Annotated in this window: 88 protein-coding genes, 4 tRNA genes and 3 pseudogenes; 72 read left to right on the top strand and 23 right to left on the bottom strand. The window is 34.6% G+C overall.

Annotated features, from left to right (window positions below; genetic code table 11):
- Positions 1–380 precede the first annotated feature (380 nt).
- Positions 381–1,142 carry a sporulation initiation inhibitor protein Soj gene (soj, locus tag COO03_RS00470; protein ID WP_097894522.1) on the top strand — a complete coding sequence of 254 codons (762 nt, stop codon included), beginning with the start codon at positions 381–383 and terminating at the stop codon, positions 1,140–1,142.
- The gene (locus tag COO03_RS00465) at positions 1,135–1,986 is read left to right on the top strand and encodes a ParB/RepB/Spo0J family partition protein (RefSeq protein ID WP_170958148.1); all 852 of its coding nucleotides are present in this window, start codon (positions 1,135–1,137) and stop codon (positions 1,984–1,986) included. Before soj ends, COO03_RS00465 begins: the two co-directional genes overlap by 8 nt.
- A gap of 20 nt (positions 1,987–2,006) precedes the next feature.
- On the opposite strand, the gene yyaC is transcribed toward COO03_RS00465, so the two are convergent.
- Entirely contained in the window at positions 2,007–2,603 is a 597-nt protein-coding gene (yyaC, locus tag COO03_RS00460) for a spore protease YyaC (protein WP_097894520.1), read from the bottom strand.
- A 300-nt stretch (positions 2,604–2,903) separates the two neighbouring features.
- Here yyaC and COO03_RS00455 point away from each other — a divergent pair, with 300 nt between their 5' ends.
- The 23 genes from COO03_RS00455 (at position 2,904) to rlmH (ending at position 21,301) form a co-directional block, all read left to right on the top strand.
- Positions 2,904–3,761, top strand: coding sequence for a mechanosensitive ion channel family protein (locus COO03_RS00455; protein WP_097894519.1), 858 nt, complete (start codon positions 2,904–2,906; stop codon positions 3,759–3,761).
- 20 nt (positions 3,762–3,781) lie between these two features.
- On the top strand, positions 3,782–3,979 hold the full coding sequence (locus tag COO03_RS00450; RefSeq protein ID WP_097894518.1) for a DUF951 domain-containing protein: 198 nt from the start codon (positions 3,782–3,784) through the stop codon (positions 3,977–3,979).
- Between the two features lie 115 nt (positions 3,980–4,094).
- Positions 4,095–5,195, top strand: coding sequence for a redox-regulated ATPase YchF (gene ychF / locus COO03_RS00445; RefSeq protein WP_097894517.1), 1,101 nt, complete (start codon positions 4,095–4,097; stop codon positions 5,193–5,195).
- 192 nt (positions 5,196–5,387) lie between these two features.
- Positions 5,388–5,678 carry a 30S ribosomal protein S6 gene (gene rpsF / locus COO03_RS00440; RefSeq protein WP_097894516.1) on the top strand — a complete coding sequence of 97 codons (291 nt, stop codon included), beginning with the start codon at positions 5,388–5,390 and terminating at the stop codon, positions 5,676–5,678.
- A gap of 27 nt (positions 5,679–5,705) precedes the next feature.
- Positions 5,706–6,218 carry a single-stranded DNA-binding protein gene (gene ssb / locus COO03_RS00435; protein ID WP_097894515.1) on the top strand — a complete coding sequence of 171 codons (513 nt, stop codon included), beginning with the start codon at positions 5,706–5,708 and terminating at the stop codon, positions 6,216–6,218.
- 45 nt (positions 6,219–6,263) lie between these two features.
- A complete protein-coding gene (gene rpsR / locus COO03_RS00430; RefSeq protein WP_000918874.1) occupies positions 6,264–6,497 on the top strand; it encodes a 30S ribosomal protein S18 in 234 nt (77 codons plus the stop codon).
- An 80-nt stretch (positions 6,498–6,577) separates the two neighbouring features.
- Positions 6,578–7,516, top strand: a complete 939-nt coding sequence (locus COO03_RS00425; protein WP_097894514.1) for a YybS family protein — start codon at positions 6,578–6,580, stop codon at positions 7,514–7,516.
- 154 nt (positions 7,517–7,670) lie between these two features.
- Positions 7,671–9,644 (top strand): DHH family phosphoesterase, encoded by a 1,974-nt coding sequence (locus COO03_RS00420; protein ID WP_097894513.1) that lies wholly within the window; start codon positions 7,671–7,673, stop codon positions 9,642–9,644.
- Positions 9,641–10,087 carry a 50S ribosomal protein L9 gene (rplI, locus tag COO03_RS00415; RefSeq protein WP_097894512.1) on the top strand — a complete coding sequence of 149 codons (447 nt, stop codon included), beginning with the start codon at positions 9,641–9,643 and terminating at the stop codon, positions 10,085–10,087. Before COO03_RS00420 ends, rplI begins: the two co-directional genes overlap by 4 nt.
- A gap of 27 nt (positions 10,088–10,114) precedes the next feature.
- Positions 10,115–11,476, top strand: coding sequence for a replicative DNA helicase (gene dnaB / locus COO03_RS00410; protein ID WP_097894511.1), 1,362 nt, complete (start codon positions 10,115–10,117; stop codon positions 11,474–11,476).
- Between the two features lie 214 nt (positions 11,477–11,690).
- Positions 11,691–12,980: an adenylosuccinate synthase gene (locus COO03_RS00405; RefSeq protein WP_097894510.1), complete on the top strand. Its 1,290-nt coding sequence runs from the start codon at positions 11,691–11,693 to the stop codon at positions 12,978–12,980.
- Between the two features lie 153 nt (positions 12,981–13,133).
- A tRNA-Lys gene (locus COO03_RS00400) sits at positions 13,134–13,209 on the top strand.
- A 13-nt stretch (positions 13,210–13,222) separates the two neighbouring features.
- Positions 13,223–13,294: transfer RNA gene (locus tag COO03_RS00395), tRNA-Glu, on the top strand.
- Positions 13,295–13,312: 18 nt separating this feature from the next.
- Positions 13,313–13,388 (top strand) — tRNA-Asp (locus COO03_RS00390).
- A 42-nt stretch (positions 13,389–13,430) separates the two neighbouring features.
- Positions 13,431–13,503 (top strand) — tRNA-Phe (locus COO03_RS00385).
- Between the two features lie 283 nt (positions 13,504–13,786).
- Positions 13,787–14,494 (top strand): cell wall metabolism DNA-binding response regulator WalR, encoded by a 708-nt coding sequence (walR, locus tag COO03_RS00380; RefSeq protein ID WP_097894509.1) that lies wholly within the window; start codon positions 13,787–13,789, stop codon positions 14,492–14,494.
- Positions 14,495–14,497: 3 nt separating this feature from the next.
- On the top strand, positions 14,498–16,330 hold the full coding sequence (walK, locus tag COO03_RS00375; protein WP_097894508.1) for a cell wall metabolism sensor histidine kinase WalK: 1,833 nt from the start codon (positions 14,498–14,500) through the stop codon (positions 16,328–16,330).
- Positions 16,327–17,664, top strand: coding sequence for a YycH family regulatory protein (locus tag COO03_RS00370; protein ID WP_097894507.1), 1,338 nt, complete (start codon positions 16,327–16,329; stop codon positions 17,662–17,664). Before walK ends, COO03_RS00370 begins: the two co-directional genes overlap by 4 nt.
- A 10-nt stretch (positions 17,665–17,674) precedes the next feature.
- Positions 17,675–18,496 carry a two-component system regulatory protein YycI gene (locus COO03_RS00365; RefSeq protein ID WP_097894506.1) on the top strand — a complete coding sequence of 274 codons (822 nt, stop codon included), beginning with the start codon at positions 17,675–17,677 and terminating at the stop codon, positions 18,494–18,496.
- A complete protein-coding gene (locus COO03_RS00360) occupies positions 18,480–19,274 on the top strand; it encodes an MBL fold metallo-hydrolase (RefSeq protein WP_097894505.1) in 795 nt (264 codons plus the stop codon). The genes COO03_RS00365 and COO03_RS00360 overlap by 17 nt, the downstream gene beginning before the upstream one ends.
- Positions 19,275–19,337: 63 nt before the next feature.
- A complete protein-coding gene (locus tag COO03_RS00355; RefSeq protein ID WP_097894504.1) occupies positions 19,338–20,522 on the top strand; it encodes a S1C family serine protease in 1,185 nt (394 codons plus the stop codon).
- Positions 20,523–20,576: 54 nt separating this feature from the next.
- A complete protein-coding gene (locus COO03_RS00350) occupies positions 20,577–20,762 on the top strand; it encodes a CxxH/CxxC protein (protein ID WP_097894503.1) in 186 nt (61 codons plus the stop codon).
- 59 nt (positions 20,763–20,821) lie between these two features.
- Entirely contained in the window at positions 20,822–21,301 is a 480-nt protein-coding gene (gene rlmH, locus COO03_RS00345; RefSeq protein WP_097894502.1) for a 23S rRNA (pseudouridine(1915)-N(3))-methyltransferase RlmH, read from the top strand.
- Here rlmH and COO03_RS00340 read toward each other — a convergent pair.
- Complete coding sequence (locus COO03_RS00340; protein WP_097894501.1) at positions 21,273–22,829, bottom strand: recombinase family protein; 1,557 nt, start codon at positions 22,827–22,829, stop codon at positions 21,273–21,275. The genes rlmH and COO03_RS00340 overlap by 29 nt on opposite strands.
- Before the next feature lie 391 nt (positions 22,830–23,220).
- Here COO03_RS00340 and COO03_RS00335 point away from each other — a divergent pair, with 391 nt between their 5' ends.
- Positions 23,221–23,562 (top strand): hypothetical protein, encoded by a 342-nt coding sequence (locus COO03_RS00335; protein WP_061687890.1) that lies wholly within the window; start codon positions 23,221–23,223, stop codon positions 23,560–23,562.
- Between the two features lie 1,091 nt (positions 23,563–24,653).
- Here the strand turns inward: COO03_RS00335 and COO03_RS00330 are convergent.
- On the bottom strand, positions 24,654–25,229 hold the full coding sequence (locus tag COO03_RS00330) for a recombinase family protein (protein ID WP_097894500.1): 576 nt from the start codon (positions 25,227–25,229) through the stop codon (positions 24,654–24,656).
- A 312-nt stretch (positions 25,230–25,541) separates the two neighbouring features.
- On the opposite strand from COO03_RS00330, the gene COO03_RS00325 reads away from it, so the two are divergent.
- The 10 genes from COO03_RS00325 (at position 25,542) to COO03_RS00280 (ending at position 36,025) form a co-directional block, all read left to right on the top strand.
- A complete protein-coding gene (locus COO03_RS00325; RefSeq protein WP_097894499.1) occupies positions 25,542–25,994 on the top strand; it encodes a hypothetical protein in 453 nt (150 codons plus the stop codon).
- Between the two features lie 566 nt (positions 25,995–26,560).
- Positions 26,561–27,229, top strand: coding sequence for a hypothetical protein (locus COO03_RS00320; RefSeq protein ID WP_097894498.1), 669 nt, complete (start codon positions 26,561–26,563; stop codon positions 27,227–27,229).
- 57 nt (positions 27,230–27,286) lie between these two features.
- Complete coding sequence (locus COO03_RS00315; protein ID WP_097894497.1) at positions 27,287–28,147, top strand: phage/plasmid replication domain-containing protein; 861 nt, start codon at positions 27,287–27,289, stop codon at positions 28,145–28,147.
- A 502-nt stretch (positions 28,148–28,649) separates the two neighbouring features.
- The gene (locus COO03_RS00310; RefSeq protein ID WP_097894496.1) at positions 28,650–29,378 is read left to right on the top strand and encodes a DUF5986 family protein; all 729 of its coding nucleotides are present in this window, start codon (positions 28,650–28,652) and stop codon (positions 29,376–29,378) included.
- Positions 29,379–29,416: 38 nt separating this feature from the next.
- A complete protein-coding gene (locus COO03_RS00305) occupies positions 29,417–30,586 on the top strand; it encodes a helix-turn-helix domain-containing protein (RefSeq protein WP_097894495.1) in 1,170 nt (389 codons plus the stop codon).
- 370 nt (positions 30,587–30,956) lie between these two features.
- Positions 30,957–31,853 carry a pentapeptide repeat-containing protein gene (locus COO03_RS00300; protein ID WP_097894494.1) on the top strand — a complete coding sequence of 299 codons (897 nt, stop codon included), beginning with the start codon at positions 30,957–30,959 and terminating at the stop codon, positions 31,851–31,853.
- Positions 31,850–32,560, top strand: a complete 711-nt coding sequence (locus COO03_RS00295) for a nucleotidyltransferase domain-containing protein (protein ID WP_097894493.1) — start codon at positions 31,850–31,852, stop codon at positions 32,558–32,560. The genes COO03_RS00300 and COO03_RS00295 overlap by 4 nt, the downstream gene beginning before the upstream one ends.
- Complete coding sequence (locus COO03_RS00290; protein ID WP_097894492.1) at positions 32,553–32,960, top strand: hypothetical protein; 408 nt, start codon at positions 32,553–32,555, stop codon at positions 32,958–32,960. The genes COO03_RS00295 and COO03_RS00290 overlap by 8 nt, the downstream gene beginning before the upstream one ends.
- A 475-nt stretch (positions 32,961–33,435) precedes the next feature.
- The gene (locus COO03_RS00285) at positions 33,436–34,092 is read left to right on the top strand and encodes a hypothetical protein (protein WP_097894491.1); all 657 of its coding nucleotides are present in this window, start codon (positions 33,436–33,438) and stop codon (positions 34,090–34,092) included.
- 1,054 nt (positions 34,093–35,146) lie between these two features.
- Positions 35,147–36,025: a radical SAM/SPASM domain-containing protein gene (locus COO03_RS00280; protein ID WP_097894490.1), complete on the top strand. Its 879-nt coding sequence runs from the start codon at positions 35,147–35,149 to the stop codon at positions 36,023–36,025.
- Positions 36,026–36,083: 58 nt separating this feature from the next.
- On the opposite strand, the gene pepF is transcribed toward COO03_RS00280, so the two are convergent.
- Complete coding sequence (gene pepF / locus COO03_RS00275) at positions 36,084–37,898, bottom strand: oligoendopeptidase F (protein WP_097894489.1); 1,815 nt, start codon at positions 37,896–37,898, stop codon at positions 36,084–36,086.
- Between the two features lie 187 nt (positions 37,899–38,085).
- A complete protein-coding gene (gene guaC, locus COO03_RS00270; RefSeq protein WP_097894488.1) occupies positions 38,086–39,069 on the bottom strand; it encodes a GMP reductase in 984 nt (327 codons plus the stop codon).
- Positions 39,070–39,575: 506 nt separating this feature from the next.
- Here guaC and COO03_RS00265 point away from each other — a divergent pair.
- The 11 genes from COO03_RS00265 (at position 39,576) to COO03_RS00220 (ending at position 51,391) form a co-directional block, all read left to right on the top strand.
- Positions 39,576–41,009 (top strand): amino acid permease, encoded by a 1,434-nt coding sequence (locus COO03_RS00265; protein ID WP_097894487.1) that lies wholly within the window; start codon positions 39,576–39,578, stop codon positions 41,007–41,009.
- Between the two features lie 247 nt (positions 41,010–41,256).
- Positions 41,257–42,579, top strand: coding sequence for a 4-aminobutyrate--2-oxoglutarate transaminase (gene gabT / locus COO03_RS00260; protein WP_097894486.1), 1,323 nt, complete (start codon positions 41,257–41,259; stop codon positions 42,577–42,579).
- 36 nt (positions 42,580–42,615) lie between these two features.
- Positions 42,616–44,058: an aldehyde dehydrogenase family protein gene (locus COO03_RS00255; RefSeq protein ID WP_097894485.1), complete on the top strand. Its 1,443-nt coding sequence runs from the start codon at positions 42,616–42,618 to the stop codon at positions 44,056–44,058.
- Positions 44,059–44,092: 34 nt separating this feature from the next.
- Positions 44,093–44,452, top strand: a complete 360-nt coding sequence (locus COO03_RS00250; protein ID WP_097894484.1) for a DUF3870 domain-containing protein — start codon at positions 44,093–44,095, stop codon at positions 44,450–44,452.
- A gap of 126 nt (positions 44,453–44,578) precedes the next feature.
- Complete coding sequence (locus COO03_RS26760) at positions 44,579–44,755, top strand: hypothetical protein (RefSeq protein ID WP_154724614.1); 177 nt, start codon at positions 44,579–44,581, stop codon at positions 44,753–44,755.
- Positions 44,756–45,044: 289 nt separating this feature from the next.
- Positions 45,045–45,983 (top strand): glutarate dioxygenase GlaH, encoded by a 939-nt coding sequence (gene glaH / locus COO03_RS00245; protein ID WP_097894483.1) that lies wholly within the window; start codon positions 45,045–45,047, stop codon positions 45,981–45,983.
- Between the two features lie 92 nt (positions 45,984–46,075).
- Positions 46,076–47,308 carry an L-2-hydroxyglutarate oxidase gene (lhgO, locus tag COO03_RS00240; protein ID WP_097894482.1) on the top strand — a complete coding sequence of 411 codons (1,233 nt, stop codon included), beginning with the start codon at positions 46,076–46,078 and terminating at the stop codon, positions 47,306–47,308.
- A 601-nt stretch (positions 47,309–47,909) separates the two neighbouring features.
- A complete protein-coding gene (locus COO03_RS00235) occupies positions 47,910–49,355 on the top strand; it encodes a DEAD/DEAH box helicase (RefSeq protein ID WP_097894481.1) in 1,446 nt (481 codons plus the stop codon).
- A gap of 261 nt (positions 49,356–49,616) precedes the next feature.
- Complete coding sequence (locus COO03_RS00230; RefSeq protein ID WP_097894480.1) at positions 49,617–50,168, top strand: sigma-70 family RNA polymerase sigma factor; 552 nt, start codon at positions 49,617–49,619, stop codon at positions 50,166–50,168.
- Positions 50,158–50,760, top strand: a complete 603-nt coding sequence (locus tag COO03_RS00225; RefSeq protein ID WP_097894479.1) for a hypothetical protein — start codon at positions 50,158–50,160, stop codon at positions 50,758–50,760. The genes COO03_RS00230 and COO03_RS00225 overlap by 11 nt, the downstream gene beginning before the upstream one ends.
- 133 nt (positions 50,761–50,893) lie before the next feature.
- Positions 50,894–51,391, top strand: coding sequence for an SMI1/KNR4 family protein (locus COO03_RS00220; protein WP_097894478.1), 498 nt, complete (start codon positions 50,894–50,896; stop codon positions 51,389–51,391).
- 79 nt (positions 51,392–51,470) lie between these two features.
- Here the strand turns inward: COO03_RS00220 and COO03_RS00215 are convergent, their stop codons facing one another.
- Entirely contained in the window at positions 51,471–52,031 is a 561-nt protein-coding gene (locus COO03_RS00215) for a DUF1836 domain-containing protein (protein ID WP_097894477.1), read from the bottom strand.
- 154 nt (positions 52,032–52,185) lie between these two features.
- Between COO03_RS00215 and trhA the strand changes: the two genes are divergently transcribed.
- The 3 genes from trhA (at position 52,186) to COO03_RS00200 (ending at position 55,076) form a co-directional block, all read left to right on the top strand.
- Positions 52,186–52,833 carry a PAQR family membrane homeostasis protein TrhA gene (trhA, locus tag COO03_RS00210; protein ID WP_097894476.1) on the top strand — a complete coding sequence of 216 codons (648 nt, stop codon included), beginning with the start codon at positions 52,186–52,188 and terminating at the stop codon, positions 52,831–52,833.
- A gap of 188 nt (positions 52,834–53,021) precedes the next feature.
- On the top strand, positions 53,022–54,038 hold the full coding sequence (gene galE / locus COO03_RS00205) for a UDP-glucose 4-epimerase GalE (protein WP_097894475.1): 1,017 nt from the start codon (positions 53,022–53,024) through the stop codon (positions 54,036–54,038).
- A 447-nt stretch (positions 54,039–54,485) separates the two neighbouring features.
- Complete coding sequence (locus COO03_RS00200) at positions 54,486–55,076, top strand: AmiS/UreI family transporter (protein ID WP_097894525.1); 591 nt, start codon at positions 54,486–54,488, stop codon at positions 55,074–55,076.
- Between the two features lie 181 nt (positions 55,077–55,257).
- Here COO03_RS00200 and sodA read toward each other — a convergent pair whose 3' ends face one another.
- On the bottom strand, positions 55,258–55,884 hold the full coding sequence (sodA, locus tag COO03_RS00195; RefSeq protein ID WP_097894474.1) for a superoxide dismutase [Mn]: 627 nt from the start codon (positions 55,882–55,884) through the stop codon (positions 55,258–55,260).
- Between the two features lie 232 nt (positions 55,885–56,116).
- On the opposite strand from sodA, the gene COO03_RS00190 reads away from it, so the two are divergent.
- Positions 56,117–57,187, top strand: a complete 1,071-nt coding sequence (locus COO03_RS00190) for a nitric oxide synthase oxygenase (RefSeq protein WP_097894473.1) — start codon at positions 56,117–56,119, stop codon at positions 57,185–57,187.
- A 48-nt stretch (positions 57,188–57,235) separates the two neighbouring features.
- Here the strand turns inward: COO03_RS00190 and COO03_RS00185 are convergent, their stop codons facing one another.
- Positions 57,236–58,534, bottom strand: a complete 1,299-nt coding sequence (locus COO03_RS00185; RefSeq protein WP_141523166.1) for an MFS transporter — start codon at positions 58,532–58,534, stop codon at positions 57,236–57,238.
- Between the two features lie 534 nt (positions 58,535–59,068).
- Here COO03_RS00185 and COO03_RS00180 point away from each other — a divergent pair.
- From COO03_RS00180 to msrB, 5 genes and pseudogenes are all read left to right on the top strand, one after another.
- Positions 59,069–60,844, top strand: coding sequence for a sensor histidine kinase (locus COO03_RS00180; RefSeq protein WP_097894471.1), 1,776 nt, complete (start codon positions 59,069–59,071; stop codon positions 60,842–60,844).
- Positions 60,819–61,559: a LytR/AlgR family response regulator transcription factor gene (locus tag COO03_RS00175; protein WP_097894470.1), complete on the top strand. Its 741-nt coding sequence runs from the start codon at positions 60,819–60,821 to the stop codon at positions 61,557–61,559. Before COO03_RS00180 ends, COO03_RS00175 begins: the two co-directional genes overlap by 26 nt.
- Positions 61,560–61,646 (top strand): annotated as a pseudogene (locus tag COO03_RS26240) (antiholin LrgB); the annotation flags it as partial.
- Between the two features lie 316 nt (positions 61,647–61,962).
- Positions 61,963–62,997: an AI-2E family transporter gene (locus COO03_RS00170; protein ID WP_097894469.1), complete on the top strand. Its 1,035-nt coding sequence runs from the start codon at positions 61,963–61,965 to the stop codon at positions 62,995–62,997.
- Positions 62,998–63,096: 99 nt separating this feature from the next.
- Positions 63,097–64,062, top strand: a complete 966-nt coding sequence (gene msrB / locus COO03_RS00165) for a peptide-methionine (R)-S-oxide reductase MsrB (protein ID WP_097894468.1) — start codon at positions 63,097–63,099, stop codon at positions 64,060–64,062.
- Between the two features lie 25 nt (positions 64,063–64,087).
- Here msrB and COO03_RS00160 read toward each other — a convergent pair whose 3' ends face one another.
- Entirely contained in the window at positions 64,088–67,216 is a 3,129-nt protein-coding gene (locus COO03_RS00160; RefSeq protein WP_097894467.1) for an efflux RND transporter permease subunit, read from the bottom strand.
- A gap of 148 nt (positions 67,217–67,364) precedes the next feature.
- On the opposite strand from COO03_RS00160, the gene COO03_RS00155 reads away from it, so the two are divergent.
- Positions 67,365–68,240 carry a TetR/AcrR family transcriptional regulator gene (locus COO03_RS00155; protein WP_097894466.1) on the top strand — a complete coding sequence of 292 codons (876 nt, stop codon included), beginning with the start codon at positions 67,365–67,367 and terminating at the stop codon, positions 68,238–68,240.
- A gap of 57 nt (positions 68,241–68,297) precedes the next feature.
- Here the strand turns inward: COO03_RS00155 and COO03_RS00150 are convergent, their stop codons facing one another.
- Positions 68,298–69,890, bottom strand: coding sequence for an ABC-F family ATP-binding cassette domain-containing protein (locus COO03_RS00150; RefSeq protein WP_097894465.1), 1,593 nt, complete (start codon positions 69,888–69,890; stop codon positions 68,298–68,300).
- A gap of 129 nt (positions 69,891–70,019) precedes the next feature.
- On the opposite strand from COO03_RS00150, the gene COO03_RS00145 reads away from it, so the two are divergent.
- Positions 70,020–70,592: a TetR/AcrR family transcriptional regulator gene (locus COO03_RS00145; RefSeq protein ID WP_097894464.1), complete on the top strand. Its 573-nt coding sequence runs from the start codon at positions 70,020–70,022 to the stop codon at positions 70,590–70,592.
- Between the two features lie 56 nt (positions 70,593–70,648).
- Entirely contained in the window at positions 70,649–71,587 is a 939-nt protein-coding gene (locus COO03_RS00140) for an SDR family NAD(P)-dependent oxidoreductase (RefSeq protein WP_097894463.1), read from the top strand.
- Between the two features lie 74 nt (positions 71,588–71,661).
- On the opposite strand, the gene COO03_RS00135 is transcribed toward COO03_RS00140, so the two are convergent.
- The 4 genes from COO03_RS00135 to COO03_RS00120 form a co-directional block, all read right to left on the bottom strand.
- Complete coding sequence (locus COO03_RS00135) at positions 71,662–72,600, bottom strand: glycosyltransferase family 2 protein (RefSeq protein WP_097894462.1); 939 nt, start codon at positions 72,598–72,600, stop codon at positions 71,662–71,664.
- 117 nt (positions 72,601–72,717) lie between these two features.
- Positions 72,718–75,399, bottom strand: coding sequence for a YfhO family protein (locus COO03_RS00130; RefSeq protein WP_097894461.1), 2,682 nt, complete (start codon positions 75,397–75,399; stop codon positions 72,718–72,720).
- Between the two features lie 356 nt (positions 75,400–75,755).
- The gene (locus COO03_RS00125) at positions 75,756–77,177 is read right to left on the bottom strand and encodes an oligosaccharide flippase family protein (RefSeq protein ID WP_097894460.1); all 1,422 of its coding nucleotides are present in this window, start codon (positions 77,175–77,177) and stop codon (positions 75,756–75,758) included.
- 93 nt (positions 77,178–77,270) lie between these two features.
- Complete coding sequence (locus tag COO03_RS00120) at positions 77,271–78,251, bottom strand: glycosyltransferase family 2 protein (RefSeq protein ID WP_097894459.1); 981 nt, start codon at positions 78,249–78,251, stop codon at positions 77,271–77,273.
- Positions 78,252–78,512: 261 nt separating this feature from the next.
- On the opposite strand from COO03_RS00120, the gene COO03_RS00115 reads away from it, so the two are divergent.
- Positions 78,513–79,805: a glycosyltransferase family 39 protein gene (locus COO03_RS00115; RefSeq protein ID WP_097894458.1), complete on the top strand. Its 1,293-nt coding sequence runs from the start codon at positions 78,513–78,515 to the stop codon at positions 79,803–79,805.
- Between the two features lie 81 nt (positions 79,806–79,886).
- Here COO03_RS00115 and COO03_RS00110 read toward each other — a convergent pair whose 3' ends face one another.
- The 3 genes from COO03_RS00110 to COO03_RS00100 form a co-directional block, all read right to left on the bottom strand.
- Positions 79,887–80,231, bottom strand: coding sequence for a DUF2304 domain-containing protein (locus tag COO03_RS00110; RefSeq protein WP_097894457.1), 345 nt, complete (start codon positions 80,229–80,231; stop codon positions 79,887–79,889).
- Positions 80,232–80,237: 6 nt separating this feature from the next.
- Positions 80,238–80,966: a glycosyltransferase family 2 protein gene (locus COO03_RS00105; RefSeq protein WP_097894456.1), complete on the bottom strand. Its 729-nt coding sequence runs from the start codon at positions 80,964–80,966 to the stop codon at positions 80,238–80,240.
- Positions 80,967–81,189: 223 nt separating this feature from the next.
- Positions 81,190–81,702, bottom strand: a complete 513-nt coding sequence (locus tag COO03_RS00100) for an acyl-CoA thioesterase (RefSeq protein ID WP_097894455.1) — start codon at positions 81,700–81,702, stop codon at positions 81,190–81,192.
- Between the two features lie 469 nt (positions 81,703–82,171).
- Here COO03_RS00100 and COO03_RS00090 point away from each other — a divergent pair, with 469 nt between their 5' ends.
- Positions 82,172–83,485 carry a glycosyltransferase family 39 protein gene (locus COO03_RS00090; RefSeq protein WP_097894453.1) on the top strand — a complete coding sequence of 438 codons (1,314 nt, stop codon included), beginning with the start codon at positions 82,172–82,174 and terminating at the stop codon, positions 83,483–83,485.
- Positions 83,486–83,612: 127 nt separating this feature from the next.
- Here the strand turns inward: COO03_RS00090 and COO03_RS28235 are convergent, their stop codons facing one another.
- From COO03_RS28235 to COO03_RS00080, 3 genes and pseudogenes are all read right to left on the bottom strand, one after another.
- A complete protein-coding gene (locus COO03_RS28235; RefSeq protein WP_440201427.1) occupies positions 83,613–84,314 on the bottom strand; it encodes a methyl-accepting chemotaxis protein in 702 nt (233 codons plus the stop codon).
- Positions 84,315–84,368: 54 nt separating this feature from the next.
- A pseudogene (locus COO03_RS28230) lies at positions 84,369–84,830 on the bottom strand (protoglobin family protein); the annotation flags it as partial.
- Between the two features lie 224 nt (positions 84,831–85,054).
- Positions 85,055–85,687, bottom strand: coding sequence for a trimeric intracellular cation channel family protein (locus tag COO03_RS00080; RefSeq protein WP_097894451.1), 633 nt, complete (start codon positions 85,685–85,687; stop codon positions 85,055–85,057).
- 658 nt (positions 85,688–86,345) lie between these two features.
- On the opposite strand from COO03_RS00080, the gene COO03_RS00075 reads away from it, so the two are divergent.
- The 7 genes from COO03_RS00075 to COO03_RS00040 all read left to right on the top strand — a co-directional run bounded on the left by COO03_RS00075 (position 86,346) and on the right by COO03_RS00040 (position 94,409).
- Positions 86,346–87,794: an O-antigen ligase family protein gene (locus COO03_RS00075; protein ID WP_097894450.1), complete on the top strand. Its 1,449-nt coding sequence runs from the start codon at positions 86,346–86,348 to the stop codon at positions 87,792–87,794.
- Between the two features lie 98 nt (positions 87,795–87,892).
- Positions 87,893–89,002: a glycosyltransferase family 4 protein gene (locus COO03_RS00070; RefSeq protein ID WP_097894449.1), complete on the top strand. Its 1,110-nt coding sequence runs from the start codon at positions 87,893–87,895 to the stop codon at positions 89,000–89,002.
- A gap of 20 nt (positions 89,003–89,022) precedes the next feature.
- Positions 89,023–89,763, top strand: coding sequence for a WecB/TagA/CpsF family glycosyltransferase (locus tag COO03_RS00065; RefSeq protein WP_097894448.1), 741 nt, complete (start codon positions 89,023–89,025; stop codon positions 89,761–89,763).
- Between the two features lie 183 nt (positions 89,764–89,946).
- On the top strand, positions 89,947–91,146 hold the full coding sequence (locus COO03_RS00055; RefSeq protein ID WP_097894447.1) for an MFS transporter: 1,200 nt from the start codon (positions 89,947–89,949) through the stop codon (positions 91,144–91,146).
- A gap of 152 nt (positions 91,147–91,298) precedes the next feature.
- Positions 91,299–92,015 carry a LytR/AlgR family response regulator transcription factor gene (locus COO03_RS00050; RefSeq protein WP_097894446.1) on the top strand — a complete coding sequence of 239 codons (717 nt, stop codon included), beginning with the start codon at positions 91,299–91,301 and terminating at the stop codon, positions 92,013–92,015.
- Positions 92,016–92,137: 122 nt separating this feature from the next.
- Complete coding sequence (gene cstA / locus COO03_RS00045; RefSeq protein ID WP_097894445.1) at positions 92,138–94,213, top strand: carbon starvation protein CstA; 2,076 nt, start codon at positions 92,138–92,140, stop codon at positions 94,211–94,213.
- Positions 94,206–94,409, top strand: a complete 204-nt coding sequence (locus COO03_RS00040) for a YbdD/YjiX family protein (protein ID WP_097894444.1) — start codon at positions 94,206–94,208, stop codon at positions 94,407–94,409. The genes cstA and COO03_RS00040 overlap by 8 nt, the downstream gene beginning before the upstream one ends.
- A 251-nt stretch (positions 94,410–94,660) precedes the next feature.
- Here the strand turns inward: COO03_RS00040 and pdxK are convergent, their stop codons facing one another.
- Positions 94,661–95,485 (bottom strand): pyridoxine/pyridoxal/pyridoxamine kinase, encoded by an 825-nt coding sequence (gene pdxK, locus COO03_RS00035; RefSeq protein WP_097894443.1) that lies wholly within the window; start codon positions 95,483–95,485, stop codon positions 94,661–94,663.
- 158 nt (positions 95,486–95,643) lie between these two features.
- Here pdxK and COO03_RS00030 point away from each other — a divergent pair, with 158 nt between their 5' ends.
- From COO03_RS00030 to COO03_RS00020, 3 genes are all read left to right on the top strand, one after another.
- Positions 95,644–97,221 carry a GAF domain-containing sensor histidine kinase gene (locus COO03_RS00030; protein WP_097894442.1) on the top strand — a complete coding sequence of 526 codons (1,578 nt, stop codon included), beginning with the start codon at positions 95,644–95,646 and terminating at the stop codon, positions 97,219–97,221.
- 20 nt (positions 97,222–97,241) lie between these two features.
- Positions 97,242–97,889 (top strand): response regulator, encoded by a 648-nt coding sequence (locus COO03_RS00025; RefSeq protein ID WP_097894441.1) that lies wholly within the window; start codon positions 97,242–97,244, stop codon positions 97,887–97,889.
- A gap of 192 nt (positions 97,890–98,081) precedes the next feature.
- Positions 98,082–98,708 (top strand): FMN-dependent NADH-azoreductase, encoded by a 627-nt coding sequence (locus COO03_RS00020; protein WP_097894440.1) that lies wholly within the window; start codon positions 98,082–98,084, stop codon positions 98,706–98,708.
- Between the two features lie 92 nt (positions 98,709–98,800).
- Here COO03_RS00020 and COO03_RS00015 read toward each other — a convergent pair.
- A pseudogene (locus COO03_RS00015) lies at positions 98,801–98,920 on the bottom strand (transcriptional regulator YeiL); the annotation flags it as partial.
- A gap of 123 nt (positions 98,921–99,043) precedes the next feature.
- On the opposite strand from COO03_RS00015, the gene COO03_RS00010 reads away from it, so the two are divergent.
- Positions 99,044–99,748: a YjjG family noncanonical pyrimidine nucleotidase gene (locus COO03_RS00010; protein WP_097894523.1), complete on the top strand. Its 705-nt coding sequence runs from the start codon at positions 99,044–99,046 to the stop codon at positions 99,746–99,748.
- Between the two features lie 181 nt (positions 99,749–99,929).
- On the opposite strand, the gene COO03_RS00005 is transcribed toward COO03_RS00010, so the two are convergent.
- Complete coding sequence (locus COO03_RS00005) at positions 99,930–101,174, bottom strand: chloride channel protein (RefSeq protein ID WP_097894439.1); 1,245 nt, start codon at positions 101,172–101,174, stop codon at positions 99,930–99,932.
- Positions 101,175–101,405 lie beyond the last annotated feature (231 nt).

The raw sequence follows: 101,405 nt of genomic DNA, 5'->3' as shown, positions 1-101,405 counted from the left end.
AGATATATACATCAATTAAAAAACCGACATAAAACCCCTCTTTTTAGGTGGGAGAGAGCATCTGGCCATGCATAGAAGCGGTCAGGGCCTTTTTCTGCCACATGCGAAGTAAAAACAGAAAGAGCAAACGAGTGTAGGTTACTTTTTATTCTGCACAGCAGGGATTTAGATGTCGAAAAATTAAAATGGATTTATATATTAAAAGGGGCCTCATTCTTTGGAAGAGGTCCCTTTTACTATATTTTCTTGTGGAATGAAGAAGGAGTTTGGAAATAAATTTTGAAGTTTAATAAGGACGTAAAAGAAAAAGTTTTATTTCATGTTACAATAAACATAATTATTTTTAGAATAAGATAGAAAGGTTGAAAGTAGGTGACATCATGGGAAAAATCATTGCTATTGCTAATCAAAAAGGCGGTGTTGGAAAAACAACAACATCCGTTAATTTAGGAGCTGGATTGGCACAGGTAGGGAAAAAAGTCCTTCTTGTAGACATTGATGCTCAAGGAAATGCAACGACTGGTGTGGGAATTGAAAAATCTGAATTAAATCAATGTATTTATAATGTTCTCGTAGAAGATACAGATGTTCAAGACGTTATACAGAAAACCGCAACTGAAAACTTAGATGTTCTACCCGCTACCATTCAATTGGCAGGAGCTGAAATTGAATTGGTGCCAACCATTTCCCGGGAAGTACGTTTGCAGAGGGCATTACAGCCGATTCGTAACGAATATGATTATATTATTATCGACTGCCCCCCATCTTTAGGGTTATTAACAATTAATGCATTAACCGCAGCAGATTCTGTCATTATCCCTGTTCAGTGTGAATACTATGCATTGGAAGGATTAAGCCAACTATTAAATACAGTTCGGCTTGTGCAAAAGCATTTAAATAAAAATTTAGCAATTCAAGGTGTATTGTTAACGATGTTAGATGCGCGCACGAATCTAGGGATCCAAGTTATAGATGAAGTGAAAAAATATTTCAGGGATAAAGTGTATCGCTCAATTATCCCGCGTAACGTTCGTTTAAGTGAGGCACCAAGTCATGGTAAACCAATTATGCAGTATGATGCTAAATCAAGAGGGGCAGAAGTATATATAGATTTAGCAGAGGAAGTGATTGCAGGTGGCTAAAGGCCTAGGAAGAGGAATTAATGCATTTTTTCCTGATTTAGATGTGAAAGAAGAAGAAACAATTCAAGAGATTACAGTAACTGAATTAAGACCCAATCCGTATCAACCACGTAAACACTTTAATAGAGAAGCGATTCAAGAGTTGGCGGCATCTATTAAAGAACATGGTATTTTACAACCTTTAATTGCGAGAAAGAGTATTAAAGGATACGAAATTGTTGCTGGTGAAAGAAGATATCGAGCTGCTAAGGAAGCCGGTCTTGAAAAAATTCCGGCTGTTGTTCGACAATTAAGTGAGCAGCAAATGATGGAATTTGCTTTACTTGAAAATTTGCAACGTGAAGACTTAAATCCAATGGAAGAAGCAATGGCGTACCAAATGCTAATGAATGAGTTGAACGTAACACAAGAACAATTAGCAAAGCGTCTCGGAAAAAGTAGGCCATATATTGCGAATTATACTCGATTACTAAGCCTCCCTCCATTTGTTCAAGATATGATTGCAAGTGGAAAGTTATCTATGGCACATGGTCGGACATTACTTACGGTAAAAGATGAAGAACAATTAAAATCTTTACTGAAGCGCATTGAAAAAGAGAGTTTGAATGTTAGACAACTAGAGCAAATTGTTCAAGAAATTAACCAGCGCGTTTCACGTGAAACAAAGAAGGTGAAAATGGAAAGAAATATATTTTTTGTAGAACGTGAAACGCTATTAAGGGAAAAATTTGGCACAGGTGTAAAGATTAAAGAAACAAAAAAAGAAAAAGGTAAAATTGAAATAGAGTTCTTTAATAAAGATGATTTAAATCGTATTTTAGAGTTACTAGCAGGAAACAATTAAAAAGCAAACCATCTTTTTATTTATAGATGGTTTGCTCTTTTTAATGCTGATAATTTTTGATCTGTTTCTTTTATACTTTGAGAGATCACATCAGCCATTTTCATAACTAGGCTCAATCTTGTATTCTGAAGGACAAAAAATTCCATAAAGCCATTCAAATTTACAATGCCATGTATGTGTAATTCTCCAACTGCTGGCAATTTCTTATTCATTGCTGCTCCAGGTTTGCTAGGTCCTTTTCCAATCGTTATGGAGCCGATATTTTGAGATTTTCCAAGGCAAGCGTCTATTGCGATAATAAAAGAGTTCGGAATAGAAGTTTGTATATTCTGAATTTTATCTTCGAGATTTAGTGCGTGTACTGGTTCATCGAGCGTGCCGAATACTTGGAAGTTTTGGATCTCCATCTGTTCTAATTTAGTCCCGACTAACGGTCCAAGTGCATCACCAGTTGAACGGTCTGTTCCAATGCAAATGAGAATGAGCGGGATATTTAGTTTAATGGGTATATGTGAGAGTAAGAAATTGCTGATTGTCTCGGAGGCCTCTACGTCGTGGTGCATAACATTTTGCGATTCTTTTTCAAAAAAAGGCAAGCGAAAACTCCCAATGTTCATGAAGCACCCATCCTTTTAATAAATTTTTACAACATGTTATAAAGTGTTTTTATGTAAGGCTTTTATTTCATAATGAGTGAAAGAAAAATGTAATATGAAAAATTATAAGTTCATGGTTTTTGCAAACTGTTTATGAGGGAGGAAATAATAGTACTAGTATATATATATTCATGTCATTTTATACCTGAATGAAGAAGAACAAATGTAAAGAAAGTCATAAAATTTTTTCAGAAATAGAGAAAACTTCTGATACAATAAAGAGTGAATAAAAAGAAATTTTAGTTGGAGAGGTACAAGCATATGGATTTATTAATACAATGGTTTGATTCGATAAATTGGGCCAATGTAGGAATGAGAACGATAAAAATAATAGTTATTTTGGTACTTGGTGTGATAGTGGTTCGTCTTGCTAGAGCAATTGTAAGAAAAGCATTCCACATGGGGAGTCGCTCGCCTATTCAAATTTCAGAGCGTCGTACAGTTACAGTAGCGAAATTGCTTGAAAATATTGTGGCGTACGTTGTTATGTTTATTATGTTAATCGCGATTTTAGGTGTATTTGACATTAATGCATCGGGATTACTAGCTGGGGCTGGGGTAATCGGTTTAGCAGTCGGTTTTGGTGCTCAAAGTTTAGTAAAAGACGTCATTACAGGTTTATTTATTTTGTTAGAAGATCAATTTTCAGTTGGTGATTATGTAAGAATTGGCCAATTTGAAGGAGCAGTTTTAGAAATTGGACTACGTACAACGAAGATAAAAAGCTGGACAGGTGAGATTCATATTTTACCAAATGGTAGTATTACGCAAGTAACAAACTTTTCTATTAGCAATAGTGTGGCATTCGTTGATGTATCGATTTCTTATGAGAGTGATATCAATCGAGCAGAGCAAGTAATTGAAAAATTATTACAAGAATTACCTGAAAAATATGAAGAAATGGTAACAACACCGCAATTATTAGGGGTTCAAACACTTGCTGCATCTGAAGTGGTGCTGCGTGTTATTTCTGAAGTAGAACCGATGAAGCAGGCGGTTATTGCTAGAGCTCTTCGTAAAGAGATTAAAGCTCGTCTTGATTTACATGGTATTGAAATTCCATACCCGCGTATGGTTTTATATAATCGTGAAGAGTTGATTAGTGAAAAAGCAAATTAGTAGTGAGAGGGGTTTGGAGAGTGGAGCAAAAGCAGTATAACTTGTACGATGTTGTGGAAATGAAAAAAGCCCATCCTTGTGGTGAAAATCGTTGGAAGATTATTCGTATGGGAATGGATATCCGCATTAAGTGCGAGGGATGTGGCCATTCGGTAATGATTCCTCGAAGAGAGTTTGATCGTAAGGTGAAAAAAGTACTTGTAAAGCACGAAGAATAGAGAAAAAGTAACAGTTGCCTCATGCAGCTGTTACTTTTTTGAGCTTTTAGGTAACTTGTCATTTTATTCGTTACTATCTATAATGATGGAAGATTGAGACATAGGAGTGAAAAATATGGGATTAACGGCTGGGATTGTTGGCTTACCTAACGTAGGGAAATCAACATTATTTAATGCAATTACACAAGCGGGAGCAGAATCTGCAAACTATCCATTCTGTACAATTGATCCGAACGTAGGGATTGTAGAAGTACCAGATGATCGCTTAAATAAATTAACAGAACTAGTAGAACCGAAAAAAACTGTTCCAACTGTATTTGAATTTACTGATATCGCAGGGATTGTAAAAGGTGCAAGTAAAGGTGAAGGATTAGGAAATAAATTTTTATCTCACATTCGCCAAGTAGATGCAATTTGCCAAGTTGTGCGTTGTTTTGAAGATGAAAATATTACACACGTTTCAGGAAAAGTAGATCCAATTGATGATATTGAAACAATCAATTTAGAACTAATTTTAGCGGATTTAGAATCGGTTGATAAACGTATCGAACGTGTAGCGAAGTTAGCAAGACAAAAAGATAAAGAAGCAGTATATGAACACGAGATTTTAGCTCGTTTAAAAGAAGCGTTTGAAGCTGGAAAACCAGCTCGTACTGTTGAATTTACAGAAGAACAAATGAAAATTGTTAAAGGTCTTCATTTACTTACAACGAAAGAAATGCTCTATGTAGCGAACGTAAGTGAAGATGATATTATGGATCCATCTGAAAATAAATATGTGCAAATGGTAAAAGAATTTGCAGCAAATGAAAATTCACAAGTAATTGTAGTTTGTGCAAAAATTGAGTCAGAAATTGCTGAGCTAGATGAAGAGGAGAAAAAAGTATTCCTTGAAGAGCTAGGTATTGAAGAATCAGGTTTAGATCAGTTGATTCGTGCTGCATACGATTTACTAGGCTTAGCTACTTATTTCACAGCTGGTGTACAAGAAGTACGTGCATGGACGTTTAAAAAAGGCATGAAGGCGCCACAATGTGCTGGCGTTATCCATACAGACTTTGAACGTGGGTTTATTCGTGCTGAAACAGTTTCATATGATGATTTAATGGAGAACGGCTCTATGACAGCCGCTAAAGAAGCTGGAAAAGTACGTTTAGAAGGAAAAGAGTATATCGTAAAAGATGGAGATGTTATGCACTTCCGCTTTAACGTGTAATTTTATATTTCCTAGGAAAAATAGGGATATAAGCTTGGCAAACATATCATATGTTTGCCAAGTTTTTTATGTATTGGTAAGTTGATTCATTCAACTTACTATGATATAATCTAAACTCGTGAGTAATTACTATATAATTAATTGCTCCTTGCCCATTATGGGCCGTTTAGACCAAAAGGAGGTGAAAGTGTAATGAAAAAGTACGAAATCATGTACATCATCCGTCCAAACATGGAGGAAGAAGCTCAAAAAGCTTTAGTTGAGCGCTTCGCAGGCGTTTTAACTAACAATGGTGCAGAAATCATTAACACGAAAGAGTGGGGTAAGCGTCGTTTAGCTTACGAAATCAACGACTTACGTGACGGTTTCTACATGATCTTAAACGTAAATTCTAACGCAGAAGCTGTTACAGAATTCGATCGTTTAGCTAAGATCAACGAAGATATCCTTCGTCACATCGTTGTTAAAGAAGAAGAAAAATAATTAAGATATATAGGGAGAGTGGTTCGATTGATGAATCGTGTTATCCTCGTTGGTCGTTTAACTAAGGACCCTGACTTACGTTACACGCCCAATGGTGTTGCGGTAGCTACTTTCACGTTAGCTGTGAATCGCGCATTTGCGAATCAACAAGGTGAGCGTGAAGCTGACTTTATTAATTGTGTAATATGGCGTAAACAAGCAGAAAACGTGGCGAATTATTTGAAAAAAGGTAGCTTAGCGGGCGTAGATGGACGTCTTCAAACTCGTAATTACGAGGGACAAGATGGTAAACGTGTATATGTAACAGAAGTTCTTGCGGAGAGCGTACAATTTTTAGAGCCGCGTAATGGCGGTGGGGAGCAACGTGGTTCGTTCAATCAGCAACCATCAGGAGCTGGTTTCGGTAACCAAAGCTCTAACCCATTTGGTCAATCTAGTAACCCGGGTAACTCAGGTAACTCTGGATTTACAAAGAATGACGATCCATTTTCGAATGTTGGTCAACCGATTGACATTTCGGACGACGATTTACCATTCTAATGGTATGAATCGGTTATTTTTAACAAAGAATGGAGGGAAATAAACATGGCAGGACGCAAAGGTGGACGTGCGAAACGTCGTAAAGTGTGTTTCTTCACATCTAACGGCATCACTCGCATTGACTATAAAGATGTTGATTTATTAAAACGTTTCGTTTCTGAGCGTGGTAAAATTTTACCTCGTCGTGTAACAGGAACAAGCGCAAAATACCAACGCAAACTTACAGTTGCAATTAAACGTGCTCGTCAAATGGCACTTTTACCATATGTTGGTGAATAATAGCGTATGAAATGCACAGTAGAGTCCGACTCTACTGTGCATTTTGCTATGCTTTTCTTTTTGGAAAGAGAGGTTAAAAGATGAAACGTACAAGGCTTATTACAGAGGGAGCAGTATTATTAGCTGTATATGCGGTTTTACTTCTTGTATCCCTATATATTCCTATTTTAAGTATGGTTGTAACATTTGCGTTGCCATTACCATTTTTATTATTTATGGTAAGACACCCGTTTTCTAGTGCGTGTATGTTTTTTGTGTCTGCACTGTTTGTTACCATTATTGTGAGTTCGCCACTTAGTCTTGTAAAAACATGTATGTGCGGCATAATAGGTATTGCTTTAGGATATATGTATAAAAAGCAAAAAAGACCAGTGGAAATACTATTAGTAGGGACACTTGCATACTTGATTAGTTTTTTATTGATTTATATTGGAAGTGTCAAGTTTTTTAACATAGATTTAATGAAGCAAATGCAAGATATGTTTAAAGAAGGAATTGAACAAAGTGAGAAAATAATGACTGCTGCTGGTGCATCAATCACTGAGGAACAAAAAGATTTATTAGGGCAAATTAGTGACCTGCTTCGTATTCTCCTTCCAAGTTTACTTGTAATTGTTTCGGTAATGTATTCTTGGATTACGGTATTAATGGCGGGAAATGTTTTAAGAAGATTGAAGCATTCTGTAGTGCCGTGGCCTAAATTTCGAGATATGCAATTACCAAAGAATATCGTTTGGTATTACGTTATATTTATTGTACTTTCCACATTTATGAAAGTTGAATCAGATTCATATTTACACATAGTGTTTTCTAACTTATATTTCATCTTTTCAATGCTCCTTGTATTTCAAGGTTTTGTGTTTATAGCCTTTTTGGCGCATGCAAAAGGTTATACAAAAGCACTCCCTATTATTAGCTTTATTGTATGTATGTTTATTCCTATGTTGTTCCCTCTTGTGACAATCTTAGGTATAATTGACTTAGGTTTTTCATTGCGTTCTAAAATACAATCAAAATAAGTAATAGCGAGGGGACGTTATAGCAGCTTATTTCATACTATGTGGACCTGTAGTGAACGTTTAACGTGAAGGCGTTTAATCTGTTCAACTAACCAACAGCTACAAGTGGATTGTCTGCTAGCTGTGTTAGTTTTACTTTATAGGAGTTGGATCCATGCCTGAATTTTATAAGAGACAGCGTTTTTTATACCCTGTTTATGTATTGGCATTTTTTATGTTTGTGCTTATTACCATTCTTGGTTACTTTCACTGGCTAGTGGGGATGGCCACTTTTTGTATTTTTTGCATTGTACTGTTCTTTGTAATTCGTTTTGAACTTGCCTTTCAGAGGAATTTCGAAAAGTATACAACAGATATGATTACAAGGGTAAAGAAAGTAAGTAATGAAGCATTTAATCAAATGCCAATTGGTATTTTGTTATACAATAAGGATTATGGAATTGATTGGGCAAATCCTTATTTGTCTTCTTGTTTAGGACAGCATTCTTTAGCAGGATGGCATCTGTATGATGTATCAGAAACATTACTTCTTTTTATAAAAGGAGAAACTTCTGATGATATCGTATCTTTAAATAATCGCAAGTTCCGTGTGTTCGTAAGAAAAGAAGAAAAGTTAATTTATTTCTTTGATGTAACAGAGCAAACGGAAATCGAAAAGATGTATGAGGATCAGCGTACGGTTCTAGCGGTCATTTACTTGGATAACTACGATGAGGTTACACAAGGGTTAGATGATCAATTGCGTACGAATATAACAAGCCTTGTTACGTCACGTTTAAACGAATGGGCCATTAAATATGGTGCATATTTAAAACGTGCATCTTCAGAGAGATTCTTTGTTGTGTTAAATGAAAGCATTTTGGCACAAATGGAGAAAGGGAAATTCGATATTTTAGATCAAGTGCGCGAAGAAACGTCAAAACGAAATATTCCACTCACATTGAGTATTGGTGTTGGATCTGGTGATTTATCTTTATCAGAACTTGGAGCTATGGCTCAATCAGGTTTAGATCTCGCATTAGGAAGAGGTGGGGACCAAGTAGCTATTAAACAGGCGACTGGTAAGGTAAAGTTTTATGGCGGTAAGACGAATCCTGTTGAAAAACGTACACGCGTACGGGCACGAGTTATCTCTCATGCATTAAAAGATTTGGTATTGGAAAGTAGCAATGTTATTATAATGGGGCATAAAGCTCCAGATATGGATGCGATTGGTGCTGCAATTGGTATTTTAAAGGTAGCGCAATTAAATGAACGTGAAGGATATATTGTATTAGACGAGAACGATTCTGATAAGGGGATTAAACGCCTAATGGATAAGGTGAAGCAAAGTGAAGATCTATGGTCTCGCTTTATTACACCGCAGCAGGCTATGGAATTTGCAACAGATGATTCATTACTTGTTGTTGTTGATACACATAAGCCCTCAATGGTAATGGAGGAAAAACTGCTGCATAAGATTGAAAATGTAATTGTGATTGACCATCATCGGCGTGGTGAAGAATTCATTGAAGATCCACTTCTTGTCTATATGGAGCCATATGCTTCTTCGACAGCAGAGCTTGTAACGGAGCTTCTTGAATATCAACCAAAGCGTTTAAAAATGACGATGCTGGAAGCGACAGCACTACTTGCGGGAATTATAGTAGATACAAAAAGTTTTACATTCCGGACAGGTGCTCGTACATTTGATGCAGCTTCTTATCTACGTTCGCACGGAGCAGATACAGTTCTTGTGCAAGAATTGTTAAAAGAAGATATGCAGCAGTATTTAAGAATTGCAAAAACAATTCAAAATGCTTACATTTATAAAAATGGAATTGCGATTGCCAAAGTAGATGGTGATGAATATTACAATCAAGTGTTAATTGCGCAATCAGCTGATACGTTGTTGACGATGACAGGGGTAATTGCATCTTTTGTCATTGCAAAACGTGGGGAAAGCTTCATTGGAATTAGCGGACGTTCTTTAGGTGAAGTGAATGTGCAGCTAATTATGGAAAATCTAGGTGGCGGCGGACATTTAACAAATGCAGCTACACAGATGAAAAATATTACGGTAGATGAAGCTGAAGATAAACTTCAATTTGTTATTGATGACTATTTACAGGGAGGCACACAATCATGAAGGTAATTTTTCTAAAAGACGTAAAAGGTAAAGGGAAAAAAGGAGAAGTAAAAAACGTACCAGATGGTTATGCAAATAATTTCTTGTTAAAGCAAGGGTTAGCTGCAGAAGCAACTAATAGCAGCATGAAAACATTAGAGGCACAAAAACGTAAAGAAGAAAAAGATGCAGCAGCAGAACTTGAAAATGCAAAAAAATTAAAAGAAACTTTAGAGAAATTAACTGTAGAATTAAAAGCGAAATCTGGTGAAGGCGGTCGTTTATTTGGCTCTATCACAAGTAAACAAATTGTAGATGTAATGCAAAAAGCACATAATATTAAGCTTGATAAACGTAAATTTGAAATGGACGATGCAATTCGCGCATTAGGATATACAAACGTAACTGTAAAGTTGCATCCGCAAGTAACAGCAATAGTAAAAGTTCATGTTCGTGAACAATAAAAATAAGTTAGGCAAGGAGGATTGCGTATGAGTGACATACTTGCTGATCGTACCCCTCCGCATAATATAGAGGCTGAGCAGGCAGTGTTAGGGGCTATCTTTCTCGATCAAGATGCGTTAACAGCAGCTTCAGAATTGCTGCTACCGGAATCTTTTTATCGAACAGCGCATCAAAAGGTTTTTGGAGTTATGCTTGGATTATCTGATAAAGGAGAACCGATTGATTTAATTACCGTAACAGCAGCACTTGCTGATCAAGGGTTATTAGAAGAAATTGGTGGTGTTTCTTATTTAGCTGAATTAGCCGAAGCTGTTCCAACAGCAGCAAACGTAGAATACTACGCGCGCATTATTGCTGAAAAAGCGCTTTTACGTCGTTTGATTCGAACAGCAACCCATATTGTATCAGATGGATATGAAAGAGAAGATGATGTGGAAGGCCTTTTAAATGAGGCAGAAAAAAAGATATTAGAGGTATCACATCAGACAAATGCAAAAGCATTCCAAAATATTAAGGATGTTCTTGTAGATGCTTACGATAAAATTGAACTTTTGCATAATCAAAAGGGTGAAATCACAGGGATACCGACTGGATTTACTGAATTAGATAAGATGACAGCAGGGTTCCAGCGTAACGATTTAATCATCGTGGCAGCCCGTCCTTCGGTAGGGAAAACGGCTTTTTCACTGAATATCGCGCAAAACGTAGCGACTAAAACAGATGAAAATGTTGCGATCTTTAGTTTGGAGATGGGTGCAGATCAGCTTGTTATGCGTATGCTTTGTGCGGAAGGAAATATTGATGCGCAAAGGCTTCGTACTGGTTCATTAACTTCAGATGATTGGGCAAAATTGACAATGGCAATGGGAAGTCTTTCGAATGCTGGTATATATATCGATGATACACCAGGTATTCGAGTGAGTGAAATCCGGGCGAAATGTCGTAGATTAAAGCAAGAACAAGGGCTTGGAATGATTCTAATCGACTACTTGCAGCTTATTCAGGGAAGTGGGAAGTCAGGTGAGAACCGTCAGCAGGAAGTATCTGAAATTTCTCGTACATTAAAAGGAATTGCACGTGAATTACAAGTGCCTGTTATTGCCTTATCTCAGCTATCTCGTGGCGTTGAATCTCGTCAAGATAAACGTCCGATGATGTCTGATATTCGTGAATCAGGAAGTATTGAGCAAGATGCTGATATTGTGGCGTTCTTGTACCGTGAAGATTACTACGATCGTGAAACGGAAAATAAAAATACGATTGAAATTATTATTGCAAAACAACGTAATGGTCCGGTAGGGTCTGTCGAGCTCGCGTTTGTAAAGGAATTTAACAAATTCGTAAATTTAGAGCGTCGCTTTGATGATGGACATGCACCACCGGCATAGAAAAAGTATAAAAAAGAAACACATTTCTTATAATAAGGTGTGTTTCTTTTTTATGTATAAAAGATAGGGCTTTCATCGTGGGAATACAGAATTCTTACGAACAAAAATGATAAAATACAAAAAAATGTTCGTTTTTAAATTGACTTCTCTTTTCATTTTGGTACAATTATATTGTTTGAAAAGTTCGTTTGAAAATTGCGGAGGTGCTTGAATAATGTCTTCAGTAGTAGTTGTAGGAACACAGTGGGGCGATGAAGGAAAAGGTAAAATTACTGACTTTCTTTCTGAGCATGCGGAAGTAGTTGCAAGATATCAAGGTGGAAATAACGCGGGACATACAATTGTTTTCGGCGGAGTTAAATATAAGTTACACTTAATTCCATCTGGTATTTTCTATAAAGAGAAAATTTGTGTAATCGGAAACGGATTAGTAGTAGATCCGAAAGCATTACTTGAAGAGTTAAAATACTTACACGATCGTGGTGTAAGTACTGATAATTTACGTGTAAGTAACCGTGCACACGTTATTTTACCTTACCACTTAAAACAAGATGAATTAGAAGAAGCAAGTAAAGGTGATAACAAAATCGGTACAACGAAAAAAGGTATCGGTCCTGCATATATGGATAAAGCTGCTCGCATTGGTATTCGTATGGCTGATCTTTTAGACCGTGAAGCATTTAAAGAAAAGCTTGAGCGCAATTTAGTACAAAAAAATCGTTTATTTGAAAAGATGTACGATACAGAAGGTTTCAGCGTAGAAGAAATTTTCGAAGAGTACTTCGAGTACGGTCAACAAATCGCGCAATATGTATGTGATACATCTGTTGTATTAAATGATGCACTAGATAACAATCATCGTGTATTATTTGAAGGTGCACAAGGTGTTATGCTTGATATTGACCACGGTACGTACCCATTCGTTACATCTTCTAACCCAATTGCTGGTGGTGTAACAGTTGGAACTGGAGTTGGTCCTGCGAAAGTTACTCGCGTTGTAGGTGTATGTAAAGCATATACAAGCCGTGTAGGTGATGGTCCATTCCCTACTGAGCTTCATGATGAAATTGGTCACCAAATTCGTGAAGTTGGTCGTGAATATGGAACAACAACTGGTCGTCCGCGCCGCGTAGGTTGGTTTGATAGCGTTGTTGTAAGACATGCACGTCGTGTTAGTGGTTTAACAGATCTATCGTTAAATTCTATCGACGTTTTAACAGGAATTCCAACAGTTAAAATTTGTGTTGCTTACAAATATAACGGAGAACTTCTAGATGAAGTTCCAGCAAACCTAAACATTTTAGCGAAGTGTGAGCCTGTATACGAAGAGCTTCCAGGTTGGACAGAAGATATTACTGGTGTGAAATCATTAGATGAGCTTCCTGAAAACGCAAGAAATTACGTAGAACGTGTTTCTGAGTTAACAGGTATTCAATTATCTATGTTCTCAGTTGGACCAGATCGTAATCAAACAAACATCGTTCGTAACGTATACGAAGCTTAATTGATATAAGAAACTGATTTTTTTAAGAAAAAACTCATGCTCTCATGAGTTTTTTCTTATCTTTTATAAAAAAAGTAAAAAAGGTATTGCAAAAAGAAAAGTTTTTATGTTATGATAACTCTTGTCGTCACGAAATATGACGTTGGTGAGTATGAGCCATTAGCTCAGTTGGTAGAGCATCTGACTTTTAATCAGAGGGTCGAAGGTTCGAGTCCTTCATGGCTCACCATTTTATTTTTCGTGGCCCGTTGGTCAAGTGGTTAAGACACCGCCCTTTCACGGCGGTAACACGGGTTCGAATCCCGTACGGGTCATGTTTTTTTATATTTTTTGGTCCCGTGGTGTAGTGGTTAACATGCCTGCCTGTCACGCAGGAGATCGCCGGTTCGACCCCGGTCGGGACCGCCACTTTTGTTTATACCACCATTAGTGGTTTTATATATATGTTTTGGCTCGGTAGCTCAGTCGGTAGAGCAGAGGACTGAAAATCCTCGTGTCGGCGGTTCGATTCCGTCCCGAGCCACTCTCAGGATATTAGGTGGGCCCACTTAATATCCTTTTTATATTGTGCAATTTTACAAATGAGAGTAGTTATTTTACAATAGAATGAGGAGCCTCTAGCAGTTGAAGCTAGAGGTTTTTCTGTAGATCGTATAGGATTCCGTGTAAAAGTGGATCATACATGATTCTATGAGAATAGAGGAGAAAATACTTAAACAAAGGGTGGCGTAATATAGGGAAAGACTATATAAACATCAATGTGTTTGAGGATAATTGACCATATTTTTATGAGGAGGAAATACACGATGATGGGAAAGAAAATCTTAGTAGTTGATGATGAGAAGCCAATTGCAGATATTTTAAAATTTAACTTAGAAAAAGAAGGTTTTGAAATTGTAATGGCACATGATGGTGATGAGGCCATCGAGAAAGCAAACGAAGAACAACCTGATATGGTTTTATTAGATATTATGTTACCAGGAAAAGATGGACTAGAGGTTTGTCGTGAAATACGTAAAAGCTCTGAAATGCCAATTATTATGCTTACTGCGAAAGACTCTGAAATTGATAAAGTATTGGGACTTGAGCTTGGAGCAGATGATTATGTAACAAAACCATTTAGTACAAGGGAATTGTTGGCGCGTGTAAAAGCGAATTTACGTCGCCATCAGCAAGGCGGTACAGCAGAAAAAGAAGAAAATACAGAAATGGTTATTGGACCAATTGTTATTAATCCGAATGCATATAGTGTAACGAAACGTGAAGAAAGCATTGAGCTTACGCATCGTGAATTTGAGTTGCTACATTATTTAGCGAAGCATTTAGGACAAGTTATGACGCGAGAACATTTATTACAAACAGTTTGGGGTTACGATTATTTTGGGGACGTACGTACAGTAGATGTAACAGTACGTCGTTTGCGTGAAAAAATTGAAGATAATCCAAGTCATCCTACTTTAATTGTAACGAGACGTGGAGTAGGATATTACTTGCGTGACCCAGAGCAGGAATAGTATATGAAGAAAGTTGGTTTTTTTCAATCTATTCATTTAAAATTTGTGCTTATATATATGTTATTAATATTAATAGCAATGCAAGTTATTGGTGTATATTTTGTACGCGAACTAGAGAAAAGTCTTGTACAAAGTTTTAAGGATTCTTTAACGCAGCAAACAAATTTACTTTCTTATAATTTGAAGCAAGAATTCACAAAAAAGCGTGACAAAACAGAGTCAGTAGATGATGCAATTAGGAAGTCAATTACAGAATTTGCATCAGATCGCAAAAAAGATATTCAAGAGGTAAGTGTTATTGATGAACATAGACGTTTAATAGCAATCTCAGATTCTTCTAAGCAAAATAAGGTAAATAAGACAACGACAGACATAGCTGTCCAACGGGTACTTGTGCAAAAAAAAGCTGAGTCAAAGATTGAGAAAGATGGAAATACAGGCCATCGTGTTCAAGTTATGATTACTCCTATTGAAGGCGAGAATGGTAATCCTTATGGTGTCATTAAGATTGTTGCATCCATGGAAGACGTTTATAAACAGATGAAGGATATCAATCAAATTTTTGCGACTGGGACAGTAATTGCTTTATTAGTAACAGCAGTTCTTGGAATTTTATTAGCTCAGACAATTACAAGACCGATTTCAGATATGCGAAGACAAGCAATTGAAATGGCAAAAGGAAATTACTCTCGCAAAGTAAAAGTTCATAGTCATGATGAAATTGGACAATTGGCACTAGCTTTTAATAATTTATCAAAAAAATTACAACAAGCACGCTCTTCTACGGAAAGTGAAAGACGTAAGTTATCGTCAGTTTTATCACATATGACAGATGGTGTAATTGCTACAGATCGAAAGGGAGATATTATTTTATTAAATGATCCTGCTGAAAAGATGTTAAATGTTTCGCGTGAAACAGCACTTGATCAATCTGTCCTAGAGGTGTTAGGGATCCAAGAGGAGTTTACATTGGATCATCTATATGAAGAACCAGATTCAGTTTTATTAGATTTTAGTACGCGTAATGAACCATATATTTTGCGGGCTAGTTTTTCGGTTATTCAAAAAGAAACTGGTAAAGCGAATGGTTTAATCGCTGTATTGTATGATGTAACGGAACAAGAACGTATTGACCGTGAGCGCCGTGAATTTGTAGCGAATGTATCTCATGAGTTACGAACACCGTTAACAACTATGCGTAGTTATTTAGAAGCACTTACTGATGGTGCATGGCAAGATCCAAATATTGCACCACAATTTTTAACGGTTACACAAGAAGAAACAGAAAGAATGATTCGACTTGTAAATGCATTGCTGCAGTTATCTAAATTAGATAGTACAGAACATCGTTTAATGAAAGAGTGGGTAGACTTTACTGATTTCTTTAATAATATTATCGATCGTTTTGAAATGTCGAAGGAACAAAATGTTAGTTTCAAACGTTCTTTTTCTAAGAAATCTCGATTTATTGATATGGATGCAGACAAAATCACTCAAGTTTTATACAACATTATTTCAAATGCATTAAAATACTCTCCTGAAGGTGGAACGGTAACATATCGTTTACGCGATCGGGGAGATATGTTAGAAATTAGCGTCAGTGACCAAGGGATGGGAATTCCAAAAGAAAATGTAGAGAAGATTTTTGAGCGTTTTTATCGTGTTGATAAAGCGCGCTCGAGACAGATGGGCGGAACAGGTCTTGGTTTAGCTATTGCCAAAGAGATGATTGAAGCACATGGTGGATCTATTTGGGCGAAGAGTGAGGAAGGTAAAGGAACGACGATTTACTTTACTCTTCCAATGGCGAAGGAAGAAGAGGACGATTGGGAATGAATATGGAAAACTTTAAAACCATTGTTCTAATTAATCTAGTTGTCATTAGCCTGTTTCTTACCTTTAATTTATGGACATATGTACCTGATTCTAATTCAATGCAAAGTACCAAATTCGTCGAAGGTAATGCAGATGCACTAAAACAAGATATTTCAAATGTAATTGTTCCGTCTTCTATAATTGTTCATAAAGATAAGAAGCATTTCGTGAGTGAAAAGCAAGGGAATATAGACTTAATATATACAATTCTTGAGAAAGGACAATTACATGATTGGACGGATATCACAAATACAGTTTCTAAAGGTGATTTTCTTTCTTATGTACATGGGGAAGGGAAAATCGAAATTATATTTCCTACAGAGATTCCGTTTGATGCGATTAGAGGCGTGTTAACAATTAAGGATAAGAAGTTGGAAAATCGAAGCTTTGATCGTATCATTATTGATCCTTCAAGAAGCCGAGATCAAAATATTGAAGTGAATTTTGTTTCTTATGGCAATCGTGAAATCTATAAAATGACATTAACAGGTGTAAATGTAAAGGATATTGTAAATGCACAAAATCAATTTGTAGCATTGGCAAAACCTTATTTTGAGTATGATATAAATGATACGAAAAAAATATTCTTACCAGATGGAACGACAGAAATCAGTAGCCTACTCTATATCCCCACTTACTTGGGAATAGACTCGTTTAAGAATGCATTATTTAGTGATCCGCGTTATGCAACTCTTATTTCTGATAAGTCAGAAGAGACATACACAGATGGTATTCATTCTATGCAAATTAAACAGAGTGGTGTAATGCTAGAGTACACAAATTCATCTGTACCTAGTGATAGGCATATGCAAGATTCTCTCCTTGTACAAAAGAGTTTTGAATTTGTTAATGGGCATAGCGGTATAACAGAAGGCTATAGATTTAACTATATAAACTCCAAGGGAGAAACAAAATTTCGCTTGTATGAGGACGGCCTACCTGTATTTAATAAAGATGGGATGACGGAATTAAAACAAGTGTGGGGAGCAGAAGAATTAATTAGCTATAAAAGACCCTTATTTAAATTCAAAAGTATTAGTCCTGAAGATAAGAAGGTACTTCCAACTGGTTGGGTTGTTACTCAATCATTAGAAAATAATCCTGAGATAGATAAAAAATTGATTCAAAATATCGGAATTGGTTATAAATTAGTGCCAGAAAATGAACCATATGCTACAGGTGAAAAACCCCAAAGTGGAACTTTAAAACCAATTTGGTATGTGGAGTATGGGGAAAATCATGAAATGCGTGAGTGGAGTGAAGAGGAGGGGGGAAAGCTAATTGGACTGGAATAGAATTTAAACAATATTCATTGCTACCTTTTTTGTTTTAGACCTCTTTCTCGTGTTTCAATTCATTCAAAAGCAAGATAGTAACCAGTTAGAACTCATGACCGAAACACAAGTGGATCAGCAATTAAAAGCTGATAAAATTACGGTTGGTGATTTACCTAAGGAACCAAAGAAAGATTCCTTTATTATCGCGAAAAATAAGACTTTTAAAGAAGAGGATATTCACTCTTTGAAAAATCAAACCCCTAGCTTACACGATGATTCAAAAACAATTGTAAGTTACTTAAAGGAACCATTGTTAAACGCAAAAACACCATCTAAAGATAAGTATAGTGAGTTTTTGAAAAATTACGTGTTAGATGGACAAAAGTATGAGTTTGGGAAGGCGGATGGATCGAACATTTATTTCTTTCAAAAGTATAAAGATAAACCTATTTTTTATAATGAACAAGGGATGATTGTTGTTGATTTAAATGAGAAGAATGAGATTGTTTCGTATAAGCAAACCATGTTAACTGATTTAGAAGAAATGGGTGAAAATGAAAAGGCAAAAGAGCAAGAAATTATTACAGCTCAAACAGCTTTAGAAAATTTATACTTGAAGAATGAAATAAAGAAAAATACGCATTTTAAAGAAGGAAAAATTGGCTATGCAACTATTGTTGCTCTGCATGAGTCTAATAAACAAGTACTTGCTCCAACATGGAATTTAAAAACAGAGCAAAAAGAGGATTTCTTTGTGAATGCTATTGAAGGACAAGTTATTAAGTTAGTAAAGAAGGAAAAGGAAAACGAAAAGAATAATGGAGTGAGCGGGAATGAGTCTGCATTTTAGTGTACTTGCAAGTGGCAGTACAGGAAATGCGTTATATGTAGGAACTGAGAAACAAAAATTGCTTGTTGATGCAGGATTGAGTGGTAAAGCGACAGAGGCTTTATTTAAGCAAGCAGAGTTAAATATCCAAGATATATCAGGTATTCTCGTAACACATGAACATAGTGATCATATTAAGGGTCTTGGTGTTTTAGCACGGAAGTATCAGCTACCTGTGTACGCAAACGAAAAAACGTGGGATGCAATGGAACATTTAATCGGGAACATTCCAACTGATCAAAAATTTATTTTCTCAATTGGTGATGTAAAAACATTTGGAGATATTGAAGTTGAGTCATTTGGCGTATCTCATGATGCGGCAGAACCAATGTTTTACGCTTTTCATCATAATGATAGAAAATTAGCTCTTATTACAGATACGGGTTATGTAAGTGATCGTATGAAGGGGATTATTAAAGGAGCAAATGCTTTTGTATTTGAAAGCAATCATGACGTTGAAATGCTTCGTATGGGACGCTATCCGTGGAGTATTAAAAGACGTATTTTAAGTGATGTAGGTCACGTTTCCAATGAAGATGCTGCACTCGCGATGACGGATGTTATCACAGACGAGACGAAACATATTTATTTAGCGCATTTAAGTTTAGATAACAACATGAAAGAATTAGCACGTATGTCTGTAGCACAAGTTCTGGAAGAAAAAGGTTTTGGGGTTGGGGAATCGTTTGAAATACATGATACTGATCCAAAGAATCCCACGAAAATTCAATACGTATAATTCTTGATTTTAGTAAACAATAAAGGTGAATATAGTTGTTTTCAGGAAGATAGGTGAACAAGTATGTCCTTTATTGATGAAGAAGAGTTTCGTATGAAAAGAACAAACAAAAGGAAGCACAAAGGTATCATTATTTCTAGCGTAGCAGGAACAATCGTTGGGGCTTCATTATTTGCGTTTGGGGCCCCTTTGTTTTCTGAATCTGGAACTGGCTCTTTACAGCAAGCTGAGGCAAGTGATGGGAATGTGGCAGTTAAACAATCACAAACAGCGAATCACTCTGGTTTGGTAGATGCTGTTGATCGTACATCAGAAGCGGTTGTTGGTGTAATAAACATCCAGCGTGATAATTTTTCGGAGGCAGATTCAGAAGCTGGAACAGGATCAGGCGTCATTTATAAGAAAACAGATAGTCATGCTTATATCGTAACGAACCATCATGTTGTTGCCGGGGCGAATCGCATTGAGGTAAGCTTAAGCAATGGCAAAAAGATTCCTGCTAAAATATTGGGTAGCGATGTAGTCACAGATTTAGCTGTTTTAGAAATAGATGCAAAGCCTGTAAAGAAGGTAATTGAGATTGGTGATTCTAATACGCTTCACCGAGGAGAGCCAGTTATTGCAATTGGGAATCCACTTGGATTACAATTTTCAGGGACCGTAACGCAAGGGATTATTTCTGCAAATGAGCGAATTGTTCCTGTAGATTTAGACCAAGATGGGCATTATGATTGGCAAGTGGAGGTATTACAAACTGATGCTGCTATTAACCCAGGGAATAGCGGTGGAGCACTTGTAAATGCGGCAGGACAACTAGTTGGGATCAACTCGATGAAAATCGCGGCAAAAGAAGTAGAAGGAATTGGATTAGCCATTCCTGTTACAAGAGCAGTTCCTGTTATGAATGAGCTTGAAAAATACGGAAAAGTAAGAAGACCGTATGTTGGAATTGAACTTAGATCACTAAATGAAATTCCGAATTATTATTGGTCTAAAACATTGCATTTACCAGATAGTGTAACAGATGGGGTTTGTATTTTAGATGTGAAGAGTCCATCGCCTGGTACGGATGCAGGGCTCAGAGAATATGATGTAATTGTAGCAGTAGATGGAAAACCAATACATGATATTATTGGTTTTCGAACGGCCTTATATAATAAAAAAATCGATGATAAAATGACTCTTACGTTTTATCGTGGTACTAAACGAGCAACAACAACGGTTAAGTTAGCCAGTCAAAATTATTAAAAAACAGGAGGACTGCCCTCCTGTTTTCTATTGTGAAAAAGTGAGGTGAGAACTATGAATTTACCTTGTTGTTTAGAGCATGTAGAATTAGCGCTAGATATTATTGTGGATGAATGTGAAGTAGCACCAGTTATTAACAATGTGGATAACTCGGAAAAAGAACAAAAAACATGTGAATTTTGTCAAAAAAAGGCGACATATGTTGTATCGAACACAGATTCTCACACAATATGTGGGTAATGTTTGTGGATATGTGGATAAGTTTTGTGGATAACGTGTTTGTAAGGTGGGGAATACATGTGAATATCTCGGTTATATCAATCGGAAAACTAAAGGAAAAATATTTAAAACAAGGTATTGCAGAATACTTAAAACGATTATCATCTTATGCCAAAGTAGAAGTTATTGAATTACCAGATGAGAAAGCACCGGAAAACTTAAGTGAAGCAGAAATGTTAATTGTAAAAGAAAAAGAGGGCATACGTATATTGGATAAAATTTCAGATGATACGCATGTCATTGCGCTGGCTATTGAAGGTAAACAAAAATCATCAGAAGAATTTGCTGAAGGGCTAGATCGCCTTGCTACATATGGGAAAAGTAAAATAGCATTTGTAATTGGAGGGTCACTTGGACTGAGTTCAGAAGTGATGAAGCGCTCTAATGAATCCCTTTCATTCTCAAAGATGACATTACCGCATCAATTGATGAGACTAGTGCTTTTAGAGCAAGTGTATCGAGCATTTCGGATTAATCGTGGGGAACCGTATCATAAGTAAGCACATAGTTATTTGAGGAAGAAGTATCAAAGAATAAGATAATGTCTTTGATACTTCTTTTTTTTATATCATCAGAATGATTCACAAAGATACGATCAATCAGTGTGTGTAGAAAATGTTTCTGTTTTTCTGCAGGTAATGTAGGTAAAAGTTTTGAAAAAGCGGAAAGCGTATCAAAGACTTTATCAAAGGAAACTTCTTTGATAGTAGGTTCTTGTAATTTTTGTTCTACGTATTGTCTTCTACCTTTTAACTGAGTTAATTCTTGGTTTAATGATTCAAGTTTATTTGCTAATAAATCTCCTGGAATTTTAGTAGCCTCAAATAGATTAAAGTATCTGTTGATATTTTTTTCTGTAGAAGAAATCTGTTCATTGGTAGTTTTTAATTCGTTTTTTAAAGGTTGAAGATGCTTACTTATTTTATTATTAACATTATCGATAATATCTTGAAGAATTAGCGGATCAGAAACAATTTCTTCTAACTTTTCAAATACATATTGTTCTGCATAATCTGCTCGAATTAAATTAGATTTACATACCGCCGATCCCTTGTAATGAAAATTTCCGCACTGATAATATCTAATATATTCATTAGTGCTAGGTGACTTTCTTATTTTATGACCAATCATTCCTTGTCCGCACATTGGACATCTTAAAAGTGTTGTCAGAGGGAAGTTTCCTATAAATGTTTTTGTTGGCTTATTTGATTTTCGTTTCAAAAGTGTTTGAGTTTTTTGCCAGGTGTTTTCATCAATAATGGCTGTGTGTTCTCCTTTGACAATTATAGGATCTTGATTGTTTCCTTTTCTTCTTTTTTCACTCCATTCTGTAACCTTATTAAATGATATATAACCTGCGTACGCTGAATTATGAAGAATTGTCCGAACTGAATTTGTAGAAAACGCCATATTTCTTTTTGTTTTATGCCCTTCATGATTTAGTTGATTAGCAATTGCTTTGTATCCTTTTCCATTTAAATAGAGATGAAAGATTTTCTTTACTAATTCGGCTTCACTTTCAACGATAACAAGTTGTTTATTTTTAGAGGTATATCCAAGCATACTACCTCCGTTCCATTTTCCTTCTCTAGCCCTCTGTTTCATTCCCATCTTTACATTATCTACAATCGTATTTCGTTCTAATTCAGCAAAAGTCCCCATCATCTGCATCATTGCTTTTCCAGTGGCAGTTGAGGCATCGATTGATTCGCTTACACTAGAGAATAAAACATTATTATTATCAAAATAGTCAATGAGTTGTAGGAAATCTAATTGTTTACGTGATAATCGAGATATCTTCCAAACGATAATCATGTTAAATTTATGATTTTTACAGTCATTTAGTAATTGTTGTAAGGCAGGACGCTCAGTCGATTTACCACTAAACCCGTCATCTTTGTAAGTGTTATAAATATCATATTTATGACTTTTACAGTAGTCTGTTAAAGTTTTTACTTGCCCTTCAATTGAATATCCTTCTTCGGCTTGTTCTTCTGTTGATACTCTTACGTACAGAGCAACTTTCATGTATTTCCCTCCATTTTTGAATTAATTAATAAATTTCCATATTCAATTGTAAGCATGTTCAATCGAAGGATGTCAAATTGATAATGACAAAAATGGTGGATTTTAAAAAATATTTTTAGATAGTACTAACGAGTTTGATTGTTGTATTAAATAGTTGATATGATGGTGAACAATAAAAGGAACTAAGAGAGGTAAAATGAATATGGAAGAGAAGAATGATCTTGATGTTTATGAAGTTTTAATTGAGAGCATATCGTGCGTATTGTATGAAGTATTCCTAGAAAAAGGAGAGTAAGAAAAAGGAAAATATGGTACTATATTTTTCTTCTTAACTTGTTCTTTTGTGTTAATATGATTTTTTATATTAATACAATGATTTGAGGTAGAAAATATGAGAGTAACTTTGGATATTTTAAAGTCTGATCCAAAAGGTTCTTGGAAAAAATTAATAAGAGATATTTCAAAATTACCTATTTATGAAGAAGTTGTAGCTAATGCAGATATGGAAAAGTTAATTGCGTATATAGAAAGCTTTTTTAAATGTAAGGATTATTTAGTTATAAAATTGATAATAAATCCAAAAACTGTTTACTTTGTTCATAGGGATGGGCTCTTTGTAATGAAGCCTGAAGTTTATCTGACAGATGAAAACTGGGAACAGATTAAAGAGTTGAGGAAAGATGTTGTAAAAAGAGAGGCAAAAGAAATGCAAAAAAAGGAACAACAAGTATAGGTTTAAATACTTATAATATATGATTTTTCTACTGATTAAAGGATATTTAAGCAAAGTTGAAAAATAACCTTGATTCTGGGAGTCGATGTGTTCGAAGCGGTAGAGGATAAAGTATATATTATAAATTTGTAAACCATCCCCCTGTTGCATGTTTAATATGTGTATTAATTATTTAAATATATATAAGTTGTCTGTGAGGTAATTATTATAATTGTTGTTTCTATTATATTGAATAGATATCATAATTATCTAGTATAAGATTCTCTATATCTAGACGCACGATATGGAGGATTATTTATTTTCAGGAAGCTTTACAAGGGTTCAGCAAAGATTTAATTGCTTCGTGCAAAGTAACTGAGACTTCAACGACAATTAGCCGTCTATTTTATGAGGGTTTACGAAGTCATACAAGGTTCGTTGTTTTTTTGCTCCTTTGCTATAAATAAAGAAATGCTGTCCGTTAGAATCGAACTTGGGCGGTCCTAGTGATGTCTAAGAGTGAGAGGTTAGGATAAAATCTCACTTTTATTTAATGGTATTTTGAGTGCTTCAAAAATGAGGGGAAGAGTTAATATTTTCTTGGTTAGACTGCCTATGTGAGTGGATGCATATAAGTACATATATTGTTTGTATGAGGTTGTCATTAAATATATATACTTATGTCATTACTAGTACATAGGCATGTGTACTTGCGGGGCAGGGGGCTTGGAACTTTAGCTATAAGTCCTTGGGGGCGTATGTCTATACGATGTCCTGTCTTGCTATGTATACATATGAGAGAGCATGTAACGGCATACATACTCTTAGTTGGTCCACGTCTTGTCTACGTGTCACACCTGCGAAGAAGGGATGCAAATGGTCAGGTATTACATTATCTATATGGTTGAATGAGAAGAATGTTTCTAGTGTTTAGCCATCTATTAAGCACGAGGAGTCATTGTCTTTCACACGATAGTACCATGATAAAAGAGTGCTTCATCTTCATGAGCAGTGTAGACATATCGAATGAAGTTACGTAGTCGTTTGGCCAATAGTTGAATGTAACTGTATTATGACTTTATTGTACGTTAATATCGTAGATCTCCTTTCGTTTAACATGTTTTATTAAACAGTACTTTTTTCTTCTCTCGTACGGCTCGTATTAATGTACTTTTACTAATGCCTGTTATCTCTTCTACTTGTTTGTATGAGTTTGTCTCTAATAGCTGCAGTGCATGTGCTATCTGCTTTTTATTGTATTTCTTTGGCCGTCCTTCCTTAAAGTCTTCACGTTGCTTGGCTATGGCTTTGCCCTCTTGTGTTCTCTCAACTATTAGGTTGCGCTCCATTTCCGCCACGGCTAACAGTGTTTGTAAGAAGAAGTTACCCATCGTTGTATCTTCCATGAGCCCTACATTCAGAACATGAACTCTTACTTTCTTTTCGAATAATTCTTCTATGATTGTAATGCCTTCTTTTGTGTTACGAGCCAATCTATCTAGTTTTGTTACAACGAGAGTATCTCTAGGCTCTAATTTTGATAGCAACTCTTGGAATTGCGGTCTGTCTACGCTTGTTCCTGTGAATTTTTCAGAATAGATTTCTTCGCAACCTTCCTTTTCTAATATTTGAATTTGGGATTCAAGATCTTGCTGCAATGTACTTACTCTTGCATATCCATATTTCATATGTAAAATCCCCCTTTTTCTCCGTTTATTTATGACACTAAGTTATGACACTGTGTGACACCTTGATATTATCACTTTTGGAAATCAGTGTCAAAACTTTTAAGTTATGATCCCCTTTTCTATTTCATTTGTTTATAGTAGGTAAATATTTAGGGTGAATAGGGATAATTGAATGGAGATTGAAATAGAAAGGAATGGATTAATTAGGATTAAAACTAAAATAAGTATAGGGAATAATTGTATAAATAAAATTAGTAATAAAAATAAAAATGTTATATCTTTATATAGGGAAATAAAATTTTGGAGGTTGTTATGGATAATTGGAAACAATTATATGAAACGGTTATTAAAAAAAGGAATGATTTTACCATCTATTTTGGCCTTATATTAATTTTATTGTCCTTTTTATACGCTCGCGGATTAATTAATTTATCAGTTGCATCCTTTTTTGGGTTCTCCTTAAGTGGTATTGCTATGGTGTATTTAGACATGGTTGAATTTGCTAAAAAGGTTGCAAGCTCTATATGGTTAAGAAGGATATTTGAATTGCTTGAGGTCTTTTTGTATCTAGTTTTTATGAGTGGAATTTTAATAATTCCTAATCTTAAATTGTTACAATCGGGGAGGTTAGAGACATATTTAACTGAGAACTCCAATGCTTTTACAATCCTGGCTTTAGCCTTTACTATATTGCTTATGGGACTTAAAAGTCAGTATGAAGGTAATAACTTATATAAAAAATTGTTAAGTAAACATAGTGAGTAAATATATATGATTCTTGTTTCGCTTTCTATTTGTGTTATCGAAAATAAGTAATAAATAAAAGCAGAAAGTTTTCATAACCCCCAACGATTTAATTGATTCTGCTACATACTTAATGGTTTCCTATCGTATTTACTTTCCTAGAATATGCAATAAAAACATGTTCTTTTTAGCAAATTGGAAAATTTGAGCTATCGAATATAAAGTAAATAGGATATTTTTCTAACGATATCTAAAAAACTCTATGCGCGAGTGGGATGTTGGTTACGTAAAGAGCTTAGTAGGCAGATTTGAAAGAAATTATGAAAATCAAAGGGATCATTGCATGAATATATATGATATGTAGATAGAAAACACGCACTAACATTTATGATTATTGGAAATTCCTATCGTAGTTTTTATAGAAAGTTTTCTAGATGAAACCACACGATTTGAGTGTCCATATGGTTTCGATGTAGAATTAACAACATAATACAAACGAGAGAAAACGTTGATATGATAGTGTTCACACTGTGTATATTTACGTTTTTTTATTTGTAAAGATTAAATGAGATAAAGGGGAATGTAGTATGGGAAACAATTGTGAATTTAAGAGTCGGAATATTACGAAAAATAAGGGTGAAGAATTATTATTTTGGTGTACAAAATGCAGAAGATGGAAAGTGAAAGAGGAATTCTACAAGATAAATTACATGTGCAAGGTGTGTAGAAATAAAAAGATAGCTGAAAAACGAAAAGCTGAAAAGGAGAAAAATCTAGCAGAATTCTTATTAAGGGAATCATGTAAGTTAGCGATTCAAAGAAGTCGAAGTAAGAAGAAAAAAGGTTATGAGAATGTAAAATGTGAATGGGATAGTTGGCGTGATATGTATGAGGATTTAAAGAATAAGAAATTATTTAAGGATGATTGGAAACATCAAACTGAAATTTATAAGGAGTGGGGAGAGGATCAAGTAGACAGACCAACAATCGATCGAATTGATCCACAAGGTGATTACTCCTTGGAGAATATTCAATGCTTAAGTTATCAAGAAAATGTATTGAAGGATAAAAATACTGTAACCAATGTTTTCTACTATGATGAGGAGGGAAGATTAACATATCAGCCATATAAAACAGTAAAGCAAGCGGTCAGCGACTTAGGAGTTAATTATGAAAGGTTTAGAAGAAATAGGGATGCTAAAGTACCTGTATTTTTGGAAGGAAAGCCATTATTCATACAGAGTAGTAACTCCTAAAAAGAAGTTAAAAAAATGACCCAACATAATTAAAATAGAAAGGAATATATACATAAATTGTTCGACACTATTATCCTTAAATCAACCAATATCGAGATAGATATAAATATTTTAAATCAGTACGAATATAAAGATTTTAGCTATTATGATAGTAATAAGAATTTAATAACTAAAATAGAGTTCCAATTAGAGTACTTACATATAAAGTACTATTTACAAACAAAAACGCTTGCTATAACTGCATCTGTAGCACGGGTTATAAATAAAATAAATAATCTTATCCAAGGTATATTTGAATTAGAAACCTTTTGGAGAAACCTAGATGAATTATTATTAAATTATCTGCAAATAACTGTAGATAAAGAAGAATGGACTGTTTCTAGGCTTGATACAACGCATGATATTCAAACAAAAAATATTGAACAAGCAGTTGAGAAATTATCAAAACTCTCCTTTTCAAAATATACCAAGAATCTTTATAACGACAATGAAGGGATTACTTTTTCTAATAAAACAAGTGCAATTGTTATTTATAATAAACAAGAACAATATAGGTCAATTAAAGAAAATGAGGCTAATATTCAAGCTGCTGCTAACATACTTCGAATCGAGATTCGTCCATCTCGCTATACAATGAAACAGTATGATTCAACGAGAAAAGCAGTGAATCTGCTCACTAGGGAATACGCAGAATATATATTAGAGAAATATCATTTCAAGGATCTTATGACTCAAATAAAGAAACACAATAGGAAGAAGAATTTCACTCCTTTATCTGTATCTAACATTAAAAATATTGAAACTGCTGCAGGATTTAATTATCTAATAAATACATATGGTGAAAAGAAAGTTAAAGAATCAATGACACTTAGTACGTTTAAAAATAGAAAGCGTTTAATAAAGAATTTAAATCTATGACCCTTTATTAAGAGAAGAAATTAGGGTATAAAGGGGATGTATGAAGAACCATTGTTATTATTAATTTATGTACTATTTTCATTATTTTTTGTTGTTCTGGTTTTGGGAAGAAAGAAAAAAACAGAAGTACAAGAAGATAACAGCGTATAAAAAAATTATCAAAATAAAAAGAAAGATACATACATTTCCATCATTTGATGAATGAGGTTATATACTAAATGGATTCAAGCGTGAAATTATTAAATTTAAGCGTTCGAAGTATTACATAATCATAAATTTTTACTCTCTATAACCCTGTTTCTAGTATTAAATACTGGAAACAGGGTTATTTTGGTGCCCTTTTTATAGATAAGAATTAAATGGATAGATAATATAGAAACCTTTCAGATACATGTGTTCGGTATAACTTTTACTATTAAAAAAACAAATTCGGTTGACTTTTTTTGATTAATATGCGATATTATATACAAAAATACGGTTTTTTAAAGAGTGGAGGAGAAGCATGGCTTCTATTGATAGTGATACAGAATTACTAAAAAAAATGACACATGTTTTTTCAAAAAGTTGCGTAGAAGAATTGAATGATATTAAAGCTGTTACTGGGGGAGCAACTAATAATGGAAGAAATCAAAATATTTGGGATGTAAAATACTCTCGATTGCATCAATTAGCTCTGGAAACAGGGAATATTCCTGTACATATCAAAAGAAATGCTTTATGGGAGTGTGTTACTATTTTAGAAAACAAAACAGGGGAGTTATTTTTATTTTTTAGAGATAATAACTATAAAAAAATTTTAAGGGATTTAGGGAAAAAGCCATACCATTACTTAGATTGCGTACTTGTCAAAAATAAATGTGTAGATAATGAAGCACCGTTTTTTCAAACCGACCTTTTTGATGATACTTCTTATGATGATGAGAGAGAAGAGCAGTCTAAGGAGATACTAGGGGATAGATATGATCAGGTTAATAAGATTATTGTGTTTACACTAGAAGAGGAAAAAGGAATTGCAACAGCTGCTAAAGCAATCTTGTTAACAAGCAATGGGGAAGTAATTGATGAAGTGAATTTATCTAAATATATGCCGACTAATTATTCTAATAGTGCTGCAATTAATGATGACACACCAGAAAGAACCATTGTAAAATTAAAGGCTGCAGTTAAAAATAGTAATGAAAAAATTGATGAAATTAAGCTGTCTAAAAAAGCGAAAGAGGAATCTGAATGAAGCTGATTCTTCTTTAAGCAAACTTGGAGGAATTAGCAATGCTAGATGTTAAATTCAATGGTAATCGACTAAGGGAGGCAAGGCGTTTTAGGGCAAAGTCTATTACTGATTTAGCTGATGATATAGGTGTAACAAAGCAAATGGTCTCAAAGTATGAAAATGATAAGGCTGTTCCTAGCTTGGAGGTATTATTCCGCATAATCAGTAATCTTAAGTTTCCAAGAGAGTTTTTCTTCGGAGAGGATACATTTGCTATGGAAACAGAGGGGACATTTTTTAGATCTCGTCTAACTTCTACTCAAAAGGAAAAAAAACCTAGTGAGTTTACTAAAAATATGACTGTTTTAATACGAGATTTCTTGGAAAACTATATTGATTTTCCACAGTTACCAATAAAGCCAGTAATTGATAAATTTGATTCAATTGAGGCCATTGCTGAACAGGCACGAAAAGAATTTGGGTTATCTGATAAACCTATTACTAACATTTTAAGAATCTTAGAAGAACATGGTTTTGTTGTTTCATTAATTTCAAATAACATGGAGAAGGTTGATGCCTTTAGTAGTCAAACAAAAATTAATGGAAACATCTATTATACCGTGGTACTTGAAGGAGAAGAATATTCTTATTATAGACAACAATTCAGTATAGCGCATGAATTAGGGCACTGGATTTTACATTCTGAGGTATTAGATCCCCAAAGTTTAGAAAAAGAGGAATATAGAGAAATGGAAGATGAAGCTGATGAATTTGCTGCTTGTTTCATGCTACCTAGAGAAGCCTTTTCAAAAGATGTAAGTCTAGATCCACTAAACCTAGATTATTACGTTAATCTAAAGAAAAAGTGGCAAATCTCAATTGGTGCTATGGTAATGAGAGCCTTTAATTTGGGGATAATTTCAAGTGAAGATTATCAAAAGTTACAAAGACAAATAAGTTACAGAAAATGGAGAACTAATGAACCCTTAGATAATATAAAATCTATATCGAAGCCAATAGCTCTAAAGCAAGCAATTGAATTGTTAGTGGAAAATAGTGTTTTTAAAGGTCATGAAATACCAAAAGAAATTTTAAAAAAATACAATGTACTACTCCCAACCGAATTTATTGAAGAAATCACCAATGTTGAGAGGGGATATCTTGAGTATCAAGAACCACAAATTGTAACATTAGTAAGTGAGAGGGAAAAGAATCATTCTGAAGCATAAAGAGATAGATAATAGGTCTTTAAAATATGATTTTCATTAAAAATGCGATATAGAGAAAGTATTTTTTATTTTGCTAATTAGAATATCTTATTACTAGCAGTAAAAATATGCTTATTCAAACGTCCATTGATTCTTCAATTATTATAATTTAAGAGTAATATTTCTAATCCCCATAAATTATTATGGGGATTAGTCTGAAAAATTATTTTTAGGGAGTATTGAATAATAGTTTTGTTTATTTGAGGATTAATCCAATGAAATGTATTTTTACACAACGGAAATGATGATAAATTAATATCCCATCAAGTTCATTTCATTATTTATATAACTAGAATGCTATTTGTGAATAGTTGCAGGAGGATTAGTATAAATGGGGAATCAGGATAATCGACTGACATTACAGGAGATACAGGAAAATCCTATACGAAATAAAGTTGAAATTTTTGATGAAGAGCAAGATGATTTAAATCTAAATAATATTAGAATTTTCAAAAGTAGATTTTTAAATTTAGGTTTGAAAAATGCTGTTTTTTCTACGTGTGCAATTACACAAACCGAAATTGAAAAATGCTATTTGAGGTATGCAAAATTTACAAATGTTGATTTTACAGGTTCCAATTTCATAAATTGTGATTTGGAAAACGCTAAATTTAATTCTTGTAACTTGCGCTATGCAACATTTAGAAATTGTAAACTGAATTTGAAGGAAATATTTAGTTGCTTACCTTCGGAACCAAATTTAAGGGTCGCTTTACTTAAAGAATTAAGAATGAATCAATTAGGACTAGGAGATAACAAGTCTGCAGATGAGTTATTAATTAGAATACATGATACGGAAAAAGAGTTACTATTAGAGAGGGTAAAGTGTAGCACAAGCTACCATAGAGACAGGGAAGATTTTATTTCAAGAACTATCGCCTTAATCAATTATTGTACATTACAATTAAATGATTTTATCTGGGGGTACGGGTTAAAGCTATCCCGACTATTTAGAACAGCGTTAATAATATTATTCATGTTTGCAATGTTAATTTATTTTTTTACTGATAAAGAATACATAGCTGTGACTGTAAAGGGAAATGAAGTAATAAAATTGAATTTTTGGCAATCATTATATGCTAGTTATACTAATTTTACAACTGTTGGTTATGGTCATTTTACGCCTACTCAAATTACCAGTACAGTACTATTTACAATAGAAAATTTGCTAGGTTTAATTTTTATGGGGTTTCTTGTTTCAGGTGTTTATAGGAGGATTGCTAAGTGATAAAGCGAGATTTCAGGGGGATAAGTGATTTATTAAGTGTAATACTTTTTGGTTCGACTGCTAGAGAAGATGGGGATGAATATTCTGATGTAGATATTTTCTTGTTAGTCGAGGATGTAACGCAATCTAGAATAGAAGAAATTATTGATACGATAAAAAGTGAATTGGGATATAAAAGCATTGGTATTTCGTTGTATAGGAAATCTATTTATAATCAATTACTTTTAGAAGGATCCATGTTTTTATGGCACTTAAAACTTGAAGGTAAGATTATTTATTCTAGAGAAAATTTAATTTTATTCAAAGACTTAAAGCCTTTTACTAACTATAATAAAAATTTAAGTACATACGAAGGTTTATACGCACAAACTAAAAAAAGTCTTAAATTAAACGGGATAAATGCTTTTGATCTTTCTCAATTATTTTTCATCTGTAGAAATGTTAGTTTACTAGCATGCTTTAAATTGGGTTATCCCACATTTGGAAGGGAAACAGTATATTCAAAATTGGTTAAGTGCATTGGATTTTATCCAATAGACTGGGATAATTATATATATTTATCTAAATGGAGATTAAATTATAGCAGGGGAATTGAATATAAAATTAATTATCCAACAGAGGAAGAGTTATTAAATTTATTAAAACAAATGGATAACTTAATGAGTATATGTGAGGAGATAATTAGACTTGGGGGTAAACATGAGTAAATTAGAGGTATTAAAGGGATTTTTAGAAGAATTGAAAAATGATAAATCTGTTATTTTTAACTTTGAAAAGGTAAGTAATTTTGAAAGAATGTTATTTTTGTCTATTCAAGGTGTGCTGAATGAAAAATATAATTACAATTTGGATGGTTTAACGAATATTCATTTAATGAAGTTCAAGATAAATTTACAAAGAAGAGATATTCATTTAGATAAAGATGTTAATGATTTAGTGACTTATGCCTTTGGCTTGTATGAGGTTTTGATGAAAAGAAACTTAAGTTTAGGTTACGGGGCCTCTGAATTAGAAGAGGTAACGGAAAATGAAAATTTAGGACAGTTTAAAGAAAATTTAGAAAGATATATTAAAGTTTATAACGAGATACATGAGAATAAGAGCTGATTTTCTTTAAAGGTAATACATGTGTTGTCGGAAAGCCACCCAGAATGAGGAAAGAACGTGAATTTCACGTTCTTAGTATGTCATGGTTAAATTACATTGATATTGATGTATATCTTGTAATCAAAGTCAATCATGTACTTAAATCTATTACGGGGAATCATACCATAAATAAATTTTCCTGTTGCATATAAAAAGAGTAAAAAAGACCATTGGACAAAAATTACCGATGGTCTTTTAAACATTAATAGGTAGTATGTAGATTTCCTAAAATAAGTATGTTTCTATTCGCGTGAGTAGCAAGAAAATCTTATATGATGGTTATGTGATCAAAGGAGCATAATTGGATCGTAACTGATAAGGCTATCTGATTAAATTTCATTAAAGTTATTTTAATTTAAAATATTACAAATAATCATTCCTTATTGTTATAATAGATTTTTAAGTAAATTAAATCTAGTCATTGGGAGAGTATCAAGTGAAGACTTTTATTATTTTAACGATAGGCATAATTAGTTTATTGGTTGGATTTATCGGATTATCATCTGACATAGCTGGATTAACAGGATATAATGTAGTTGACCTTATAAAAAATAATGCTCCAAATTCATACATTATCATAGTTTTGTTAATAGTTATTTTATATCTAATTGCATACATTAAGGAGATTAAAAAACGAACAGTAAATAACCTAAATGAATTAAATGTAGATCCAATTCCAGAAGAGGATATTTTGTCTGCATCAGATGAGGCCATTTTGGATAAAATATTTAATGTTTTTTCTGGTTCGATTTTGCATAATTTTTTTGAAGGTTTAGCTGAAACTCGTTCTGTATTTATAGGCCAAGCAACTAATTTTGAAGAAGAACTAAAGTTACTTCTATCTCCGCATAATAGGTTAAGGAATAAACAATTGGAAGATGCTAAGGTGCAATTTTTTAGTGATTTCCAGAATTTTTTATCATTCACAACTCAATTTGACACTTACAATGGTGGTGTGACAGCTAGATTTAAGGCGAAAACAGATGAGGAAGAAGAGATTTATTTGGGGATGGTAAGAAAATTATATAAAGAATGGGCTAACTTTTTGGAAATAGTGGCAAAAGAAGCGCCTAATTATCAGATGAAAGATTAGTCAATAAATGATGTTTGATGAATATTTATATTAGAAAGATATAAAAACAATTAAACTAAGCCACCTTTATACAGTGGCTTAGTTTTTAAATTGTAATATAAACATTTTGATCAAATTTTCCTATGTGATTAGGTAAGGTACGGTGAACCGTATCATAAGTAACTGATTTTTTTGAGGAGTGGTTCAATGGATTGCTCTTTTTTATTGAGAAGTTTATTGAAGTAATGGATCCGCTTCTACTTTTGATGCCTGACTAAAGAAATAAAAATTTATAATTTGGGTATTGAATGATGAAATTTAATTTATATTTGCAATTATAAGTTGAAATATTATTCTATTAATGAATATTTCAACTTATAAAAAATGCCTTGACCTGTTAGAAAAACAACAGGCTAAGGCATTTTTTCATCTTATAACATAAATGCTTACGAGAATGGATAAGGTACAAGATGCTATTCCTCATTTTAAGACATAGTACCATTTATTGTTAAAATAATTGTTATCACTGACACAACCGAGTAAAGCGATACGATTCCCCATCCAACCATCCGTTTCCACCGGGGATTAGCGTGTTCTCCCATAACCTTTCAATTGTTGGTAAGTAGAACTAAAAAGATCAGATCCGGAACAAACAGCATAATTGCAAAAAAAGGAAATACTTTTGTCCGATTGATTTTCTTTTGAAGAAACTGAATACGAATCTATTTCGCTCATTCCCTTTTCACTTCCCCTACGATTTTTTAAATACACCGGTATTTTATTCTCAGTTGTTGAAAAATTTGCATGACCGCATAATTTTTTTGATAAAAATTCAATAAATGTTGTAATTCCATCAACAAAAATTAAAATAAGTGGAATCCTTTCTCAACAGTTAAGGTAGTATATACAAACTATAAGAAATGAGTGAAATACAATTAGATTCTTCCAAATAGAGAAAATGGTAACATTAGTTTCCTTGAATAAGCATGTTCCCATTTATGAAAAATTATGCTGTAATAGTGATAGAACAATATTTCATCCTGTTCTAAGTAGTCAAAGAAGTGGGGAATTGAGGTTGAAAAAGTTTAAGAAGTTTTATTTAGAGATTACTAGTGTATGTAATCTCGCATGCAGCTTTTGTCCGCCAACAGAACGACAGAAGCAATTTCTTTCTGTGGAGGAGTTTTCTAAGAGATTAGACCAAATTAAACCTCACACAGACTACATTTATTTACATGTAAAAGGTGAGCCGCTGCTCCATCCTAAAATAGACCAATTGCTGGACCTAAGTCATGAAAAAGGGTTTAAAGTTAATATTACAACCAATGGAACGTTAATTAATAAAAAGAGGCATAAATTATTAAATAAACCTGCACTAAGACAGATAAATTTTTCACTTCATAGTTTTGATGGTCATCCGGGATCTGAAGATAAAGAAGGATATGTAAGAAGTATCCTTTCCTTTATTAAAGAAGCAACGAGTCAATCAGAATTAATTGTTTCGCTGAGACTATGGAACCTGACGCAAGACAATAAGACGAATCTTGAAATACAAAGAAACAGACAATTATTAGAAATCATTGAGAAAGAATTTGATTTACAGTACAAAATTGAAGAGAGGATCACACCAGGAAGCGGTGTGAAGATTGCGGATCGTATCTTCATCAATCAAGATTATGAATTTCAGTGGCCGGCCTTGCATGAAGAAGAGGACGATGGAAAGGGCTTCTGTCATGGTCTTCGAAATCAAGCAGGTATTTTAGCGAACGGAACCGTTATTCCTTGTTGTTTAGATGGTGAGGGAATCATTAACCTTGGAAATATTAATGAGGCCTCGTTCTCAGAAATTATCGAAAGGGATAGAGCGAAAAATCTGGTAGATGGATTTTCACGAAGAGTGGCAGTGGAGGAATTATGTAGAAAATGTGGGTATCGTAAAAGGTTTGGGAAATAAGAAATGAGGCCTCATAAGAACGATAAATACATTCTCATGAGGTCTCGGTTTTTAAGTATTATTGATAAGAACGCTCTAATTCATCAATTAATGAACCGACATAAGAAACAGCTTTGCGAATTGGGTCTGGTTTCGACATATCAACTCCAGCATGCTTCATTAGTTCAAGTGGTTCCATCGTTCCACCTGCACGCAGTACATCGAGCCAACGATTAACAGCTGGCTGTCCCTCTTCTTGAATTAATTGGGATACGGCAGTCGATGCAGTTAAGCCAGCAGAATATGTGTATGAATATAAGCCCATATAATAATGAGGTTGACGCATCCACGTTAGGCCTGCTCCTTCATCAATTTCAACCGTGTCGCCCCAGAACTCTGAAAGAACAGCTGTTTTTACTTCTGTTAAAGTTGTTGCAGTGAGGGCCTTCCCATCCTCAGCTAAAGCGTATACTCTACGTTGATATTCTGCCTCAAGTAAATGGGTAACAAAGTTATGATAATAAGTTCCTAGTAGCTGTAAGATAACCCAGCGGCGCATTCTTTTATCTTCATTTGTAGCGAGTAAATGTTGAGCTAGTAGCATTTCATTCATTGTAGACGGTGCTTCAATGAAATACATGGATGGACGAACATTCATTATACGTTGATTTTTATTTGCTAAATAAAAATGCCCAGCATGTCCAAATTCATGTGCCAATGTAAAGCAACCACGCATGTTATCTTGCCATGTAATTAGGATATAAGGATGTGATCCATACGGGCTAGAGCAGAAGGCACCAGTTGATTTTCCAACGTTATCTGCAAGATCTACCCATCTTTCTTTAAAACCTTTTTTCATGATCTCACTGTACTCAGGCCCTAATACTTTTAAAGATTCTAGAATGAGTTTACTAGCTTCCTCGGAAGTGATTGTTGGATTGAAATCTGGGTCTAGTGGTGTTTTTAAGTCACAAAAAAGCATTTGTTCAAGTCCTAACACTTTCTTTTTAAGCTTAGCAAAGCGGCGCATATGAGGTGCCAATTCCTTATAAATAATATCTATTTGATTGTTATACATTTCGAATGTGACTTTTTGTGGATCCAAAAGCATATGAGTAGCAGATTCATACTTACGCAAACGAGCGAGTGTGACTTGTTTTGTCACCTCTGTGGCATATGTAGTAGCAACGGTATTTTTATATTGTTTAAGCGTTGAAACGAAAGATGTATACGCTTTTCTACGAATATCTGTGTTAGGAGAAAATTCATAGCGACTTTCAAATAATGCAAAGGATACTGGTAATTCCGTACCCTGTTCATCCTGAATAGGAGAAAACGCCATATCAGCCAGCTTAGTCATTCCATAAATTTTATAAGGAGCTCCATGGACTTCACCAAGTGCTGCAAGAACTTCTTCTGTTTCTGGTAAAAGCTTATGTTTTCTCGATTCGAGGATTTCTAGTAGTGATTTCCGGAAAGGTTCAAGCTCTGCTTCTTCCTGAAGGTATTTTTCAATCGTTCCTTCTTCTAATGTGAGAATTTCAGTCGGAATAAAAGATAAAGCTGTATATAATTTCGTGCCCAAGGTAGAAATTTTTGATGAATTTGCCTGAATAATTGGATCTGTTCGATCTGTAGATTCATTTAAGCTTGCGAAGGCCACAAGCTTAATCAATTTCATTAAAAGCTGCTCTTGTAAGAGTAAGCAATCTAATAAAGTTTTTGATCCGGTATGTAATTTCGTTTTAAAGGCATCAACTTTCTTTATTTCTTCTTCTAATTCTTTTCGTGCATTTTCCCAATCTTGGTCGGATGCATATAAATCAGTGAGATCCCATGTTAATTCGGTAGAGACTTCTGAACGAGTAAGTCGTTTTTCTATTACATTTTTCATCTTTAATATCCTCCGTATTTTTTATGATATCTAATAACATAATACTAGAAAATTCAGTAAATTAAAATAAATTATATATTTAGTATAGTTTATTAAAGAAATCTCTTAAAAAATAAAAAATGAGCAAGTACAAAATAAAGTACTGTGCCCATTTTTAGTCCTATATTCTAAATGATAAATAATTTTCTTAATATACTTTATCACCGTTAAAAATAGAGTTTTTAACGACAACATAATCTACAGTACGGATTGCTTCTAATTTTGTTCCACCAGCATAAGAAATAGAAGATTGAAGATCTTGCTCCATTTCAATCAACGTATCTTCTAAAGAACCTTTATGCTCGACAAACATTTTTTTACCTTCGACGTTTTTCTTTTCACCTTTTTGGAACTCTGAAGCTGAACCAAAATATTCTTTATAAAGCCTACCGTCTTTTTCAATTGTTTCCCCTGGAGATTCCTCATGACCAGCAAATAGTGAACCAATCATAACCATAGTTGCACCAAATCGAATTGATTTCGCTACATCACCATGTGTACGAATGCCACCGTCAGCAATAACTGGTTTACTTGCAGCTTTTGCACACCAACGAAGTGCAGCTAATTGCCAACCGCCAGTTCCAAATCCAGTTTTAATTTTCGTAATACATACCTTACCAGGTCCAATTCCTACTTTCGTTGCGTCGGCACCAGCATTTTCTAATTCTCTTACTGCTTCTGGAGTTCCTACATTCCCTGCAATAACAAAACTTTCAGGTAAGTATTTCTTAATATGTTGAATCATTTTTATCACAGCATTAGAATGACCATGTGCGATATCTATTGTAATGTATTCGGGTAAAAGGTGTTCAGCAGCTAATTGCTGTACGAATTCATACTCTTCTTCTTTAACCCCAACACTTATGGATGCGATTAATCCACGTGAATGCATATCTTTAATGAATGAGATACGTTTTTCTGGTTCAAAACGATGCATAATATAAAAATAATTATTTTCAGCTAAGTAAGTTGCAATTTTTTCATCTATAATCGTTTGCATATTTGCAGGTACAACAGGTAACTTAAATGTATGTTTTCCTAAAGCTACACTTGTATCACATTCAGAACGACTGTTTACGATACATTTTGCAGGAATTAATTGAATATCTTCATAGTCAAATACGTTTTCCATCATTTACACCCCTAAATACGAATGATTTAAAATTTTTATATAAAAATGTTCGTCCAATTGGTAATGTACATCATTTTCCTCAATAAGTCAAAGTTTTTAGTATTTATATATTAAAAAGGAATAATTTTCTAAAAATAATTCTTGAATATTCAGTATATTTGTATTATTATTACTATATTATCCGATGACAGAGATTAGCCTCCCTGCAAAACCGGATATTGTTGCACTTAATTAAATAAAGGATAATTGGCTTCTTTCCACTTGAACTTCCTTAGCAGGAAGACGAGCCATAAGGATAGGGACAGTAAAATCCAATGTGATTTCTTACATTGTTTTTCTGGCTCTTTTTATTTTACCTATACATAAGGAATGAGTAGGAGAGCTTATAGGTGATATTCAGAAAGCGTTATCAATTATTCTGGTTTTTGATGAATCATGTAAGTTATGTATGTGTGGTTACTATAATGAATGAATTTTCGAAAATAAAATTATAGGTTGGTGATCTTTTGGCTAATGTAAAAAATGAATTGCAAAAAGAGCTAAAAACCAGGCATATAACGATGATTTCAATTGGGGGGGTTATTGGAGCTGGGTTATTTGTTGGGAGTGGGACAATCATTCGTACAACAGGTCCTGGTGCAATACTGTCTTATATCATCGGAGCTTTAATTGTTGTATTAGTAATGCGTATGCTCGGAGAGATGGCAGCAGAAAATCCTGATAGTGGTTCCTTTTCAACATATGCACATAAGGCTATTGGACCTTGGGCGGGATATACAATTGGTTGGTTATATTGGTTCAACTGGGTCATTATTGTAGCAATCGAGGCAGTGTTATTAGGCGCGATGATTAACAATTGGTTTCCTTCTATACCGGCATGGATTGCTAGTGTATCAATGATCATTCTGATGACAATTACAAATATTTATTCTGTAAAATTGTATGGGGAATTTGAATATTGGTTAGCGCTTATTAAAGTTACAGCGATACTTGTATTTTTAGGTTTGGGTATTGCAATGATTATAGGAATTGTTCCAGGTGTGGAAAGACCAAGCTTATCCATTATTTCTGAAAATGGCGGTTTCTTTCCGAATGGGATCCTTCCGGTATTTCTTAGTGTTGTATTTATTTCCTTTTCTTTGTCTGGAAGTGAAGTAGCAGCTATTGCAGCGGGTGAATCGGAAAATCCAGAAAAAAATGTAATAAAGGCAATTAACGCTGTTGTATGGCGGCTAATGCTTTTCTTTGTTGGTTCTGTTTCAATTTTAGTTATTTTCATTCCTTGGAACAATGAATCATTATTACAATTTCCATATGCGAGTTTATTTCATATGGCGGGAATTCCAGCAGCTGCTGAAATTATGAATGGAGTTGTATTTCTTTCTTTATTGTCCGTTTTAAATTCAGGATTATATACCAGTTCTCGCATGTTGTTTTCCCTCTCTAAAAAGGGTGATGCCCCTAAAGTGTTCTCCAAATTAAATAGTAGAGGAGCACCAATTTGGGCAATACTTGCAAGTATATTATTTGCATTTATTTGTGCGATGCTTAAATTTTTGTCACCAGATAAATTATTTGCATTTTTAGCAAATAGTTCAGGTGGAGTCACAATGCTTATGTATATGTTTGTTGCAGTTTCCCATATTAAATTGAGAAGAATAGCGGAAAAAGAAGGGCCGGAAAAATTAAAAGTAAAAATGTGGTTATTTCCGTATTTAACTTACGTGACCCTTTGCGTGATTGTTGCTATATTTGTTTCTCAAGTATTTATAGAAGATATGCGTATGCAGTTTTATCTTACACTGCTTGCAACTGCCATTGTTATAGTTTCTTATTTTTGGAGATTTAGAAATGGAAGGATACCAGTAAAGAGTGAGAAAACGGAATTAGATGAGCTGACAATGATGAAAAATTCGGGGATCAGTTTGGAGAAAAAATAAGGGGTAATTTCTATATATACATCAATTAAAAAAACGACATAAAACCCCTCTTTTTAGGCGGGAGAGAGTATCTGGCCATGCATAGAAGCGGTCAGGGCTTTTTTCTACCACATGCGNNGAGCAAACGAGTGTAGGTTACTTTTTATTCTGCATCGCAGGGATTTAGATGTCGAAAAATTAAAATGGATTTATATAGGTTTAAGTGGGAAGAGAATTTTAAAACGATAGAGTAAAAGGGGTATGCTGAATGTTAAAAGAAAATATTGTAACGACAAAATCTGATATTTTACATGAGAGAAGAAATAATGCGGTGCCTGCAGGTCCATATAATATTACTCATTTATATGTTCAATCTGCGAAAGGGGCCATTATTACAGATGTAGATGGAAACGAATTAATAGACTTTGCGGGTGGAATTGGCATGCAAAATGTTGGTCATTGTCATCCGAAAGTAGTTAAGGCGATTCAAGAGCAGGTTGCAAACTCCGTTCATAGTTGTTTTCACGTTGCTCCATACGAAAGTTATATTGCGTTAGCTGAGAGATTTAATGAGCTTACACCGGGAGATTTTCCAAAGAAAACAATGTTTGCAAATAGCGGTGCAGAAGCAGTAGAAAATGCGGTGAAAATAGCGCGTAAGGCTACGGGGCGAAGTGCTATTGTTTCATTTGAACGTGCATATCATGGACGTACATTCATGACAATGTCTCTTACGAGTAAAGTGAAACCTTATAAACATGGATTTGGACCATTTGCCCCAGATGTGTATAAACTTCCATATCCGTATTATTATCGTGCAGAAGAAGGAATGACAAAAGAAGAAGTGGATCAAAAGATTTTGGATTATTTCGAACGTTTTATGTTAGAGGAAGTTGCCAGTGATAATATTGCCGCAATTATTTTAGAACCACTTCAAGGAGAGGGCGGTTTTATTGTACCAACTGCTACTTTTGTACAAGGGGTAAGAGACCTTTGCGATAAATATGGAATTTTGATGATTGCGGATGAAATTCAAACGGGATTTGCTCGTACAGGAAGTTTATTTGCAATGGATTCCTTCGGTGTAGCACCTGATTTAATGACATTTTCAAAATCAATTGCGGCAGGGATGCCACTTAGTGCTGTTACAGGACGGGCTGAGTTAATGGATGCACCAGGTCCTGGACAACTTGGGGGTACTTTCTCAGGAAGCCCAGTTTCTTGTGCAGCTGCTTTAGCAGTTTTAGACGTAATTGAAGAAGAAAATTTAGTGAAGCGTGCTCAAATTATTGGTCAGCGTATGATGGATGCATTTAATAGTTGGAAGGACAAATATGATGTGATTGGGGACGTTAGGGGTCTCGGTGCTATGATGGCTATTGAACTTGTGAAAGATCGTAATACAAAAGAGCCTGCAAGTGAAGAGGTTAAAACTGTTATGCAAGAAACACATAGTAAAGGCTTAATTACGATAAGTGCTGGGGTTTATGGAAATATACTTCGTTTCTTACCACCGCTTGTTATAACAGATGAACAACTTGAAGAAGGACTTTCTATTCTTGAATCAGCAATTGCTAACGTATCTAAATAATAAAGAACAATTAATTGTTAAGCTGGAGGGAGTATAGTGAAGTTTTGTAATTATATAAATGGTCAGTGGAAAGAACCAATTTCAAGTCAGTATTCTAAAAATTATAATCCTCATAATGGAGAAGTACTTGGGGAATTTCCCCTAAGTACGGTAGAGGATACACAAATAGCAATCGCATCGGCTAAAGAGGCATTTTTAGATTGGCAATGCTTATCATTTCAGCAACGTGCAAACTATTTATGGAAAGCAGCAGCTATCTTAAAGGAGCGGGTTACAGAAATAGGTTATGATTTAACGCTGGAAGAAGGAAAGACACTTACTGAGGGCATCGGGGAGACAAAGCGAGCAATTAGTATTTTAGAATATTATGCGGGAGAAGCAACTCAACCAATTGGAGATATAATCCCTTCAGCTAATCCGAAAACGCTGCTTTACAGTAAGCGGGTGCCGATTGGCCCAGTGGGATTAATTACGCCATGGAATTTTCCAATTGCCATCCCTGCATGGAAAATGGCCCCGGCTCTTATTTATGGAAATACAGTTGTTATAAAACCTGCTGAAATTACACCAAAATCAGTATATCACTTAGTAAATGCTTTTCATGAAGCAGGAATTCCTAGTGGAGTTATCAACTGTATATTTGGGAAGGGATCAGTAGTTGGAACGGAGCTAACAGAAAATCCAGACATAAAAGCAATATCTTTTACAGGATCCAATGGTATCGGAAAAATGATTCAAGAAAAGGCGATTGCTACTGGGAAAAAAGTACAACTAGAAATGGGAGGGAAAAACCCATTAGTTGTATTAAATGATGCAGATATTGATAAGTCAGTAGATATTGCAATTAAGGGTGCATTTATGTCCACAGGACAGAAATGCACGGCGACAAGTAGGATCATAATTGAAGAAGATATTTATGAGGAATTTCGAAATCAGTTAGTATTACGTACGGAAGCTCTTAAGATTGGAAATCCATTAGAAGATAATACTTTTATGGGACCATGTGTATCTGATTCGCAATATCAGTCTATTTTATCAATGATTGAGGAAGGTAAAAAAGAAGGGACCTTAATTTGCGGAGGAAATGAATTAGAAGAACATGAATTGAAACAAGGTTATTATGTTCCGCCTACTATTTTTGAGGACGTGTCTAGAGAGGCTCGGATTGCGAAAGAAGAGATCTTTGGTCCTGTTATTTGTTTATTTAAGGTGAAAAATTATCAAGAAGCCATTCAATTAGCTAATGATACCGAATATGGACTGAGTGCATCAATCTGTACAAATAATCTTAGTCTTGCTCAACAATTTATCGATGATATGGAAGTTGGCATGGTTCATGTGAACTCGGAAACTGCGGGAGCAGAACCACAGGTTCCGTTTGGAGGAATGAAAAATTCAAGCGATGGACCGCGTGAGCAAGGAAAAACGGCTGCAGAATTCTATACAAGAGTGAAGACAGTATATATGGATCAGATGTAATGGATGAAATCATGCATAATAATGGGGGATGAAAATGCGCAAAGGGACATTTTTTATGGCAGGACATGCGAGACTTCCGAAGGGGATGGCTGTACGCAGTGTCTATGAAACATTAACAATTACAATAGAAGCTGATCACAAATATCATGTAATTATTGAATCCTCATGTACCCTTGCTACAGAACATGGGAGAGATTTTATCGCCCAAATTTTAAGGGGATACAGTCTGCGTGATGGTATTGATGATGTAATCCAAGAGATTTCCTATCATTATCAGGGAAAAGCACAAAATGCTATTATTAGTGCTTTGAAAGATTTGTACCGGCAATATACAAACTATTTAAATGGCAATAATCCTCAAGAGGAATTAGAGGAAACTGCTCAATTAAAATAATAACTGCCGAGTTTATTATACTTCAATTTCTGAAGAATATTCGTAAACAAGAGCCAGTTATATTTCCGCTTATTTGGTGAGCGAAATATAACTGGCTTTTTCATTTCTATACAAGGAGGGGAGAATATGGGGAGATTAAGTGAAACTGAAAATTTTAGGAAATTACCAAAGAAAAAAGGGGGATGTACGGGGAATAGGGCAATAGTAATAGCATGTAAAATGTGCCAAGTATGTAGGCAAGAGAGCAAGGAAACCCCCGATTATTACAAAACAGCAGACGCAATTCAAATTAGTAAATCATAAAAGGAAAAAATGCTATTAAATACATTGACAGTCAGAAAATTTTGAATTATTATTTACTTATAAGGTGACGGATCCATATGAGAAATTAGCCTTCTCTATTTCGATCTTCATTTCATATTTCATATTTTATATTTTATATGGAGCTTAATAAAAAACTGTCTATTATTATTGTACTTTAAGAAATTAAAGAACATCCGTAATTTTAAGCCAGTTATACGCTTCTACAATTATGTATTGTAGGACGCGTATGACTGGCTTTTTAGTTTTTTCATACTAAGGAGGAGTTAATATGTCAGCGATTATTGAAAAAGAAATACAAATGAAGTTTGCTAAAAAGTATGAAGGGTATGAAATTACTCCTCATCCAGAACATAAGAGGTTGTATCATATCGTTCTAGATAATCAGTTACTTCAACAATTTTTTACTGAGGTAAAAGAACATTCTGAACAATCTTTGCAGTATATGCCATATTCTCGTTTTATTCTTGCTGATCAAATGAAAAAAATATTTGGTGGGTCTTTTATGGAAAATATCAGGGGGATTATCCATGATCGTGAAACAGGGGGATTTACAATTGGGGTGCAAGGTGAAACATCAGAGGCAGCTGATTATGTAAAATTTGCGACTGCATTGACGCATTTAATTGGTACTTCGAACTTTGATGCAATGACAGGCACATACTATGCGAGGTTTCATGTAGAGGACACGGATAGTAGTGATTCTTACTTGCGCCAGGCTTATCGTCTATTCACCCTTCATACAGATGGGACATTTGTTGATGAACCTACAGATTGGTTACTTATGATGAAGTTTGCAGAAAGAAATGCGATAGGTGGGGAATCTCGTTTACTTCATTTAGACGATTGGGAAGATCTTGATAAATTCAGAAACCACCCGTTAGCATCTGTAAAGATCACATATAAAGCACCTCCAAGTAAAAATGCACAAGAGATTGTACAGCGTGAAACATTTTTTGATGTAAACAATGCACCGTGTATTTGTTTTATTGATCAGTTTGTTTATCCTGAAAATATTGAACAGGCTCAGTATTTTAAAGAGTTATCAGAGTCCGTAGAAAATTCTACAGCAACTCATGCATTAAAGTTACCTGTTGGAGATTTAGTTCTTTTAAATAATTTATTTTGGATGCATGGAAGAGCTCCTTTTGAAAAGAACAAGGATTTATATCGAGAATTAATGCGTCAACGCGGATGCTTTTCAAAATAAAAACAAAAATGTTAATGATGGCGGGCCTTTATATGGCCTGCCTTTCATGATATATGCGGAAGCAAATCCATGTATTTCGAGGAGGAAAAATTATGTATGATTTTATAATAATCGGGGGCGGTATTGTAGGGCTATCCACTGGGATGGCGTTAACAAAAAAATTTCCCCATGCCAAAATAGCAATAATAGAAAAGGAAAATGAACTTGCACACCATCAAACGGGACATAATAGCGGGGTTATTCATTCGGGAATTTATTATAAACCAGGTAGTTTTAAGGCTAGATTTGCAAAAGAGGGTAATGCGGCTATGGTCAAGTTCTGTGAAGAAAATGGAATTGCTTATGATATGTGTGGAAAAGTTATTGTTGCTACTGAAAAAGAAGAATTGCCTCTGTTACATAATCTTTATGAACGAGGGATTCAAAATGGTTTGGATATTTCTAAAATCAATCAAGGGGAATTAGCTGAAATCGAACCTTATGTAAAAGGATTAGGCGCTATTCGTGTTCCTTCTTGCGGTATTGCAGATTATAAAGGAGTAAGCTATGCACTTGCACATTATATAAAAGAGCGTGGAGGAGAAGTGCATGTAGGAACGAAGGCAGAACGCATTTATGATAAAAAAGATATTGTTACAATTGAGACAAATAAAGGAGAGTTTGCAACACGATTTATGATTAATTGTGCAGGATTACATAGTGATCGAATAGCAAAAAAATCAGGATTAATAACAGATATGAAGATTGTTCCTTTTCGAGGGGAGTACTATGAACTAATTCCCGAAAGACGCCATCTTGTAAAACACTTAATTTATCCAGTTCCAAATCCAGATTTTCCATTCTTGGGTGTCCATTTTACTCGAATGATAAATGGGGAGGTACACGCTGGGCCGAATGCAGTATTAAGTTTTAAGCGCGAAGGCTATACGAAAAAAGACTTTAATTTAAAAGATTTTATGGAGACCATGACATATGCGGGCTTTTGGAAAATGGCAATGCCAAATATGAAAGAGGGCATGAAAGAGATGGTTCGATCGTTTAGTAAACAGTCATTTCTTAAAAGTTTACAGCGTTTAATACCAGATCTTACGGAGAAAGACATTGTTCCAACACATGCTGGTGTAAGAGCTCAAGCGATTACAGCCAATGGGAATATGGTAGATGATTTTTGTATCATTACAGGGATAAATGCAATGCATATTTGCAATGCTCCATCTCCAGCTGCAACTGCAAGTTTGAAAATTGGAGAGGCAATTGCGGACCAAATTCCTGATTCAGTAGCAGATCGTGTAAGTTCTTCGAGAATATCTAGTCTACGGGCTTAATTGACTATATCGAAATCATATTATGATATAGAAAGATTTTTTACATAAAATGGATAAAGAAAAAGAGTATTAGAGGTAGGAATACTGCTTTTTCTTTATCTTATTTTATACACATCAATTAAAAAAATGACATAACCCCCCTCTTTTTAGGTGGGAGAGAGCATCTGGCCATGCATAGAGGCGGTCAGGGCCTTTTTCTGCCACATGCGAAGTAAAAACAGGAAGAGCAAACGAGTGTAGATTACTTTGTATTCTGCATAGTAGGGGTTTAGATGTTGAAAAATTAAAATGGATTTATATAGTTAGTACTTCTAATAACTTCGTATTTTCTTTTCAATTCCTTCAAATCCTCTATCAAGTTCGTCATAAATATGTATTAATCCCGATTAAGAGGCAGATTCAAGTATAATGGAATTATGCATATGATATTTATACAATGGTGAAAAATATATAAAGTGAAATTTTAATCAGTGGGGGTCACAAATTGGGCTTTTATAGACAGTTCATCTCCCGCCTAATTTCTTTGTTTTCACTGAATTTGAAGGTGCTATTGTTCGTAAATAGCGAGATAAAAGAATATATAATAAAATGAGGTTCGTACATGAGTAAAAGAAGTTTTAAAGATTACGCATTAAGTAAAGAAATTGTAAGGGCTCTTACTAGCTTACAATATGAAAGTCCAACAGTAGTACAAGAAAAAGTAATTCCAGTTGCATTAGAAAAGAAAGATCTTGTTGTGAAATCACAGACGGGAAGTGGGAAGACCGCTTCTTTTGGTATTCCACTTTGTGAAATGGTTGAGTGGGAGGAAAATAAGCCGCAAGCATTAATTCTTACACCAACAAGGGAACTGGCTGCACAAGTAAAAGAGGATATTACGAATATAGGAAGATTTAAACGAATTAAGGCAGTTGCTGTGTACGGTAAGTCACCATTTGCACGTCAAAAGTTAGAACTAAAGCAAAAGACACATGTTGTAGTTGGAACTCCTGGGCGTGTGCTAGATCATATTGAAAAAGGTACTTTGGCTTTAGAAAGGCTGAAGTATTTAGTAATTGATGAAGCGGATGAAATGTTAAATATGGGCTTTATCGATCAAGTAGAAGCAATTATTGACGAATTACCTACGAATCGAATGACGATGCTATTTTCTGCGACATTACCGGAAGACGTTGAAAATTTATCTCGTACATATATGGAATCGCCAATCAATATTGAGATTAAAGCATCTGGTATTACGACAGATAAAATTGAACATACCCTTTTGGAAGTAAGCGAAGAGGAAAAAATTTCGCTTCTTAAAGATGTAACAATCATTGAAAATCCAGATAGCTGTATTATTTTTTGTCGTACGCAAGAAAATGTAGACCATGTATTTAGACAGTTAAAGCGCTCGGGTTATCCTTGTGATAAAATTCATGGCGGTATGGTGCAAGAAGATCGCTTTGCAGTAATGAATGACTTTAAAAAGGGTAAATTCCGTTATTTAATAGCAACAGATGTAGCGGCGCGAGGAATTGATATTGAGAATATTACGCACGTAATTAACTATGATATCCCATTAGAAAAAGAAAGTTATGTACACCGTACAGGAAGAACGGGGCGTGCTGGTAATAGCGGAAAAGCAATTACATTTGTAACGCCGTATGAAGATAGATTTTTGGCAGAAATTGAAGAATATATTGGTTTTGAAATTGTAAAAATAGATGCACCTTCAAAAGAAGAAGTTACAAAAAGAAAGGCGGCATTTGAAGAGAAAATAAATGCTAAGCCGATGATGAAAAAAGATAAAAGTGCTAACTTAAATAAGGGAATTATGAAATTGTATTTTAATGGCGGAAAGAAAAAGAAAATCAGAGCAGTAGATTTCGTTGGTACAATTGCCAAGATTCCAGGCGTTACAGCGGATGATATAGGGATTATTACGATACAGGATAATGTCTCCTATGTTGATATATTAAACGGAAAAGGGCCACTCGTTTTAAGAATAATGAAAAATACAACGATAAAAGGGAAACAGTTAAAGGTTCATGAGGCGATTAAGTAAAGGGAACTATCCACTCTAACAGGTGGATAGTTTTTTTATCCCGCTATTTGCGGGCAGTAATACTCTCACCTCAAAATTTGGTGACAGCAAAGAAGTTAAGCAGGAGATAAACTGCCCCTAAAAGCCCGATTGGTGAGGGCTAATAATTAGTGGATGATGAAGAAAACCTCCACTGATTAAAGTTCCACTTTATGAAAAATAAGGAAATCATGTAAGAATATATTTATTACATTCGTATATATAAGTGAAGGGGGAGCGGATATGAATGATAGGGAATTAGTAGTTGAAATAAAAAAACAAAATACAGAAGCATTGGATCAATTGATTCTTCAATATAGTAAGTTGATTTATGGAGTAATTGGAAGTGTATTAGGGGAGCACCATGAAAGAGAAGAAATTGAAGAGTGTTATAACGATGTCCTCCTCATACTTTGGTATAAAATAGACAGCTTTCGAATTGAAAAAGGACAGCTTAAGAACTGGATTATTTCTATTGCAAAGTTTAAGGCGCTAGATTATAAAAGGAAACTTAAGCAAAAGCGTATTGAACAAACAATAGAGCAACTGATTTTACAAGATGATGGAGATGTAGAAAAAGTATTGCTCAAAGAAGAGGAAAAAGAGTTTGTTTTAGGGGCTATTCATCAGCTAGATGATGTAGACCATAATATTTTTTATCGAAGGTATATTGCTGATGAGAGTATAGAGGATATTTCAAAAGGACTACATATGAGTACAAGTGCAGTATATACAAGATTATCAAGGGGAAAGCAAAAATTAAAAAGAGTAATGGAGGGGTATTATGAATTGTGAAAACTATAGTATCGATCAAATTGTTTTCGAGCAGTGGGATGAACAAGAAATATCCCAATTTGAAGCAATAGGGGAGCGCCTTATTGGGAGTTTGGAGAATAAGAAAAAAGATATTAGAAAACGAATTGCTAGAGAGAATTTTAAAGAGATAGAAGAAAAGGCAAATAATGAATTAGAAGAAAACGAATTTATCGAATTACAATTTCAAGCACAAGCTACAGGTGGCTACTATGTGGGCGCAATTATGTGTTCAGCAGACTATGCAGCAATGCCATTAGCGCTTATGGATGTAGGAAATCGATTTATCGTTTTTGGAACAAGACATAAAATTATGATTTATGAAGTAAAGGAACTTTATCAAATTCAAAGGGCATATATTATTGATTATAATGATATCTTTAAATACTATTACAAAATAAAAAAGAACTATACGGTATTATGCTTCAAAGCTAAAAAGGATAAGTATAGCCAGTTAAGGGAATGTTCGAGCTGGATGTTGTATGGGTATTTGCAAGGAAGAATTAATATGGTTATTAATAGCTCGGATAGAGATGCTATAGCTAAGTATTTTGATAGGGAGATTCACTCATAATCGAATATATATGTTCATTTATATAAGATAAAAAGTGGACAGAGAGACAGAGTTACACATGATTTAATTTTTAAATTAGATGCTGAACAATTTTTCTAGTCCTTGAAATTAGCTAAATTTAGGAGGAATAGGTATGAAGCAACAATTTAATTCATTTTGGGATGACTCAGATGAGTTTGTGAATCCAATTCGGGTAACAGATGAAATGATTGCAAAGGTAGAACAAACACTTTCTTATAAATTGCCAGAATCATATATTACTTTAATTAAGACACAAAACGGTGGAACACCTTTACGTACATGTTTTTCAACAACTGTGCCAACGTCTTGGGCGGACAATCATATTGCGATTGTAGGTATTTATGGAATAGGAGGAGAGCATGGTATTGATACGGAGAGTCCCTATTTAATTGAGGAATTTGATTATCCACGTGTAGGTATTATTGTATGTGAGTCACCAACAGCGGGGCATGATGCTGTTATGCTTGACTACAGTAAATGTGGTAATCAGGGGGAGCCGATTGTTATACATGTGAATGTGGAAAATTATGAAGATCCAATCATTACATTTTTAGCAAAGGATTTTCAAACATTCATAAATGGGTTAGTAGATGATTCTGATTTTGATTAATCCATATTCGAATTTTTAGTACGTTATCAGTAGGAGTAAATGAAGAAGAGCCACCGAAATCGATGGCTCTTCTTCATGTTTAAGATTCCTTCAAATCATCCACTAATTTTTCTGCTAAACGTCTATACATATTGCTCATTGTTACAAAAGAAGTCAGCAATAAGAATTTTTCCAACTCTTTATCCTCAAATGAAGCAGTAGCCTTTACCTCAGCCACTCGTGTATCTACATCCCTTTTAAAGTTTTCTACGTTTGTTTCTGTAAGGTTGAGATAATCTTTGTAGAGGGTGTCCAATTCAAACGTATGGTCGTTTAGTAGTGTCTCATTGAGATTTGCCAATGAACTTTTAATATCATTAATTGAGAGAGCACCCTTTAATTGATAAATTAAACTGATTAAAATCATATGTTCTTTTGAGTATTTCTTGTTTTTTATAGGGATGAATAATTTTCCCTTGGCATAGTTATTAATCATTGTTTTTGTTAGTACTTTTTCGTCTTCCGTTCTTGTTGTATCACCGTAGTTATTTTCAAATAGTTGAACAACTTGATCCACGTATAAATCCACATTAGGGATATCTTCAAGCGTAATATTTTTCTCTAAATGTAGTGTTTCGAGTAAGTTCTTTATGTTTTCCATATAAACCCTCACCTTTGTAGGAATGATATACATTTTATCTTTAAATATGGTATTACGAAACAAATGAAATGTAAATGTTGACCTTTAAATTGATTGTGTATATAATTACATGTAGTTATTAAAACTACATGTAATTATATGAGGAGTTGTTAATGTGAATACTTATATAAGAGAACCGGTTAATGCGTTTACCCATTTAGGTGGTGCCGTATTATCATTTATTGCTTTGTTAGCTATGCTTGTGAAAGTTTCTATGAAAATGCCATCTTTCGCTACAATTACGGCGGTTATCCTATTTGGGTTAGGAATGATGATTCTCTATGCAGCTTCTACTGTATACCACAGTGTTATAGCAAGTGAACATACTATTTATTTCTTTAGAAAACTGGATCATTCTATGATTTTTATATTAATTGCAGGCACATATGCACCCTTTTGCCTAATTACCTTACAAGCTGCAAACGGCTTATTATTATTTGTGCTAGTTTATGTGACCGCGATATGCGGTATTGTTTTTAAAATGTTTTGGTTTAATTGTCCAAGATGGTTATCAACAGCAATTTATCTTATGATGGGATGGTTAATTGTCTTATTCTTTGCACCGTTATCAGAAAACCTAAGTACAGGAGGAATCATACTTTTAGTACTTGGAGGTATTTTTTATACAATTGGTGGATTCATTTATGGTGCAAAACCAAAGTGGTTAGAGTTTAAGTACATGGGACACCATGAGATTTTTCATATTTTTGTATTGCTAGGTAGTCTTGCTCATTTTTTAAGTGTATATTGTTATGTAATTTAATGAAAAAAATTATATATAATAAAGCTACATAGCGTAAGTTATGTAGCTTCTTTAATGGGAATGGTCATTATGAAAAGTATATATGGGATAAAATGTAAGATGGTATTTTTGAGGAATAAACATGTACTAGGGAATATGTGGTATAATTTTAAAAGTTTATAATGAATAAAATATGGAGGACTATAATTATGGCCATACTTGTAACAGGTGGAGCAGGATATATTGGTAGTCATACATGCGTAGAATTGTTAAATAACGGTTATGAAATCATAGTAGTTGATAATCTTTCAAATAGCTCAGTAGAGTCGTTAAATCGAGTAAAAGAAATAACAGGAAAACAATTTAAATTTTATAAAGAAGATCTTTTAAATCGTGAGGAAATTGATACGATTTTTGGAGAAAATACAATCGAAGCAGTCATCCACTTTGCTGGTTTAAAAGCGGTTGGAGAATCAGTAACAATACCGCTTACTTACTACCATAACAACATTACAAGCACATTAGTACTATGTGATGTTATGCAAAAGCATAATGTGAAAAAAATGATCTTCAGTTCATCTGCAACTGTGTATGGGATCCCTGAAACATCACCAATTACAGAGGAATTCCCATTAAGTGCAACAAATCCGTATGGTCAAACAAAATTAATGATTGAACAGATTATGCGTGATGTAGCTGTAGCTGATCCAGAGTGGAGCATTGCATTACTTCGCTACTTCAATCCCTTTGGTGCACATGAAAGCGGCCGCATTGGAGAAGACCCAAATGGAATTCCAAATAACTTAATGCCATATGTAACACAAGTAGCGGTTGGTAAATTAAAAGAGTTAAGTGTATTTGGAAATGATTATCCAACAAAAGATGGTACGGGTGTCCGTGATTACATCCACGTTGTTGACCTTGCAGCTGGTCATGTGAAGGCTCTTGAAAAGATTCTTGGTACAACCGGAGTAGATGCATATAACCTTGGTACAGGTACTGGTTATAGTGTATTAGAAATGGTTGAGGCTTTCGAGAAAGTGTCAGGAAAGGCTGTTCCTTATAAAATTACGGAACGCCGTCCTGGAGATGTAGCTGTATGCTTTGCAGATGCATCTAAAGCAAAACGAGAGTTAGGATGGGAAGCAAAACGAGGCCTGGAAGAAATGTGTGCGGATTCTTGGAAATGGCAGTCGAATAATAAGAACGGTTATCAAGAAGTGTAATATATCGGATGAAATGACTAATAGTCTATAAGGTGAAAAATTTTGTAATAATTTTTCGAGAAAATGGTCTCAGTACATAGTGCTGGGACCATTTTCTTTCATATCCACTCGAAACAATAGTAGGATATATGATTCTTATTGTGTGTTTAATGAATTCTAACGCTTGTATCGTTCTCGAAGTAAGTTTATAATCAAGGAATCCTATTTACCGTTTGATAGGAATAAATATTGTTGAAAGCGCTTTAAATTATGTGGTAGTATTTTGTATAGCTTTCTTTTTCGAGGTAGGAGGTCTGACTTATTTCTGTAAAAATATCGTTATGAATCAGCAAAATATTTTCTATTTTCATGTATTTAGCTCTAAATCAGAAGAAAGATATCACTAGTATGATTTTATGTTGTGAGGAGGTTAAGGTGTGAAAAAACATGATTTTCACACGAACATATATGGGTTACGTTGGATTATTGCTTTCAGGTGCGGCTTTATTTTTAAATAGTCTTGTTATATTAGGGAAAGCAGAAGAAAAAAGTGCGGGCGTTTTTAATTTATTTGTAGGGGTACTACAAATTGTAATTCCGTCTTATCTCATTATGATTTCTGATCAAAGTAATTGGACTATTTATTCATATGCAGCTACTTTTCTATTTGGTTTAACTTATTTATATGTAGGCATTACCTTTATAACAGGAATGAGTAGCAATGGGCTAGGATGGTTTTGTCTGTGGGTGGCCCTTGTCGCATTATTTTATATGGTTGTATCGTTTGTTCAATTTCGTGACATCGTTAGTGCACTGAATTGGTTTATGTGGGCACTTCTTTGGTACTTATTCTTTGTATTAAATGTGCAAAAAAAGAATATAAATCAATATCTTGGCAGAATAGCATTTGTACAATCATGGGTAACGCTCACATTTCCTTCTCTCCTTTATTTTATGGGGGTATGGGGAACATCAGCAGCTTATCAGGCATGGATTTATGTCTCAGTGCTTTCAATTTTATATTTTTGTTATTGTGTTTTTAAATATCGAGTGCGGTAATGGTTATACGATTACGAGAGCAAAAGAATTAAGATTTCAGTTTAGAAAGTTGGAGACTGATATGAATCATATATTGAAGTTATGTAATGGTTATTTATAAATCCCCCGGTGGCAATCCGGGGGATTTTGGAGGATTTCGACGATCCCAGTTTGCATTACCAAATTTACCTTATACGCATAATTAATGTTTTTGTGATTTAATTGCTTGTAAATACTTTTCATTTACTCGATCCCAGTTAACCGTATTCCACCAATTTGTAACAAATTCTGGACGACGGTTTTGATACTTCAAATAATAAGCATGTTCCCATACATCAATTACGAGCAATGGGATTTTTCCTTCTTGCAGTGGTGTATCTTGATTTGGTGTGCTCATGACAGAGAGTTCGTCACCATCAAGTACAAGCCATCCATATCCACTTCCGAAGCGACTAATTGTTGCCTTGGAAAGCTGGTCTTTTAGGTTGTCAAAGGTATTGAAATAATAATCAATTACTTTTGCAACGTCTCCATTAGGTTCGCCTCCACCTTTCGGACTCATCATTTCCCAAAAAAGGCTATGGCAGTAATGTCCACCACCGTTATTTCTTACAGCTGTAACAATGTCTGGCGGAAGAGTGTTTAAATTACATAATAATTCTTCTAAAGGTTTGTTCTGCAATTCTTTATAACCTTCCAAAGCTGTATTTAAATTTTTTACATATGCCGCGTGATGCTTTCCATGATGAAGTGCCAAAGTATCACCATCAATATATGGCTCTAATTCATCATAGTCATATGAAAGTTCAGGCAAATGAAATGAAGACATATAATTCACCTCCTTTTCTCTAAAAGTTGCCTATGGTAAAAATATTTTACCTAACTCAAAAATACACTTGTTTTTTTTATAAGTCAACAATAAAACATATAATTCTATTAATTTTCTGAAAAAACGAGCTTTAGTGAAGAAAATAGACGCTTTTGATTTTGTTTGTTACAACACACCTTTTTGCTTATACTGTAAAGTAGTAGTGTGTTGTTGAAACAGAAGGAGATTGCTTATGAATAAAGTGAAGAAATTAATAGATGAAGCAAGAAAGTTTATTACAACTTGCTATCAAGAGCTTGGTAGAGAACAGCAAATAGAAGAACGCCTCAACCAAATTGTATCGGATATAGAGCGGACAGGAACGTATGAACACACTTTTGATGAACTTGTTCACGGTGCACGGATGGCCTGGAGAAATAGTAATCGATGTATCGGAAGATTATTTTGGAATAAAATGCATATATTAGATGCTCGTGAAGTGAATGATGAGGAAGGTGTGTATAATGCACTTATTCATCACATTCGATATGCAACGAATAATGGGAAAATTAAACCGACGATTACAATTTTTAAGCAGTATAGCAGTGAACAGAATAATATTCGTATTTATAATCATCAATTGATTCGATATGCAGGGTATGAAACGGAAGTAGGGTTAATTGGCGATTCTCATTCTGCCTCATTTACAGCGTTTTGTCAGAAGCTTGGCTGGAATGGCGAAGGTACAAATTTTGATATATTGCCACTGGTATTTTCTATTGATGGACAAGAGCCTATATATAGGGAAATTCCTAAGAGGGATGTAAAAGAAGTTGAAATTGAGCATCCAGAATATCCATTTTCATCTCTAGGGGCAAAATGGTATGGTGTACCAATCATTTCAGATATGCGTTTAGAAATCGGAGGGATCTCCTATACAGCGGCACCTTTCAATGGCTGGTATATGGGGACTGAGATTGGAGCTCGTAATTTGGCGGACCATGATCGTTATAATTTGCTTCCAGCTGTTGCAGAGATGATGGATTTGGATACATCTAGAAATAGCACACTATGGAAGGATAAAGCATTAGTTGAATTAAATGTAGCTGTTTTACATTCTTTCAAAAAGCAAGGAGTAAGTATTGTTGATCATCATACAGCCGCACAGCAGTTTCAGCAATTTGAAAAGCAAGAAGCTGCTTGTGGTCGTGTAGTGACAGGAAACTGGGTATGGCTTATTCCGCCATTATCGCCGGCTACAACTCATATTTATCATAAACCTTATCCGAATGATATTCTTACTCCGAATTTCTTCCATAAATAATCAAAAAAGCATTGAAATAAAAGATTTCAATGCTTTTTTTGAGTAAGCTTAATCTAGTACTTTTCCTTTCGTCTCTGGTACACATACCAGCATTGTAATGAGCCCAATTGGATAAATGATGAAGATGAGTGATAATGCTCCAAGTAAATTGCCACCTGTAGCAAGTAACCCGATAATTACTGGTCCAAACCCCGCTAACCCTCGGCCCGTACCGAAAATAAAGTTTTCGGCTGTAGATCGTGCCTCTGCTGGATAGTTTTCTGCCAAAATTGCTCCGAATCCCCCCATCATACCGTTAGCAAAGAAACCAAGTAAGGCGCTTCCCCATAATAATAATGTTGCATCTGTAAATAGGAAGAAGTAAATCAGGCAGTATATAGTACCACCGATGTAGTAGATTGCAAAAGTTTTACGGCGTCCAATTTTATCAGCTAAAATTCCAAATGTTGCAATCCCAATTAACATTCCGATTGTAGAAATAAACATCCATCCACTTGCTTTCGCTAATGTGTAGTTATATTTATTCGCTAAAATTGTAGGCATCCATGTGAAAATACCATAGTATCCAAAGTTTTGAATAAATGACATAATAATAAGTCCGATAGTTGTCATTGTTACTTTTCTATTTGAAAATAATTTACGAAGGGGAAACTTTTTCATATGTTTTAGTTGTTCTGCTTCATCAACTGTTAAAGTGCCCTTTGTTTCTTTTTGTAGTAATTCCTTCTTATATTGTTGTTTTTGTTCCCATATTTTTGGTTCACTTAAACTTTTGCGAACATACACCGCTAGTAAGGCAGGGATTAAACCAAATAAGAAAACAGCTCTCCAGCCAAAGTGTGGAACGATAAAGGCTGGAAGCAATGAAGCAACTAACACTCCAAATTGCCATCCAAGTGCGACAACAGAAGTTGCTTTTGCACGCATTTCTTTCGACCATGTTTCTGTTACGATGGCCATTCCGATTCCAAATTCACCACCAACACCCATACCTACTAGAAAGCGAAGAATTAACAATTGCCAATAATCTGTTGCGAAATAAATTAGTGCTGTTGCTAGTGAGAATAATAAAATGGTAAAAGCCATTGTTCGAATGCGGCCCAATAAATCGGCAATAAATCCAAATAAATATGAACCGATTAGCATCCCAAGTGTTGTCGCTAGTGTAAGGTTTCCGCCTTCTACTGGTGTTAAGTGAAATTCTTTTAAAATATAGACGAGTACAAAAGACAAGAGTAGCATATCTAAACCTTCTGCTGCATAGCCTAGAGCAGAACCAAGCAATGTCTTATATCGTTTTGCTTTTGTCTCCTCTGCTACTTGTTGTAATTCACCTGTGGTATTCATCATTACTCCCCCTCATTTGTTATACAGTCGCTATGGAAGAATAATAAAAGGCCTTCTCACCTAGTATTGTGAGAAGGCCAAAAAAAGCATACGTATCCCTTATGGAAGAACATGCGTATTTATATTCCGACTTCCTTCTCAACCTCACGGGGCTGTGTTAAAGGACTGTAATTAGATTACTTTATTTTTAGCACTCTTCGATTGTGTTGTCAAATAAAGAGAATGATTATTTTTGTGATTTTCTATTGTAGCATGTTATAAAATATATGTTATTTTTCTTGACGGTACCTTCACTATTTTCCGATAATGAAACTAACTATATAAATCATTTTAATTTTCGACATCTAAATCCCTGCTATGCAGAATAAAAAGTAACGTACACTCGTTTGCTCTTTCTGTTTTTACTTCGCATGTGGCAGAAAAAGGCTCTGACCGCTTCTATGTATGGCCAGATGCTCTTTCCCATCTAAAAAGAGGGGGGGATGTCGGTTTTTTAATTGATATATAAACAAACAAACAAAGGATGAATCACAGATGCTAGATTTAGTGCTTATGATGATTGAGCGCGTTGGATTAATTGTTATCTTAGGTTTTTTACTTTCACATATTAAAACGTTTCGGCGCCTCGTTCAGAAACAAGATGGATATAAAGATAAGTTTATGCTCATTTGTATTTTTTCGCTATTTACAATTGTAAGCAATTACACAGGGATTGAAATTGCAGGGAATACCATTATGAATGAAAACTGGCTACAAGGTGTTTCTTCATCAAGTACCATTGCGAATACACGTATTATGGGCGTTGGGATTAGCGGTTTATTGGGAGGACCAATTATCGGGACCGGCGTTGGATTTATTGCTGGTATTCATCGCTATATGCTTGGGGGAACGACAGCTCTTAGTTGTGCAATTTCGTCTATTTTAGCAGGAATTATTGCTGGCTATATTGGTCGTATTTTTCAAAGCCATAATCGTGCCGTTACACCTAAATTCTCAGCTATTTTAAGTGTTCTTATTGTTTCTTTAGAAATGATTATGATCTTATTTATTGTAGAAGATGGTTTTAACATTGTGAAAACGATTGCAATACCGATGATTCTTGTGAACAGTTTTGGTAGTTTTATTTTACTTTCTATGATACAAGCTATTTTACGCCAAGAAGAAAATGCAAAGGCTTTACAAACTCATAAGGTACTTGGGATTGCTGATAAGACATTACCTTATTTTCGCCAAGGTTTAACAGAGGAATCTTGTAAACATGTGGCACAAATTATCCATCGCTTTACAGGAACGGATGCGGTATCTTTAACAGATACAGAAAAAATATTAGCGCACGTAGGATTAGCATCTGATCACCATATACCTTCTCATAGTTTAATTACAGGGTTATCAAAAGCAGTTTTAAAAACAGGGAAAATAATGAAAGCGAAATCGCGAGAGGTAATTGATTGTCAACATGAAGGATGTCCCTTGCAAGCAGCGATTGTGATTCCGTTAACTTCGCACGGGAATACAATGGGAACATTAAAGTTGTATTTTAAAAATTCGAACCAATTAAGTCGTGTGGAAGAAGAATTAGCAGAAGGGTTGGCGAAGATTTTCTCAACACAGCTTGAGTTAGGAGAAGCAGAATTACAAAGTAAATTACTTCAAGATGCAGAAATAAAAGCATTGCAAGCACAGATTAATCCGCATTTTCTATTTAATGCAATTAATACAGTATCAGCTTTATGCCGCACAGATGTAGAAAAGGCTAGAAAACTTTTATTACAGCTTAGTGTTTATTTCCGTTGTAATTTACAAGGGGCTCGCCAATTGTTGATTCCGCTGAAGCAGGAGCTGAATCATGTACATGCATATTTATCGTTAGAACAGGCAAGGTTTCCAAATAAGTATGAGGTGAAAACATATATCGGAGAAGGGTTACAGACAATTTTGCTTCCGCCATTTGTATTGCAGTTATTAGTAGAAAATGCACTTCGTCACGCCTTTCCAAAGAAACAGCCCATTTGTGAGGTAGAAGTTCATGTATATGCGACAGGAGACATGGTTCATTTTAAAGTGAAAGATAATGGACAAGGGATTGAAAGGGAGCGTTTAGAGCAGTTAGGAAAAGCTGTTGTTGTATCGAAAAAAGGAACGGGGACGGCCTTATATAATATTAATCAGCGGTTGATAGGATTGTTTGGGAAAGAGACAATTCTTCATATTGAGAGTGAAGTAGAAAAAGGGACAGAGATTGTATTTACAATTCCGATTCAAAACATAGAGGAGGAAGAGAGTGGTGTTAAAAGTATTAGTAGTCGATGATGAAATGTTAGCACGGGATGAATTGAAATATTTATTGCAGCGTACAAAAGAGGTTGATGTAATCGAAGAAGCTGATTGTGTGGAAGATGCATTGGAAAAGCTAATGGAGAACAAGCCGGATCTTGTCTTTTTAGATATTCAGTTATCAAATGATAATGGGTTTGAGATCGCAAATATATTAAAGAAAATGAAGAGTCCACCTGCCGTTGTATTTGCAACAGCGTATGATCAATATGCATTGCAGGCATTTGAAGTGGATGCATTAGATTATATTTTAAAGCCGTTTGATGAAGAGCGTATTGCACAGACATTAAAAAAATATAAGAAGAGAAAGGAGAATGAAACAGAGAAACATCAAAATATGAAGAGTATAGATGTAGCTCCGGAGATGCATAAGCTTGCACTTCCAATCGAAGAATCTATTGTACTTGTGAATATTAAAGATATTGTTTATGTAGGACTTGTTGACGGAAAGGTAACTGTAAAGACACTCCGGGAAACATACGTAACATATGATACGCTTGTTATTTTAGAAAAGAAACTGCCGCAAACAAGTTTTATGCGCGTTCATCGTAGTTTTATTGCGAACATTAACCACATTTCGGAAATACAGCCTTGGTTTAACTCTACTTATAATTTAATTATGAAAGATGGTTCCAAAGTACCGGTAAGTCGCACATATGCAAAGGAACTGAAGAAGCTGCTTCGTATTTGAGAGGCAGCGATGGCAAGTATTGAAGTAAAAGTAGTTGGGGTTGTAACAGTTGTTATTATTCCAATGCTAATGCCATTTCTTGGATAATAGAATGTGTTTTGTAAAAATATAAAAGCAAGCTATTTGTAGAACAGATTTCTACTGATAGCTTGCTTTTTGTGTTACAGTAGTTGTATGACCTATTTTATTATGAAAGAACATAAGATTTTCCTTAAATCTTCATTAATACTTTGCATAATGCGTTCTGAAAAGGACCATTGTATTGTAAAATAGAAAGTAACATCATGTATCCGAACTCAGATCTAGAGGAGATACCGATAAACGCCTAATTTGTGGGGGAGATAAAGAAAAGCCCACTTATTAAAGTTTCACTTTATAGGACAGGAGAGATCACTCGTCGATTATGCAAATGAAAAACCTGTTTCAAAGCAAAGGATTTCAAAGATTGCTGGTATTGCTTTTATTAGCTCTTATATTATATGGGCTACAAAGTATGTTTAATTTAATTTTAATCACGTTTATGCTTACGTATTTAATGGATCGATTTCAAAAATTTATTTCTCGAAAACTCGATCATTTTCTGCCGATTAATCGAAAAATTATTATAGCGTTATTATATGTGATGTTAGTTGGTGGAATTGCCGTTACGTTAGTTAAGTATCTGCCAGTACTAACGGTGCAAATCTCACAATTAATCTACCAGTTTAATGTATTCTTTAAAAATCCGCCAGATAATGACATTATAAAGGCAGCAATTAATGCCATTAACCATATGGAGCTTTCCAAATATATTGGGCAAGGTGTGGACATTCTTTATAAATCTATCGCTAATGTTGGGAAATTTGGGTTGCAATTTTTCCTTTCTCTTATTTTAAGCTTATTCTTCTTGCTTGAGAAGGCGCGTATTGTCGCTTTTACCGCGAAATTTAAAGAGAGCAGACTTGCCGTTTTTTATAATGAAATTGAATATTTCGGAAAGAAATTTGCACGTTCTTTCGGAAAAGTAATTGAAGCGCAGTTTTTAATTGCTATTGTTAATTGCGTTTTATCTGTTATTGCACTATGGATTTTAGGATTTCCACAATTGCTTGGTTTGGCGTTAATGATCTTTTTACTCGGCTTAATTCCAGTAGCTGGTGTAATTATTTCGCTAATTCCGCTCTGCATGATTGCTTATAATATTGGTAGCATTACATATGTTATCTATATTATAATTATTGTTACTTTCATTCATGCACTTGAAAGTTATGTGTTAAATCCAAAATTCATGTCACAAAAAACGAATTTACCGATTTTTTATACATTTATGGTATTAACTTTCTCTGAACACTTTTTAGGTGTGTGGGGGCTTATTATTGGTATACCAATTTTTGTGTTTCTATTAGATGTGTTAGATGTGACGAGTGATGAGATAGAAAAAGATTCTGCTAAAAAATAGAGTGAAGGAAAAAGCATCGGACGCCGGTGCTTTTTCTTTTATAACTTCTGACTTCTTATGCCATACTGTAAGAAGAATTAAATAATTGGGGTGAAATAAATGGCTATAAACGAAAAGGTAGAAATTGCAACGTTTGCAGGAGGATGTTTCTGGTGTATGGTTTCACCATTCGAAGAGATGGAAGGTATTATACAGGTTGTTTCAGGTTATACGGGTGGGCATAAAGAGAATCCGACTTATAAAGAGGTTTGTTCTGAAACAACAGGGCATTATGAAGCGGTACAAATTACATTCGATGCAAATAAAATGCCGTATGAAAAATTATTAGACATTTATTGGAGACAAATTGATCCAACAGATAGTGGAGGTCAATTTCATGATCGTGGACAATCGTATGAGACTGTAATTTTTTATCATAGCGAAGAACAGCGTGAACAAGCAGAAGCTTCAAAAATGGCACTTGCTGAGAGCGGCCGGTTTTCGAAACCAATTGCTACAAAAATACTCCCTGCTACTACATTTTATCCAGCTGAAGGGTATCATCAAGATTATCATAAGAAAAATACATTTCGTTATGAGTTATATCGTCAAGGATCAGGACGTGATGCTTTTATAAAAAAACATTGGCCTAAAGATAATGCCCATTTAAAAGAACGATTAACAGATATGCAGTTTTACGTAACACAGGAAAATGGAACAGAGCCTCCGTTTCAAAATGAATATTGGAATCATAAAGAGGAAGGTCTATATGTAGATATTGTATCAGGTGAACCGCTGTTTACTTCACTAGATAAATTTGATAGTGGATGTGGTTGGCCAAGTTTTACAAAGCCGGTTATGTCAGCTAGTGTGAAAGAGAAAATGGATGTTAGCCACAATATGACGCGTACGGAAGTAAGAAGTAAAGAGGGGGATGCCCACCTTGGTCATGTATTCCCAGATGGACCAGGTCCAAGTGGTCTCCGTTATTGTATTAATTCAGCAGCACTTCAATTTATTCCGAGAGAGGACTTAGAGAAGGAAGGCTATGGAGATTTTCTAATATTGTTTGGAAATAAAAAATAACCTCGCTGCGCGCGAGGTTATTTTTTTATTCTACAGTTTTCTTTTTCTTTTTAAATTTGCTGAGTACTTCATAAACAATTGGAACGATAAGAAGAGTTAATAATGTTGAACTTGTTAATCCACCAATTACTGTTACTCCAAGGCCTTTAGAAATTAATCCACTGCCCTCAAATCCTAGTGCAAGTGGGATAAGGGCACCAATTGTTGCGATTGCGGTCATTAGAATTGGGCGTAAGCGTGTTGCGCCAGCTTCTAACAATGCTTCGCGTGTTGATAGGCCTTCACGCTCTTTATGAATAACACGGTCGATGAGGACAATCGCATTCGTTACGACGATACCGATTAACATAAGGGCACCAATCATTGCTGATACGCTTAATGTCTCACCAGAGATTAATAAGGCAACAAGAGCACCGATAATTGTAAATGGTAGCGAGAATAAAATTGCGAGTGGTGCAAGGGCACCGCCAAATGTAATGACAAGAACGAAGTATACAATGGCAATCGCAGCCAACATCGCTAACCCAAGTTGTTGGAATGATTCTTGGATATCTTTTGTAACACCACCCATAGAAACATCTACACCAGAAGGTAGGTCCATTTTATCTACTTCTTTCTGAACAGCAGCGGATGCTTTCGAAACATCATCGGATGTTAATTTTGCACTTACTGCTGCATAAACACGACCATCACGACGTGTTACTGTGTTGGAAGTTTCACCTTCTTTTACAGTCATAACATCTTTAACAGCAACTTCATTACCAAGTGGTGTTGTAATTTTACGATTTGTTAAATCATCAATGGTTTCATAATTTTGTTTTTCTGCTTCTACATATACGTTAATATCTTTACCATCTTTTTTAATGGTTGTAAGAACAGGACGATCATGTTGATTAGAAAGTCCCATTCCAATCTGTGCAGCAGTTAAACCCATTTTACTTAGTTTTTCTTGATCTGCGACTAATGTGTATTCTGCATATGTTTTTGCAATACTAGAGTCGATATCTTTTAAGTCTTTATTCTTTTTCATGATATTTTGAATATCTTTAACGACAGGTTTGATGTCTTCTGAGCTATCTCCGTATACGTATAGCTTAATTTCATTGCTACCGCCACTAGCCCCGAAGTCTTGGCTTTTCCATTCGCCTTTTCCAGCCATTTTTTGTAGGTCTTTAATGACTTGTTCTTTCTCTTTTTCGAAGTTTTTCGTGTCATTATCATACTGAACGAAGAACATGGCTTGATTTTTCTTACCTGGACTCATTGGGTTTTCCCCACCTAATGAGAACTGAATTGTTTTTACATCTTTTTTATCTTGGAAGTGTTTTTCTGCTTTTGTTGTTATTTTTTCAATGTCTTCCAATGTTTGCCCTGGTTCAGGGTTATATGTCGCAATAATCATTTTCTCTTCTTCAGATGGTAAGAAACTTACACCAATAATTGGTACAAGTGCAAGACTGCCTACTAATAAAAGAACAGCGATGCTAGATGTAATGATTTTATGGTTTAATGCCCAATCAAGCAGGCGTTTATAGCCATTTGCTAATTTACTTGGTTTTTCTTCATGATGGACTTGTTTTTCTTTCATGCTTTCCTTTTTGAATAAAGAATGAGCTAACATTGGTACAATTGTAACAGCTACAAGTAACGAAGCTAACAAGGCAAAGACAATTGTTAAAGCGAACGGTAGGAACATTTCACCGATCATACCTTTTACAAGTCCAAGTGGTAAAAAGACAGCGATTGTTACGATTGTGGAAGACATAATTGGAATAAACATTTCTTTTGTTGCTTCACGAATTAAATCTTTTCCTCGTAACTTCTCTTCTGATAAAGACATACGTCTATAAATATTTTCAATAACAACAATTGAATCATCGACAACGCGCCCGATAGCGACCGTCATTGCCCCAAGCGTCATAACATTGAGTGTAATACCCATTTGTTTTATTACTAAAACAGCAATCAATAAAGAAAGTGGTATGGAAATGACAGAAATTAACGTTGTTCGAATGTTTCGTAGGAACAACATAATAATGACAATGGCGAAGATGGCACCAAACATTGCCTTGCTAAGCATTGTATCAACTGATTTCTCAATCGGTGCGCCTTGGTCAAATGTTGAGATGATTTCTAGATTTTTATATTTCTTTTCAAAATCTTTTACTTTATCTTTGACTGCATTTACGACATCCACCGTATTTGCATCAGCAGCTTTAACGATTTGAATGCCGATTGCTTCTTTCCCATTTGTACGAGAAATAGATTCAGCTTTCCCTACTTCTTTAATATCAGCGATTTCATCTAATGTAACAGTTGGGATTCCGCCAGCTAAAGCTGGATTCATCTGAGGTGCTTGTGCTTGGGAACCTGCTCCTGCTCCAGCGTTGCCTTGGCCACTTGCTGCTGAAGGAACAACAGGAATCTTCATTTCTTTTAAAGCTTTGAGCGTTGTAATATTACCATCTACAACAACTGATTTCTCCGTATCTTTAAATGTATATAGGCCAAGTGGTAAGGATACGTCAGAACCTTTAATCATATTTTTAACAGTATCTTCACTTAAACCTAATTCTTTCATCTTATCTTTTTTGAAGACAAGTTGTACCTCATCTACTTGTTGTCCAGCAATTTGAACAGATGCAACACCATCAAGTCCTTTTAATCCTGGAACGATATTTTTTTCAACTTTTTCAGTTAAGGCAGCTAAAGATTCATCTTTACTCGCCACGCTTAATGAAATAACAGGAAAGGCATTAAAGTTTACTCGAGAAACTTTTGGGTCCTTCACGCCTTCTGGTAATTTCACATTTGCAAGTGCTTCTTTAATTTCAGTTTCAGCTTTTTCCATGTTCTTATCAAAGTCATATTCTACTTGAATAGAAGAGGCATTTTGATAAGAGGAAGAACTTACAACGCTAACTCCACTCAAATTTTGCAGTTGTTCTTCCATCGGTTTCGATATCTTATCTGCTACTTCTGCTGGTGTAGCACCAGGATAAACCGTCGTTACCGTTACAACAGGTGTTGTAATGTCAGGAATTGTTTCTAACTTCATATTAAGACCAGAATAAATTCCTGCAATGGTAACAATAATGGTTAATAGCCAAACTGCGAACTTGTTTTTTAACGAAAAGTTAATAATTTTGTTCATGTTTGCGCTCCCTTTTACAATATATATTGACCGACTGGTCAGTCTAATACATAATATAACTGACTGATTGGTCAGTCGTCAATAAAAAAGTGTTATAATAAAATTAATTTGAAATTTTATGATGCAGGATAAACTTAGGAGAGAAAATATGAAAGAAAAAGAACGTTTAATTATCGAAATGGCAATGAAGTTATTTGCGAATAAAGGTGTGAACGCAACATCGGTACAAGAGATTGTAACAGCTTGTGGCATATCAAAAGGAGCATTTTATTTATATTTCAAGTCGAAAGATGAATTATTATTAGCGATACTTCGATATTATTATGACAAAATCCAAAAGAAGATGATGGTTATTGATGGAGAATCGTTACTACCACGTGAAAAGTTTGAAAAAAAATTATACTGTCAATTTAATGATGTGCAAAAACATAAGGAATTCATTATTATGCATGCACGGGAAAATGCAATTCCATTCAATAAAGAAGTAGAAGCATTTATGATGAAAATGAAGTTAGAATCACATGCATTTTACCGAAATAGTTTACTATCTATTTATGGTGAAAAAGTTATTCCATATTTATTAGATCTTGTAATTATGGTAGAGGGAATATGCGGAGGATATTTAGAACTAATAATTTTAAATACAATAGAGATTAATTTATCCCATGTTTCTACATTTATTCTAAAGAGAATAGATGATCTTGTAGAAGGACTTGTGAACTCTTCCGATGTACCTGTTTTACATGAAGAAAAGTTAGGACAACTTTTTTGTAGTTCAGAGCTTATTAAAGAGCAAGCAAAGGAACATTTTTTACAAGAGATTATTACGTTCAAACGCACGCTAGCAGATCAATTAGAAAATGATGAATTGTTAGTTACACTAGATGTTTTGGAAGCTGAAATGAGGTTACCAAGTCCAAGGATTCCAGTTATTCAAGGGATGCTAGCAAATTTAAAATCTTATAATGATTTGAAGGATTTTCGGTTTAGGTTAGCAGGGTACTATCATATAAAAGTTATATAAGATGGATATATATCCATAATAAGAAAAAGGTGGATCGTAGTGGATCCACCTTTTTTATTAGTTACTAGATTGTGCCCATTCTTCCACGTTCCAAACTTTTGTTATCCAATCTTCATAGAAATCTGGTTCATGACATACAAGAAGAATTGTTCCTTTATATGCTTTTAAAGCCTTTTTTAACTCTTCTTTGGCCGTAACATCAAGGTGATTTGTCGGCTCATCGAATAGTATCCAGTTGCTTTCTTCACCCATTAATTTACATAGGCGGACTTTTGCTTGCTCTCCACCACTTAATTGACTTAATGGACGAGAAATGTGCTCGTTTTTCAAACCACATCGTGCTAACATTGCACGAACTTGGTGCTGATCTAAATGTGGGAATGTATTCCATACATCGTCGATTGGTGTTAAGTTCTCAGCTTTTACTTCTTGTTCAAAGTATGCTGGTTCTAAGAAATCACCAAGGATTGTTTTCCCGCTTAACGGTTTAATCTTACCTAGAATCGTTTTTAATAATGTTGATTTACCAACACCATTACATCCAACAATTGCAATTTTTTCACCGCGTTCAATTGTCATTGTTAGCTTAGGTAGTAATGGATGTGTATAGCCAATTTCTACGTCTTCACCTTCAAAGACAAAGCGGCTACTTGCACGACATTCTTTGAAAGAGAACTCTGGTTTAATCGCTGTTTCTGGACGATCAATACGTTCCATACGATCAAGCTGTTTTTGACGACTTTTTGCACGACCTGTTGTTGAATAGCGCGCTTTATTTTTTGAAATGAAGTCTTCTTGTTTTTTAATGAATTCTTGCTGCTTTTGATAAGCATTCAAATGTTGATTTTTATTCATTTCAGCTAGCTCTAAAAATTTCTCATATGTCGCTGTGTAACGTGTCATTTTTGAAAATTCTAGATGGAAGATCACATCAACACATTTGTTCATAAATTCCGTATCATGAGAAATTAAAAGGAATGCATGTGGATACTCTTTTAAATAGTTTGTTAACCACTGAATATGTTCAACGTCTAAATAGTTGGTAGGCTCATCTAGTAATAGTACTTCTGGTTGCTCAAGTAATAGTTTTGCAAGCAATACTTTTGTACGTTGTCCACCACTTAATGCAGAAACATCACGGTCTAAACCAATTGCATCAATTCCAAGACCACGTGCTGCTTCTTCAATTTTAATATCTAGTAAGTAGAAGCCGCCTGCTTCAAGCGCATCTTGTATTTCTGCCATTTGGTCTAGAAGTTCTTCTAATTCTTCTGGCGTAGCCGTACCCATTTTTTCTGTAATGATATTCAATTCTTTTTCTTTCTCGAATAAAGGTAAGAAGGCATCTGTTAAGACGTCACGAATTGTTCTTCCAGCTGTTAAAATTGTATGTTGATCTAAATATCCGTAATGTGTACCAGGTGTCCATTCTACACGCCCGTCGTCATGAATAAGTTGTCCAGTAATAATATTCATAAATGTTGATTTACCAACGCCATTTGCACCTACTAAACCAACATGTTCTCCAGCTAATAAACGTAATGATACGTCTTTAAATAATGTGCGGTCACCAAATGTATGACCTAAGTTTTCGACTGTTAATAAGCTCATAATGTCCTCCGTCCATTTCAAAATAGTATCTTGAATCATGATACTAAATTCTCGGGTATAATGCTATCCTTTCGAAATGTATATTTTTACAAGAAAAGGGTTGCGTATTTTTGGAAAAGGAATATAATGTAATTGAACACTGGTTAATTAAATGGAGAGGTATAAGAAATGTCGCCAAGAAGAGCAGTTAAACAAGAGTTAACAAGAGAAATGATTATAAATGCAGCGAGAGATTTATTTATAAAACAAGGATATCAGCACACTTCAATGCGTAAGATTGCAGCAGAACTAGGATATAGTCATGGCTCAATTTATTATCATTTTAAAAATAAAGCAGAGCTTTTTTATGAAATGGTTGAACAAGATTTTCAATTATTAAATCAAAAATTAGATGAGATCATTGATCAAAAATTACCAAGAGAAGAACAATTAAAAGCAGTTTTATTTGGATTTATTGAATTTGGTCTACAAAATCAAAGTCATTATGAAATCATGTTTTTAATTAAGGATGACGAATTAAAAGAGTGTTTAGCAGATGGGCCGAATGTTAGTTATGAGAAGTTTGCTACTGTTGTATCTTCTTTATGTAATGGAAGTATACATGTCATGACAATATGGTCTGTTTTTTTATCATTACATGGATTTGTGGCACATTATTGTGGAAGTGGTCAAATATTTGAAGACGTACAAGAATTAGCTAAAACACATGTGGATTTTATTGCAAAATCGCTTCTTATGTAAGTGATTTTCTTTTTAATATTAATTGAACACTGGTTAATTAAAAGGGGGATACTATGATGAAAAAGGCTTTAGTATTGGGTGCATCTGGGGCAATGGGATATGCAATTACAAAGGAGTTATGTAATCAAGGAATTGATGTGGTCGCTTTTGCGAGAAATAGGAAGAGACTAGAAAATTTGTTTTGTGAGGAAGAAAACATACAAATAGTAGCAGGGGATATATTTAAGCAAGCGGATGTAATGGATGCTGCTAAAGATGTTGATGTCATCTTTCATGCTGTAAATATACCGTATACAGATTGGGAAATAAAACAGCCGAAGTTATTACAGAATGTACTAGACGTAACAAAACACTATGGTGTGAAATTAGCAATAGTAGATAATATTTATGCGTATGGAAGACAAAACCGAGAGAAGATAACAGAAGAGGCTGAAAAGAATCCACACACAAAGAAGGGGAAAATCCGTTTAAATCTTGAATTGATGGCAAAGCAAGCTGGTGTATCGGTACTCATTGCCCATTTTCCAGATTTTTATGGGCCAAATGCGGAAAGTACGCTTATTCACCATACGTTGCAAAATGTTCTGGCAAATAAAGCATCTAGTTTTGTAGGGGATAAGGGGCTTGCAAGGGAGTATATTTACACACCAGATGGAGCGAAAGCTATTGTTAAATTGGCATTACGTGATGATGCATATGGACAGAATTGGAATGTACCCGGTTGTGGTGTGATTACAGGAGAAGAGTTGATTCAACATATAAGGGAATTAACAGGATATACAAAATCGGTAATGACTGTGAAAAAAGGGATGATCAGGTTAATAGGCTTATTTGATAAGCAGATGAAGGAATTTGTGGAGATGTTATATTTAACAGAGGAACCAGTTGTACTGAGCGGTGAAAAATATGAGAGGTATATTGGAGAGGTACCGAAAACTTCGTATTATAATGGATTAAAGGAAACGATTTTGCATATGAAGAGAAATGGTATGTAGAGAGAGAGTCTGAACATATTTTTATTATAGTAAGAAAGTTACTTCTACATCAGGTAGAAGTAACTTTCTTGATATTAAGCCTTTTGTTTCACTTCACTGACTTTCTTCTCAGCTACAATAAAATGTGGTCTACGTTTTGTCTCGTAGTAGATACGTCCAATATACTCACCAATGACACCTAGGAAAATGAGCTGGATACCACCGATGAATAATATAGCGGAAATTAAAGTGAAGTACCCAGGTACATCAATTCCACTGATGATAATTTGTATAAATGTAGTGATTACATATAAAATCCCGACAAGTGTGGTTAGTAATCCAAGGTATATAGATAGGCGTAATGGTTTATTATTAAAGGAAATAACGCCATCTATTCCGTAATTTAATAGTTTTGAAAAAGTCCACTTACTTTCTCCATCAGGGCGTAGCACATTTTCATATTCGATAATTAGCTCTTTAAACCCGATCCATGAAAATAAGCCCTTTGAGAAGCGATTGTATTCACTTAAAGATAGTAATGCATCAACGACTTGTCTACTTAAAAGTCTAAAATCACCGATGCCATCCACTAATTCAATATCAACAAACTTATTCATAACTTTGTAGTATAAACGAGAGATGACAGAACGTACAGGCGAATCACCTGTTCGCGTTCTTTTTGCAATAACTTGGTCGTAACCTTCGTTATATCCTTCTAACATTTCTTTTATTAGTGTAGGAGGATGCTGTAAATCGGCGTCCATAATAACAACTGCATCACCTGTAGCGTATTTTAAACCAGCTAACATAGCGGCTTCTTTGCCGAAGTTTCGACTAAATGATATATAGTGAACAGCTGAATCTGAATTTGCCAAATCGCGTAGAATATCTAATGTACTGTCTTTACTGCCATCATTGACAAAAATAAATTCATAATTGGTAGTTAATTTATGAATTTCAAGAGAAGCCTCTGAGTAAAAAGCTCGAAGTACTTTTTCTTCATTGTAACAGGGTACTACTATTGAAAAAACCATCTTTGAACCCCCTTGTTTGTAATGGTTTATAGCAGTGATATAAATAGTGTGTCTTGTTATATTAGGTTCTGCCTTATGATTAGATAAAGGGAGAACATAAATTTGTTTCATGCGCGTTTATTTTTTCTGAAAAAACATAAGTCTTGTATCTCTATTTTTATTTTCGGAAAATAGTAAAGTTAGGCAGATGATTAATGAAATGATAGATATAACCATACCCAATTTGAAGTAAGGTGTGACATAATTCATTTCAATTACATGAGCCCCTTTTTGAATTGGAACACCGATAAATGCAGAGTTTGCCTTAGTAAACTCTGTCTCTTTCCCATCTACCTTTATAGTCCAGCCTTTACTATATGGTACTGATAGGTATAGTAATCCATCTTTGTTCGAGTTAACTTCACCTTTTAAATAGTTATTCTTATAAGAAATATTTTGGAGTCTATTTTCAGTTAATTTTTTTGTCTTTTCTTGGATATTTTCATAATTCACAATGTTTGCTTGTAAGTCTTTTAACTCATATTCACCTGGTCCAGGAATTGCATCACGAATAGAAATAGTTAATTCGTTAGGGTAATCATTTTTCCCTAAATTGTAAACGAATCTTTCCAATGGATATGAATATATACCAGTGTCAGTTCCTTTATACATATCTTTTCCATTAACAGTGGCATGGAAGGAACCTTTATTTTTAATTTTTAATTCCACAATCAAGTCTCCTGGAATATTAGGAGGATCAATAGGTACTATTATACGTCCATCGTCATGAACAGTAAGCATATTGTTATTTTTTTCGATATTTTCGAACTTCATTTGCTCTCTTTTAATAGGTACCGGTTTAGAATCAAGTGTTTTTGTATCAAAGTGAGTTAATGAAAAATCCTTAATATTATCAACGACTACAGCATCTAATAATAGCTGATCCCTTTGAGAAAAGTTTAATTTAGAAAACTCCTCATCACTTATACATGATTGGTATACATATCCTAGTGGTAACGCATATTCGTTTTTGTAAATATTATAAGGACCTACTTGTTTTAATAGTTTATAGCCATAAGGAATGTTTGTCTGATCAGTATCTACACTTAATACGTAATATTTTACACCTAACATGTTTTCAAGAAATAGTCGATGATCTAATTGGAAGAACATAGAAGGCGTATCGATTCCTTGAAAGACATTATATTTATTTTTCATAAAGTCATGAACATTAAAATTAATTAAGCTATGATAGGCACTTGTACCATGATATCCCTGAAGCATCGGTGTATTACGAATGCTATTTGGGTTAATAATGCGATAAAAGTCTTTATCATGATCTTGTATATAACGAATAGCAGCAATTTCATCTTTATTATCATATCCAGATGCATGTAGGGATTCCTTTGTAACATTTCGCTGTCCAAAAGCTTTGCTAAGTACATCTTCAGCATACATGTAATTGATGAAGATTATATTAACAAGGACATTTATCACAATTAAAAACTGTATGAAAATTTTAGATAAATAGCGCCATAGACATATTGTAAGAATAGAAATTAAGATGACACTTATCAACATGTTGTCAACTTCGTTCAAAGGTTGCTCGTTTATGTTTACTTTTCTGCTGAATGCATAGATGAATAAGCCAGTAGCTAATATCGTGCTTATTACATATGTAATTTTGTTCTCTTTTTTATGAAGGAACATCCAATCTAAAATGTATGCAACTGCTTGGGCAACCACAAACGCAAATAAATAAAACCAGCGATATTGCATGGCGGAAAAGCCATTAAATACAGAATATGTATACGGGAGCATGTAAAGGACAAGCATAAAGAATGTAAATAATACCTTATTCAATACTAATTTATCACGTATAAATAGTCCGACCCCAATTAAGAATAAAATCAAGACAGGAAAAGCTAGTTGATAGTATTCCGCATTATTTATGAAGAAAATACTTTCCATTAAATTTTTATAAAATGTATCTTCAAAGAATAAAGGAATATCAAATTTCTTTGATAACCTATCGGCACTAAATACAGCATTTACAGACGGAAGGAAGCAAACAGCTGCTAGACCAAGCGATAATCCGTATAAAAAGGCAATCTTAATATAATAAGTCAGAAAAGATACTATAGTTTTATTTTGCTGTGTAGCAAAGTATTGAAAAAATGCATACATATAAATGAAAATACTTGTTATAAAAGCAAAGTAAAAGTTTGATGCTAGCATGAAAGCAGTAGCAAATAAGAAAAGCCCTTTTTTTCTTTCTAGAATATATCTATCGAGCCCCCAGATTACTAATGGTAGAAAAACGATAGCATCTGCCATGAAATCCCAAAGCAGAGAGTGACGAATAAAAGTAATACAGCCGCCGTATATAACAGCAGCAATAAAAGATGAAAATACTGTTTTATTGTGATAACGCAAAGAGCCATACATAAAGAGCATTGCCAAAAAGCTTTTTAAAATACTCATGTATAATTTCAAATCATAAATTTGTTCAATATTTAATTTTGGGAGAAGTAATGTAATCCAAAAGAATGGGGCCGTACTATAGTAATAGCTGAATTCACCGAATAAATCTCCGCCTAATCCATAGTCCCAAGACCAAAAGAAATTCCCATCTTTAAATGCATGTTGCAGGAGAAAAGTAAAAAAACCAAATTGGGATAATGCATCCCCTGAACTAGAGAATATTTGATCTGATGTTAAAAAGAAGTAATGAAAAACAAAAGCACATAATAGTAATAATGGAACGATAATAAGAGTGCTTCTGTTGAAAAAGGTCTTATTATTGTGCTCTAAATCCATGAAATTCGTAAACCTCCTCTAAATAAGTAGTTGCGTATCCTATACAAATTATGTAAAAGCATACCGTTGATGAAAAGGTGTGTTTTTTAGTTTTAGATATAAAAAAATACATTTTCCCCTTTATCGTATATATTTTACAATCATTGGTTTACATGGATTGCTCGTCTCTCAGTATAATCATTCCAAAAAAGTAAGTCAATTTAGCTTAGAAGGTAAAAGAACTTTTACGGATAGCTTATCTTACGCGTATTTTTTTGTTGCTGCAATTTGAGCCGTAAATAGCGAAATGAATTACAAGTTATAAAAAAGCTCCAAGTTCTTTTTCACAGTAATGAATGCGAAAAAGAACTTGAAGCTTAAGCTTTTTTACTAGCTAACTTTTTATTTACAAATCCTAAAATTAATCCACGTATTTGCGGATCGATTGCGAGACCAATAATACCGTATAATATACCCGTGAGCGTTAAAGCAACTAGTGGTGGTAGGCTGATTAATACCGTACGATAAATACCGTAACTAATTACAAATGCTATGGTATTAAATATAATCCCTTTAAATAATAGTTGGAATCCTTTATGAACAAATAAAGTAAACCCTAATAATAAAGTAACTTCTGTAAGGACGGCAGCAACAGCAGCACCCATCATTCCGAATTTGCTACCTAATACGATATAGCTGATTACGGCAACAACTAAACCAATTGTCATTGTTGTCGTACGTTTCCACTGTTGGCCAATCGTTGTTAAATTGTCAGCAAGTGGATAGTTGATGGATTGCAAAATAACCATAAAGGCTAAAATAGCAAGAGCATTACCTGCTGGTGCATATTTTTCTCCTAATAAAGTAACAATCCAAAAGCTTGGATCAGCGATAAATGGAATAGAAATTCCCATTCCTAAGAAAGACATAAGCTTTAATTCAAAATGTGATAATTTTCTATGCTCATCAATATTTTTTTCATTTCCAAAAGCGAATAGTTTTGGGTAAAAGGCAGCTGCAATTACACCAGGTATTTGATAAAGTACTGCTGGGATTTTCGATGCAGCTCCAAAGAATCCAACTTGCTTTAATGTTGAAACCTTCTCTAATATAATTGGACCTAATTGCGGTAAGAGCATAATGATGATTCCATTGATTGTGAAAACAAGTAATTGATCTAAAATCCCTCTATCCCAACCTTTATGAATGGTTGTATAGCGGATTACCATTATAAATGCGATAAGTCCTGTTACAAGGCTGGATATCCCATACATGGCTGCAACCATCATAAGTGACCATTTAAAGGACATTCCTAGTAAAAGAGCGGCGGCAGCTGTTAAACCTTGTAATACAGAGATGATAGCAGAGAATTGCATACGTTCTGTTACTTGGAAGTAAGCCATTCCGACGCCTTGTAAAGTTGCTCCGAACATTGTTGGTAACACGACCCAATATACCATTGCACGTAAATAAGCATCGGTATAGAAAAACTGTGCAAAAATAGCAAAGAGTACAGAAATCACGACAGCTAATACTAAACGGACGCGTAAATAGCTACTTATTAATTCGCTAATACTAGCACCTTGTTTCGTTCCTTCGCGCATAAAGGTATGTGTTAAACCTGCATCTGTAAAATAACAGATAACAGCTGAAACAGCTAATGCGGTTGTAAACATACCATAATCTGTTGGCGAAACATATCTCGCAAAGAGAATCGTAGCAATAGCGAGTACAAATTTAACGATAATATTTCCTACAAAGAGATAGGAAGCGTTTTTAAGGATTTTATTTGTTTTCATCGAAAATACCTTTCTATTCTTCAGGACATAGCTCGTCCTATTTGTAAGAGCGATTTATTTACAAAAAAGAATGTTTAGAATCATATTTTTTGTTTAAGAAAACATAAATTTAATTCGAACGAACCAAAGCATTGCATATAATTTTTTGCTTCGTTTTCCGTTTTTAGAATAAATCTTACGGCAATATGTCTTTAAATCTTTTTTAATTAAGTTAATCTGTGATTTGTCTAATTTTGAATTCTCTTTAATATAGATACAGGCATTATTAATTACTGTATATGGAAATAGATAGGTCTCAAGAATTTGGATAAGCTCTTCAGAATCTGTTGTTATCAAATTTTGAGATTTCTGATGAACCCAGTCTTTCATCCGATGGAATACTTCTAATTCCTTTGTTGTTTTTAATTCATAATCTTTATATTTAGAAGAAAGATTTCCTTCTGATAAGATTCGATAATATGTTAAGTATTCATCTACGTAGCATACTTGTGTTACACTCATCAGTTTAAATAAGAATTCTAAGTCTTCTCCCCAACTGCAACCAGGTGTAAAGCGAATATCATGGTCCATGACAATAGAGCGTTTAAAAATCCATGTGCTTGTTTGCGCAACAACTTGATGTGTTAAGAAAGCCTTTGTCATATCGCCTTTAATAAAGTTTGTTGTATGCTCAACTTTTTCTCCATTTTCTTCGTAGAAGTTCATATAGCCACAGTAACAAGCATTCATACTGTTTTTATGCATGCTTTCAACTTGTTTTTCTATTTTGCTTGGATGCCATAAATCATCACTATCAAGAAAGGCAACATACTCACCATTAGCGTGTTCAATTCCTGTATTACGAGCAACAGATACACCTTGATTTTTCTGATGAACGTATTTCACTTGCTCCGGATATTTTTTCTGAAGTTCTTTTACAATAAAAGGTGATTGATCTTTACTTCCATCATCTACAATTACAATTTCAATGTTTTTATATGTTTGATCTAATATCGATTGCATCGTTTCCTCAATATATTTCTCCGCATTATACAACGGGATAACAACAGAAACGAGTTGTTTTTGGTCCATCATAGAATTTTATCTCCTCTAGTTTTTTATGTTTTGTATCATATATACAAGCCTTTTTTAAAGGACGACGATTACAAGAACATCTGTATAAGTTTACCGCATATAAACTTTGTAAATCAACTTTCTATCATAATTCTTCTCATGAAAAAATATGGAAGTTATATAATAAAATAGGTTATAATAAGAAGATATATGTAAATATTTCCAACCAAAATAATAAATCTAACAATAAATAGATTATATAAAAAGGGAGGAAAGCCTGAAATGTCACATAAGTATATTCAAATGTATAAATGGATTTTATTGAGCATCATCTTAGTTATCGGTCTAGTATTTCGGCTAATGACCTTAAATACATATGGTGTGGATTTAACACTTGGTAGTGATGATTTAATGTATCAAAAAAATGCAGTTAATCTATTAGAAACGGGTATGTTAACTTATCATGATCCGACAAAACCAACTATCCATATTATGCCGGGACAAGTATTTTTGTTAGCGGGTATATTCTTTATATTTGGACACGGTAGCTTAGGTGTTTTATGTGCAAAATTAGTCATGATAGCTTTTGGTATCTTAAGTATCTATATGGCTTATAAGATTGGTACATATATTTTAAATCCAGCAGTGGGGTTAATTGCTGCATTGCTATTAGCGTTATACCCTCCCGAAGTGGTAGTGGAGAATTTAACATTAACTGAAAGTCCATTTTTATTTCTTTCACTTGGATTGTTATACTGGAGTTTAAAATTAGCAGATACCCATTCAATGAAAGATTTCTATATTGTTTTATTATTCTACTTTGTAACGTTATATTTCAGAGTACAAATCGCTTTATATCCAATTCTTCTATTTGTATATCTTTTAATGAAACGCTATCCATTCCGCCTTATGATAAAACAGGCCCTTATTAGTGTAATGCTATTATTTGTTGTGCTTGGGCCTTGGTGGGCACGTAATTATATTCAATTTCACAAGTTTATTCCACTTACAGCAGGTGCAGGGAATCCGTTATTACTTGGTACATATCAAGGGGAAGGATATCCAGGTGGAAAGAGCATGGAGGAAATTGATGCAGAGATTCATGCGAAGTATCCAAATATAGAAGCACATGAATTGATGGAAAAGCAACAAGAAATAGCGATGGACCGTATTAAGGAATGGTGGCATACAGATAAACGCTCAATGATAAAAAGTTATTTAGTTTTAAAGCCACAAATTTTCTGGGAAAAGGCATTCTATTATCCAGGCACTTCAATAAGTATTTTTAATATATCCGGAGAGGATATGAAGAATATTTATGAACTAATCAAGACTGGCTTCATAGTTTGCTCCATACTGGCATTTACTTTGTTCTGGAGAAGATGGAGAGAGTATTCATTCTTATGGATGATTGTTTTATTCCAAACTTACTTTAATTGTTTATACTTTGCATATGAGCGTTATACGTTACCATTGATGCCAATGTTATTTATAATGATAGGGGCAGGGATTGTGGCAACTGTAATGAAAGTAAGTAAACTCTTGTTTAAAAAAGAGATAGTTTTGAAAGGCTAATAGAAGAAGTGCCTTGATTCCTTCGCGGAAAATCAAGGCGCTTTTTCTATTATATTAAATTTGTTAAAAGTAAAATGGATGTTACTCTTCATCCTTTACTTTTAATTTTTGTTTTAATAGTGCATAATCTTGCGTTAATGTAACAAGTTGATGATGAAGCTTAGAAATCTTTCGTGTTAAATCAAAAATTAAGATGAAGCAGAATAAAAGTCCAAATAAGAATAAAACGGATGGTGGATATTCTACTTTCAACAGTTTACCAATCCAATTTATGATCTTATCGGTAGAACTTAAAATAGCCATTGAGATACAAACAAAAATCCATAGAATAGCATATTTTGTTTCTAAAGCTCCACGGCGAATGGAATTAATAATTAGAAAAAATAATAATAGAATAAAGATAAATGAAAAGGTAATTACAGGCATTCATTATCAACCTTTCACGATTTTTTGCATTAATATAGCTAGACTTACTTTAATCATGTAATATGCAGATTTAAGCGGTGTGATAGAAGATTGTCCGCCTTGTCTCTCTTGCATATTTACAGATATTTCGTTAATACGAAGCTTTTTCTTTTTTAAATGGATGAGAACTTCTGGTTCTGGATAGTCTTTTGGATAATTATGTGCAAAAATCTTAATTACTTCGCGATTGATAGCACGGTATCCGGACGTTGGGTCCATAAATGTTTGGCTTGTTAATAATTTTAATAAAGCAGTGAAATAGAAAATGCCAATTCTTCGCGAAATACTACCTTTATATGCTGTTTTTTCTGTGAAACGGGAGCCTAATACCATATCGCATTGATCTTCAGCGATAGGTTGTATGATTTTGTATAAATCATCCGGATTATGTTGTCCGTCAGCATCGAACTGAATCGCAATGTCGTATCCGTTTTCATAAGCATATTTATAACCGGTTTGTACAGCAGATCCAATACCTAGGTTATATGGTAAGTTTACAAGATGAACAGGGAAATCCTTTACGATTTTAGGCGTTTTATCTTTTGAGCCATCATTAATGACACAAATACTAAGTTGTGTAAAGTGTTGTTTTAATTCTAATAATCTAGTTAATGTATCAGCAATTGCTTCTTCCTCGTTATAAGCGGGAATAATAATTAAAGTTTTTGGTATTGAAATTGGTACTTCAACAGACATTATCGCACCATCCCTTATGTATTTAATCAATCTTTATAGTCATAGTAAAAACACTTTATCTAATATACCATTAATAGTATAACAAAATAAAGAACAAGCTGGTGGGTTATTTTGTAAATTTAGAAGGGGGTGAAAAAAGTTTGTAGAGAAATTACCATCCTTTTAACAGTGGAAAAAGATACATGCAAAGAAGGATGAGAATCTTTGCATGCACAGAAGTGTATTACATATTCCATGGCTTATTTAAGGTTAATACCGATGCCATTTCTTTGCTTTTCAAACGACCTCTTTTTCGATTTTCTGCACGTTCCGATCCAGTCGTATATAACCAATGCTCTTCTTCAGTTTCTGGTAGCACTTGTGGAACAGAAGAAGGTTTTCCATCTTTTAATGCAACAAATGTAATGAAGCAAGTAGCAGCAATGCGACGCTCTCCTGATAGTAAATTTTCTGCAACGACTTTCACGAATACTTCCATAGATGATCTGCCCGTATAGCACACAAATGCTTCGTAACAAACAGAATCAGCTTGATGAATTGGATTTAAAAAATCCACAGAATCAATAGATGCTGTTACGCAATGTTCACGGCTATGTCTAGCTGCTGCAATAGAAGCAATACTATCAATTTCTGCTAATAATTTTCCGCCAAATAATGTTTCGTGATTGTTTAAGTCATTTGGAAAAACACGTGTGGTTTTAATTGCTTTTGATTCTCTCATAAATTTTTTTTCCAATATAATCAACTCCTATTTTACGTTTTCAATCAGGATGACATGTTTTTAATGATATAAAAGGAAGGGTAGTTCCTATTGAATTTTACTTGATGTTTAGACGAGCAAAATATGTTAGGGAAGGTGCATAAATATATTTGTATTCGTATGCATGTAACTGAAAGAAACTTTATTTTGTCTAAATTGTAGTGTAAAAGAGATTTCGCTTACATTGCAAGTGAAAAATAATGACTATACATTTGTCATATAAATTCCCTATCAGCCATGCGCCTATTCGTGATAGAATCGTTGTGTCATAAAGAGAAACTTTAATCAGTGTGGGCTGTAGCCCACACTGATTATTAGCTCTCACCAATCGTGCTTTTACTAGTAGTTCATCTCTCACTAACTTCTTTGCTTTTGTTGAATTTTGAGGTGGGAGTGTTACTGCTAGTTAATGCGGGGTAAATGGAAATAGAGGTGCAATGAACATATGAATCACATACAAACGGGTTTTTCATCTTTTTTTAGTAAAATGATTATTGGAATACTCCTTGTGTTTTTCGGCTATTCTTGTTGGACGGCCTTTGAAGCAGGGAAGCAATTTTTTGGGGGAAGTACAACGAGTTTAACAATTGTATTAGCAATTTTCGTCATACTTCTATTACTGATTGCGTCTATTTTACAATATCGTTTTACAGATAAACAATTTCTCATTTTCCTTATTAGCGTATCTATCCTTGTTAGACTTGGTGTCGTTCTGTTTGTAGATACTCCACTTGTAGGTGATATGAGATCTATGTATGAGTCTGCAAAGCAAGTTGCGCTTGGGAATAATATAGATGCTGTTACGCAGTTGCCTTTTATTATTTATCAGTCCTTATTAATTCGTGTATTTGGCGATACAATATTTATTTTACAACTATGTAATATTTTATTTTGTGCAGGAACGTCATTTTTCATTTATCGAATAGCTGCCATTATATTTCAGGAAGAGTGTGGACGTATTGCTTCGGTATTTTATGCCTTATATATTCCAAACATTCTTTTATGCTCGTTACTAACGGCAGAACCGCTGGCAATATTTTCATTTTACTTTGCGTGCTACATACTCTTACATAAAGGGCTAAATCATTCTTATATGTGGGTATTTTCTGCGATTTTGTTTGCTTTTAGTAATATGATTTATCCTGTAGGTTTGTTTTTACCCATTTTCATAATTGTATATGTGTTGCTGATAGCAATATTCCAAAGTGCAACAAAGCAAAGTGTATTTTTAAAAATGATGGGGTTACTTGTTATATTTTATGCAACTCACTTTGGTGTGAATTATGGAATCAAAGCAATGGGAATGTCGCAATATACCATCTCTAACCAGGCGTACGTACAATCCGTTCTAATTGGAGAACAAAGTAATAACCAGGAAAAAGTTCAAAATCAAAATATGAAAGAACATATAGATCAAAAGTTAAACGAGATGGAGGCAGAGCGATTTGCTTTTCTTAAGCCGAGTATAGATCAATTATCAAGTGAAGGAATGAATTCTATACTTTTCAAAGGCGAAAAGCTTATATACATAGCTGTAACCTTATTTATGTCGATCGCACTTTTCCATCTTCTTATTAAGAAACAACAGAGTGAAGAGTATATGTTCTTTGTACTACTTATTATAGGATATATTGGAATGGAACTTTGTAATACAAGTATTGCATACAGTAACCTAACAATACCAAGTTTGTTTATTTTACAAAGCTTTGGTGTTTACATGAGCTATTTTTATTGTCAAAAAATCTTTTTCAAAAAATAAAAGAATCCGTTCAGGATTCTTTTATTTTTTCCATGATTCATGGACAGTAATACTTTCGCTTTAAAATTCAAGCGGGTGCAAGGAAGTTAGAATGGGGATAAAGTGCCCGTCTGATTAAAGTTGCATTTTACCTGCTTAATTCGGTTTGTAAACTATCAGCTGTTAAAGCCATTTGAGAAGAATCGTCTTGGATGCTCTTCACAACTTGAGATATGACTTCTAGTTCATTTTCAATTTTTTTGTTTTGTTCTTTTGAATTAGACATATCTTTAACGATTTCTTGGAAATATAGATCTGTCTCATGCATGCTGTCTGTTCCATCAGATACAAGAGAACTAATTTGTTCCACAGATGAAGAAACATGTATAATTTGTTCGTTTGTTTTCCCGACAAGTTTTGTGACGTTTGAGATAGATTCCTTTGTTTGTTCAGATAACTTCCGAATTTCTCCAGCAACAACGGCAAAACCTTTACCAAATTCCCCAGCGCGTGCAGATTCAATGGCCGCATTTAATGCAAGCAAGTTTGTTTGTTCAGCAATTGATTTCACGATATCAATAATTTCATTAATTTTTTTTGAGATATCAAGAAGTTCTCGGGTATCCTCAATAATTGTCTCCATATTAGATTGAATGCTTTCCATTCGCTTATTCTGAATATCTAGTTGCTCTTTTCCTTTATTCGCTTTTTCTTCTGATGTTGTGGCTAATGATGTACCTGTTTTTGCAATTGCAACAATATTTTCTGATTGAGTTGTTAATTGCTGAATGGAAGCGCTCGTTTTTTCAGAAACAGCTGCGAGCTCTGTTGCAATATGTGTAATTGTCATTGCTGTGATTTCTTTTTCTTTTTCATGTTCTTTTTGAATTCTTTCGTATTCGGACTCATAGGCGGTAATAACAAGCTCTTGTTCAAGTGTGAATAATTTATTTATCACGTTTACAGAATAAGAAAAGTCGTCCATTGTAGAAATTCTTGTTTTTAAAATCTTGAGAATGGAACGGAATAATTCTTGATAAGCGGCTGTATACCATTTTCTGTGTAAGCCAATTTTAACGTGTCTTCTTGCAATTTGAACACGCCGTTCAATAAAGTCTTGATCAATATCACCATTAAATAGTTCCTTAATATGTTGTTTTAAGGTTTGTTTTAATTTAGTTACTGAACTATAACGTTCAATAATTTCGATTAAGTTCGGTTGCTTTGTAATATTGGTATAAAATTTTTCTGTAATCCAGTCTAGTTGTTCGTAAATGAAGGGTTGTAATACTTTCACGATTTTTAAATCTTCTTTTGTAATATGAAGCATGTCCATTTGTGCTTTTAATTCAGAATTAGTAGGCATATTGAATGTTATTTGCTGTGTTTTACTCAGTTCAATGATACTTGTGTTCATGTTATCGTTCTTTTTTTTGAAAGCCCCAAACATTATTCTTCCCCCTGTTATATAAAGCGTTTTCAATTGTAGTTCTTCCTTAATTATACCTATTTATGTAAAATTACTCTATATAATTATCCCTATATACATGTTGTAAAACATAAAAAAAGAGAACTCCATTTGGAATCCTCTTATTGTCCCTTATCTATTTTGGCATGAGTTTTAAAGAAAACTGGGAAATGTACATTATATATAACAGTGACTACACGTATAGTGAATGTTACAAATAAACAAATATAGAAAGCTAATACGTGTGCTCCCATTTCATATGTAATCAGGAAGCTAATTGCACCAAGAATAGAAGCAATTGCATAAATTTCTTTGCGGAATACATAGGGAATATCTTGTGCGCAAATATCACGCAGAATCCCTCCGCCAATACCTGTAATAACACCCATCGAAACAACTACAAATGAGGCGTTGATGTGATGTGACATTGCTGCATTTGCACCGACAGCGGTGAAAACGCCTAAACCAACAGCGTCAGAAAGCATAATAACAACTTGAAGTTTATTAATGCGCTCAAAAAACATACAAGTAAATAGTGCTGATAATACACTGACAAAGAAGTAAATCGGTTGTACAAATGCAACGGGAGGTAGGTTACCAATCATAATATCTCGAATAATTCCGCCACCGAGTGCAGTAGCTACAGCTAAACAAAGGACACCAAACAAATCTAGATCTTTCTTTAAACCAACTAATGTACCAGAAATGGCAGCGGCGACAAGGCCAATAAACGTAAATATTTCGATTAATAACATGGCTCTATTCCTTTCCTCCTAAAGATGTTCCAGAGAAAAAATATACACTAAAGTTTTGGAAATAACAATTACTTTTCGTTACATGTAAAAAAATGAAAGAAATACATGAAGAAAGCGTTTGAAAATGTGGAAAATAAGCTCTAGACACAAAGAGTTATTTTAATAAGAAAGTCCATGTTTATCCTGCGAAATTTCACCCTTGAGGATTAAAGTTTTGTTTTATTGGGGAATGTTGATTTGGAAAATGTAAATAAATAGGTTTTAAAGGTATGTAAGTTTATCCCGCATTAACGGGCAGTAATACTCTCACTTCAAAATTCGGCGAAAGCAAAGAAGTAAGGTGGGAGATAAACTGCCCGTNNTCAACTAATAATCAGTGGGGATGAAGAAAACTCCCACTGATTAAAGTTTCACTTTATATTATGGTTAAAATTGGGGATTTATCCTGAGGTTTGAGGGTAGTAGTAATCTCATCTCACAATTTAATGAACGTAAGGAGATAATATCTTTATCATATTTGGAGAAAACTCTGTGATTCATGCTTGTATAAAAATATTTCTCAAATTAAATATGAGTTATGTTATAATTGCTAGGTGTATTTTAAATGATATAAACAATGTTTACATGATAATGTAATGATTTTTATGGAGGTCTAAGAATGTTGGCAAATCAAGCTAGGATTAGGTTTGAGCAATTTTTGCTCTTTTTTATTATTTTACAGCCTGTTTTAGATTTATTAACGTCGCTTAGTATTATGGTATTAAAAATAAATGCGACATTTGGAATAATGGTAAGATTTCTTGTTATGGCAATCTGTGGTGTTTATATCTTGTTACAAGCAAGGGAAAAAGAAAATAGAAAGTTTTTGATTTATCTAGTAGTACTAGGAGTAGTACTATGTCTTGGATTTATTAATAATAAACTTAACAAGAGTCCAATTATAATGGGTGAAGAAGTTAAATTCTTTGGAAAAGCAGTGTATATATATATTATGTTGGGTTCATACATTTTAGCTTTAAAATCATTAAAGAAGATGACAAATATTGGTGATAAAGTTAGAAACAGTATTGTGTATTCTTCATTAATTATTAATATTGTTATGGTTGTTTCTATTGCAACATCTACAGACCTTGGTAGTTACCAATGGATGAAGGTCGGTTCTCGTGGTTGGTTCTATGCTGGGAATGAGTTAGGATCAATTTTAGCTATTATCTTCCCGATTGTAGTACTATACTCTATTCAGAAAACAAAAGGTATTACTAGCATTTTATACTGGATTCCATCTTTGTTAATGATTTATTCTTTAATTCAAGTTGGTACGAAAGTAGGAATGGGCTCAATTGGTGCAACTTTAGGTGTGGCAATTGTTATTATTCTACTTCAATTATTATTTGATAGAAGAAATCCGAACAAGAAGGTTCTTTTGCTTAACGGAGTAATTGCCATCATCCTATTAGCTGGTGTTGTTGGGACGTTTAAAAAGACACCATTGGCGCAAAATATGGGTATTCATACTGGTTATTTAGCTGAGCAAAATGCAGCACAGCAACAACAAAAAGAAAAAGAAATTAAAGAAAAGTTAAAAGAAGAGCAACAACATAAAAAAGGAAAGCCAGAAGAAAAGGCAAAAATTGAAGCTGAGGTTAAGAAAGAACTTGAGAAAGAGCAAAAGAAAGAAAATCAAGAAAATCTTATATTCAGTGGACGTCAAGTATATGCAGAAAGACATAAGCAGTTCTTTAAAGAAGCGCCAATGTCACAAAAACTGTTAGGAATGGGTTATGCGGGTAACTATAAATACAATGCACAAAAACAGCCAGATCCAAAGCTAATTGAAATGGACTTCCATGATTGGTTTTATGATTTTGGAATTATCGGCTTTATATTGATGATGATTCCGTTCATCTATTATGGCTTAAAGATTTTACTAGCATTTATTACAAGATTTAAAGACATATTTAATATAAAATATGGAATGCTTGCGGCGAGCCTAGCTTTAGCATTAGGCATTGCATATACTGCAGGACATATTTTAACAGCACCAGGGGTTGGAATTTACTTTATAGTGGTGTTAGCTTATCTAATTGTAGATCTAGAAATTGAATGATTAAAAATAAAAGCTAACTTTTGTTAGCTTTTATTTTTTAGTACAGTAAAATAAAAGGTAGATGGAAATGTGGCGAGGATTTAAAGGAGGAAAAAAGTATGAAGATATTGCATATGAATGCAGGAGCAGAAGATGGAGGAGGAAAGACACATATTATTTCACTTCTCGATCAGTTCCCAACCGATGAAGTAGAACTGGCGGTATTTGAAGACGGAATTGTTGCGAGGGAAGCAAGAGAGCTAGGGATTAAAGTTCATGTGTTTTCACAAAAATCTCGCTACGATTTATCCATTCTGAAGAATATAAGTGGATTCATTAATAAGGAAAAGTTTGATGTTGTCCACACACATGGCCCTAGAGCAAACTTTTATGTTTCTCTTATGAAAAAGAAGATTGCTGCAAAGTGGGTTACGACAATTCATAGTGATCCATTTCAAGACTTCACAAAGCAAGGTTTAAAAGGCTGGATTTTTACGAAATTAAATCTAAAGGCTTTAAAAAATATAGATTTATTCTTTGTTGTAACAAATCGATTAAAAGCGAGTCTAGCACAATTAGGCATTTCAAGCGAAAAGATGCACGTTATTTATAATGGAATTGAATATGACAAGGAAAAAGCACAAGGTTATAATAAAAAAGAAATGTTTAACATTGATGAGGATGTGTTTACGGCAATTCAAGTTGCGCGCCTTCATCCTGTTAAAGGTCATGAAGTATTGTTTGATGCATTACAACAGACGAAATTGACAAAAATTAAAGTATTATTGGTAGGCGATGGTCCATTAGAGAAAGAACTAAAGGCGTTAGCTGCGGAAAAGGGAATTGAGGATAAGGTTGAGTTTTTAGGACATCGTCAAGATGTGAAACAATTATTTGCATCGTCTCATATTAATTTATTAACATCTCATAGTGAAGGCTTCCCATTGGTTTTATTAGAAGCGGCGAATCAGCGTGTGCCATCTATTGTAACAAGAGCGGGAGAAATCGAGCCGTTAATTGTAGATGAAACGTATGGCTGGATTGTTCCAGTTGGAGATGGGAAGGCGTTGGCTGGCGCTTTAGAAGAAGCGTATAAAAAGTGGAAAACAGGAGAGCTAGGTGTAATAGGGAAGCATATTTATGATCATGCTGTAGCGAATTTCTCATTACACAAGCTATATGAAGATACAAAAGAAACGTACAGACAATTAATAGCGAAAAACCTTTAATAATAGAGAGGATTGTAATTATGGCAGTACAAACAGTTGATATTTTAGGTGTCCCTTTCTCTACGATGACGATGGAAGAGACAATCCAATATCTTATGAAGCAGCTAGAAACAGAACAAACTCATACATTTCAAATTGTAACAGCAAATCCCGAAATTGTAATGTGTGCGAAAAAGGATCCAAGTTTTCATCAAACACTTTTGAAATCAGATATCATTACACCAGATGGTATTGGTGTTGTAAAAGCTAGTGGTATGCTAGGAACGCCGTTAAAAGAGCGTGTAGCAGGCTTTGATTTGATGAGTGATTTATTCGCGGCGTTATCGAAAGAGAATAAATCTGTATCTGTTTTCTTACTAGGTGCGAAGCCACATGTTGTGAAAGGGGCTGCAGATCATTTAACAAAAACATATTCAGCTGTATCCATTGTTGGCATGCAGGACGGGTATTTTAAACAAGAAGAGGAAGAGAATATTATTTCTCGTATTCAAGAAGCAAAGCCTGATCTATTACTTGTTGCTCTTGGCTTCCCAAGACAAGAAAACTTTATTCAAAATAATAAGCATCGTCTGCAAACGAAGATGGCTGTCGGTGTAGGTGGTAGTTTGGATGTTTGGGCTGGTGAGGTAAAGCGTGCACCAAAATGGATTCAAGCAATTCATTTAGAGTGGTTTTATCGCTTATGTAGTAACCCTACTCGTTGGCGTCGTCAGCTTGTACTAGCTGAGTTTTTAAAAGAAGTAATGCGTTCGAAAAAGTAGCGAAACCTCGCTACTTTTTTTATTTGATAAACATTCATACAGTATTTCTCACTAATGGTAGCATCACCTTATGGGAAAATTAAAGGTAAACTTTATACTCAGTATCGCGATAAAATCATTTTACTTATGTAATACACACGTGTAAAATGATGTGTAAAGACACCTGTGTAAGGAGGGCTTCCAGTGGGGAAGGTAAAAGAAATTTCAAAGAGAAAACTTCTTGGAATAGCGGGACTTGGCTGGCTATTTGATGCAATGGATGTTGGGATGCTTTCATTCGTCATCGTTGCACTGCAAAAGGAATGGGGCTTAAGTAGCCAGGAGATGGGGTGGATTGGCAGTATCAATTCCGTCGGGATGGCAGTGGGGGCGCTTTTATTTGGTATATTAGCAGATAGACTAGGGCGAAAATCGGTCTTTATTATAACTTTATTATTGTTTTCTATCGGTAGTGGTTTAACAGCCTTATCAACAACGTTAGCCGTGTTTCTTCTCTTGCGCTTTTTAATTGGAATGGGGCTTGGAGGAGAATTACCAGTTGCATCTACGCTTGTATCTGAAAGTGTTGAGGCACATGAACGTGGGAAAATTGTTGTCTTGTTAGAAAGTTTTTGGGCGGGTGGCTGGTTAATTGCAGCCCTTATTTCTTATTTTGTTATTCCAAAGTATGGCTGGCAAGTAGCGATGGTATTAAGTGCAATTCCAGCTATTTATGCTCTTTATTTAAGATGGAATTTACCGGATTCACCAAGATTCAAAAAGGTTGAAAAAAGACAGTCTGTTATTACAAATATAAAGGCGGTTTGGTCTGGAGAATATCGTAAAGCGACAGTTATGTTATGGGTTTTATGGTTCTGTGTGGTCTTTTCTTATTATGGCATGTTTCTTTGGCTGCCAAGTGTAATGGTATTGAAAGGATTTAGTCTAATCAAAAGTTTTCAGTACGTGTTAATTATGACATTGGCACAGCTCCCGGGGTATTTTACTGCAGCTTGGTTTATTGAACGCCTTGGTCGTAAGTTTGTATTAGTTACGTATTTAATTGGTACAGCATGCAGTGCTTACATATTTGGGATAGCCGAGTCATTGACGATATTAGTGATAGCAGGAATGTTCTTATCCTTCTTTAATTTAGGGGCGTGGGGTGCATTATATGCATATACGCCTGAGCAGTATCCAACAGTAATTCGTGGTACAGGAGCAGGCATGGCAGCTGCATTTGGGCGTATCGGCGGTATCCTTGGACCGTTATTGGTAGGTTATCTAGTTGCTTCACAGGCTTCTCTTTCGCTGATCTTTACAATCTTTTGTGCGTCCATTTTAGTTGGAGCATTTGCAGTGGTTATACTCGGTCAAGAAACGAAGCAGCAAGAGTTAGTATAAGAAAGGGAGCCAAAATGGCTTCCTTTTTTGTTATTTTTAAATGGAATGATGGTATAGTAAATAGAAAATACGGTTAGAAAAAGGGATTATTTCCTACTAAAGCGAATGTATACAACAAGACATATGGTCAAAACAATTAGGTGGTTAGGCAAATGAAAATTTTACTTATCATGGAAGAGGTAGAACATAGAAATAGATTAATTAAGACATTTACGGAAAATATGCGGAATGTAGAATGCTTTGAAGCGCGAACTGGAATGGAATCTTTACAAATAGCGAAAAAGCATACGCCGGATTTCGTTTTTTTAGATACGCAACTAACAGATGGTACGGGATTTGAATTTTCTAGCTTATTACAACAATTAAGTTGTTATGCAAAATTGGCCTTTATTGGTGAGGACGTAGAAGGAGCAATTACAGCCTTCCGATTTCAAGCATTTTATTACTTATTGCGACCATTTCGCGAAGAAGATTTACAATTTCTCTTATATAGAATGGAGCAAGAGATAGGAAAGAAAACAAGAAGCCATTTACGTAAACTTCCGATTGAAAGCTACGAAGGAATTACATACATTTTTCCGGAAGATATTGTATATGTAAGTAAGAATAAAGAAAATAAAACGGTCTCAATTTATACAACAAATAATCAGTATATTTCAACATATACACTTCAAGAATTGGAAAATAAATTAACAGCATATGACTTTTTGCGTGTTCATAAGAGTTATTTAATTAATGCCACATATGTACAGGAACTAAAACCTTATTACAACGGGACATATAACCTTTATTTAGAAAGATATAACGAACAGCCAATTCCTGTTAGCCGGAATTATGTAAAACGACTTCGAAATAAAATTGAACTATGACAAGTTGTGAAAGAATATCAACATGATAATATAGGAATCCTTCATGATAAGGAGGATTTAAGTTAAATATTCAGAAAGTTTAGTACAATTTCTTCTAAGAAATGATATAGGGGGGATTGTATGTGAAGGCATTTAAGTCAATTTTACTTTGGGGTGTTATTGCGGCATTAGGAGCGGCCGGATTTGGTATGCTTGCCTTATCACAAGGTGAAACAATTAATGCTGTATGGCTATTAGTAGCGGCTGTTTCTGTATATGCAGTTGCGTATCGCTTTTATAGTAGATTTATTGCAAGAAAAGTATTTGAACTAGATAATAATCGGCAGACACCTGCTGAGACGTTAAATGATGGGAAAGATTACGTTCCAACAAATAAATGGGTATTATTCGGTCATCACTTTGCAGCAATTGCTGGTGCTGGTCCATTAGTAGGTCCAATTTTGGCGGCGCAGATGGGATACTTACCAGGAACGATTTGGATTATTGTTGGTGTTGTCATTGCTGGTGCTGTACAAGATTTTGTTATTTTGTTCGCTTCAATGAGACGGAATGGAAAATCATTAGGTGAAATGATTAAGGATGAGATTGGTCCTGTCACAGGATTAATCGCGATGATAGGTATTTTAGGTATTATGATTATTTTATTAGCGGTATTAGCTTTAGTAGTTGTAAAAGCGCTTGTTGGAAGTCCATGGGGAATGTTTACAATCGCAGCAACTATTCCAATTGCTATTTTAATGGGAGTTTATATGCGTTACATTCGTCCGGGCCGAGTTGGTGAGGGATCAGTTATCGGTATTATTTTACTTATTTTATCCCTTGTGGGCGGGCAGTACGTAGCCGAAAATCCAACACTTGCAAGTATGTTTACTTTTAGCGGAGAAACGATTGCTATTATGCTTATCGTATATGGCTTTATTGCATCTGCATTACCAGTTTGGATGCTTCTTGCTCCACGTGATTACTTAAGCACATTTTTAAAGGTTGGTACAATTGTTGGGCTCGCAATTGGGATTTTAATTGTAGCACCAGAGTTGAAAATGCCAGCTGTATCTCGGTTCATTGATGGAACGGGGCCAGTATTTTCTGGTAATTTATTCCCGTTTTTATTTATTACAATTGCCTGTGGTGCTGTATCAGGATTCCATGCTTTAGTCTCTTCAGGTACTACACCAAAGATGATTGAACGGGAAGGACATGCACAGCCGATTGGCTATGGAGCGATGTTAATGGAATCTTTCGTTGCGGCAATGGCAATGATTGCAGCGTGTGTATTAACACCAGGAACTTATTTCGCTATTAACAGTCCAGCAGCTCTTATTGGTACTGATGTATCCCAAGCTGCTCAAGTAATATCTTCGTGGGGATTTACAGTTACCCCGAATGAATTAAAAGAAATTGCTGTCAATGTTGGTGAACAAACGATATTATCCAGAACAGGTGGTGCACCAACGTTAGCGATAGGCATGTCTTATATTTTTTCACAAGTTTTAGGTGGAACAGCGATGATGGCATTTTGGTATCATTTTGCTATTTTATTTGAAGCATTATTTATTTTAACAACAATTGATGCTGGTACACGTGTAGGTCGATTTATGATTCAAGATATTTTAGGGCATGTGTATAAGCCGTTTGCAAAAACAGATTCTACATTAGCGAATGTAATTGCAACGACACTATGTGTATTAGGATGGGGATATTTCCTATATCAAGGCGTAGTTGATCCGCTTGGCGGGATTAATACGTTGTGGCCGCTCTTTGGAATTGCCAACCAAATGTTAGCGGGAATTGCCTTATTACTTGGAACAACAATTTTGTTCAAAATGGGGAAAAAGGCATATGTTTGGGTGACGCTTATTCCAACAGTAGGATTGCTTATTGTCACGATGACAGCAGGTTATCAAAAACTATTTCATGAGAATCCGAAAATTGGATTTTTATCACATGCAAAGATATTTCAAACTTCCTTAGACAACGGGAAGGTGTTAGCGCCAGCTAAAAACGTAGCACAGATGAAACAAATTATCTTAAATGATTATATTGATGCTGCACTTTGTGGGGTTTTCATGTTAGTTGTTATCGCAGTTCTGATTTCTGCTATTCGTATTTGGATTCAAGTGTTGCAAAATAAGGCAATGCCATTAAAAGAAGCGCCATACATTTCAAGGGATGAAAGTGAGTCGAGAAATTATGCTTAAAAAATTAGGAAAGGTATGGAAAACACGAAAGCAATTTATTAGTTTGCTTGTTGGAGTTCCAAGCTATGAAACATATGTGAATCATATGAAACTACACCATCCTGAAGAGCAAGTTTTATGTCGGAAAGAATTCTTCGCTGAAGCACAAGAAGCTAGATTTAATGCAAAAGGCGGGAAAATATCACGATGTTGTTGATGAAAGGGCGAGTTTTCGCCCTTTTTTGTTTCCTTTGTTCCACGTGGAACAACAAAATATAAAAGCTTTTGGAATGATAGGGATTTTACATACAATGAGATAAGGAAAGAAGTAGTTTGAAAAGAAAAAGGTAGGTAGAATATTTTATTCAATCGGCCAATGAGTATACGATTGAAAAAGAAATGGAAGAAGGTAAGTTGAGCATCATAAAAAAATCAAGCTATCCACGGATAGCTTGATTTTTTTATTTCTTATACAAGTTCTTTTCCAACAGCAAATTTACGATATGCACCGTGATGTGTTGGTCCTACATATTCGTTAATTTTGAATGAATGACGGATTGCTGCAGTGATGAAATCTTTTGCAGTTTTTACTGCTTCTTTTACAGGTTTACCTTTTGCAAGTTCAGCTGTAATTGCGGCAGAGTATGTACAACCTGCACCATGTGTATTCGTTGTATCGATTTTATCTGATTCTAAAAGATCAAATGTTTCTCCATCGTACAATACATCGATTGCAGTTTCTGTACCTAGTTTGCTACCACCTTTAATTAGTACATATTTTGCACCTAAAGCATGGATTTTCTTAGCAGCTTCTTTCATGTCTTTAAGAGAATTAATTTTCACACCACTTAGCTGATATGCTTCAAATAAGTTTGGTGTTACGACTAATGCTTTTGGGACAAGTACATCGCGTAAGCAGTCATTTGTTTCAGGATGCAATGCTTCATCTGCCCCTTTACAAACCATAACTGGGTCTACTACTACGTTTTGTAGATTGTGCTTTTCAATTGTTTCTGCAACCATCTCAATGATTTCAACAGACCCAAGCATACCTGTTTTTAAAGCATCTACGCCAACACCTTCAATTGTTGTTTCTAATTGTGGTTTTAGGGTAGAAGCAGGGATAGGAAATACGTTATGTGCCCAGTTATTATGTGGGTCCATTGTTACGATTGTCGTAAGAGATGTCATTCCGTATACACCAAGTTCTTGGAATGTTTTTAAATCCGCTTGTATCCCAGCACCGCCACTTGTGTCAGATCCAGCGATTGTAAGTGCTTTATTTAATGTCATTGTGAAAGCCCCCTTTAGGTCATATAATGAAAACTACATTTTTAATCATTATATCAATGTTATGAATAAGTACAAAGTGAAAAAGTAGATAGTTTGGTTGAAAGGATATTGAATTTGTTACAATAAGAAATATAAATATTGTATGTAGGAGACACATTATGTTTCAAGAGAATCGTACAACTGAATTAGTGATATTGAAAGAGATTGCAGAAACATTAAATACATCAAATGATACGTATCATGTTCTACAGGCTGTATTAGAAAAGTTATTACATATAACGGGGTTAACGACAGGATGGATCTTTCTTGCTGATGAAAATGGCAGATATACAAAATTAATTGATTATCATTTGCCAGCAGCGCTTACCTTTCAAAATAAAAAGCCAATGTGTGAAGGAGAATGTTGGTGTTTGCGCCGCTTTGTAGAAGGAAAATTAGAGCGAGCAGTTAATATTATTGAATGTAAACGAATTAATAATGCGATTGAAAATAATTGGGGTGATACAGAAGGAATTCTTCATCATGCAACAGTTCCGTTAAAGGCTGGCGGAGAAGAATTTGGAGTACTAAATGTAGCAAGCCCAGGAAAAACGCATTTCTCTGAAGAAGAACTTGTGTTACTACAATCGGTTGCATTGCAAATTGGAACGGCTTTAAAACGAACGAAATTATATGAAAGTGAAAAGAGACGAGCTCATTATTATGTAAAACTAGAGCGTTTTATCCAGGCACTGAGAACGATTCATAAATTAAATACATTACCAGAGGAAGTCGTAAAACAAGTAGGAGATGTATTTCTGTGGGAACAAGTCACCTTTTTTATTCAGGAAGAAAAGAAATTATCCATAAGAGCTTTCTATAAGAAGCATACATTACAAGAGGATGTAGGTTTAGAAGGAGCGGCAAAAGAAGCGATAGAAAAGAACCGACCTGTCTTATTGAAAAGACAGATGGGAAATATTGTTCATCCGAATGGCTCTATTATTGCTGCTCCAATACATATTCGAAATCATATGTTTGGCGTTTTATGTGTGTGCTCAAATCAGGGCGATTTTGATACAAATACGATAGATATCGTACAAGCGTTAACGAATCATATTTCATTAATGATTGAGAATTTAAGATTAAATCAGCAGCGCCGTGAGCTTGTCCGAATGGAAGAACGTAATCGTTTAGCAAGAGATCTGCATGATTCAGTTTCACAAAAACTATTTTCATTAACATTCATGACGAAGGGCGCAGAAGCTGTTTTGAAGGGACAAAATGAAAAGGTTGATCAATCTCTTCATGAGATGAGGGAATTAGCGCAAGGTGCTTTAAAAGAAATGCGGGCGCTTATTTGGCAGCTTCGTCCGGCGGGGTTAGAAAAGGGAGTGCTACCAGCTTTAAAGCAGTATGGTGAAAACTTAGGATTGAACATTCGCGAGCAGGTCAAAGGTGTACGTGACTTACCACGTGTAGTAGAAGAAACTTTATGGCGTATTGGGCAAGAAGCATTAAATAATATAAGTAAACATGCTGGTGTAAGGGAAGCGACAATTTATTTCAAGGTAACAGAGAAGGATGTATCCTTAGAGGTAGTTGATCACGGCATTGGCTTTATAGAAGAAAATGTAAGAGAGAAGAAATCGCTCGGTATGACAACAATGCGTGAACGAGCAGAGTTAATCGGGGGATATATTAAGGTTGTAAGTGAAAAGAAACGGACAAGTATAAAAGTTATCGTGCCATTATGATGTGAAAATGAGGGAAACTTGTGAGAATAAAAGTATTATTAGTTGATGATGATACGGTTGTTTTAAAAGGGTTAGCGTTTTTTTTAAGCACACAAGAAGATTTGGAGCTAGTAGGAGAAGCAAATAATGGGAAAGAAGCATTAACGAAAGTAGGCGAGACTCAACCAGATGTAGTATTAATGGATTTATATATGCCAGAGATGGATGGTATAGAAGCAACAACGTATATTAAAAAGAAATATCCACATGTGACAGTACTTGTATTAACTAGTTTTTCCGATCAAGCTCATGTGTTACCAGCATTAAAAGCAGGGGCGAGTGGATATATTTTAAAAGATGTGGAACCAGATCAACTTGTCGAAGCGATTCGCAGTGCATACAAAGGAAATATTCAACTCCATCCCGATATAGCAAATGCGCTTCTTTCCCAAACATTACCTCAAGAAGAGAAAGTGGAAACGTCAAATATTCATATAGATGTACTAACTGCGAGGGAAAATGAAGTACTGCAGCTCTTGGCAAAAGGGATGAGTAATAAGGAAATTGCTTCTGTTTTAGTCATTACAGAAAAAACAGTAAAGGCTCATGTAAGTAGTATTTTAAGTAAATTAAATTTATCCGATCGTACGCAAGCGGCTTTATATGCAGTGAAAAATGGAATTGTATAAGACAAAAGTCTTAGGACCAAGTTCGCCTTTAGAAGGTAGACTTTTTTTATGAAAAGATACGTCTATGTGAGGAAGAAATTGTTGAAATGAGAGGATAGAATATATTTGTAAGCAACAATAATTACAAGGGATGGTCCCTTTTTAGCGAGTAAATAATAAACAACGTAAGAGTGAGTAACAGGAGGAAAAAGCATGACAACAGTGTTATTTGTAAAAGCTAACAATCGTCCAGCGGATCAAGCAGTTAGTGTGAAATTATATGAGGCATTTTTAGCAAGCTACAAAAAATCACATCCAAATGATGCAGTGGTAGAACTTGATTTATACAATGAAGAATTACCATATGTAGGAGTAGATATGATTAACGGCACCTTTAAGGCTAGTAGAGGATTTGATTTAACAGCAGAAGAAGCAAGAGCGGTAGCTGTTGCTGATAAATATTTAGATCAATTCCTTGCAGCTGATAAAGTTGTATTTGGTTTCCCATTATGGAATTTAACAATTCCAGCTGTACTTCACACATATATCGATTACTTAAACCGTGCTGGTAAAACATTTAAATATACGCCAGAAGGTCCAGTAGGCCTTATTGGAGATAAGAAAATTGCCTTATTAAATGCACGTGGTGGCGTATACTCTGAAGGACCGGCAGCTGAAGTAGAAATGGCTGTTAAATATGTAGCAAGCATGATGGGCTTCTTCGGTGCAAAAGATATAGAGACAGTAGTAATTGAAGGTCACAATCAATTCCCAGATAAAGCGGAAGAGATTATTGCAGCAGGTCTTGAAGAAGCTGTTAAAGTAGCAAGCAAATTTTAATTAAAAGCATAATTTTTACTCAAAGAAAGCAGTATTAACGTTAATAAAATGTTAATACTGCTTTTTATTATCTTGTAAGCTCGTCAGCTAGTTTCTTTCTTTTGAAAGGAGTGAAGTTCTATATACGGTAAAACATCAAAGGAAAAGAGTGTTTGGAAGTCGTAAGCTTGTACATAATTGTAAATTTCTTCTCTATTTTTTTCGATGTTCATTTTTTCACCTCGTATTTAGTATGAGATATCTCCTATTATTTTTACAAGAAAGAATGATACGATTTATGTGAAAGTAAATTAAACTAGTTTTTGGTAGAAGAGAGGAAGAATGTGAAGGGGATTATGACAAAATTAAAGAAAAAGTATAAAACATTGTTATTTGATGTAGATGACACATTATTAGATTTTAAGAAAGCTGAGAAAAAAGCATTACATATGCTTTTTGAGGAGAAAAATATACCTTTAACTACTGAAATTGAAGCCCATTATAAAAAAATAAATAACGGTCTTTGGAAATCTTTTGAAGAAGGAGAAATAGACCGTGATGAAGTAGTGAATACTCGATTTTCAATTTTATTTCAGGAATATGGTCAACAAGTTGATGGGCCTTTATTCGAAAAAAATTATCGTAGTTATTTAGAAGAAGGAAGTCAGCTTATTCATGGAGCGTTTGAATTCATACAAAATATTCAAACCCAATATGATTTATATATTGTGACAAATGGCGTTTCCCAAACGCAAGATAAACGTCTGCGTAATTCGGGATTACATTCACTTTTTAAAGGTATTTTCGTTTCGGAGGATACAGGTTTTCAAAAGCCAATGAAAGAGTATTTTGATTATGTCTTTGAACGAATACCTAATTTTTCCGTAGAGGAAGGACTCATTATTGGAGATTCGCTAAGTGCGGATATTAAAGGAGGGCAGTTAGCGGGGCTAGATACTTGCTGGTTTAATCCTGAAAAAAAGTTAAACGATAGCGGGATAGTTCCGACTTATGAAATCCAAACTTTTGATGAGCTATATGAAATTTTAACAGTACTCTAACAGAAGTCTCCTTCCTCAAGCATGTGCAGGGCATAGTCCAGGTGGTAGGAAGGGAATGTTGGTCGGGCACAGCACGAAGTTTCTGTTTCCTTTTCATTAATAAAACAATCTTCACTCAAAGAACAGTACCAACACTTTTATAGCGGTGGTACTGCTTTTTTATTCGTTTATTCGTTTGTCTTTACACTAGTCCCTCTTGTTTATTCTCATTATGATTAGGGAGTGGAAATAGATTACCAATCATTGCAGCTCCAATCATTGGTAACAATAAATTAATTGGGAAGAACATAAGTAATAATAATGTAATAGCGATTGGTTTTCGTACTGCATAGCTTGAAATGGCTGTCGTTACAATAGCTACAGAAGCAACTGGATCTAACGACGGTATGACAGTAGCCACAGCATATCCAATACTTGCACCAGCAAATACAATTGGGAAAATATGTCCGCCACGCCAACCTGTACTTAAACAAACTGCCGTTACACATAACTTTAAAACTCCCGAAAGAAGCAACATCCAAAATGATAATTCTGTCCACTCATGGACTAAGTCTTTTAATTGGTGTTCTCCTGAAAACATTGTATAAGGCAGTAAAGTTCCTGCAATCCCTAAAAGAATGCCACCTATAACTCCTAACGTTACTTTATATTCTTGAAAAGGATGAACTATTTTTTCTAGCATATGTTCTACTTTGAAATAAAAATAGCCTACACCAGCTCCTATACAAATTAGAGGTAAAAATGCAAGCCATTCATGGAGTGAGAAAGACCCTTTCCCAAAATCAACAATAAAAGATCCTCGATTATCAAACTTACTAAGCAATAAATAAACAGAAAAACCAGCAAAAGTAGTAGCGAGATATACAATAGTCTTTTTTCCTTTAGAAATTTCGTTAATTGATTTATTCTCATTTTCATTGGGAGCCAAATAACCGAATAATGGTGCATTAAAAATAACACTTAAAGTAGCGCCAATTCCAATTTCCGTTAGTCCCTCCATTCCTTTTAAAGCCAAATGAAAACGATCTCCAACCCATGTACAAAGTCCACCGATAATTCCAACAAGTGCTGCTTCCGGTCCTAAACTTGCACCAAATATTAAAACAATAATCGCTGTTAACGTAGATTTATGTACAAAACTATACTCAATTCTACCTGTTTTCTTATATTCACCCATTACCTCTGGCATTAAACGCGGGTATGTACCAAAGTACTTTTGCGTCAGTCCGACAAGAATACCACCAATTGTTGTTACAAAAATTGTGTAATACGGTGGTAATGAAAATTCTTTCGGTAAATACCCCCAAATAAGCTGAATTCCAGCGTTTGTGGTAACTAAAAATAACCAGACTGTAGCCCCAACTATAGCACCTAGAAAGATACCGTACATGATAAGTAAAGAGTGCATGCCTCTTCTAATAGTCATTTTTTATGTCTCCTTTATGTTATATTCTATTATGAAAAAGTTAGAGATTCTGATACGAAAACAATTGGATAACTAATTCAATATGCATATTATCTTTTTAAGAGAACGACTTATTCAAAATATATATACATCAATTAAAAAAACGACATAAACCCCCTCTTTTTAGATGGGAGAGAGTATCTGGCCATGCATAGAAGCGGTCAGGGCCTTTTTCTGCCACACGCGAAGTAA

The organism is Bacillus sp. AFS098217, from assembly GCF_002551815.1.
Classification (GTDB): Bacteria; Bacillota; Bacilli; order Bacillales; family Bacillaceae_G; genus Bacillus_A.
Note: the sequence above shows the minus strand (reverse complement) of the source record. Positions and strands in the feature narration are given on the sequence as shown.

Bases quoted from the DNA above. Each gene is read 5' to 3' on its own strand.
- soj (WP_097894522.1), top strand. From the start codon at position 381: ATGGGAAAAATCATTGCTATTGCTAATCAAAAAGGCGGTGTTGGAAAA.
- yyaC (WP_097894520.1), bottom strand. From the start codon at position 2,603: ATGAACATTGGGAGTTTTCGCTTGCCTTTTTTTGAAAAAGAATCGCAA.
- COO03_RS00455 (WP_097894519.1), top strand. From the start codon at position 2,904: ATGGATTTATTAATACAATGGTTTGATTCGATAAATTGGGCCAATGTA.
- ychF (WP_097894517.1), top strand. From the start codon at position 4,095: ATGGGATTAACGGCTGGGATTGTTGGCTTACCTAACGTAGGGAAATCA.
- rpsF (WP_097894516.1), top strand. From the start codon at position 5,388: ATGAAAAAGTACGAAATCATGTACATCATCCGTCCAAACATGGAGGAA.
- rpsR (WP_000918874.1), top strand. From the start codon at position 6,264: ATGGCAGGACGCAAAGGTGGACGTGCGAAACGTCGTAAAGTGTGTTTC.
- COO03_RS00425 (WP_097894514.1), top strand. From the start codon at position 6,578: ATGAAACGTACAAGGCTTATTACAGAGGGAGCAGTATTATTAGCTGTA.
- COO03_RS00420 (WP_097894513.1), top strand. From the start codon at position 7,671: ATGCCTGAATTTTATAAGAGACAGCGTTTTTTATACCCTGTTTATGTA.
- rplI (WP_097894512.1), top strand. From the start codon at position 9,641: ATGAAGGTAATTTTTCTAAAAGACGTAAAAGGTAAAGGGAAAAAAGGA.
- dnaB (WP_097894511.1), top strand. From the start codon at position 10,115: ATGAGTGACATACTTGCTGATCGTACCCCTCCGCATAATATAGAGGCT.
- COO03_RS00405 (WP_097894510.1), top strand. From the start codon at position 11,691: ATGTCTTCAGTAGTAGTTGTAGGAACACAGTGGGGCGATGAAGGAAAA.
- walR (WP_097894509.1), top strand. From the start codon at position 13,787: ATGATGGGAAAGAAAATCTTAGTAGTTGATGATGAGAAGCCAATTGCA.
- walK (WP_097894508.1), top strand. From the start codon at position 14,498: ATGAAGAAAGTTGGTTTTTTTCAATCTATTCATTTAAAATTTGTGCTT.
- COO03_RS00370 (WP_097894507.1), top strand. From the start codon at position 16,327: ATGAATATGGAAAACTTTAAAACCATTGTTCTAATTAATCTAGTTGTC.
- COO03_RS00360 (WP_097894505.1), top strand. From the start codon at position 18,480: ATGAGTCTGCATTTTAGTGTACTTGCAAGTGGCAGTACAGGAAATGCG.
- COO03_RS00355 (WP_097894504.1), top strand. From the start codon at position 19,338: ATGTCCTTTATTGATGAAGAAGAGTTTCGTATGAAAAGAACAAACAAA.
- COO03_RS00350 (WP_097894503.1), top strand. From the start codon at position 20,577: ATGAATTTACCTTGTTGTTTAGAGCATGTAGAATTAGCGCTAGATATT.
- COO03_RS00340 (WP_097894501.1), bottom strand. From the start codon at position 22,829: ATGAAAGTTGCTCTGTACGTAAGAGTATCAACAGAAGAACAAGCCGAA.
- COO03_RS00335 (WP_061687890.1), top strand. From the start codon at position 23,221: ATGAGAGTAACTTTGGATATTTTAAAGTCTGATCCAAAAGGTTCTTGG.
- COO03_RS00330 (WP_097894500.1), bottom strand. From the start codon at position 25,229: ATGAAATATGGATATGCAAGAGTAAGTACATTGCAGCAAGATCTTGAA.
- COO03_RS00325 (WP_097894499.1), top strand. From the start codon at position 25,542: ATGGATAATTGGAAACAATTATATGAAACGGTTATTAAAAAAAGGAAT.
- COO03_RS00320 (WP_097894498.1), top strand. From the start codon at position 26,561: ATGGGAAACAATTGTGAATTTAAGAGTCGGAATATTACGAAAAATAAG.
- COO03_RS00310 (WP_097894496.1), top strand. From the start codon at position 28,650: ATGGCTTCTATTGATAGTGATACAGAATTACTAAAAAAAATGACACAT.
- COO03_RS00305 (WP_097894495.1), top strand. From the start codon at position 29,417: ATGCTAGATGTTAAATTCAATGGTAATCGACTAAGGGAGGCAAGGCGT.
- COO03_RS00300 (WP_097894494.1), top strand. From the start codon at position 30,957: ATGGGGAATCAGGATAATCGACTGACATTACAGGAGATACAGGAAAAT.
- COO03_RS00290 (WP_097894492.1), top strand. From the start codon at position 32,553: ATGAGTAAATTAGAGGTATTAAAGGGATTTTTAGAAGAATTGAAAAAT.
- pepF (WP_097894489.1), bottom strand. From the start codon at position 37,898: ATGAAAAATGTAATAGAAAAACGACTTACTCGTTCAGAAGTCTCTACC.
- guaC (WP_097894488.1), bottom strand. From the start codon at position 39,069: ATGGAAAACGTATTTGACTATGAAGATATTCAATTAATTCCTGCAAAA.
- gabT (WP_097894486.1), top strand. From the start codon at position 41,257: ATGTTAAAAGAAAATATTGTAACGACAAAATCTGATATTTTACATGAG.
- COO03_RS00250 (WP_097894484.1), top strand. From the start codon at position 44,093: ATGCGCAAAGGGACATTTTTTATGGCAGGACATGCGAGACTTCCGAAG.
- COO03_RS26760 (WP_154724614.1), top strand. From the start codon at position 44,579: ATGGGGAGATTAAGTGAAACTGAAAATTTTAGGAAATTACCAAAGAAA.
- glaH (WP_097894483.1), top strand. From the start codon at position 45,045: ATGTCAGCGATTATTGAAAAAGAAATACAAATGAAGTTTGCTAAAAAG.
- lhgO (WP_097894482.1), top strand. From the start codon at position 46,076: ATGTATGATTTTATAATAATCGGGGGCGGTATTGTAGGGCTATCCACT.
- COO03_RS00235 (WP_097894481.1), top strand. From the start codon at position 47,910: ATGAGTAAAAGAAGTTTTAAAGATTACGCATTAAGTAAAGAAATTGTA.
- COO03_RS00230 (WP_097894480.1), top strand. From the start codon at position 49,617: ATGAATGATAGGGAATTAGTAGTTGAAATAAAAAAACAAAATACAGAA.
- COO03_RS00225 (WP_097894479.1), top strand. From the start codon at position 50,158: ATGAATTGTGAAAACTATAGTATCGATCAAATTGTTTTCGAGCAGTGG.
- COO03_RS00220 (WP_097894478.1), top strand. From the start codon at position 50,894: ATGAAGCAACAATTTAATTCATTTTGGGATGACTCAGATGAGTTTGTG.
- COO03_RS00215 (WP_097894477.1), bottom strand. From the start codon at position 52,031: ATGGAAAACATAAAGAACTTACTCGAAACACTACATTTAGAGAAAAAT.
- galE (WP_097894475.1), top strand. From the start codon at position 53,022: ATGGCCATACTTGTAACAGGTGGAGCAGGATATATTGGTAGTCATACA.
- COO03_RS00200 (WP_097894525.1), top strand. From the start codon at position 54,486: ATGGGTTACGTTGGATTATTGCTTTCAGGTGCGGCTTTATTTTTAAAT.
- sodA (WP_097894474.1), bottom strand. From the start codon at position 55,884: ATGTCTTCATTTCATTTGCCTGAACTTTCATATGACTATGATGAATTA.
- COO03_RS00190 (WP_097894473.1), top strand. From the start codon at position 56,117: ATGAATAAAGTGAAGAAATTAATAGATGAAGCAAGAAAGTTTATTACA.
- COO03_RS00185 (WP_141523166.1), bottom strand. From the start codon at position 58,534: ATGAATACCACAGGTGAATTACAACAAGTAGCAGAGGAGACAAAAGCA.
- COO03_RS00180 (WP_097894471.1), top strand. From the start codon at position 59,069: ATGCTAGATTTAGTGCTTATGATGATTGAGCGCGTTGGATTAATTGTT.
- COO03_RS00170 (WP_097894469.1), top strand. From the start codon at position 61,963: ATGCAAATGAAAAACCTGTTTCAAAGCAAAGGATTTCAAAGATTGCTG.
- msrB (WP_097894468.1), top strand. From the start codon at position 63,097: ATGGCTATAAACGAAAAGGTAGAAATTGCAACGTTTGCAGGAGGATGT.
- COO03_RS00160 (WP_097894467.1), bottom strand. From the start codon at position 67,216: ATGAACAAAATTATTAACTTTTCGTTAAAAAACAAGTTCGCAGTTTGG.
- COO03_RS00155 (WP_097894466.1), top strand. From the start codon at position 67,365: ATGAAAGAAAAAGAACGTTTAATTATCGAAATGGCAATGAAGTTATTT.
- COO03_RS00150 (WP_097894465.1), bottom strand. From the start codon at position 69,890: ATGATTCAAGATACTATTTTGAAATGGACGGAGGACATTATGAGCTTA.
- COO03_RS00145 (WP_097894464.1), top strand. From the start codon at position 70,020: ATGTCGCCAAGAAGAGCAGTTAAACAAGAGTTAACAAGAGAAATGATT.
- COO03_RS00140 (WP_097894463.1), top strand. From the start codon at position 70,649: ATGAAAAAGGCTTTAGTATTGGGTGCATCTGGGGCAATGGGATATGCA.
- COO03_RS00135 (WP_097894462.1), bottom strand. From the start codon at position 72,600: ATGGTTTTTTCAATAGTAGTACCCTGTTACAATGAAGAAAAAGTACTT.
- COO03_RS00130 (WP_097894461.1), bottom strand. From the start codon at position 75,399: ATGGATTTAGAGCACAATAATAAGACCTTTTTCAACAGAAGCACTCTT.
- COO03_RS00125 (WP_097894460.1), bottom strand. From the start codon at position 77,177: ATGAAAACAAATAAAATCCTTAAAAACGCTTCCTATCTCTTTGTAGGA.
- COO03_RS00120 (WP_097894459.1), bottom strand. From the start codon at position 78,251: ATGATGGACCAAAAACAACTCGTTTCTGTTGTTATCCCGTTGTATAAT.
- COO03_RS00115 (WP_097894458.1), top strand. From the start codon at position 78,513: ATGTCACATAAGTATATTCAAATGTATAAATGGATTTTATTGAGCATC.
- COO03_RS00110 (WP_097894457.1), bottom strand. From the start codon at position 80,231: ATGCCTGTAATTACCTTTTCATTTATCTTTATTCTATTATTATTTTTT.
- COO03_RS00105 (WP_097894456.1), bottom strand. From the start codon at position 80,966: ATGTCTGTTGAAGTACCAATTTCAATACCAAAAACTTTAATTATTATT.
- COO03_RS00090 (WP_097894453.1), top strand. From the start codon at position 82,172: ATGAATCACATACAAACGGGTTTTTCATCTTTTTTTAGTAAAATGATT.
- COO03_RS28235 (WP_440201427.1), bottom strand. From the start codon at position 84,314: ATGACAATTACACATATTGCAACAGAGCTCGCAGCTGTTTCTGAAAAA.
- COO03_RS00080 (WP_097894451.1), bottom strand. From the start codon at position 85,687: ATGTTATTAATCGAAATATTTACGTTTATTGGCCTTGTCGCCGCTGCC.
- COO03_RS00075 (WP_097894450.1), top strand. From the start codon at position 86,346: ATGTTGGCAAATCAAGCTAGGATTAGGTTTGAGCAATTTTTGCTCTTT.
- COO03_RS00070 (WP_097894449.1), top strand. From the start codon at position 87,893: ATGAAGATATTGCATATGAATGCAGGAGCAGAAGATGGAGGAGGAAAG.
- COO03_RS00065 (WP_097894448.1), top strand. From the start codon at position 89,023: ATGGCAGTACAAACAGTTGATATTTTAGGTGTCCCTTTCTCTACGATG.
- COO03_RS00050 (WP_097894446.1), top strand. From the start codon at position 91,299: ATGAAAATTTTACTTATCATGGAAGAGGTAGAACATAGAAATAGATTA.
- COO03_RS00040 (WP_097894444.1), top strand. From the start codon at position 94,206: ATGCTTAAAAAATTAGGAAAGGTATGGAAAACACGAAAGCAATTTATT.
- pdxK (WP_097894443.1), bottom strand. From the start codon at position 95,485: ATGACATTAAATAAAGCACTTACAATCGCTGGATCTGACACAAGTGGC.
- COO03_RS00030 (WP_097894442.1), top strand. From the start codon at position 95,644: ATGTTTCAAGAGAATCGTACAACTGAATTAGTGATATTGAAAGAGATT.
- COO03_RS00020 (WP_097894440.1), top strand. From the start codon at position 98,082: ATGACAACAGTGTTATTTGTAAAAGCTAACAATCGTCCAGCGGATCAA.
- COO03_RS00010 (WP_097894523.1), top strand. From the start codon at position 99,044: ATGACAAAATTAAAGAAAAAGTATAAAACATTGTTATTTGATGTAGAT.
- COO03_RS00005 (WP_097894439.1), bottom strand. From the start codon at position 101,174: ATGACTATTAGAAGAGGCATGCACTCTTTACTTATCATGTACGGTATC.